This is a genomic window from Rhizobium sullae (genome assembly GCF_900169785.1).
In the GTDB taxonomy this organism is placed as follows: domain Bacteria; phylum Pseudomonadota; class Alphaproteobacteria; order Rhizobiales; family Rhizobiaceae; genus Rhizobium; species Rhizobium sullae.
Genome location: NZ_FWER01000004.1, coordinates 1 through 112,711, shown reverse-complemented (window position 1 = coordinate 112,711; position 112,711 = coordinate 1). Strand labels below are relative to the sequence as shown.

The 112,711-nt window shown below is 60.5% G+C and carries 110 protein-coding genes, 1 tRNA gene, 1 other RNA gene and 2 pseudogenes (1 of these 114 cut by a window edge); 55 read left to right on the top strand and 59 right to left on the bottom strand.

The annotated features are described in order from the left end of the window. From BN1800_RS05225 to BN1800_RS05195, 7 genes are all read right to left on the bottom strand, one after another. On the bottom strand, positions 1-503 hold the 5' portion of the coding sequence (locus BN1800_RS05225) for a GNAT family N-acetyltransferase (RefSeq protein WP_244564439.1). 82 nt of this gene lie to the left of the window's left edge; only the first 503 of its 585 coding nucleotides appear in the window; its start codon is at positions 501-503; its stop codon lies beyond the left edge, outside the window. 110 nt (positions 504-613) lie between these two features. After that, positions 614-2,068: a homospermidine synthase gene (locus tag BN1800_RS05220; RefSeq protein WP_086995158.1), complete on the bottom strand. Its 1,455-nt coding sequence runs from the start codon at positions 2,066-2,068 to the stop codon at positions 614-616. Between the two features lie 131 nt (positions 2,069-2,199). After that, positions 2,200-3,108: a heme-dependent oxidative N-demethylase family protein gene (locus BN1800_RS05215; protein WP_086995155.1), complete on the bottom strand. Its 909-nt coding sequence runs from the start codon at positions 3,106-3,108 to the stop codon at positions 2,200-2,202. Positions 3,109-3,195: 87 nt separating this feature from the next. Beyond that, positions 3,196-3,480 (bottom strand): YciI family protein, encoded by a 285-nt coding sequence (locus tag BN1800_RS05210; protein WP_027508043.1) that lies wholly within the window; start codon positions 3,478-3,480, stop codon positions 3,196-3,198. A gap of 47 nt (positions 3,481-3,527) precedes the next feature. Beyond that, positions 3,528-4,154 (bottom strand): aminotransferase class IV family protein, encoded by a 627-nt coding sequence (locus tag BN1800_RS05205; RefSeq protein WP_086995152.1) that lies wholly within the window; start codon positions 4,152-4,154, stop codon positions 3,528-3,530. Beyond that, positions 4,151-5,311 (bottom strand): aminodeoxychorismate synthase component I, encoded by a 1,161-nt coding sequence (locus tag BN1800_RS05200; RefSeq protein WP_086995149.1) that lies wholly within the window; start codon positions 5,309-5,311, stop codon positions 4,151-4,153. The genes BN1800_RS05205 and BN1800_RS05200 overlap by 4 nt, the downstream gene beginning before the upstream one ends. Positions 5,312-5,480: 169 nt before the next feature. Further along, the gene (locus BN1800_RS05195; RefSeq protein WP_086995147.1) at positions 5,481-7,334 is read right to left on the bottom strand and encodes a M3 family oligoendopeptidase; all 1,854 of its coding nucleotides are present in this window, start codon (positions 7,332-7,334) and stop codon (positions 5,481-5,483) included. A gap of 207 nt (positions 7,335-7,541) precedes the next feature. Here BN1800_RS05195 and BN1800_RS05190 point away from each other — a divergent pair. The 3 genes and pseudogenes from BN1800_RS05190 to BN1800_RS05185 all read left to right on the top strand — a co-directional run. Continuing rightward, a pseudogene (locus BN1800_RS05190) lies at positions 7,542-8,799 on the top strand (sigma-54-dependent transcriptional regulator); the annotation flags it as partial. A gap of 74 nt (positions 8,800-8,873) precedes the next feature. Further along, positions 8,874-9,089 (top strand): annotated as a pseudogene (locus BN1800_RS43820) (helix-turn-helix domain-containing protein); the annotation flags it as partial. Positions 9,090-9,269: 180 nt separating this feature from the next. Beyond that, positions 9,270-11,093: a peptidoglycan L,D-endopeptidase MepK gene (locus BN1800_RS05185; protein ID WP_027508048.1), complete on the top strand. Its 1,824-nt coding sequence runs from the start codon at positions 9,270-9,272 to the stop codon at positions 11,091-11,093. Between the two features lie 113 nt (positions 11,094-11,206). Here the strand turns inward: BN1800_RS05185 and BN1800_RS05180 are convergent, their stop codons facing one another. The 5 genes from BN1800_RS05180 to BN1800_RS05160 all read right to left on the bottom strand — a co-directional run bounded on the left by BN1800_RS05180 (position 11,207) and on the right by BN1800_RS05160 (position 15,310). After that, the gene (locus BN1800_RS05180; protein ID WP_086995141.1) at positions 11,207-12,028 is read right to left on the bottom strand and encodes an alpha/beta fold hydrolase; all 822 of its coding nucleotides are present in this window, start codon (positions 12,026-12,028) and stop codon (positions 11,207-11,209) included. Between the two features lie 389 nt (positions 12,029-12,417). Continuing rightward, positions 12,418-13,695: a flavin monoamine oxidase family protein gene (locus tag BN1800_RS05175; protein ID WP_244564438.1), complete on the bottom strand. Its 1,278-nt coding sequence runs from the start codon at positions 13,693-13,695 to the stop codon at positions 12,418-12,420. Positions 13,696-13,847: 152 nt separating this feature from the next. Further along, positions 13,848-14,111 carry a DUF2312 domain-containing protein gene (locus BN1800_RS05170; RefSeq protein WP_003585771.1) on the bottom strand — a complete coding sequence of 88 codons (264 nt, stop codon included), beginning with the start codon at positions 14,109-14,111 and terminating at the stop codon, positions 13,848-13,850. 90 nt (positions 14,112-14,201) lie between these two features. Next, the gene (locus tag BN1800_RS05165) at positions 14,202-14,507 is read right to left on the bottom strand and encodes a DUF1244 domain-containing protein (protein ID WP_027508051.1); all 306 of its coding nucleotides are present in this window, start codon (positions 14,505-14,507) and stop codon (positions 14,202-14,204) included. Positions 14,508-14,518: 11 nt separating this feature from the next. Then, complete coding sequence (locus BN1800_RS05160) at positions 14,519-15,310, bottom strand: N-formylglutamate amidohydrolase (RefSeq protein ID WP_027508052.1); 792 nt, start codon at positions 15,308-15,310, stop codon at positions 14,519-14,521. 217 nt (positions 15,311-15,527) lie between these two features. Between BN1800_RS05160 and BN1800_RS05155 the strand changes: the two genes are divergently transcribed. The 3 genes from BN1800_RS05155 to BN1800_RS05145 all read left to right on the top strand — a co-directional run bounded on the left by BN1800_RS05155 (position 15,528) and on the right by BN1800_RS05145 (position 18,191). After that, entirely contained in the window at positions 15,528-15,995 is a 468-nt protein-coding gene (locus BN1800_RS05155) for a DUF1036 domain-containing protein (protein WP_051336433.1), read from the top strand. After that, the gene (gene pyk, locus BN1800_RS05150; RefSeq protein ID WP_027508054.1) at positions 15,995-17,434 is read left to right on the top strand and encodes a pyruvate kinase; all 1,440 of its coding nucleotides are present in this window, start codon (positions 15,995-15,997) and stop codon (positions 17,432-17,434) included. The genes BN1800_RS05155 and pyk overlap by 1 nt, the downstream gene beginning before the upstream one ends. 121 nt (positions 17,435-17,555) lie before the next feature. Continuing rightward, the gene (locus BN1800_RS05145) at positions 17,556-18,191 is read left to right on the top strand and encodes a LysE family translocator (RefSeq protein WP_086995138.1); all 636 of its coding nucleotides are present in this window, start codon (positions 17,556-17,558) and stop codon (positions 18,189-18,191) included. Between the two features lies 1 nt (position 18,192). On the opposite strand, the gene BN1800_RS05140 is transcribed toward BN1800_RS05145, so the two are convergent. After that, positions 18,193-18,741, bottom strand: a complete 549-nt coding sequence (locus BN1800_RS05140) for a DUF4865 family protein (protein ID WP_086995135.1) — start codon at positions 18,739-18,741, stop codon at positions 18,193-18,195. Further along, entirely contained in the window at positions 18,738-19,166 is a 429-nt protein-coding gene (locus BN1800_RS05135; RefSeq protein ID WP_086995132.1) for a tautomerase family protein, read from the bottom strand. The genes BN1800_RS05140 and BN1800_RS05135 overlap by 4 nt, the downstream gene beginning before the upstream one ends. A gap of 107 nt (positions 19,167-19,273) precedes the next feature. On the opposite strand from BN1800_RS05135, the gene BN1800_RS05130 reads away from it, so the two are divergent. Further along, a complete protein-coding gene (locus tag BN1800_RS05130; protein ID WP_086995128.1) occupies positions 19,274-20,191 on the top strand; it encodes a LysR substrate-binding domain-containing protein in 918 nt (305 codons plus the stop codon). Between the two features lie 30 nt (positions 20,192-20,221). On the opposite strand, the gene BN1800_RS05125 is transcribed toward BN1800_RS05130, so the two are convergent. The 4 genes from BN1800_RS05125 to BN1800_RS05115 all read right to left on the bottom strand — a co-directional run bounded on the left by BN1800_RS05125 (position 20,222) and on the right by BN1800_RS05115 (position 23,600). Further along, positions 20,222-21,082, bottom strand: coding sequence for an alpha/beta hydrolase family protein (locus tag BN1800_RS05125; protein WP_086995125.1), 861 nt, complete (start codon positions 21,080-21,082; stop codon positions 20,222-20,224). Continuing rightward, entirely contained in the window at positions 21,066-21,254 is a 189-nt protein-coding gene (locus BN1800_RS40155) for a hypothetical protein (RefSeq protein WP_143533896.1), read from the bottom strand. Before BN1800_RS40155 ends, BN1800_RS05125 begins: the two co-directional genes overlap by 17 nt. A 236-nt stretch (positions 21,255-21,490) precedes the next feature. Beyond that, positions 21,491-22,465 (bottom strand): threonine ammonia-lyase, encoded by a 975-nt coding sequence (locus BN1800_RS05120; protein WP_086995122.1) that lies wholly within the window; start codon positions 22,463-22,465, stop codon positions 21,491-21,493. Between the two features lie 70 nt (positions 22,466-22,535). Next, complete coding sequence (locus BN1800_RS05115) at positions 22,536-23,600, bottom strand: helix-turn-helix domain-containing protein (protein ID WP_027508061.1); 1,065 nt, start codon at positions 23,598-23,600, stop codon at positions 22,536-22,538. Between the two features lie 156 nt (positions 23,601-23,756). Between BN1800_RS05115 and BN1800_RS05110 the strand changes: the two genes are divergently transcribed. Continuing rightward, positions 23,757-24,464, top strand: coding sequence for a hypothetical protein (locus tag BN1800_RS05110; RefSeq protein WP_086995120.1), 708 nt, complete (start codon positions 23,757-23,759; stop codon positions 24,462-24,464). A 13-nt stretch (positions 24,465-24,477) separates the two neighbouring features. Here BN1800_RS05110 and ggt read toward each other — a convergent pair whose 3' ends face one another. From ggt to BN1800_RS05075, 7 genes are all read right to left on the bottom strand, one after another. Continuing rightward, a complete protein-coding gene (gene ggt, locus BN1800_RS05105) occupies positions 24,478-26,223 on the bottom strand; it encodes a gamma-glutamyltransferase (protein WP_086995117.1) in 1,746 nt (581 codons plus the stop codon). A gap of 67 nt (positions 26,224-26,290) precedes the next feature. Next, positions 26,291-27,301, bottom strand: coding sequence for an alpha/beta hydrolase (locus BN1800_RS05100; RefSeq protein ID WP_086995114.1), 1,011 nt, complete (start codon positions 27,299-27,301; stop codon positions 26,291-26,293). A gap of 65 nt (positions 27,302-27,366) precedes the next feature. Further along, positions 27,367-27,981, bottom strand: a complete 615-nt coding sequence (locus tag BN1800_RS05095) for a tetratricopeptide repeat protein (RefSeq protein ID WP_086995111.1) — start codon at positions 27,979-27,981, stop codon at positions 27,367-27,369. 111 nt (positions 27,982-28,092) lie between these two features. Next, entirely contained in the window at positions 28,093-28,218 is a 126-nt protein-coding gene (gene ykgO / locus BN1800_RS05090) for a type B 50S ribosomal protein L36 (protein WP_003542835.1), read from the bottom strand. Between the two features lie 157 nt (positions 28,219-28,375). Continuing rightward, entirely contained in the window at positions 28,376-29,440 is a 1,065-nt protein-coding gene (locus BN1800_RS05085) for a 5-(carboxyamino)imidazole ribonucleotide synthase (protein WP_086995108.1), read from the bottom strand. Then, entirely contained in the window at positions 29,437-29,931 is a 495-nt protein-coding gene (gene purE / locus BN1800_RS05080) for a 5-(carboxyamino)imidazole ribonucleotide mutase (protein ID WP_027508066.1), read from the bottom strand. Before purE ends, BN1800_RS05085 begins: the two co-directional genes overlap by 4 nt. 19 nt (positions 29,932-29,950) lie before the next feature. Beyond that, positions 29,951-30,154: a YdcH family protein gene (locus tag BN1800_RS05075; protein ID WP_027508067.1), complete on the bottom strand. Its 204-nt coding sequence runs from the start codon at positions 30,152-30,154 to the stop codon at positions 29,951-29,953. Positions 30,155-30,382: 228 nt separating this feature from the next. Here BN1800_RS05075 and BN1800_RS05070 point away from each other — a divergent pair, with 228 nt between their 5' ends. Further along, positions 30,383-30,556 (top strand): YdcH family protein, encoded by a 174-nt coding sequence (locus tag BN1800_RS05070; protein WP_086995105.1) that lies wholly within the window; start codon positions 30,383-30,385, stop codon positions 30,554-30,556. A 158-nt stretch (positions 30,557-30,714) separates the two neighbouring features. Here BN1800_RS05070 and BN1800_RS05065 read toward each other — a convergent pair whose 3' ends face one another. Further along, positions 30,715-30,975 (bottom strand): ArsR/SmtB family transcription factor, encoded by a 261-nt coding sequence (locus BN1800_RS05065; RefSeq protein WP_027508068.1) that lies wholly within the window; start codon positions 30,973-30,975, stop codon positions 30,715-30,717. Positions 30,976-31,058: 83 nt separating this feature from the next. Beyond that, the gene (locus BN1800_RS05060; RefSeq protein ID WP_086995102.1) at positions 31,059-31,823 is read right to left on the bottom strand and encodes a sulfite exporter TauE/SafE family protein; all 765 of its coding nucleotides are present in this window, start codon (positions 31,821-31,823) and stop codon (positions 31,059-31,061) included. Positions 31,824-31,929: 106 nt separating this feature from the next. Here BN1800_RS05060 and BN1800_RS05055 point away from each other — a divergent pair, with 106 nt between their 5' ends. The 5 genes from BN1800_RS05055 to BN1800_RS05035 all read left to right on the top strand — a co-directional run bounded on the left by BN1800_RS05055 (position 31,930) and on the right by BN1800_RS05035 (position 36,913). Continuing rightward, complete coding sequence (locus BN1800_RS05055) at positions 31,930-32,583, top strand: thiamine phosphate synthase (protein ID WP_027508070.1); 654 nt, start codon at positions 31,930-31,932, stop codon at positions 32,581-32,583. Positions 32,584-32,593: 10 nt separating this feature from the next. Continuing rightward, positions 32,594-33,673: a tetratricopeptide repeat protein gene (locus BN1800_RS05050; protein WP_086995099.1), complete on the top strand. Its 1,080-nt coding sequence runs from the start codon at positions 32,594-32,596 to the stop codon at positions 33,671-33,673. Positions 33,674-33,868: 195 nt separating this feature from the next. After that, positions 33,869-34,669 carry an inositol monophosphatase family protein gene (locus tag BN1800_RS05045; protein WP_086995096.1) on the top strand — a complete coding sequence of 267 codons (801 nt, stop codon included), beginning with the start codon at positions 33,869-33,871 and terminating at the stop codon, positions 34,667-34,669. A gap of 114 nt (positions 34,670-34,783) precedes the next feature. Next, on the top strand, positions 34,784-35,878 hold the full coding sequence (locus BN1800_RS05040) for a flagellar motor protein MotA (protein WP_086995093.1): 1,095 nt from the start codon (positions 34,784-34,786) through the stop codon (positions 35,876-35,878). A 3-nt stretch (positions 35,879-35,881) separates the two neighbouring features. Next, positions 35,882-36,913, top strand: coding sequence for a peptidoglycan -binding protein (locus tag BN1800_RS05035; RefSeq protein WP_027508075.1), 1,032 nt, complete (start codon positions 35,882-35,884; stop codon positions 36,911-36,913). Positions 36,914-37,162: 249 nt separating this feature from the next. Here BN1800_RS05035 and BN1800_RS05025 read toward each other — a convergent pair whose 3' ends face one another. Continuing rightward, on the bottom strand, positions 37,163-37,351 hold the full coding sequence (locus BN1800_RS05025; RefSeq protein WP_027508076.1) for a YegP family protein: 189 nt from the start codon (positions 37,349-37,351) through the stop codon (positions 37,163-37,165). Positions 37,352-37,417: 66 nt separating this feature from the next. Further along, the gene (locus tag BN1800_RS05020) at positions 37,418-38,401 is read right to left on the bottom strand and encodes a Bug family tripartite tricarboxylate transporter substrate binding protein (RefSeq protein ID WP_027508077.1); all 984 of its coding nucleotides are present in this window, start codon (positions 38,399-38,401) and stop codon (positions 37,418-37,420) included. A 234-nt stretch (positions 38,402-38,635) separates the two neighbouring features. Between BN1800_RS05020 and BN1800_RS05015 the strand changes: the two genes are divergently transcribed. Further along, positions 38,636-39,853 (top strand): adenylate/guanylate cyclase domain-containing protein, encoded by a 1,218-nt coding sequence (locus BN1800_RS05015; protein ID WP_086995621.1) that lies wholly within the window; start codon positions 38,636-38,638, stop codon positions 39,851-39,853. A 3-nt stretch (positions 39,854-39,856) separates the two neighbouring features. Here the strand turns inward: BN1800_RS05015 and BN1800_RS05010 are convergent, their stop codons facing one another. Further along, positions 39,857-41,728: an ABC transporter transmembrane domain-containing protein gene (locus BN1800_RS05010; RefSeq protein ID WP_425298964.1), complete on the bottom strand. Its 1,872-nt coding sequence runs from the start codon at positions 41,726-41,728 to the stop codon at positions 39,857-39,859. 123 nt (positions 41,729-41,851) lie between these two features. Here BN1800_RS05010 and rpmE point away from each other — a divergent pair, with 123 nt between their 5' ends. Beyond that, positions 41,852-42,073 (top strand): 50S ribosomal protein L31, encoded by a 222-nt coding sequence (rpmE, locus tag BN1800_RS05005; RefSeq protein ID WP_027508080.1) that lies wholly within the window; start codon positions 41,852-41,854, stop codon positions 42,071-42,073. Between the two features lie 224 nt (positions 42,074-42,297). Here rpmE and rcdA read toward each other — a convergent pair whose 3' ends face one another. The 3 genes from rcdA to BN1800_RS04990 form a co-directional block, all read right to left on the bottom strand. Then, a complete protein-coding gene (rcdA, locus tag BN1800_RS05000; RefSeq protein WP_027508081.1) occupies positions 42,298-42,813 on the bottom strand; it encodes a protease adaptor protein RcdA in 516 nt (171 codons plus the stop codon). Between the two features lie 375 nt (positions 42,814-43,188). Beyond that, on the bottom strand, positions 43,189-43,380 hold the full coding sequence (locus BN1800_RS04995; RefSeq protein ID WP_027508082.1) for a DUF1192 domain-containing protein: 192 nt from the start codon (positions 43,378-43,380) through the stop codon (positions 43,189-43,191). 22 nt (positions 43,381-43,402) lie between these two features. Then, positions 43,403-44,683 (bottom strand): MFS transporter, encoded by a 1,281-nt coding sequence (locus BN1800_RS04990; protein ID WP_027508083.1) that lies wholly within the window; start codon positions 44,681-44,683, stop codon positions 43,403-43,405. 171 nt (positions 44,684-44,854) lie between these two features. Between BN1800_RS04990 and BN1800_RS41275 the strand changes: the two genes are divergently transcribed. Then, the gene (locus BN1800_RS41275; RefSeq protein ID WP_086995614.1) at positions 44,855-45,019 is read left to right on the top strand and encodes a hypothetical protein; all 165 of its coding nucleotides are present in this window, start codon (positions 44,855-44,857) and stop codon (positions 45,017-45,019) included. Here BN1800_RS41275 and BN1800_RS04980 read toward each other — a convergent pair. The 6 genes from BN1800_RS04980 to tkt form a co-directional block, all read right to left on the bottom strand. Next, positions 45,016-45,933 carry a PhzF family phenazine biosynthesis protein gene (locus tag BN1800_RS04980; protein WP_086995611.1) on the bottom strand — a complete coding sequence of 306 codons (918 nt, stop codon included), beginning with the start codon at positions 45,931-45,933 and terminating at the stop codon, positions 45,016-45,018. The genes BN1800_RS41275 and BN1800_RS04980 overlap by 4 nt on opposite strands. Before the next feature lie 129 nt (positions 45,934-46,062). Next, entirely contained in the window at positions 46,063-47,088 is a 1,026-nt protein-coding gene (locus BN1800_RS04975; protein WP_086995086.1) for a class I fructose-bisphosphate aldolase, read from the bottom strand. Positions 47,089-47,315: 227 nt separating this feature from the next. Beyond that, positions 47,316-48,515 (bottom strand): phosphoglycerate kinase, encoded by a 1,200-nt coding sequence (locus BN1800_RS04970; protein WP_027508086.1) that lies wholly within the window; start codon positions 48,513-48,515, stop codon positions 47,316-47,318. Positions 48,516-48,586: 71 nt separating this feature from the next. Then, positions 48,587-50,446, bottom strand: a complete 1,860-nt coding sequence (locus BN1800_RS04965) for a potassium/proton antiporter (protein WP_051336435.1) — start codon at positions 50,444-50,446, stop codon at positions 48,587-48,589. A 361-nt stretch (positions 50,447-50,807) separates the two neighbouring features. Next, positions 50,808-51,818 (bottom strand): type I glyceraldehyde-3-phosphate dehydrogenase, encoded by a 1,011-nt coding sequence (gene gap / locus BN1800_RS04960; protein WP_086995083.1) that lies wholly within the window; start codon positions 51,816-51,818, stop codon positions 50,808-50,810. Positions 51,819-51,879: 61 nt separating this feature from the next. Next, the gene (gene tkt, locus BN1800_RS04955) at positions 51,880-53,853 is read right to left on the bottom strand and encodes a transketolase (RefSeq protein ID WP_086995079.1); all 1,974 of its coding nucleotides are present in this window, start codon (positions 53,851-53,853) and stop codon (positions 51,880-51,882) included. Between the two features lie 340 nt (positions 53,854-54,193). Between tkt and BN1800_RS04950 the strand changes: the two genes are divergently transcribed. From BN1800_RS04950 to BN1800_RS04930, 5 genes are all read left to right on the top strand, one after another. Then, positions 54,194-54,469: a DUF4164 domain-containing protein gene (locus BN1800_RS04950; RefSeq protein ID WP_086995076.1), complete on the top strand. Its 276-nt coding sequence runs from the start codon at positions 54,194-54,196 to the stop codon at positions 54,467-54,469. A 15-nt stretch (positions 54,470-54,484) separates the two neighbouring features. Then, positions 54,485-54,862, top strand: coding sequence for a cell division protein ZapA (locus BN1800_RS04945; RefSeq protein WP_086995073.1), 378 nt, complete (start codon positions 54,485-54,487; stop codon positions 54,860-54,862). A 50-nt stretch (positions 54,863-54,912) separates the two neighbouring features. Continuing rightward, positions 54,913-55,071, top strand: a non-coding RNA gene (gene ssrS, locus BN1800_RS04940) — 6S RNA. 256 nt (positions 55,072-55,327) lie between these two features. Then, the gene (locus BN1800_RS04935) at positions 55,328-56,251 is read left to right on the top strand and encodes a LysR substrate-binding domain-containing protein (RefSeq protein WP_086995070.1); all 924 of its coding nucleotides are present in this window, start codon (positions 55,328-55,330) and stop codon (positions 56,249-56,251) included. A 138-nt stretch (positions 56,252-56,389) separates the two neighbouring features. Further along, positions 56,390-57,583, top strand: a complete 1,194-nt coding sequence (locus BN1800_RS04930) for an MFS transporter (RefSeq protein ID WP_086995068.1) — start codon at positions 56,390-56,392, stop codon at positions 57,581-57,583. Between the two features lie 50 nt (positions 57,584-57,633). Here the strand turns inward: BN1800_RS04930 and BN1800_RS04925 are convergent, their stop codons facing one another. Continuing rightward, positions 57,634-57,963, bottom strand: coding sequence for an ArsR/SmtB family transcription factor (locus BN1800_RS04925; protein WP_086995065.1), 330 nt, complete (start codon positions 57,961-57,963; stop codon positions 57,634-57,636). Between the two features lie 56 nt (positions 57,964-58,019). Here BN1800_RS04925 and BN1800_RS04920 point away from each other — a divergent pair, with 56 nt between their 5' ends. The 6 genes from BN1800_RS04920 (at position 58,020) to BN1800_RS04895 (ending at position 66,414) form a co-directional block, all read left to right on the top strand. Continuing rightward, complete coding sequence (locus BN1800_RS04920) at positions 58,020-58,514, top strand: SRPBCC domain-containing protein (RefSeq protein WP_086995062.1); 495 nt, start codon at positions 58,020-58,022, stop codon at positions 58,512-58,514. Further along, on the top strand, positions 58,511-58,885 hold the full coding sequence (locus tag BN1800_RS04915) for a hypothetical protein (RefSeq protein ID WP_086995059.1): 375 nt from the start codon (positions 58,511-58,513) through the stop codon (positions 58,883-58,885). The genes BN1800_RS04920 and BN1800_RS04915 overlap by 4 nt, the downstream gene beginning before the upstream one ends. 85 nt (positions 58,886-58,970) lie before the next feature. Beyond that, positions 58,971-59,990, top strand: coding sequence for a phosphogluconate dehydrogenase (NAD(+)-dependent, decarboxylating) (gnd, locus tag BN1800_RS04910; protein ID WP_086995056.1), 1,020 nt, complete (start codon positions 58,971-58,973; stop codon positions 59,988-59,990). 107 nt (positions 59,991-60,097) lie between these two features. Further along, positions 60,098-62,218 carry a mechanosensitive ion channel family protein gene (locus BN1800_RS04905; protein ID WP_086995053.1) on the top strand — a complete coding sequence of 707 codons (2,121 nt, stop codon included), beginning with the start codon at positions 60,098-60,100 and terminating at the stop codon, positions 62,216-62,218. Positions 62,219-62,434: 216 nt separating this feature from the next. Further along, a complete protein-coding gene (gene mprF / locus BN1800_RS04900; RefSeq protein WP_086995049.1) occupies positions 62,435-65,038 on the top strand; it encodes a bifunctional lysylphosphatidylglycerol flippase/synthetase MprF in 2,604 nt (867 codons plus the stop codon). Continuing rightward, complete coding sequence (locus BN1800_RS04895) at positions 65,035-66,414, top strand: virulence factor family protein (protein WP_027508098.1); 1,380 nt, start codon at positions 65,035-65,037, stop codon at positions 66,412-66,414. Before mprF ends, BN1800_RS04895 begins: the two co-directional genes overlap by 4 nt. Here BN1800_RS04895 and BN1800_RS04890 read toward each other — a convergent pair. From BN1800_RS04890 to ruvC, 7 genes are all read right to left on the bottom strand, one after another. Beyond that, entirely contained in the window at positions 66,411-66,974 is a 564-nt protein-coding gene (locus BN1800_RS04890) for a DinB family protein (RefSeq protein ID WP_086995044.1), read from the bottom strand. The two genes, BN1800_RS04895 and BN1800_RS04890, sit on opposite strands and share 4 nt — an antisense overlap. A gap of 143 nt (positions 66,975-67,117) precedes the next feature. Then, positions 67,118-68,158, bottom strand: coding sequence for a Holliday junction branch migration DNA helicase RuvB (gene ruvB / locus BN1800_RS04885; RefSeq protein WP_027508100.1), 1,041 nt, complete (start codon positions 68,156-68,158; stop codon positions 67,118-67,120). Further along, entirely contained in the window at positions 68,155-68,427 is a 273-nt protein-coding gene (locus tag BN1800_RS41270; RefSeq protein ID WP_027508101.1) for a hypothetical protein, read from the bottom strand. Before BN1800_RS41270 ends, ruvB begins: the two co-directional genes overlap by 4 nt. Further along, the gene (gene ruvA, locus BN1800_RS04875; RefSeq protein WP_027508102.1) at positions 68,424-69,038 is read right to left on the bottom strand and encodes a Holliday junction branch migration protein RuvA; all 615 of its coding nucleotides are present in this window, start codon (positions 69,036-69,038) and stop codon (positions 68,424-68,426) included. The genes BN1800_RS41270 and ruvA overlap by 4 nt, the downstream gene beginning before the upstream one ends. A gap of 11 nt (positions 69,039-69,049) precedes the next feature. Continuing rightward, complete coding sequence (locus BN1800_RS04870; protein ID WP_086995041.1) at positions 69,050-69,463, bottom strand: type II toxin-antitoxin system VapC family toxin; 414 nt, start codon at positions 69,461-69,463, stop codon at positions 69,050-69,052. Further along, positions 69,463-69,714: an AbrB/MazE/SpoVT family DNA-binding domain-containing protein gene (locus BN1800_RS04865; protein WP_027508104.1), complete on the bottom strand. Its 252-nt coding sequence runs from the start codon at positions 69,712-69,714 to the stop codon at positions 69,463-69,465. The genes BN1800_RS04870 and BN1800_RS04865 overlap by 1 nt, the downstream gene beginning before the upstream one ends. Before the next feature lie 62 nt (positions 69,715-69,776). Beyond that, positions 69,777-70,289: a crossover junction endodeoxyribonuclease RuvC gene (gene ruvC / locus BN1800_RS04860; RefSeq protein WP_086995038.1), complete on the bottom strand. Its 513-nt coding sequence runs from the start codon at positions 70,287-70,289 to the stop codon at positions 69,777-69,779. Positions 70,290-70,523: 234 nt separating this feature from the next. Here ruvC and BN1800_RS04855 point away from each other — a divergent pair, with 234 nt between their 5' ends. Together BN1800_RS04855 and BN1800_RS04850 are read left to right on the top strand one after the other, a co-directional pair. Further along, positions 70,524-72,845 (top strand): methyl-accepting chemotaxis protein, encoded by a 2,322-nt coding sequence (locus BN1800_RS04855; protein ID WP_086995606.1) that lies wholly within the window; start codon positions 70,524-70,526, stop codon positions 72,843-72,845. Between the two features lie 115 nt (positions 72,846-72,960). Then, a complete protein-coding gene (locus BN1800_RS04850; protein ID WP_027508107.1) occupies positions 72,961-73,962 on the top strand; it encodes an LLM class flavin-dependent oxidoreductase in 1,002 nt (333 codons plus the stop codon). 57 nt (positions 73,963-74,019) lie between these two features. On the opposite strand, the gene BN1800_RS04845 is transcribed toward BN1800_RS04850, so the two are convergent. Continuing rightward, positions 74,020-74,766, bottom strand: coding sequence for a YebC/PmpR family DNA-binding transcriptional regulator (locus BN1800_RS04845; RefSeq protein WP_086995036.1), 747 nt, complete (start codon positions 74,764-74,766; stop codon positions 74,020-74,022). 175 nt (positions 74,767-74,941) lie between these two features. Here BN1800_RS04845 and BN1800_RS04840 point away from each other — a divergent pair, with 175 nt between their 5' ends. After that, positions 74,942-75,445 (top strand): pyridoxamine 5'-phosphate oxidase family protein, encoded by a 504-nt coding sequence (locus tag BN1800_RS04840; RefSeq protein ID WP_027508109.1) that lies wholly within the window; start codon positions 74,942-74,944, stop codon positions 75,443-75,445. 40 nt (positions 75,446-75,485) lie between these two features. Here the strand turns inward: BN1800_RS04840 and BN1800_RS04835 are convergent, their stop codons facing one another. The 6 genes from BN1800_RS04835 to BN1800_RS04810 all read right to left on the bottom strand — a co-directional run bounded on the left by BN1800_RS04835 (position 75,486) and on the right by BN1800_RS04810 (position 80,932). Next, entirely contained in the window at positions 75,486-76,325 is an 840-nt protein-coding gene (locus tag BN1800_RS04835; RefSeq protein WP_027508110.1) for an MBL fold metallo-hydrolase, read from the bottom strand. A 135-nt stretch (positions 76,326-76,460) separates the two neighbouring features. Next, on the bottom strand, positions 76,461-77,285 hold the full coding sequence (locus BN1800_RS04830) for a TIGR00282 family metallophosphoesterase (RefSeq protein ID WP_027508111.1): 825 nt from the start codon (positions 77,283-77,285) through the stop codon (positions 76,461-76,463). A gap of 3 nt (positions 77,286-77,288) precedes the next feature. Continuing rightward, positions 77,289-77,885 (bottom strand): 5-formyltetrahydrofolate cyclo-ligase, encoded by a 597-nt coding sequence (locus BN1800_RS04825; RefSeq protein WP_086995603.1) that lies wholly within the window; start codon positions 77,883-77,885, stop codon positions 77,289-77,291. 70 nt (positions 77,886-77,955) lie between these two features. Beyond that, positions 77,956-78,864, bottom strand: a complete 909-nt coding sequence (locus tag BN1800_RS04820; RefSeq protein ID WP_086995033.1) for an NAD-dependent epimerase/dehydratase family protein — start codon at positions 78,862-78,864, stop codon at positions 77,956-77,958. Beyond that, the gene (locus tag BN1800_RS04815; RefSeq protein ID WP_086995030.1) at positions 78,861-79,709 is read right to left on the bottom strand and encodes a glycosyltransferase; all 849 of its coding nucleotides are present in this window, start codon (positions 79,707-79,709) and stop codon (positions 78,861-78,863) included. Before BN1800_RS04815 ends, BN1800_RS04820 begins: the two co-directional genes overlap by 4 nt. Positions 79,710-79,711: 2 nt before the next feature. Next, positions 79,712-80,932 carry an NAD-dependent epimerase/dehydratase family protein gene (locus BN1800_RS04810; protein ID WP_027508115.1) on the bottom strand — a complete coding sequence of 407 codons (1,221 nt, stop codon included), beginning with the start codon at positions 80,930-80,932 and terminating at the stop codon, positions 79,712-79,714. A 115-nt stretch (positions 80,933-81,047) separates the two neighbouring features. On the opposite strand from BN1800_RS04810, the gene ybgC reads away from it, so the two are divergent. From ybgC to serA, 19 genes are all read left to right on the top strand, one after another. Further along, a complete protein-coding gene (ybgC, locus tag BN1800_RS04805; RefSeq protein WP_086995027.1) occupies positions 81,048-81,503 on the top strand; it encodes a tol-pal system-associated acyl-CoA thioesterase in 456 nt (151 codons plus the stop codon). A gap of 393 nt (positions 81,504-81,896) precedes the next feature. Further along, a complete protein-coding gene (gene tolQ, locus BN1800_RS04800; protein WP_027508117.1) occupies positions 81,897-82,616 on the top strand; it encodes a protein TolQ in 720 nt (239 codons plus the stop codon). An 18-nt stretch (positions 82,617-82,634) separates the two neighbouring features. Beyond that, a complete protein-coding gene (tolR, locus tag BN1800_RS04795; protein WP_022715756.1) occupies positions 82,635-83,090 on the top strand; it encodes a protein TolR in 456 nt (151 codons plus the stop codon). An 8-nt stretch (positions 83,091-83,098) separates the two neighbouring features. After that, positions 83,099-84,226: an energy transducer TonB gene (locus tag BN1800_RS04790; protein WP_086995024.1), complete on the top strand. Its 1,128-nt coding sequence runs from the start codon at positions 83,099-83,101 to the stop codon at positions 84,224-84,226. Between the two features lie 21 nt (positions 84,227-84,247). Further along, a complete protein-coding gene (gene tolB / locus BN1800_RS04785; RefSeq protein WP_086995600.1) occupies positions 84,248-85,558 on the top strand; it encodes a Tol-Pal system beta propeller repeat protein TolB in 1,311 nt (436 codons plus the stop codon). Positions 85,559-85,714: 156 nt separating this feature from the next. Next, positions 85,715-86,245, top strand: a complete 531-nt coding sequence (pal, locus tag BN1800_RS04780) for a peptidoglycan-associated lipoprotein Pal (protein WP_027508121.1) — start codon at positions 85,715-85,717, stop codon at positions 86,243-86,245. Between the two features lie 160 nt (positions 86,246-86,405). Next, positions 86,406-87,422: a tol-pal system protein YbgF gene (ybgF, locus tag BN1800_RS04775; RefSeq protein ID WP_027508122.1), complete on the top strand. Its 1,017-nt coding sequence runs from the start codon at positions 86,406-86,408 to the stop codon at positions 87,420-87,422. 11 nt (positions 87,423-87,433) lie between these two features. Then, positions 87,434-88,900, top strand: coding sequence for a tRNA lysidine(34) synthetase TilS (gene tilS / locus BN1800_RS04770; RefSeq protein WP_086995021.1), 1,467 nt, complete (start codon positions 87,434-87,436; stop codon positions 88,898-88,900). Between the two features lie 98 nt (positions 88,901-88,998). Continuing rightward, positions 88,999-90,930, top strand: coding sequence for an ATP-dependent zinc metalloprotease FtsH (ftsH, locus tag BN1800_RS04765; RefSeq protein ID WP_027508124.1), 1,932 nt, complete (start codon positions 88,999-89,001; stop codon positions 90,928-90,930). A 244-nt stretch (positions 90,931-91,174) separates the two neighbouring features. Beyond that, positions 91,175-92,527 (top strand): phosphoglucosamine mutase, encoded by a 1,353-nt coding sequence (gene glmM / locus BN1800_RS04760; RefSeq protein ID WP_027508125.1) that lies wholly within the window; start codon positions 91,175-91,177, stop codon positions 92,525-92,527. Positions 92,528-92,761: 234 nt separating this feature from the next. Continuing rightward, complete coding sequence (locus BN1800_RS04755) at positions 92,762-93,148, top strand: c-type cytochrome (protein WP_027508126.1); 387 nt, start codon at positions 92,762-92,764, stop codon at positions 93,146-93,148. A 131-nt stretch (positions 93,149-93,279) separates the two neighbouring features. Then, positions 93,280-94,104 carry a cytochrome c oxidase subunit II gene (locus BN1800_RS04750; RefSeq protein WP_086995019.1) on the top strand — a complete coding sequence of 275 codons (825 nt, stop codon included), beginning with the start codon at positions 93,280-93,282 and terminating at the stop codon, positions 94,102-94,104. Between the two features lie 32 nt (positions 94,105-94,136). Continuing rightward, positions 94,137-95,912 (top strand): cytochrome c oxidase subunit I, encoded by a 1,776-nt coding sequence (ctaD, locus tag BN1800_RS04745; RefSeq protein ID WP_027508128.1) that lies wholly within the window; start codon positions 94,137-94,139, stop codon positions 95,910-95,912. Continuing rightward, complete coding sequence (locus BN1800_RS04740) at positions 95,909-96,616, top strand: cytochrome c oxidase subunit 3 (protein ID WP_086995016.1); 708 nt, start codon at positions 95,909-95,911, stop codon at positions 96,614-96,616. The genes ctaD and BN1800_RS04740 overlap by 4 nt, the downstream gene beginning before the upstream one ends. A 10-nt stretch (positions 96,617-96,626) precedes the next feature. Beyond that, positions 96,627-97,349 (top strand): heme-copper oxidase subunit III family protein, encoded by a 723-nt coding sequence (locus BN1800_RS04735; RefSeq protein ID WP_027508130.1) that lies wholly within the window; start codon positions 96,627-96,629, stop codon positions 97,347-97,349. Between the two features lie 8 nt (positions 97,350-97,357). Next, complete coding sequence (locus BN1800_RS04730) at positions 97,358-97,690, top strand: cytochrome C oxidase subunit IV family protein (protein WP_086995013.1); 333 nt, start codon at positions 97,358-97,360, stop codon at positions 97,688-97,690. A gap of 218 nt (positions 97,691-97,908) precedes the next feature. Further along, on the top strand, positions 97,909-98,745 hold the full coding sequence (locus tag BN1800_RS04725; protein WP_027508132.1) for an outer membrane protein: 837 nt from the start codon (positions 97,909-97,911) through the stop codon (positions 98,743-98,745). Between the two features lie 178 nt (positions 98,746-98,923). Next, positions 98,924-100,102 (top strand): phosphoserine transaminase, encoded by a 1,179-nt coding sequence (locus BN1800_RS04720; protein WP_086995010.1) that lies wholly within the window; start codon positions 98,924-98,926, stop codon positions 100,100-100,102. 84 nt (positions 100,103-100,186) lie between these two features. Next, a complete protein-coding gene (serA, locus tag BN1800_RS04715; protein ID WP_086995007.1) occupies positions 100,187-101,782 on the top strand; it encodes a phosphoglycerate dehydrogenase in 1,596 nt (531 codons plus the stop codon). Between the two features lie 85 nt (positions 101,783-101,867). Here the strand turns inward: serA and BN1800_RS04710 are convergent, their stop codons facing one another. After that, on the bottom strand, positions 101,868-102,368 hold the full coding sequence (locus BN1800_RS04710; protein ID WP_037140880.1) for a YidB family protein: 501 nt from the start codon (positions 102,366-102,368) through the stop codon (positions 101,868-101,870). Between the two features lie 124 nt (positions 102,369-102,492). After that, complete coding sequence (locus tag BN1800_RS04705; protein ID WP_086995597.1) at positions 102,493-104,682, bottom strand: heavy metal translocating P-type ATPase; 2,190 nt, start codon at positions 104,680-104,682, stop codon at positions 102,493-102,495. 70 nt (positions 104,683-104,752) lie between these two features. On the opposite strand from BN1800_RS04705, the gene BN1800_RS04700 reads away from it, so the two are divergent. Then, positions 104,753-105,175 (top strand): MerR family transcriptional regulator, encoded by a 423-nt coding sequence (locus BN1800_RS04700; RefSeq protein WP_086995004.1) that lies wholly within the window; start codon positions 104,753-104,755, stop codon positions 105,173-105,175. 45 nt (positions 105,176-105,220) lie between these two features. Here the strand turns inward: BN1800_RS04700 and BN1800_RS04695 are convergent, their stop codons facing one another. From BN1800_RS04695 to BN1800_RS04685, 3 genes are read right to left on the bottom strand one after another with little or no spacing between them, the layout of a single operon-like run. Continuing rightward, the gene (locus BN1800_RS04695) at positions 105,221-105,892 is read right to left on the bottom strand and encodes a phosphoribosyltransferase (protein WP_086995002.1); all 672 of its coding nucleotides are present in this window, start codon (positions 105,890-105,892) and stop codon (positions 105,221-105,223) included. A gap of 2 nt (positions 105,893-105,894) precedes the next feature. Further along, the gene (locus BN1800_RS04690) at positions 105,895-107,226 is read right to left on the bottom strand and encodes an erythromycin esterase family protein (protein ID WP_244564437.1); all 1,332 of its coding nucleotides are present in this window, start codon (positions 107,224-107,226) and stop codon (positions 105,895-105,897) included. 27 nt (positions 107,227-107,253) lie between these two features. Beyond that, positions 107,254-107,460 carry a hypothetical protein gene (locus tag BN1800_RS04685; RefSeq protein WP_027508139.1) on the bottom strand — a complete coding sequence of 69 codons (207 nt, stop codon included), beginning with the start codon at positions 107,458-107,460 and terminating at the stop codon, positions 107,254-107,256. A gap of 272 nt (positions 107,461-107,732) precedes the next feature. Here BN1800_RS04685 and BN1800_RS04680 point away from each other — a divergent pair, with 272 nt between their 5' ends. The 4 genes from BN1800_RS04680 (at position 107,733) to BN1800_RS04665 (ending at position 112,550) form a co-directional block, all read left to right on the top strand. Further along, on the top strand, positions 107,733-109,790 hold the full coding sequence (locus BN1800_RS04680; RefSeq protein WP_086994998.1) for a putative bifunctional diguanylate cyclase/phosphodiesterase: 2,058 nt from the start codon (positions 107,733-107,735) through the stop codon (positions 109,788-109,790). A gap of 86 nt (positions 109,791-109,876) precedes the next feature. Beyond that, entirely contained in the window at positions 109,877-110,977 is a 1,101-nt protein-coding gene (locus BN1800_RS04675) for a mechanosensitive ion channel family protein (protein ID WP_051336437.1), read from the top strand. Between the two features lie 165 nt (positions 110,978-111,142). Next, complete coding sequence (mnmA, locus tag BN1800_RS04670) at positions 111,143-112,342, top strand: tRNA 2-thiouridine(34) synthase MnmA (RefSeq protein WP_086994995.1); 1,200 nt, start codon at positions 111,143-111,145, stop codon at positions 112,340-112,342. A 131-nt stretch (positions 112,343-112,473) separates the two neighbouring features. Further along, a tRNA-Met gene (locus BN1800_RS04665) sits at positions 112,474-112,550 on the top strand. Positions 112,551-112,711 lie beyond the last annotated feature (161 nt).

The window sequence follows — 112,711 nt, the reverse complement described above, 5'->3', positions numbered from 1 at the left end:
TTGTTATCCTCGGCAACGCGCAGCCTTATCTGCTCGAAACCTGTCTGTGACAGGTTGGCTTCCAAGGTATTCAACGCCCGCTTGCCAAAGCCTTTTCCCTGATGCTCTGCAAAGATATAGAAATCTTTGATGAATACGAAGCGCTTCGCTGGGTCGGGCCGATACCAAAGATAACCCACGACGAACTCAATTTCCGACGCTTGGTCTATGACACAGAGCATGACTTCGCCGGGCGTGTTGACGCCAAGCGGCAGGTCATTTGCAATTTCCCGATTGGCCTGTGCCACGGCTTCATGGCGGGAAAGACCGTAATTGGCCGAGATCTCGGTGGCATAATCCGTGATGAAATAATCGAGGTAAGCCGGATATTCGCTTTCACGCATTGGTCTGGATGAGATCACGGAGGGTTCCTCTCTATGAGCCTGTTGCCCCAGCAGTGTGCCATGTAGAAATAGGATTTCCCAATCGAGAAAAGTCGGGACGTCGCGCTTGGCGACCTTCACGCTTGTCGTCCTACCGATAAGATCGTTCTCGGATGTGGAGTGGAGCGGATTATCTGCCGCCCCACTACACTCGCCCCGCGTAGGCATTGATGCGAGTTTGAATCTCCTGGTTACGAACGGACCAGGATGTTCTTGAACTGCCAGGGATCCTTCGTATCGATGTCTTCCGGGAAGAGGCCCGGGCGGCCATCGAGGGGGGTCCAGTCGGTGTAGTGACCTTCAACCGGGCCGAGATAAGGCAGTTGCACTTCGAGGCAGCGCTTATAATCGATCTCGTCTGCCTCGACGATGCCGGCCTTCGGATGTTCGAGGGCCCAGACCATGCCTGCGAGAACGGCGGAGGTCACCTGCAGGCCCGTTGCGTTCTGGTAAGGCGCGATGCGACGGGTCTCTTCAAGCGAGAGACGCGAGCCGTACCAGTACGCATTCTTCTCGTGGCCGTAGAGGAGCACGCCGAGTTCGTCGATGCCATCCTCCAGCTCGTCCTCGTCGAGGACGTGGTGGACCGGCTGCGACGTACCGCCGTTGCCGAACATTTCATGCAGCGACAGGATCGCATCATTGGCCGGATGGTAGGCATAGTGGCAGGTCGGGCGGAAGGTGACTTCGCCATCCTTGTCGCGGACCGTGAAATAATCGGCGATCGAGATCGATTCGTTATGGGTGACCAGGAAGCCGTATTGTGGACCTGGCGTCGGGCACCATGTGCGGACGCGGGTGTTGGCGCCTGGCTGCTCCAGATAGATCGCGGCCTTGCAGCCCTTCTTCTGCTTCCTGGCGTTCTTCGGCATCCAGTTTTCATGGGTGCCCCAGCCGAGTTCGGCGGGCTGCAAGCCTTCGGAGATGAAGCCTTCGACAGACCAAGTGTTCCAGAAGACGTTGAGCGGTTTCGGATGCTTGGTGCGCTGGGTGTCGCGTTCGGCGATGTGAACGCCCTTGACGCCGACCTTCTTCATCAGCTTCGCCCAGGCTTCGCGGTCGTGCTGATCCGGTTCTTCGAACTTCACGCCGATCTCGTTGGCGAGATTGACCAGCGCCTGCTTGACGAACCAGGACACCATGCCCGGGTTTGCGCCGCAGGTGGAGACAGCCGTCGCCCCGCCTGGGTTCCTTGCCTTTTCCTTGCGCACGGTTTCGCGCAGCGCATAGTTGGTGCGGTCCGCATTCTTCATGTTCTTGTCGAAATAGAAGCCGAGCCAGGGTTCGACGACGGTATCGATATAGAGAACGTCGAGCTTGCGGCAGAGCTTCATGATGTCGAGCGAGCCAGTGTCGACCGAGAGATTGACGCAGAAGCCCTGCCCTCCGCCTTTGGTCAGAAGCGGCTTCAGGAGATCCTTGTAGTTGTCCTTCGTCACATATTCCTTGATATGGAGGATGCCGTACTTCTTCAGGATTTCCATGTCGGCCGGCTCGTCGCGCGGGTCGATAACAACCATCCGGCTCTTGTCGAACTTGAAGTGGCGCTCGATGAGCGGCAGCGTGCCGCGGCCGATGGAGCCAAAGCCGATCATCACGATCGGACCGGTAATTTCGGCATATACCGGGTGGGTCTGTTCCGTCATTCTTTTCTCCTGTGGAAGGCGGCGAAGGCGATGAGCCTCTAAGGATTCTTCTGAAATGGCGCAAGAAATGCGAGGTGACCGGCTCTAATCATAAATCGGCGTCACAATAAAGAGCGTTTGCGGGAAATCGATTAGCAGACAGGCGATAGCCGGCGGGCGAGCGTGCGCAGCTTTGCGACGAGTGCGGCCTTCTGCAAGGCCAGACCTTTGTAAGCGGTCTGATGTTCGTCAAGTGTCTCGAGCTGGTTCGCGAGGCTTTGCACCAGTACTGCCGCCTTTGGATGGTGCTCGATCGCGGCTACGGGATCGACATAGACGCGGATGGTGAAGACGATATCGCCGGAGCCTGGCAGCTTGCGCAATGTCTGGCGCTCGACACGGGCGAAGCGTTCAGCGAGTGTAAAGGCCGCGGCCTGCGGCGGACGGCGATATTTGGACGCAGGCAGGAAAAGATCGCCTGTGGCGTTCACAGACCAGTTCATGCGCTCGACGGGCTGAGCGGTCTGCAGACTGTCGAAGATGCGGGTAATCAAGGTCGCGTTGCGCGTCCCTTCGCCGAAACCGGGCACGTCTGCATGGATCGCCTGCATCGGCCGGCCAAACTTTTCCTTGAGCGACCAGGAAGAAGGGAAGGCAACGTAACCGGCGACGAGGTGCCAGCCGTCGTCCTTGCGGCGCATGATGACGAGGTCGTCGGCAATAAGTGAGCCGGCCTTCAGAAGTGGCGGAAGGGATGGCTCCCAGACATCGACGGGTTTGCCGGCTACTTCAACAAAATTGCCAATGCGGCGGTAGAGAGCCGGATAGGCCTCGCAAAGGTGATTCACGAGAAGGTCGAGGCATTCCTGCTGTGCGGTTTCGGTATCCTCCTCGGCCACGAAAATCTCATCCCGATGGGCTTCAAGCAGATGTTGCTTTTCGCCGAGATAGCGCGGCAGATCGGCATCCGGCTCGATCCAGCGGCCCATATCGAGCGGCATGAGGCCGATGGTGAAGGGTTTGGAGGAACCGTCATAGGGAGTGTAGGTCGGGAGCGTCATAGCGAAAGCCTAGCGTAACGCCGCGCGGTGGAACAGCTGGCGATTGTCCTTCTTTCCAATTGACGATCCCCGCCGCGCATTTGCGCCTCAGCTTTTGAGAAGCTCCAGCCCCGCGGCCACCGTTGTCACCGCGACTTCCGTGATGTCGTATTCCGCAACGCCGTGGACTGCAAAGGGATCGGCGGCGACGTAGGCCTCGATCTCGGCACGATTTCCGATGGCGAGAACTACACCACCGGTGCGGGGGACTTTGCGGCCAGAGGCAAGGAACCAGCCCCGCGCATAGCCTTCCTTGACCCAGGCCATATGCGGCTCCATGAGCTTGTCGGCTTCTTCGTTCGGCTTCACATAAGTGAGCGCGAGGATAAACATGGCAGAATCCTTCCGGCTTATCGTTCGTCTTAGGATTTATGCGCGGCTCAGGTGGCAAGCCGTGCGGGTATGAGGCCGCGGAGAGAGTTTCCGACGAAAATCCGGCTGCTCTCCAGGTGGTTCATCCGAATGCGGCCCACCCGCGCCTTTCGCTGACAGATCAGTTCCGTGCGCAGCACGCCGGCGAGCAGGCCGCAGGAGATCGGCGGCGTGCGAAGGGTGCCGGAACCATTGTCCAGGAAGATCGAAGTGATCGTGCCCTCGCAGACCTCGCCGCGTTCATTCAGCATCAGCACCTCGTCGGCCTGGTGCGGCGTGTATTCGGCGCGGGCGGCCTCGTAGACGGCGCGGCGGGTGGTCTTGATCCGAAGCAGCTTGTCGGCGCTGTCGAGGCGCGTCGAAGCGATGCGGATGTTCCACACCGTGCAGGGTGCAAGTGGTGTGAAGGGCGCGGTGGTGACTTCTGTGCGGCCATGGGTATCGAAGGTCAGCCGGATGCGCAGAGCGCCCGTCGCGCCCTGGACGGATGCATTGAGCTCGTCGAGCGCATGCCACGGCTCGGGAAAGCCGATCCGCCGGGCGGATCGCGTCAGACGGGCAAGATGCAGGCGGAGGCGGACGAAGCCGGTTTCCGGCTCCCACCGCAATGTCTCCAGCAGCGAGAAATTGCTCATCGCGCGATCTCCTCATCGCCGATCGCGAAGCGGGCCTTGAGCAGGCATTCCTCATATTCGGCCTCAGCCGTGGAATCGAAGACGATGCCGCCGCCGACGTTGAAGATCGCCTTGCCGTCATCGAAGAGGCTGATGGTGCGGATCGCAACGGAAAAGCGCATGGAGCCCGTTGGCGAAATCATGCCGATTGCGCCGCAATAGGCATCGCGCGGCGTGTCTTCGAGTTCATGCAGGATCTGCATGGCGCTGAGCTTCGGCGCGCCGGTGATCGAACCGCAAGGGAACAGGGCGGCAAAGATATCGCGGATGGAAAGGCCGGGCAGCAGCTTCGCCTGCACATGGCTCACCATTTGGTGCAAGGTCGGGTAGGTCTCGATCTCAAAAAGCTTCGGAACATCGAGCGTGCCGACCTCGGTGATGCGCGAGATGTCGTTGCGTAGCAGGTCGACGATCATCCGGTTTTCGGCTTGCGTCTTCGTGTCCGCCTGCATCGCCGCGATGATGGCGGCATCTTCGGCCGCGTCGGCGCCGCGCTTGGCGGTACCCTTCATCGGATGAGTCTCGATCCAGCCTTCCTCGTCCGTCCGGAAGAAGAGTTCGGGAGAGCGCGACAGGATAACAGGACCGCCGAGATCGACGAGCGCTCCGTATTTCACGGGCTGACGTTCGATCAGCGACCAGAAAGCCGCGCGCGGATCGCCGTTCCAGCGTGCTTCGATGGGCATCGTCAGGTTTGCCTGGTAGCAATCACCCTGGCGCAGATGCCAATGCAATCGGTCGAATCGCTCTTTGTATACAGGAAATGCCCAAGCGGCTTTGGGCGCGGTCAGGAACTCCTCGTTTTCGAGGCGCTGTTTGGGCTGCGCAAGCGGATGATCGCCCTTTTGCGGGTCGTCGAAGATGCCGAAGCAAAGCAGCGGCGTCTGCCTGTTCTCTTCCGCGAAGTCTGCGAGCTTTTTCTCGAAGAGGTAGCCCGCCTCGTAAGATATATAACCCGCCAGCCACCTTCCCTGGGCTCTGGCCGCTTCCATCCGCACCAGGCCTGCAAAGAATTCATCACGCGTCCGGGCGGTGATAATCTCGGCGGGATCGGTGAAGAGCATCACTTGTCCGGTCGTGTCGTCACGGAAGAGGATGTGGGGTTGGAGGCCGCTCATGGCGATGTTGTTCCGTGGGAATGCCCCTCATCCGCCTGCGGGCACCTTCCTCCCGCTCGCGGGGAGAAGGGATATGCCGCAGCGGCTGCTTGAAATCTCGACGTTGCGCGTGGCAGGTCCCGTCGCCCCGTTTGCGCGGAGAGGGTTAGGGTGAGGGGCAACTTCTTGCTTAGCCCTTATCCAACGCCTCAAGCTCATCGATCAGACCTTCGATCATCGACAGGCCCTTGCTCCAAAACGACGGATCGGTGGCGTCGAGGCCGAAAGGTTTCAGGAGTTCGGAGTGATGCTTCGTGCCGCCGGCCTTCAGCAGCTCGAAATACTTGTCCTGAAAGCCCTTGTCGGCCTTCTGATAGACCGCATAGAGCGAGTTCACCAGGCAATCGCCGAAAGCGTAGGCATAGACGTAGAAAGGCGAGTGGATGAAGTGGGGGATATAGGCCCAGTAAGTCTCGTATCCTTCCGAAATCCTGATCGCAGGCCCAAGGCTTTCCGACTGAACCGAAAGCCAGAGCTCGCCGATGTCTTCGGCGGTCAGTTCGCCTGCCTTGCGGGCCGTGTGAAGCTCGCGTTCGAATTCGTAAAAGGCGATCTGGCGCACCACCGTGTTGATCATGTCCTCGACCTTCTGGGCGAGCATCGCCTTGCGCTCGCGCCTGTCCGCCGTCTTGTCGAGCAGCGCGCGGAAGGTCAGCATCTCGCCGAAGACGGATGCGGTTTCGGCGAGCGTCAGCGGGGTCTGGCACATCAGCGCGCCCTGTGCACCGGCCAGCACCTGATGGACGCCGTGGCCGAGTTCATGGGCAAGCGTCATGACATCTCGAGGCTTGCCCATGTAGTTGACCAGCACATAGGGGTGCGCCGAGGGAACCGTCGGGTGAGAGAAAGCGCCGGGCGCTTTGCCGGGACGCACGGGTGCGTCGATCCACTGTTCGTCGAAGAAGCGGCTGGCGATTGCCGCCATTTCCGGCGCGAAATTGCCGTAGGCCGAAAGAACGGTATCCTTCGCTTCGCTCCAGGAAATCACCGCATTGGAGGTTTCCGGAAGCGGCGCGTTGCGGTCCCAGAAATTCATCTGGTCCATTCCGAGCCACTTCGCCTTCATCTTGTAATAGCGGTGCGAAAGGCGCGGATAGGCCTGCTTGACGGCAGCCGCCAGCGCATCGACCACGTTGCGCTCAACGCGGTTCGCCAAATGGCGGCTGTCGGCGATATCCTCGAAGCCGCGCCAGCGGTCGGAAATATCCTTGTCCTTGGCAAGAGTATTGGTGATCAGCGTGAAAGTGCGGATATTCGCCGTGAAGGTTTCGGCAAGCGCCATCGCTGCCTTGCGGCGCGCTTCCGGATCCTTGTCCTGCAGTAGATTGAGCGCGACTTCGAGCGGCACTTTCTCGCCGTCGATATCGTAGCGGAGTTCTGCCATGGTCTCATCGAAGAGGCGGTTGAATGCAGCTGCACTCGTCATCGATTTTTCGAGGAAGAGCTGTTCCAGCTTGTCTTCCAGCTGGTAGGGCTTGTCCTTGCGCAGGTCGATCAGCCAAGGGCGGTAATGGCCGGCATCGGGGTCGTTCGCCATGCATGCATCCATCACCGCGTCGTCGATGCGGTTCAGTTCCAGCCCGAAGAAGAGAAGGTGGCCGAAGAATTCGGTGACCTTCGCCTGGACGTCGCCGTAGAGCTTGCCGTTCACCGGGTTGGTCGTATCGGAGAAATAAGTGAGACCCGCGAAAGAGCCGAGACGGCCGATGAGGTCATCCAACGCCTCGTATTCCTTCAGCGCCTGGCCGATGCCTTCAGCGCCTGCTTTGGTCGTTGCCTCCGCCAGCTTGCTCTTCCATCGTTCTTCGAAGGCGATCGCGTTCCGGCCCGCCTTTTCCATGTCGCTTGTGAAGGCAGTCGAGGTGGCGGAGGGGTAGAGATCCTGCAGCTTCCAGACCGGAAGGTCGCCGAGCGCCGGATCAGCCGCGGCAGAGGCAACTGTTGCCGAAAAATTAAGACCGGCGCCGGGGAGCACGAAATTCATGGCTGGGTTCCTCTTCCTCATTTCGAACAGGTCTGACTGTCTAAGCGCCGGAAGGCCCCGTATCAAGGGGCTTTCGGCATGCCGGAGGCCCCGCTTCGATACGGAATCGGTGTCGCCACAATCGTTAAAATGCAATTATTTCTCAAAACTGGATGTTCAAGCCTTTCTGGCAGAGTGACCTCAGGTTTCGCATGAAGTGAGGCGACAATGACCGGTTATAGTGAGCTCAAGGGTGCAGGGCAGATTCTCGTGGTCGAGGACGACCCGGTACAGCGCCGTTTGCTGAAGAATGCAATCGAGCGTCACGGACATGTCGTCCATCAGGCTGAAAACGGCCGGATCGGTCTGGAGATGGTGAAGCGCGACGGTGGTCTCTTCAACGTCATCCTTCTCGACCTGATGATGCCGGAAATGACCGGCCTCGAATTCCTCGAGGCGCTCCATGAACTCGGCACGCAGATCCCGGTGATCGTGCAGACCGGGCAGGGCGGCATCGAAATGGTAGTGCAGGCCATGCGTGCCGGGGCCTTCGATTTCGTGGTCAAACCGGTTTCACCGGAGCGCATCGCAACCTCAATCGCCAATGCGATGAAGCTGGACCAGCGCGAAGTGCGGGCCCGCTCGGGCCGCCGCTCGCGCTCCGGCCTCGTCGGCTTCGATGACATCGTTTCCGCAAGCCCGGCAATGATCCGCGTCATCGATCTGGCGCAGCGTGCCGCGCAATCCACTATTCCGGTCGTGCTCGAAGGCGAGTCCGGCGTCGGCAAGGAATTGGTGGCGCGTGCCGTCCAATCCGGCGGCGACCGCGCGGGTAAGCCCTTCGTGACGGTGAATTGCGGTGCAATTCCGCACAATCTCGTCGAAAGCATCCTCTTCGGCCATGAAAAGGGCGCGTTCACCGGCGCCACTGAGCGCCATACGGGCAAGTTCATGGAAGCCGACGGCGGCACGATCTTCCTCGATGAAATCGGCGACCTGCCGCTCGACGTGCAGGTCAAGCTGCTACGCGCGGTGCAGCAGGGCGAAGTCGAAACCGTCGGCGCGCGGACGGCCCACAAGGTCAATGTCCGTCTCATTTCCGCGACGAACAAGGATCTGATCGAGGAAGTGAAAAACGGCCGCTTCCGCGAGGACCTCTATTATCGCCTCAATGTCTTCCCGATCACCATTCCGGCGCTGCGCAAGCGCAAGGAGGACATTCCACATCTGGTGCGTGTCTTTACCGACCGCTTCTCATCCGAACAGAAGAACGGCCATCGCATGACGGTCAGCGCGGGTGCGCTGGCATTGCTGACGGCCTATGACTGGCCGGGCAACATCCGCCAGCTCGAAAACGCGATCTTCCGAGCCGTCGTACTCGCCGAAGGCCCGGAACTTACCGAGGCGGACTTTCCGCAGATCGCTGCCCAACTGCCGCAATATGACGTGGTCGACCACCTAGCGCTTGTTGCCGACAATACGCATCGCGAGCACGAAGTGGACCTTGCAGAATATCACGTTCCGCCAACCTTTGCGGGTGAGCCGTTCGGGCACCACAACGAGGTGCCGGAGAATGCGATCGCAAGCGTCAATCCGGCCGGCGAAGTACGCAAACTTGCCGACGTCGAGGAGGAATTGATTCGATTCGCTCTAAAATTCTACCGCGGCCAGATGAGTCAAGTGGCACGAAAACTCGGCATCGGACGTTCAACGCTTTACAGAAAACTGAAAGATTACGGTATCGATCCCGACAATCCCCAGAAAGACGCGGCATAAGCGGCGTTCCGTTAATATTCCCGCAAGCATGTTTTGTTACCCGTTATAAACCACTTGTTAGTCGATCGTTGACTATGTAAAGAAAAGGTTGATCGTCTGTGGCATTTTTGCCATCGTGTCACCGCATTTGACAGTCATTGGGACAGCTCGGGGACCTGGGCAGCCTGACGGGGATTGAGTTTGCCGGATCTGAATGAGAACACCAAGCCTTCGCGCTTGAGCTGGCGTACCCTGTGCGCCGACATTGGCGGAAAGGTGGTTAGGACGGCGACGGCTGCCCTTCTCGCACTCACGGTTTCCTCACCAGTATTCGTTGGCACACCGTCCGAGGCGGCGGGCGAAACGCGCAGTCTGAAACTCTACTTCATCCATACCGGCGAAAAGGCCGTGATCACCTACAAGCGCAACGGTAGGTTCGACCCGAAGGGTCTTGGGCAGCTAAACCGATTCCTTCGCGACTGGCGCAAGAACCAGCCGACAAAGATGGACCCCCATCTTTTCGATCTCATCTGGGAAGTCTACCGCCAGAGCGGTTCCAGGGACTACATCAACGTTGTCTGCGGCTTCCGTTCGCCCGCCACCAATTCGATGCTCAAGTCCCGTTCGCGCAATTCCGGCGTCGCCGAAAAGAGCCAGCATATGCTCGGCAAGGCGATGGACTTCTTCATTCCGGATGTGAAGCTCGCAAAGCTACGCGCGATCGGCATGAAAATGCAGGTCGGTGGCGTTGGCTTTTATCCGAAGTCCGGTTCGCCCTTCGTGCACATGGATGTCGGCGGCGTTCGCGCTTGGCCGCGCATGAGCCGCCAGGAGCTGGCGCAGCTCTTCCCGAACGGCAACACCATTCACATCCCTTCTGACGGCAAGCCCCTGCCGGGCTACCAGCAGGCGATGGCCGACTACAAGCGCCGGGTGAGCACCAATCAGCTCGTCATGGCAAGCGGCGGCGACACCGAAACGAGAAAGCCGAAGACATTGTTCGCGGCCCTTTTTGGCGGCGGTGCGGACGAGGAAGAGGATAGCGCGGAGGAAGCCGCTCCGGTCGCGGTTGCCAAGGCAACGCCGCCGAAGGCCGAAGCACCGGCTACTGCCGAAGCTGAAGCCCAACCGACCGAGGTTGCCGCTGTGAATGCGCCGGTGCCGCAGGTTCGTCCTGCCTTTGCCGGCCAGCTTGACGGTGGCGAAGTTGCAAATGCGCTCGTTTCGCCGAATTCCGGCAATGCTGCGCAACAGGCGCTTGCTGCTGCCACCGAACAACAGGGGCAGCAACAGTTCGCCGATCTCAGCACGTATCACGTTCCGGTTCCTTCGCTGCTTGGCCCGCGCAACGCGCCGGGTGATGCGGAAGTGGCATCCAACGATCCAACGGTTCCGACCCCGGCCGATCGCCCGGCACTCGCTGAAAATCTGCTTGCGGCAGCGGCCGCGGATCCGGAAGCGGGCGCGGACGAAGCCGAAGCGGATCAGCTTTCCCCGGCACTCGCTCAAGCGCTTGATCAGAACAATGTGGTCGACAAGCAAGTGGCTGCCCTTGCACCCGCCACGGTCGAGCAGGCCATCAGCGCGGCAATGCCTGCGGCCAAGCCGGTTGAGAAGAAGGCGCCGGTACAACTTGCCGCGCTTGCTCCCGTCAAATCTGCAAGCTTCGGCGACGCCTTCGACCTGCCGCAGACTTCCGAGGACGGCATTGCCAACGGGGTTGCGACCAAGGGTGGGCGGCCGACGAAGGAGGCTGCCGCCGCTGCCGACGCAAGCCGTGCAACGGTCCGCACCGAGCCGAAGCTGACCCAAAAGATAATTTCGCGGTGGGCGCTGACCAATTCGCGCATGGAAATGATCACGAAGCCGGTCAAGGCCCCTCGCTTCGTCAGTCAGACGCTGCGCGCCCAGCCGACGGCCGTCTATGCCGAAGGTTTCAACGTCAAGACCGCGTCGATCGATCCGGCCCGCTTCAGCGGCTCGGCGGTCAACTTCATGGAAGTGCGCAAGTTCAATACGAACTGAGCAGGTTGATCAGTAACAACGACCAGGCCGCCGGAGAAATCCGGCGGCCTTTGTTTACGCGCTGGCCACATCCTCCCGCACTGGAGGCGGGAGGAAACTGATGGGCCCGAAGTTCAGGCCTTCAGGAAGTCGAGCACGTCCTTGTTGAAACGGTCGGTATGGGTCTGGGCGAGGCCGTGGGGGGCTCCCTGATAGACCTTGAGAATCGAACCCTCGACGATCTTCGAGGATTCCAATGCGGAAGCGCCGATCGGCACGATCTGATCATCGTCGCCATGAATGATGAGCGTCGGTTTGTCGATCTTCTTGAGGTCGTCCGTGTAATCGACCTCGGAGAATTCGTGGATGCAATCGAGCTGTCCCTTAAACCCGCCCATCATTCCCTGCATCCAGAAACTGTCGCGGATGCCTTCGGAGAATTTCGCGCCATCGCGGTTATAGCTGTAGAACGGCGCCACGAGATCCTTGTAGAACTGCGAGCGGTTTTCGAGTGTGCCCTTGCGGATACCGTCAAAAACTTCAAGCGGCAAGCCGCCGGGATTCTTGTCCGTCTTGAGCATCAGTGGCGGCACGGCGCCGACCAGCACGACCTTGGCGACACGCTTCGTGCCGTGGCGTCCGAAATAATGGGTGACTTCGCCCCCACCGGTGGAATGGCCGATCATGATCAGGTCCTTGAGATCGAGCTTTTCGATCACCTCGGCCAGATCATCGGCATATTGGTCCATGTGGTTGCCGTCCCAGGTCTGGCTCGAACGCCCATGGCTGCGGCGGTCATGCGCGATGACGCGATAGCCATTGTTGCCGAAGAAGACCATTTGCGCATCCCAGGCGTCGGCCGAGAGCGGCCAGCCGTGAGAGAAAATAATAGGCTGGCCCTTGCCCCAATCCTTGTAGAAAATCTCCGTTCCGTCCTTCGTGGTAATCATCGACATGATTTGAGTTCCTCTTGAGCAGGGTTGATTTTCGGCTTGGCTTTGGTACCGGCGTCATGCGGGACACCGGATGGGAATGAGCGAAGCTCGCGGCTTCGCGCATGTCCGGATAAAGAATGCATATGCACTGTCGGAATGGCTGCGCGATGCGCGGCAGTGTCGAGAAAATGTCCGGCAGCTGTTGGCTGCCATTACGTCAAATAACTGAATATTAAGCGGAACCGGACGCGGCTCCAGTATGCGGCGGAAGGATATTATCGCGCCGAATGCAAAGCAACGGGAAACAGCGGGCTAACTCCAAAAGCATGATTCAAGAAACCGCTGGGGGGCCCGACTCCGAAAGCAGCAAACGATAATCCTCAGCCTTTGGGCAGGCGGCATCAGGGCATTTATCGAAGGTTCGGCGCCAGCGCGGCAATTGCTTGCTCCGCGGCGCGCACACCGCTTCCGTAGGCGCCGTGCGCGGTCGAGAAGTCCGTCGTATGCGTTGCTTCGCCTGCAAAGAACAGCCGATCGTCGAAGGGACGGGCGAGTGCCGAACGGGCGTCGACTTGTCCCGGCAGAGCGTGGCTATAGGCGCCGCCGATCGACGCGGTGCCCGACCAATCGGAAGCGACAAGGGGATGAAGGCAGCGGCGCACCGACGAGCCGAAAAGTTCGGCGAGCTGGTCGATCGCGCGGGCAAAACCAGCGTCGGATCCGTCGGCTGCGATGGCCCGCGCGCCAGCCCCACCCAGGAAGCATTCGATCACCTGCGAGCCGAACGGGCGGATGTAGTAGGCGCCGGTCGCCGGATCGTGAGCATCACCTATAACATAGCTTTCGGGCGCAAACGGGCTGTCGCCGACAATCTCCAGGAAGAGTTTCTCATTACTGCCGAGCGGCAAGCGAGCAGCAGCGTCACGCCATGGATCGAGTACCGATGGCCAGATGGTCGAGTCTCCGGCAAGAACATTTGTCGATACCGTGCAAATGGCAGCGCGCGGCCGAAGCGTGCCGCTCGATGTCCGAAGCGCAATACGGCGCCCTTCGAACGTCAGGGCTTCGATGGCTGTAGCCAGGTGAAGCTCGATACCGGCCGGAAGGCTCGACGAAATCACCGTGCCGTAGCCGGTCGGCACGCGCCAATTGCAACCGGTCGACGCCATGTTGTAGGCAGCATAGTCCATCGCGGAGATATGCTCGAGCTCGTCGCCGCTGATATATCCGCTCAGTGCCTGGAGATAGGCTATCCATGGGCTATCCGGATCCAACGCATCTGATGCGCGGTCGCTGACTGGGGGTGTCGTCGAAATCCGCTCGCTCCATCGCGCAAAGGCGCGTCCAGCTGCCTCCCGTTCCGCTTTCGGAAACCCCAGGTCGCGGAACTGCTCGCCCCATGCTGTGGGGCCTCGGTCGACCACGAAGCCCTTTTCCTCCGCGATGCGGGTCCACGGGTTGCGGTCGGCGGAATGAAGCCAGCCGCAGCCGAGATCGACGGCTGCTACCGGCGTCTCATACGTCCAGGCGCGCCCTCCAAGGCGCGGCAAGGCCTCCAAAATCGATACAGAAAAGCCGCCTCCAGCCAGACGTCGTGCGGCCCCGATACCTGCAGCTCCGGCGCCGATGATTGCTATGTCTGGGTCTGAATTCATTGCGGGGATGGACTCGATGTGGTCACGCATCATGCACCACCCCAAGAATATGGCGCAAGCGGCCAGGTTCGTCTGGTGCGAAAAGTCAGCCCACAGACGCCAGCCTTCTACCGTTTCGCGTTGGCAGGCGCAAAAGAGAAGCCGCCGGGTCGTCCGGCGGCTCTGAAACTGGTAGGGGGCAATCTTCAGCCTTCCGGCGGGGACTCGATCATGCCGAGTGCGTGCAGGTAGGTATCGAGGATAGCTTCCTCTTCCATGCGCTCCTGCTCGTCCTTCTTGCGAAGAGCGACGACTTTTTTCAGGATTTTGGTATCGAAGCCCATGCCCTTGGCTTCGCCGTAGACGTCCTTGATGTCGTCGGCGATGGTCTTCTTTTCTTCTTCCAGCCGTTCAATGCGCTCGATGAAAGCGCGTAGCTGATCGCGGGCGACGCCATGAGCATCGGACATCGTGTTCTCCTGATTTTCTCGTCTTGAATTCGGTGGGGAGTGACTGCCGCGAAGCTGCGCCGCGGTCAAGTCCAATCGGACGTGATGAACCTATTTGTGCGGCTTGTTCAGTTCAAATGCAGTTTTTTGCATCTCCGAGCCTTCGTTCTGATGCAGATTCTTCCAGTCTTCGTAGGGCATGCCGTAGATGATCTCGCGCGATTCGTCCTTCGACAGCGGCACGCCCTCAGCCTCCGCGGCTTCGCGATACCAGTTCGACAGGCAGTTGCGGCAGAAGCCCGCGAGATTCATCAGGTCGATATTCTGAACGTCGGCACGTTCGCGCAAATGAGCGACGAGGCGGCGGAAGGCGGCAGCTTCGAATTCGGTCTGCTGCTTCTTGCTGAGTGCGGTCATCTCGCTCTCCTTCATTCGTAAGGGCCGGTGCGCGACACATGGACATTGTATTCGTGCAGCGCCGGATCGGCATTCATGGCCGCGAAGATCGGAGCCAGGCGTTCGGCCCATTCGCAAACGCCGGCCTCGTTTTGGATCAGGTCCTGACGGACCTCGAGCAGGGCATGCGGTATGCCGGTGACCATGCAGTGCCGGTACATCGTATCGCCTTTGAGCGCGCCGTCATACGGTTCGTTGTCACCGATCATGAGATCGGGACTGCGCCTCAGCATGTCAAGCAGCGGGGCGACGGCGCGATGGTCGCTGTCCCAGAGGACGGCCGCATGCCATGGCCGCGGAACGCCTTTCCAGGCCGGCGTATAGGAATGAAGCGAGAGCACGAGCGGCGCCTTGCCGGTCGTATTGGCGACCTTGTCGATCGTTCCGGAGACGGCGTTGTGGTAGGGCCGGTGGAACTCCTTGATGCGGTAGTCCCACTCCTCATCCGTGATCGGATGATTGCCGGGAATGATCGCACCGTCGGAGATCTTCATGATCAGCGTTGGGTCGTCCTCACCGCGGTTGGGGTCGATCAGAAGACGCGAAAAGCCGCCGAGAACGGCTGGAACCCCCAGCCTCGCGGAAAGCTCTCTCGCCAAACCTTCTATGCCGATGTCATAGGCGATATGGCGGGAAAAGGCGGATTGGGGAAGCCCGAGCCTGCCATACCGCTCAGGAAGCCGATTCATTGCGTGATCGCCGAGAATCACCATGCCGCTGTCATGATTTCCAGGTAAAATTTCGAAAGGTTTGAAGGGGTTCATCAGGAAATGCCGATCGTCATTTGGCGCTCGCCGTCACTGATCGCATGCAGATGGGCCAAGTTCAAGCGCGATACGGGGCAGCCTATGGCAGGTCGCCGTTCACGAGGAGGTTACGAAAGGAATATAATCGATTAGCATCGCGTTGACATTCGTTTGATGGCAGCGCAAGAAGGCACGGACAACGAATAACCGTGGGAGCCATTCGGAAGCCGTGTTGATGCAAGCCGCACCAAGTTTCCTCACCCGGTCCGGGATTGCCCGTTTCGCCTTGTTTGCATTCGCTGCCCTCTCACCGTTTTTCGCTGCCGATGCTGCCCGCGCCGATTTCCGCGTCTGCAACGGCACGCAGAACCTCGTGGGTGTGGCGATCGGATACCGTGCCAAGGACGGGTGGATCACTGAAGGCTGGTGGCAGGTCCCTGCAACGACCTGCGCGACGCTGATCGAAGGAGAATTGCAGTCACGATACTATTATCTCTACGCAGAGGATGCCGCGCGGGGGGGACGTTGGACGGGTGACATCCAGATGTGCGTAGCGGAAAACGAGTTCAAGATCACGGGCGTGAAGGACTGCTATGCCCGCGGTTATCAGAGGATGGGATTCAAGGAATACGACACGGGCCGCCAGGGCAGCTGGATGGTCCAACTTTCCGACACTCCCGGCACGCAAGAAAGCCCGAATTGATGAAGCGTAACCGCAAAGTGAAAATCCTCGCGACGCTCGGCCCCGCCTCGAGCGACGAAGCGATGATCGAAAAGCTGCACCAGGCCGGTGCCGACGTTTTCCGCATCAACATGAGCCATGCAAGCCATGACGTGATGCGCACGCTGATCGAGCGCATCCGTGCGGTAGAGGCGCGCTCCGGCCGCCCGATCGGCATCCTCGCCGATTTGCAAGGGCCGAAGCTTCGCGTCGGAAAGTTTGCGGAAACCAAGGTTGAGCTGAAGCCCGGCCAGACCTTTACGCTCGACAACAATGACGCACCCGGTGATGCAAGCCGCGTCTTCCTGCCGCATCCGGAAATTCTGGAAGCCGTCAAGCCCGGCCACCGCCTGCTGATCGATGATGGCAAGCTCGCATTGCGCGCCGAAAAGTGCGACGGCAAGAGCATCGTCACGACGGTCATTTCCGGCACGAAGATTTCGGACCGTAAGGGCATCAGCCTCCCCGACACGTTGCTCGGCGTCGGTGTTCTGACGGACAAGGACCGCATTGATCTCGATGCCGTTCTGGCGACCGATGATGTCGACTGGGTCGCGCTTTCTTTCGTGCAGCGCCCGGAAGATCTCGCGGAGGTCCGCAAGATCGCGAGGGGCCGGGTCGGCCTGATGTCGAAGATCGAAAAGCCGCAGGCAATCGAGCGCATCGAAGAAATCATCGAACTCTCCGATGCCTTGATGGTTGCCCGCGGCGATCTCGGCGTCGAGATGCCGCTCGAATCCGTCCCGGGCATCCAGAAGCAGCTGATCCGCGCCTGCCGCCGCTCCGGCAAGCCGGTCGTCGTCGCGACCCAGATGCTGGAATCGATGATCTCAGCGCCGGTGCCGACGCGCGCCGAAGTGTCGGACGTTGCGACCGCCGTGTTCGAGGGTGCGGATGCCGTCATGCTTTCGGCTGAATCCGCCTCGGGCGACTATCCGGTCGAGGCCGTCGCGACGATGGCGTCGATCGCCACCGCCATTGAGCGTGAACCGCATTATCCGGGCATCATTTATGCTCAGCGCGCCCAGCCGGAAGCGACCGGCGCCGATGCGATTTCGCTCGCCGCCCGTCAGATTGCCGAGACGTTGAAGCTTTCCGCGATCGTCTGTTACACCTCGTCGGGCACGACGGGGCTGCGCGCATCGCGCGAGCGTCCGCAGGTGCCGGTTCTGGCGCTCTCGCCGATCATCAAGACGGCCCGGCGGCTGGCGATCGTCTGGGGTCTGCACTGTGTCGTCACGCACGACGCGACGGACCTCGACGACATGGTGAACCGGGCCTGCCGCATCGTCGCCGGCGAGGGTTTCGGCAAGCCGGGCGACCGTATCATCATTTCGGCTGGCGTGCCTCTCGGAACGCCCGGCGCCACCAACATGCTGCGCATCGCCTATATCGGCTCCGATGGCCAAAGCGGCATCTGATCCATTTGCATTCAATCGAACAAAAGCCCGTTGCTTTGGAAGGCAGCGGGCTTTTTCGTTTTCTGCTTGATCGCGGTCCAGGCAAATGCAAGCTTCCGGTATCCGAGCTCCGGAGGGACTTATGGATATCGTCACGCTTTTCGCTTTCGCTGGGGTTTCCTTCGTCGGTATCGCGACGCCGGGGCCGACCGTGCTCCTGGCGCTGACCAATGGGTCGCGTTACGGTACGCGCCGGGCGATCGCCGGCATGGTGGGTGCCGTGCTTTCCGATTTCGTGCTGATCGGGGCTGTGGCGATCGGTCTCGGCGCGCTTCTTGCGGCCTCCGAGTTCTGGTTCTCGGTGCTGAAATATGCAGGTGCTGCCTATCTTGCCTTTCTCGGCATCATGATGCTGCGCTCGAAGGGAACGATCGATACGACCGTGAACGCGGAGGCCGCCGGCGGCGCCGGTTCGACCTTTGCGATCGGACTGAAAAGCTTCACGGTGGCGGTCACCAACCCGAAAGGCTACCTGTTCTTCTCGGCCTTCCTGCCGCAGTTCATCGATCCTTCGCTGCCGCAGCCGGTCCAATATGCGGTGCTTGCCGTCATCTTCGCCTCGCTCGATTTCGCAATCATGTTCGCATACGCCATCTTCGGCTCGCAGGCTGTCCGCCTGCTCAAGAATTCCGGCGCCATGTGGCTCGACCGTATCAGCGGCGGAGCACTCATTGCGCTTGCCGGATCGCTGGCATTTTATCGGCGCGCGACGACCTGACTTACGGCAGGGAAACATGCCCGACACGATAGATCTGGTCGCCGTTGGAGATCAATGGCATGTCGCGATAAAGCGTGAAGCGTACAAGGCTCCAGCCGGACGGCTCGAAGGCGGATATCAAAGCCAGAACGCCGCCTCGTGCCGCTTCCGCATGTGACCGCGCGACCTCCTCCCGGCGGATTTCGGCAAGCGGTGCGTAGGGAGGGATCGGCAGAATATCGCGACTTGCAAAGTTTGCGGCTCTCAAGTCCGCCACCACGGCATTCCATACGATCCAGTGCCTTACCTGCGGCCAGCCGAAAGACTGCGTCAGCGCCTCGAAGCCCGGCCCTGTCAGGAAATCGCTCGCGCCTTCCGGCTTCTGCCAAAGATAGAATGGCGCATAGAGGTTCTCCCGGCTGCCGAATTCGCCTTTGCGCGCGCTGAGATAGGCCTTGAATCCGAGATTCGGGAAGCCGTCCAGCATCGGCCCCTTGTCGCGGATCCGGCGATCGATGATCGCCATGTCGTAGTCCGAAGGCAGGGTGAAGCTGTATTGCATAGCGATCATCGGGACGTCTCCATGGACTCGAAGGCGCGACGTTCCCAACCGGGTTCGGTCATCTGCGCCTTGCCGCCGCCGAACGACCATTCGTCCTCCGACGTAGTCGTCACGACGATCATCACATCCTCTGCCCTCAGGCCCGGCGACTCGCCAAGGAGTTCGACTGCTCGCTTGAAGAACGCCTTACGGGTTTCCGTTGAACGTGGCTTTCCTGCGGTGATTGCGATGAGCGTGAAATCATCCGAGCGAGGGCCGCTTAGATAATGCCGGTCGAAAATCAATTCGCCGGGCTCGTGCTGATGAATGACTTGAAAACGATCGTTCGGAGGGACGTTAAACGTCTCGACCAGGGCGCGGTGAATACTGTCTGAAAGCGCATGGAGATAGTCTCGCGACTTGCCTTTCAGGAGGGAGATTCGAACGAAGGGCATTTGTGCCTCCTTATCGTGAATTCTTGACAGGAGGAGCATCGCACGGCACGATAATGCATAAAATCAGAATTTTGTGGACAAATAGTTCTGAAAAATAGGATTAAGCGATGCGCAGGACGAACTTCGACCTCGATGTACTGCGAACCTTCGCGACCGGAATGGAACTCGGCAACTTCGCCAAGGCGGCGGATCGGCTGGGGCGCTCCACGTCGGCCGTCAGCGCGCAGTTGAAGAAACTGGAGGAGCAAGCCGGTACGCCGATTTTTCGCAAGGCGGGCCGTGGTCTGGCGCTGACGGAGGCGGGCGAGACGATGCTCGCCTACGCCCGGCGGCTGCTCGAACTCAACGATGAAGCGGCAGCGGCCGTCCACAGCGTCGAGCTGGAAGGCTGGGTGCGGCTTGGCCTACAGGAGGATTTCGGCGAAAACCTGCTGCCTGATGTTCTCGGCCGTTTTGCCCGCGCCCATCCGAAGGTGCGGATCGAGGCGCGAGTCGTTCGCAACGCGGAACTGCTCGAACGGGTCACGACAGGAAAACTCGATCTGGCGCTAGCCTGGAGCGATCGAACCCTGACCGCACATTGCGAAAAGATCGGCGAGGTGCCTATGCGCTGGATCGGTCCTGCCGTAGGCGAGCCCGGCTGGAACGCCGAAAGCGGCGAGCCGCTGCCGCTCGCCTCGCTGGAGGCGCCATGCGTGCTGCGGACAGCCGCGACCAATGCGCTCGACCGCGCAAACATTGCCTGGCGGCTGGCCTTCGTTAGCCCCAGTCTCGGCGGGTTGTGGGCTGCGACTGCGGCCGGGTTGGGCGTGACTATACGCACACCGATCGGGTTGCCGGCAAAGGTGAAGCCGCTGAAGCCCGCGGCACTGGGATTGCCCGAGCTACCGTCGCTAGGCCTCGTGCTTCATCGCGCGGAAGCCGACCCCGATCCGGCGACGGCACGGCTTGCTTCCATCGTGCTGCAGGCGGTGCGCGAGGCGATCTTAGATTTTGTGCCTCAGCGAATACCGGAGAGTGCGTAGGCGGTGACTTTCAATTGTGCATGAGCCCAGTCACCGTGGCAGCATCCGCCGGAATGCGGCAGCGGCCATCGCTGCCAACTGTTCGTGAATTTCTTTCCGGCTGCGATCCCCTGTTTCGTCGCAGAGTGGTTCTTCTCCCTCTTTCCGAAGGATGTCCGGCGCGTCGTTTTTGCATTCGCTGAAGGCGTCGTATTGCGTGGCGTCGGGCACGGTGTCGTAATTTGCAGTGGCGATTCTTCCCGCAAGGCCGGCGGCGTTGAGCCCGGGCCAGATGGTGTCGGCATTTCCGAGATTAACGATGTCGACTGGAACGGAGATATCGGCCAGACTTTCCGGAGTGAAGTTCGCGCTTAGTTCGGGATCGACAAGGAAGATCGCCCTGATGCGGCTGTCGAGATGGGAGCGGGCGAGGCGGCTAGCATCGACAGCGCGGAGATCGACACCTGTTCGCGCGAAATCGGCGCAATCCACTCCTGTTCCGCCAGGATCGCAGGAACGCATGAAATTCTCTGAGTCGAAACGTGCGCCGGCGAGCGCGAGAGCGGACGTGCCTCCGACCAGGAAGCCGAGCACGCCGACCCTCTTCGTATCGATCCGGCCCGACAGGGACATATCAGCTTCGATGGCGGTGAGTGTCGCTGAAAGGTCTGCCGGCCTTAGCCAGATCTCGTCCAGGAGTTCTTGCGGCGCCTGGGTGTGAGGGTCCGGTTGCCTGAGCATTGCTACGGAAAAGCCGCTTGCGGCCAGTCGCGACGCCATCCATGCGCCGATATTCGGACCTGACTTCAACCCGCCGTGAGAAAGGAGGATGAGAGGCCAGGGGCCCGCGGCGGCGGGAGCGTTAAGCCGCGCGGTGACGCCTTGGAAGAGCGCGTTATCGCCTATCAGCATCTCCGTTCCGCCCGTAGTCGGAGGATACCAGAGCCTTTTGCATCGTTTCGTGCCGTTCGGGAACAGGGACGGAAAGGTTGCTGACGCCGACTATGTCGGTAGCCTTGATCTGCGTCAGAGGCAGCATTACGACAGTACCCGTCGCAACGAGAAGAAAAAGGGTCTGTTTCATATGAAGGCCTCGGGCTTGGAGACCGCGACGCAGCGGCCTTAGCGATTTGCGTCACAGTCCACGCGGTCGCGACCTCGAACATAATCGAGGTCGTTCACAATCGTGATCTGGGGCGGGCACCCCGAGGAATTGCCGACCCGAAAAGGTCGCAGAATCATTGTCGCGCGACCGTTTTCTGAGGTCGAAGCCTGAAAATCAGGATGCGCTGGTCAAGCTATGTGGGCGAGTAGGGCGTCTCAGCCGAAACGTGCTAACGCTGCGGCAAAGACGTGCGTATCGACATTGCCGCCCGATGTCACTGCGATGATATTGTCGCTTTCAAGCGCGTCGCCATGGAAGAGCGCGGCAGCGAGCGCGACCGCCCCGCCGGGCTCAACGACAATCTTCAGCCGCTTGAAAGCGAGCGCCATAGCCCTCAGCGCCTCCTCGTCGGTGACGACGATGCCGGCGCCGGCGAGCCTCTGCAGGATCGGGAAGGTGATCTTGCCGGGTTCCGGTGTCATGATCGCATCGCAGATCGTGCCCGTCATCACTGCGTTGCGTTCGATCTTGCCGGAGGCCAGCGAACGCGTGGTGTCGTCGAAGTTCTCCGGCTCGCAGGGCCGCACGGTGAAGCCCGGCGCGCTTGCCTCAAGCGCCAGCGCGATGCCGGACGTCAGTCCGCCACCGCCGCAGGGAACGAGGACTTCCGCCGACTTCACGCCTTCCTCATCTGCCTGCTCGGCAATTTCAAGCCCGGTCGTGCCCTGTCCGGCAATCACCAACGGTTCGTCGAAAGGCTTGATCAGCGTCAGGCCGCGTTCCGCCGAGAACCGGGCGCCGATCGCGTCGCGATCCCCATTTTCGCGATCGTAAAGCACTACTTCGGCGCCAAAGGCGCGGGTATTGTCGATCTTCAGTGCGGGCGCGTCCGACGGCATGATGATGACGGAGGGAATGCCGTGAAGCTTTGCGGCAAGGGCGACGCCCTGGGCATGGTTGCCGGAGGAAAAGGCGATGACGCCTTTCGCACGCACTGCAGGATCGAGGCCGGAAACGGCTGACCAGCCGCCGCGGAACTTGAACGACCCCGAATGCTGCAGGCATTCCGCCTTTACGAACACATGCCTTCCGGCAATCTCGTTAAGGAACGGAGAGGAAAGAAGCGGCGTTCGCCGTGCATGGCCCCGGAGGCGGGCGCGGGCGGCGACGATCATTTCAATGCTGGCCATTATGAGCTCTTTCGGCTGATGGTTCGCCCATGCATATGATGCCCGCGATCCATTGTGAACGCCGATTTTGTCACGGTGACACAAAAGCCGGCGCTTTCGCATCAACGGTGTCAGCCATGCCGCTGCGCCGCCGGAATTCTGTGGGACTGGTGCCGGTCACGCGCAGGAACTCGCGATTGAAGTTCGATTTGCTGATGAAGCCGGAATCGAACATCACGCGCGTCACCGGTTCATCCGTCTTGATCAGTTGATCGCATGCCGAGCGGATGCGGAATTCATTGACATATTGCGAAACGCTGACGCCATGGATGCGGTTGACGGCAATCGATACGCGGCGGGCAGGCAGGCTCATCTTTCGGGCGATACGGTTGAGATTGAGCTCGGGATCGCGATAGATCTCGCGGGATTGCATCAATGCGTTGAGGGAGGCGGCAACCGCGCCGTCCTTTTCCGTCGGCATCGTTGGCGGGGCGGGGGGCGTTTCCGGGCTCTGCTCTTCAGCCGGTTGGCCGCCGCTGGCGATGGACGCGGCGCCTCCGAGAATGAGGAGCGTGATGACGTTTCCGAGTGCCACGATGGCACCGCCATGCGTGCCGCCAGTACGGTCAAAATCCAGACTGATGAAGATATCGGCGAACGCGGCGGCAATGAGCGCCGTTGCGGTGGTCAGAAGCGAACGATAGGAAAGCAGCGCGCCGTCCAGCCGCGAGGCGATAAGTCCGTCCGGGCCATGGCGCGCGAGCCAGAGCAGGGCGGCTCCGTAGCCAAGGAAGATGAGGATCAAGGCAAGGCCCATCGGCTCGTGCCAGAAGAGCAGTAGCGTGGCGACGAGAATCGCTGGAAGGGCGTGCGGCCACAGCCGGGCGAATGAGGGAGGCCCTTCCAGCGTAAGGCTCCGGAAACTGACCCAGGCAAGTGCGGCGATCACAGCGGCCAGAATGGCCTGCGCCGGCATGATCGCGAGGACGTTGTAGCCCCAGCGAATTCCGATCAGCACGGACTGCAGCGCATAGATGCCGATGAGAAGCAGGAATGGCCGCTTCTCCGGCGCATGCCAGTCCTCCTGCCGCAGCAGACGGATCAGCACAATGAAGAGCAGCAGGGCAACGACGAAGGGAAGTGGAATAAAGATCATGAGGCGGCGTCCGGATGGATGGGTCGATATCAGCACGAAAATGGCCTCGATCGCAATTGCGGGCGACCCGGATCACGATTGAGGTCTCAACAGGAAGGGCAGGAGGTCACTTTCTTCGGGCCAGTCGCTTCGACGGCGCCATCAAGGAAAAAGCCGATGTCGATAATCCTGTCCATTCCCCTGTTTTTCATGATGCTGGTTTCCAGTTTCGCCGATGTGAGGCCGGTCGGCGAGACCTTCGATATTTCCAGCATCCGCACGATCGTGATCACTGGCGACGCAAGCTCGATCAAGATCACCACAAAGTCGGATGAGCCCTATCGCACGAGGACCAGCGGACGTCGGAGCGGCTGGTTCTCATCCTGGTATTCGAACTGGTTCTTCAATATCTGCAAGGACGAAACCCGCGTGGAGCTCGAGGGAGCGACGCTGACGATCGACGTGATGATGTCGGCCTGGAGTGACATTGCCGATTGTTCGCCGGAAGTGTCGGCCAATATTCCGCCCGGCAGCGCAGTGCGCATAGAGCAGCAGGCGTTCATGGCGAAACTGAGCGGCGACTTCGCAAGCCTTGGCACATCGGGAAAGGCTGCGGACATCACGCTTGATGGCCACGCTTCCGCAGTCGATATCTCCGGCGCAGCGGTGCGCGCGAGCCTCACCTACGATGCCGTTAAACGCGACGAGAAGATCGAGATCGCTGCACAATCGCTCGATGCCTATCTTGGCTTCGGCAAGGACGTGCCGGTCGATTATACCGTGATCGCCAAGGCATCCTACATTGACAGCCTCGTTCCGAGTGTTCCGGGCGCACGCCCGCGGGTGAATATCAGAGGCGATTATGTACGCGCCCGGATCCGCTGATGCGGCAGGCGGCTCAATAGCCGTTTGCCGAACCCTCGATGGCGCGGCTGTCCATCGCACCGTAGTAGCGTGGGCCGCCACCCTTCTCGATATCGGAAAGGCTCTTGCCGCCGACAAGGATGCCGGCCGCTTGGCCCCATTGGGGCGGGCCGCTGCCATCGTCGAAGCTGTAGCCCATTGCGGCGAGCGTCTTTACCGTATCCGGAGACAGGGTATAGGGTTCGAGGTAGATCTTGTCCGGCTGCCATTGATGATGAATGCGCGGTGCGTTGACGGCCTGGCTGATGTCCATGCCGAAGTCGATGACGTTCAGGATCGCTTCCAGCGTGATAGTAATGATGCGTGAGCCGCCGGGGCTGCCGATCACCATGAAGGGCTTGCCGTCCCTGGAGATGATCGTCGGGCTCATGGAAGAGAGCGGCGTCTTCTTCGGCGCGATGGCATTGGCCTCGCCCTGGACAAGCCCGTAGAGGTTCGGCACGCCGGGCTTTGAGGTGAAGTCGTCCATCTCGTTGTTGAGCAGGATGCCGGTGCCGGGGGCGACCACTCCGGCGCCGAAGGAACCGTTCAGGGTATAGGTCACGGCGACCGCGTTGCCCTCGTCGTCGATGATCGAATAATGGGTCGTTTCAACGCTTTCCTTGGCGCCGAGCGGCTTCAGGTCGGCGGATTTGCCGGCCTTATAGGGATCGGTCTTCTCACGGATTTCCTTGGCATAGGCTTTGTCCAGAAGCTTCGAAACCGGATTGTCGACGAAGTCCGGATCGCCAAGCGCGGCGTTGCGATCGACATAGGCGTAGCGCATCGCCTCGACCATGGCACGGACTGTCTCGGCCGAGCCGTATCCCATGTAGGAAAGCGGGTAGCCCTCGAGCACGTTCAGGATCTCGCAGATGATGACGCCGCCGGAAGAGGGCGGCGGCGAGGAGACGATGTCATAGCCGCGGTAGTTGCACTCGACCGGCTTCAGTTCGCGCACGGCATATTGCTCGAAATCTTCCTTGGCGAGCACGCCACCTTTCGCCTGGCTTGCCTTGACGATCGCCTCGGCAGGTGCCGCCTTGTAGAAGGCGTCCGTGCCCTTCTCGGAAATGCCGGACAGCACGGCGGCGAGTTCGGGCTGCACAAGCTTTTCCCCGGCGGAGTAAGGCTTGCCGTCCGGCTTCAGGAATATCGTTGCGGCGGCCTCGTCTTTGGCGAGCCGCTTGGCGCTGGAGGCGAGGGTCGCGGCGTCGCCTTGTTCCAGCGTAAAGCCTTCCTTGGCAAAGCGGATCGCAGGCGCCAGCAACTCGGCACGGGATTTGGTGCCGTATCTTTCGCGGGCGGTCTCGAAACCCATGACCGAGCCCGGCACGCCGACGGCGAGATAGCCGTCCAGGCTGGCGCGCGGAACGATATTGCCCTTGGCGTCGAGATACATGGTCTTCGTGGCCGCAAGCGGAGCCCGCTCGCGGAAATCGAGGAAGGTCGTCTTGCCGTCCTTGAGCCGGATCGTCATGAAGCCGCCGCCGCCGATATTGCCCGCCGTCGGATAGACGACCGCCAGCGCGTAGCCGACCGCCACTGCCGCATCCACGGCATTGCCGCCGCCTTTCAGGATTTCGACGCCGACATCGGTCGCCAGATGCTGGGCGGTGACGACCATGCCGTGTTCGGCTTCCACCGGCGCAGGTGAAGCCGCAAAAGCAAGCGCGAGCGGCGAGGCAACGAAAGCAAAAACAGTGAACAGCGAAATGGCTTTAATGCGCAGGCGTTCCATTGTTCCCCTCCAAACTATCAAATTATGCGAAGGGATATGGTTTCGTTTTCACAGCGCGCAAGCCCGCTCAGGCAGCAATTGCGCTGCCGCCTGATAGCCGTTCTTCGGCCTTGCGCGCCGCGGCTTGCAGATCGCGCGGCATTCCAGCGATCTTTTCAAGCGCGGAAATGGCGACATCGGTCGCGAGATAGTCAGGCTTATGGCCGACTCCCCTGATCCTCACCAGTTCCGAGCCGGTAATGTCGCGGGCGAGGGCTTGAGAATGGAGATGCTCTAAGACGATGCCGTCGCTGTCGCCGGTAATGATGACGGTCGGCGCCGTGATGCGCGTATAGAAGGGCGATTGCGCCTTCAGATATTCGAGCAACCTGATGAAATCGGTGGCGTTGGCATGAAAGGTCTTCGGTCGCAACACCAGCGATGGCCCAGTCTTCGCGATGTAATCGGCCGGGCGCGGGTTGGGCCGGAAGACATTAAGCGTGACCTGTTCCAGCCGCCACAGGCCCAATGGCACGACGACGACGCGATTGAAGAGCCAGCCGATCACCGGCGCGGTTGCGATATGGTGGTACCAGTCGATACCTCCCGGCCAAGGATGCGTTGCCGGGGCAAGGAAGAGGAGGCCGGCTGTCTTTTCTGGGTGATGCACGCCAAAGGCCGCGGCGATCGCGCCGCCGAAGGAGTGGCCGACGATAATCGCCTTTTCAATCCCGCGCTTCTCCATGAGTTTCGCGATCGCATCCGCCTGGCCGGAGGGAAAGGCGTTTTCCGGCCCGCCGCGTTCCGAATAGCCATGTCCGGGACGATCGACGAAGAGCATTTCCGCGCGGCCCTCGAGCGGAAGCATGAAGGCCCCGGTCTGGTCGAGCAGATTGCCGCTCGCACCATGGATAAAGACCAGCGGAGGAAGATCGGCGGTGGCGGGGCGGGGGATGTGGACGGCATTCAACTTGTAGCCGCCGATATCTGTCAGTTCGCCGGCATTGGGAAATGCTTGTTCGAACTGGCGGGCTTTGTAAGACGAGTAGCCGACGGCGGCAGCGATGGGGGCGAGAAGGGTGGAAATTTCGGCAAGCATGGCTTTGAACCGGCAACAGTTACGGCACCGATTCTAAGATTGCGCATGCCGGTCCGGCGTCAAGGTCATGTCCGGCTTCCGGCGAGTTTTTCGGACAGGGTATTCGCCTGCTGCTGCGCCGCGCGATTTGCGGGATAGACCTCCAGGAAGCGTTCCCAGGCTTTCAGGGTCAGTTGGTCATTGCCGGACATATTGAGAATCGTCGCCAACCCCGAGAGCGCACCGAAGTGGCGCGGCTCGAGATCGAGCACCTGCTCGATGTCTGACATCGACTTTCGATAATTGCCCATGGCGTAATTCAGCGTCGCGCGGCGGTTCCAGCTTTCGGCATAGTCAGGTTTCAGCGCGATCGCCTGATCGAGGAAATCGAGGGCCGCAGGACTGCGCTTTTCTTCGATCGCCTTGTCGGCCCACTGCATCAGCAAGTTCACCGTGGCGCTGCCAGAATCATTCCATTCGAGGCGTATTTCCTCGGCAATGCTGCTCGCCTTGTCGGGATCGCGCTCGCGCTTCAGCTGGGCATAGAGATTGTCGAGACGCTGTTTCGGGGAGGCGTTGGCATCCGGCTGCTCGACGATAACCTCCTTCTCCGCGGCGGCGGCAGGGATGGCGGGAGCAAGGAAACCGAGAGCAAGCGGCAGTGCCGCGCAGGTCAAAGCAAAAAAGCGCATGGCGGACAATGTAGCCCGCCAGCGCCGAAGATCAAAGAAAATTTGATGTGATCACCGAAGCGACCCGCCGAAAAAGCCCACTGCGCGCAACGCGCAGGCGCAATCCGGCTCACGCTATGATCAGCCCTGACGAGCCTTGAAGCGCGGGTTCAGCTTGTTGATGATGTACATGCGGCCCTTGCGGCGAACCAGACGGTTGTCACGATGGCGAGCCTTGAGCGACTTGAGCGAATTCTTGATCTTCATTTTTCTGATCCGCGATCTCTGTGGGGGAATTTCACATTCGCCCGTATCTTTTAAACAATCAAAAAGCGCGTCTGTGCGCGCTCTTTAGGTTGGGCGTGCAGATAACCCGGCCTCATGTCTGTGTCAACCGCATGAAGGCTTTTTCTCGGGCAAAAACCTAGGCTTTTCCCGTGAGCACTGTCACATGCCCCATCTTTCGGCCGGGGCGGGATTCGGTCTTGCCATAGAGGTGGACGAGGGTATCTCGCCGTTTCAGCCAATCAGGCAGGCCTAAAATATCGTCACCGACGAGGTTCTGCATCACACAATTGGAGTGGCGGTCCGCATTGCCGAGCGGCAGGCCGCCGACGGCGCGGATGTGCTGCTCGAACTGCGAAACGACGCAGGCTGCCTCGGTCCAGTGGCCGGAATTGTGGACGCGCGGCGCCATCTCGTTAGCGATCAAGCCGCCGTCTGGGAGAACGAAGAACTCGATTCCGATGACGCCGACGTAACCGAGCGAGGAGAGAATCGCTTCCGCCGCCTGACGTGCCGCCGCCGCGGTCGCATCCGAGATCGAGGCGGGCACCGTCGAGGAGTGCAGAATGCCATTGCGATGCACGTTTTCCGCCGGATCGAAGGCGACGACGGTGCCGTCCGCCGCGCGGGCGGCGATGATCGAAATCTCGCGCTCGAAGGCGACGAAGCTCTCCAGAATCAGCGGCACGCCGCCAAGGGCGGCAAAGACGCCTTCGGCGCTGTCGGCTGCGGAGCGGAAAACCTTCTGTCCCTTGCCGTCATAGCCGAGACGCCGCGTCTTGAGCACACCCTGGCCGCCGAAGTCTCTCAGCGCTGCTTCAAGCTCGCCTTGGCTGTCGACGGCATGGGAGCGCGCGGTCGGAATGCCGCATCCATTGATGAAGCGCTTTTCGAGGAGGCGGTCCTGCGCCACTTCCAGCGCCCTTGGCGGCGGGTAGACGGGGACGTCTTTCGCAATTGCTTCAGCTGCCGATACGGGCACGTTCTCGAATTCATAGGTGACGACGTCGCAGGCCTTCACCAGTTCTGCCAGCGCTGCGGGATCGTCGTAGGCCGCAACGATCTGGTTGTTGGCGGCCTGCGCGGCGGGACAATCGGCCTGGGGTTCCAGGATGATCGTGCGGAAGTTCAGCCGTGCTGCGGCCATCGCAAGCATGCGGCCGAGTTGGCCGCCGCCGATGATGCCGATCGTCTTTGTCGTCATAGGTTGTCCATAGGATATTCGGCAATCGAGGCACTCTGGCGCTCGCGGTATTCATCGAGCCGCTCGGCGATATCCTCGTCCGAAAGCGCAAGAACGGCGGCCGCCAGCAGCGCCGCGTTGATCGCGCCAGCCTTGCCGATCGCCAGCGTGCCGACCGGAATGCCGCCCGGCATCTGGACGATGGAAAGAAGGCTGTCCTGGCCGGACATCGCCTTCGACTGGACGGGAACGCCGAAAACCGGAAGCGGCGTCAGTGCGGCCGTCATGCCGGGAAGATGGGCGGCACCACCGGCACCGGCAATGATCACCTTGAAGCCCTCGTCACGCGCGTTCTTGGCGAAGCTCACCATGCGGTCCGGCGTCCGATGCGCTGAAATAATGCGCGCTTCATACGGGATTTCCAGCGCCTCCAGCGTGTCGGCGGCGTTTTTCATGGTCTCCCAGTCGGACTGGCTGCCCATGATGATGGCGACGGGAGGTCTGTCTGTCAGCGTCAACGGCATTACCCTTTCAGGCGATGATATCCGGAATGATCTGGTCTTCCAACTTGGTCAGCTTGTCCTTGATGGCGAGCTTCTTCTTTTTCATGCGCTGGATGCGCAACGCGTCGCATCCCATGGCAATCATGGCGTTTATCGCGGCGTCGTAGTCCTCGTGCTCCTGACGCAAACGCGCTGCCATGAGCCTGATTTCCGCCTGTTCCTGATCGGCCATTCGTATTCCCCATAGTCGTCTTCGGACGTTGTCCGGCCTGCCGATGATTTCCGCAAGCTCCTATCACCAAATAGCGGTAACGGCTAGTTAGTGCTGATCATGAATTTGCCACCTACTGACCATGTTTTCGCCTTCGACAAGGATTCGAAAATATGTCACATTCCAAAAGTTGACGCCTAGAACCCCAGCGATGGATGGCTGGGGAAGGCAAGAGGAAGGAAGGGTCAAATGACTGTTCAAGCTCATCTTGAGTCACTCGAAAAAAAGCATGTAGCTCTTGAGGAGGAGTTACATTCGCTGATGGTATCCCCCTCCAGAAAAGACACCGAGATTGCGGATTGCAAGCGCAAAAAGTTGCGCATCAAAGACGAAATCCAACGTCTGAAATCATCCGTTCACTAAGCAATAATGCGGATTGCCGGCGCGCTGATCCTGCAACGCAAAGAGGATAAAATCCAACATTTCAATGGGTTAGTAATAGCCGGCGATTTTTGAAAAATCATGCGCCAGTCCCAAGCAGTGCGGAGTTGGGCTGGCGCATTTCTATTGGGCGATCGGCCTCACGTCCAGAATTGATCAAGCCACAGATTGAGCTTGTCGAATCCGCGGTTGTTGACCGCATAAATACGTTTCGTGCCTTCGGAGGTCACCGACACAAGGTTGCTGTCGAGCAGGGCTTTCAAGTGCTGCGAGACCGCCGGCCGGCTGATTGGGAGGCTCTCGGCGAGTTCGTTGACCGTTCTCGGCGCGCGCCTCAACTGCTCCAGCAGGAACCGCCGGTTCGGGTCTGATATCGCGGCGAAAGGGTCGGTGGTCGACATGGCAAAAAAGCTACGTCAAAGGCAGCTTCCGGGCAAGGAAATTGTGCGCCGCAACCGAGCGGCGTCCGCTGGCGCGCCGGGACTTAGAATCCGAGCCCCTGGTGTATGATCAGAAGTGCTGCGATCAGTGCCATCGCATACATGAACGGATAGAATATCTCCGGCTTCATGCGCTTGACGCACCAGGCGCCAGCAATGGTCGCGAGCGGCGCGAAAGGCAGCAGCGTCGCCGATGTCACGAGGTTCTTCGTGTCGAGTTGGCCGAGTGCGAAATAGGGAATGAGTTTCACCGCGTTCAGGATGGCAAAGAAACGCACGCTGGTGCCGGTGAATTCGCGCGGCGGCAGTTTCAGGGGCAGGGCATAGATCTGAAACGGCGCGCCGCCGGCATGGGCGACGAAACTGCCATAGCCGGAAAGCGTGCCCCAGGCGCTCGCAAGCAGGGGGCGCTGGCCGCGTGGCAGGACGACCTTTCCTGCGCCGGGGCCGAAGTTGTTCCAGAAATAGCGGGCGCAGAAGAGTACGGTGACTGCACCGATGACCACGCGCAGGACGTTGCCGGGCACCAGTGCGGATGTCGCCCAGCCCACCGCGATGCCGAAGAGGGCACCCGGCAGCATGATCTTCAGCGTCGTCCGGTCGCCATGCTTGCGCCAGACGACAAGCGAGATCATGTCCATGAAGATCAGGATCGGCAGCAGGATGGCGGCAGCTTCGACAGGCGAGACAACCAGCGCCAGAATGGGGACGCCGATCAAGGCTAGTGCATCGCCCATGCCGCCTTTGGCGAGGCCGACAAGCAATACGGCGGGCACGGCGGCACAAAAGAATGACAGTTCCGGCAGCATGCTTTTCAAGTCCTCCCCTTGCCAGCCCCCTCTAACGGAATTACTCACACAAAACGAGTGTGGATTTGCCGCCTGCGGCGAAATCCGCTGAAATTGGAAAGAGTTCATGACCGGACCGGAAAACCGCTGCCGCCTTGTCCTGATCGTCCCGGACATCGCGGATGCCGACGAGCAGGCAAACATTCTCGCCAACGCGCTGAAGGGCGGCGACGTTGCCTCGGTGATCGTGCCGCAATACGGGCTCGATGCCGGAGCGTTTCAGAAACATGCCGAGAGACTGGTTCCGCTCATCCAGAATGCAGGTGCAGCGGCCCTGATTGCGGGCGACAGCCGCATTGCCGGACGCGCGAAGGCCGACGGCTTGCATTTGACGGGTTCAGCCGCCGAAATCGCCGAGGCGATCGACAAATATGAGGGCAAGCTGATCATCGGCGGCGGTAAAGCAGCCGACCGCCACACGGCTTTGGAGATCGGCGAGGCGCGGCCGGACTATATCTTCTTCGGCAAACTCGACGGTGACATCAAGCCGGAGGCGCATCCGAAGAACGTTGCGCTCGGCGAATGGTGGGCCTCGATGATCGAAATTCCCTGCGTCGTCATGGGCGGCACCGATCCGGCTTCTGCCCTGGTCGTTGCGCAGTCGGGTGCCGAGTTCGTGGCGCTGCGCCTGGCGGTGTTCGGCGAGCCGGGGCAGGCCGCTTCGATTGTCGCTCAGGTCAACGCACTTCTTGACGAAAAAGCGCCACGGTTTGAGGATTGATATCGCGGCCATGCCGATCTCCTCCGCCAGTTTGCGCCGACCTCTCCTGCTTGCTGCCGTTTTCGCGGCTCTTTTGCCGTATGGCGCTTCGGCGCAGACGGTCGACAACGTCGTGACACGGCCGCTGGGCTCGGAAGCCGAACCGTTCAAGACCAACCGGCCGGCAGAAGGGGCGCAGCCCTCGACCGGCCTCGGTGTGCTGGATCGCATGGGCGCCAAACTGCCTGACCTGCCGCCTGAGAAGGATTACAAAGGGCCGATCGATACAGCTTACGGTGCCTATCAGCGCGGTTATTATCTGACGGCAATGCAGCTGGCGCTGCCGCGCGCGCAGCTCGGAGATCCGGCGGCGCAGACGCTGATTGCGGAAATGCAGTATGCCGGGCTCGGCGTTCGCCGCGATCTGAAGAGCGCAGCCTTCTGGTACGGCAAGGCCGCCGAAGGCGGCGATGCGGCAGCGATGTTCAAATATTCGTTGATCCTGATGGCGGGAGAACTCGTACCGCGAAACAAGGCGAAGGCGGATGATTATATGCACCGGGCGGCCGACGGCGGCAATCCTTCAGCACAATTCAACTGGGCGCAGTTGTTGACGACTGATCATCCCGGTCCCGAAGGATTGAAACTCGCGCTTCCCTACTACGAGAAATCCGCCCGGCAAGGCATCGCCGACGCTCAATATGCCGTAGCGCAAATCTATTCCGTGCTTCCCGATCTGCCGGAGCAGAAAAAGAAGCTGGCACGGGAATGGCTTTCCCGCTCGGCGCGGGCAGGTTTCGACACTGCACAGCTCGACCTCGGCATCTGGCTCATCAACGGCAACAACGGGCCACGCGACTTCGTGAATGGGTTTCTATGGATGAAACTCGCCGCCAATCGTGGCAACGTCGCGGCGCAGAACAAGCTCGCACATCTTTATATCAATGCGCTTGGCACCAAGCCGGACCCGGTCGAAGCGGCGAAATGGTATGTGCTTTCCCGCCGGGCAGGGTTGCCCGACCCGGAGCTTGAGGATTTCTATCTCGGTATCGAGGACGTTCAGCAAAAGCAGGCGATCGACCGGGCGAACAAGTTCCGCCGCCTGCCCTAAGGCTCAGAATAGGGCGTCGGCGGAGCCTTCGGTGCCGACGACCTCTTTCAGAGTCCGCAACGCTCTCCCCTTGAAATTTGCCTGATTTTGTGGTCTTGAGGCCGCCAATCTAATAAGAGCGCTGCCTTTTCCGGCGATCAGGGAGCTTTCCCGCCCTGACAGCGCATCCCGTATCAGTTCCAAGGAAATGCTCCAATGGCCCGTTCTGCTCTTCTCAACGTCATGGTTCAGGCTGCCGTCAAGGCAGGAAAATCGCTGGGGCGTGATTTCGGGGAGGTGCAGAACCTGCAGGTTTCGGTGAAGGGGCCTGGCGATTTCGTTTCCAATGCCGACCGGAAGGCTGAAAAGATCGTCAGGGACGAGCTTCTGAAGGCACGCCCGACCTATGGGTTCCTCGGCGAGGAGAGCGAAGAGATCAAGGGCACGGACGGGGCACACCGTTGGATCGTCGATCCGCTCGACGGCACGACCAACTTCCTGCACGGCATTCCGATGTTCGCGGTCTCTATCGCGCTTGAACGGAATGGCGAAATCGTCGCGGGCGTCGTCTTCAATCCGGCGATGGACGAGCTCTACACCGCCGAGCGCGGCGGTGGCGCCTTTCTCAACGACCGCCGCCTGCGTGTCGGCGCGCGCCGGGTGCTTTCGGATTCCGTCATCGGCTGCGGCGTGCCGCATCTCGGCCGCGGCAACCACGGCAAGTTCCTTGTCGAGCTCCGGCATGTCATGGGCGAGGTGGCTGGGATCCGGCGTCTCGGTTCGCCGGCGCTCGATCTCGCCTATATCGCCGCCGGCCGCTTCGACGGTTTTTGGGAGACGGGACTTGCGCCCTGGGACATGGCGGCCGGTATCCTACTGATCCGTGAGGCAGGCGGTTATGCGACCGACTGGAACGGTGGCACGGATATTCTCGATACCGGCGCTATCGTCGCCGGCAATGAATATATTCACAAGGCGCTGATCGAGACCGTCAAGCGTCCCATCCCCGCGAAGTGAGACGCACGGGAAACCGGCTGTTGTAAAGACACGGTTTTCTCTGCCCGCGCACTTCAATTCGGCACAATGTTGATCTAGTCTCCGGCTGCAAGCAATCTGGAGGGCTGCGCAACCATGGAAAATGTGAATGCGGCGGAATTCGGCTCGACCGAAAAACCGAGCAGCAACTATGTTTATAGACTCTCCAGTCCGATGCCGTTCCTCTGGACGATGCTCCTGTTTCTCGTGATCGTCGGCTTCATCGCTTCCATCCTTTTCCGGCAGGCGCAGACTGCGTTCATGCACAATCCGGGCCTCAACGGCCTCATCGTCGGCGTGCTTGCGGTCGGCATCATCCTGGTCTTCACCCATGTGTTGGCGCTTCGTCCGGAAGTGCGTTGGTTCAATTCCTTTCGCGCGGCCGGCAGTGCCGACAAGGTAAACCGCAATCCGAGACTGCTTGCGCCCATGCGGGCGCTGATCGGCAACCGTAAGTCAACGGCAACGCTTTCGACCACGGCTCTACGCTCAATTCTCGACTCGATCGCGACCCGGCTCGATGAATCGCGTGATACGTCGCGTTACCTCATCGGCCTTCTCGTCTTCCTCGGTCTCCTCGGTACCTTCTGGGGTCTCATCGGCACGATTGGCTCGATCAGCGGTGTCATTCAGTCGCTGGACGCAGGCTCGAACGGCGGCGGAGACGTGCTGACCACGCTCAAGGAAGGTCTGTCCCTGCCGCTTTCCGGTATGGGCCAAGCCTTCTCGTCCTCGCTGCTCGGCCTGTCCGGATCGCTCATTCTCGGTTTCCTCGATCTTCAGGCGGGGCGTGCGCAGAACCGCTTCTACACGGAACTCGAAAACTGGCTGTCCTCGGTGACCGATGTCGGGTCGGATATTGCCGTTCCGACGCTCGATTCGGGTACGTCCTCCGAGGATCTCCGCGCGATGTCGGACTATCTGAAGAAGGTTGCCGAAGAAGGTGGCGCTGGCAGCCAGCGCTCGGTTGCTGCGATGGCAAGCCTTGCCGAGGGTATCCAAGGACTCGTCAAGAACATGCGCAACGAACAGCAGATGCTGCGCGACTGGATCGAAGCGCAGCAGGACGAGGCAAAGGCCATGCGCCGCACCCTTGACCGGCTTGCTGAGCGCATCGGCGCGCAGGAAAAGCAGAGTGCCACCGAGAGAAGCCATCGCGCCAGCCAGACCGAAAAAAGCGAGGGCAAGTAAGCCATGGCGCTCGCCCGAAACCGCCGCCGCCACGGCGAAATGAACTACTGGCCGGGTTTCGTCGACGCATTGTCGACGCTGCTGATTGCCATCATGTTCCTGCTGACGGTTTTCGTCGTCGGCCAGTTCATTCTGAGCCGCGAGATTTCCGGCCGCGACGAAGTGCTGAACCGCCTCAACAGCCAGATCAACGAACTGACGCAGCTGCTCGCGCTTGAGAAGGGCAGCAAGCAAGATCTCGAGGATTCTGTCGCCAACCTGCAAGCCTCCCTCACAACCGCCGAAGGCGAGCGCTCGCGCCTGCAGGCATTGCTTGATGCCGGTTCCGGCGGCAAGGACGCCGCGCAGCAGCGCATCGGCGGCCTGACAAAGGAACTCGACGAACAGAAGCAGCTAAGCGACCGGGCGCTCAGCCAGGTCGAAATTCTCAACCAACAGATAGCAGCCCTGCGCAGCCAGATCGCAGCCGTCGAGGCCGCGCTTCAGGCTTCAGAGCAGAAGGACCAGAGCTCGCAGGCGAAGATCGCCGATCTGGGCAGGCGCCTGAACGTCGCGCTGGCGCAGCGGGTTCAGGAACTCAATCGCTACCGCTCCGATTTCTTCGGCCGCCTGCGCGAGATCCTGTCCGACCGCGAAAACATCCGCATCGTCGGCGACCGTTTCGTCTTCCAGTCAGAGGTTCTGTTCCCTTCCGGCAGTTCCGATCTCAATCCGGAAGGCACGGCGGAGATGACGAAACTTGCCACTGCGCTGCTTGATCTTTCCAGGGAAATACCGCCGGAAATCAACTGGGTGCTCAGGGTCGACGGCCATACCGACAATGTGGCGCTTTCCGGGGCCGGCCGCTTTCGTGACAACTGGGAGCTTTCCTCGGCCCGTGCCATCTCTGTCGTCAAATATCTGATTTCGCAGGGCGTTCCTTCCGACCGTCTCGTGGCGGCAGGTTTCGGCGAATTCCAGCCGATTGCGCCCGGTGAAACACCGGAAGCCCGCGCCACCAACCGCCGCATCGAGCTCAAGCTCACCGAGAAATAATCAGCGCCTATATGCTTGGCGGCCTTTTCTTCGTCGATAGCCGCCGAACAGCGTCGCCTAGGGGGGGCCATGACAGCCTCGATCTTGCCAGGCAGGGCTGGGTCGTTGGCGAAGTCGCCGGCTATGGCGGAGGCAGCATGCACGGCTACAATGCGCTTGAGGGGATTTTTCCTCGGCGGTTGTATCTTTTCGGCCGGGCCGAGGGAAGGGCCGTGTGAGGCGGCGCCGTTCGGCGCCGCCGAAGTCCGGTTAAGCCGTTGCCTTGGTCTGATCGTCGACCGTTGCGTCCGGCACATTCTTCTTGATAGATTCGATTGCGCTAAGCGCGGATGCCTTGGCTTTGTAGCCTTCCGAGCTGAACATGGATTCACCGTTCGACGCCTTGAAGCGGAAACGGAATTCGCCGGCCTTGTCCTTGTACACTTCAAACTTATACATCGATTATCTCCCAATTATCAGGAAGTTGCCCCGGTAACATGGGACAACCTAGTGCAAAAGTTGAGTCTATTCCATCTGGATATTCGCGCCCTTCACGATGGGTCCCCACTTGGCCAGTTCGGCCTTCACATGCGCGCCAAGTTCCTCCGGCGTCGAACCGACGATCGTGGCGCTGAATTCCTTCATGCGTCCGGCAACTGCCGGATCCTTCAAGGCCTTGTTGGCGGACTCGTTAAGCTTCGCCACAACATCCGCGGGTGTATTCGCTGGCGCAAAAAGCGCGTTCCAAGTGTAGGTCTCGTAGCCCGGAACGCCGGACTCAGCGATGGTCGGAATATCCGGGAAGGATGGAGCACGTTTCGCGGTGGTGACCGCCAGCGCCCGCAGCTTGCCGGATTTGATGTGGCTGGAAGACGACGGCAGATTGTCGAACATGATCGATACCTGGTTGCCCAGCAGATCGGTCAGCGCTGGGCCTGCGCCTTTGTACGGGATGTGCTGCATCTTGACGCCGGCCATCGAATTGAACAATTCGCCGGAAAGATGAAGCGGCGTGCCGTTGCCGGAGGAAGCATAGCTCCATTTGTCCGGTTCGGCCTTCAGCAGCGCGACCAGTTCCTGCACGTTCTTGGCGGGCAGTTCCGGATTGACGACGAGCACGTTGGGCACGATGACGAGCAGCGAAACCGGCGCGAAATCCTTTTCCGGGTCGTAAGGTGTGGATTTGAGGATCAGCGGGTTCAGCGCGTGGGTCGCGACCGTTCCCATCAGGATAGTATAGCCGTCCGGTTCAGCGCGAGCCACGTTGCCCGCGCCGAGATTGCCGCCGGCACCGGCGATGTTCTGGACGATCACCTGCTGGCCAAGGTCTTCCGACATCTTCTCGGCGATGATGCGCGCCACGACATCGGTCGATCCGCCTGCAGCAAAGGGAACGACCAGAGTAACCGCGCGCTCCGGAAACGCGTCGGCATGCGCGGTTCCGAGGCTCAAGGCCGCAAACAAGCCGAGGCCGAACGCCATGCGGCGGGTCATATTGAAAAGTGCCATTCGATTCTCCTCCCGGAATTCATCGGTTACGCCGCCCGACTGCATCAAATCGGGCAGAAGGAGGTTAGGGCGGACGCGGATAAAAGCAACCGGAAGCGGCCGCGTGGGAATGCACTTTAGTCGCTGAGGTAAACTATCCGACTATTGATATTACAATCCGTCCTCCGATAACCATCTATGCGGAAGACCCTATTGAATTTGTGCGCTTGGCGGGACGAGATCGTGGAGTTTGACATGCAGCCCGTATCCAATCCATTTCCGGCAGTCGAGAACGAGGAGGAAGGTCTTTGGCCGGTGCGCCGGCACAAGATCCTCGACTGGCTGATCAATGAAACGCGCAACCAGCGGTTCATCGACAATATCCTGGTGGAGATGTGCGAGCGGTTGCGGACTGCCGGCGTTCCCGTCGCGCGCGCGACAATGCATTTCCGGACGCTGCATCCTCAATGGCTCGGCGCGCGCATCCTCTGGCGTCCCGGAATGCAGGAGGCGAAGATCACGACCTTCGGCTACGGCGTCGAGACAACGTCGCAATTCCTGAACAGCCCGATGAACGAGATATTCAGCGGTGCCGCAGAAGTCCGGCAGAAGCTGGACGGCGAACCCACGTCCTACCCGCTTTACGATGAGTTGCGACAGGATGGCCTGACGGACTACGTCGCCTGGCCAATGGAGCACACACTCGGAAAACGGCATGTCATTACCTTCTCGAGTGACAAACCAGGCGGTTTTAACGAAGAGCATCTAATCTTCCTCAAGGACCTTCTACCAGCGCTCACACTTGTCACGGAGGTCCGGATCAAGAACATTCTCGCACGCACGCTGCTTCAGACCTATGTCGGGCCCCATGCCAGCGAGCAGATTCTTGCCGGTGCCACGACACGTGGCAGCGGTGCAACGGTCGGCGCGGCGATCCTCATCTGCGACTTGCGCGACTTCACTACGATTTCCGATTTATGGCCGCGCGACGATGTGATCGAGCTGCTGAATGATTATTTTGATGCGATGTCGGAGCCGATCGAAAAGCACGGCGGTGAGATCCTGAAATTCATGGGTGATGGTTTGCTCGCCATCTTTCCGCTGACCAATCCCAATGCCTGCAGCAATCTTCTCCACGCAATCAAGGAAGCGCAGGCAGCAATGACCGAGCTCAATGTCTTCAACGCCGAAAGGGGGCATGTGGAGTTGCGCTATGGCGTCGGCGTGCATGTGGGGGATGTCATGTACGGCAACATCGGCTCGCGCAAGCGCCTCGATTTCACCGTGATTGGCCCCGCCGTCAACGTCGCATCGCGGCTGGAGACCCTGACCAAGGAAATCAAACGGCCCGTGCTGCTGTCCAAGGCGTTCGTCGAAATGGCGGGGTGCGAAAGCGATCTGGAAAGCCTCGGATTCTATCCGCTGCGCGGCTTGGACCAGCCTGTGGATGTCTACGCGTTTCCTCAGGCGTAGCGCCTATTTGGCGGCAGCCAGAAACTCTTCCGCACCTGCATCGAACTGCAGCTTCGCCAGCTTGGCATAGATGCCGCCATGGCGGATCAGGCTCTGATGCGTGCCTTCCTCGATGACGCGCCCCTGGTCCATGACGAGGATGCGGTCGGCTTTCAGGACGGTCGCGAGGCGATGGGCGATGACCAGCGTCGTGCGGCCGTGCATCAGGCCGTCGAGCGCCTTTTGCACCAGGGTTTCGCTCTCCGCGTCCAGAGCCGACGTTGCCTCGTCGAGCAGGAGGATAGGAGCATTCTTCAGGATCGCGCGGGCAATCGCGATACGCTGGCGTTGGCCGCCGGAAAGGGTAATGCCGCGTTCGCCGACCTCGGTGTCATAGCCCTTGTCCAGCCTTGCGATGAACTCGTCGGCCTGGGCGGCAATCGCTGCGGCGCGCACGTCCTCGCGCGTCGCGCCGGGACGGCCGAAGGCGATATTGTCGTGGATTGAAGCGGCAAAGATGGTGACGTCCTGCGGGACGATTGCCATGCGCTCACGCAGATCATCGGGCGTCACCCCGCGTGCATCGATGCCGTCAATCGCGACGCAGCCCTGCTGCGGATCGTAGAAGCGGAGCAGCAGCGAAAAGACGGTGCTCTTGCCAGCGCCGGACGGGCCGACGATGGCGACGGTTTCACCGGGCGCGATGCTGAAGCTAAGGCCATACAGCGCCGATTTTCCGGGGCGCGACGGATAGGCGAAGTGCACGTTCGAGAATTCGACGCGTCCCCGGGCTGGCGCGGGCAGCGTCTCGGGCTTTTCGGGCGCTGCGATCGGCGAGACTTCGTCCAGCAATTCGGTCAGCCGGTCGGCGGCGCCGGCTGCCTGCGAGAGTTCTCCCCAGACTTCCGACAGAGCGCCGAGAGAGCCGGCGGCGATGACTGAATAGAGCAGGAACTGCCCAAGTGTGCCAGCAGAAAGCGTTCCTGTCAGAACATTCTGTGCGCCGACCCAAAGAACTGCAACGACGCTGCCGAAGATCAGGGTGATCGCAATGCCGGTCAGAAGTGCGCGCGAGCGGATGGCGGAGCGTGCGGCCTCATAGGCGGATTCGACGGCGGCGCCATAACGGTTTGCGGCTGCGTCCTCGCCGCTGAAGGCCTGGACGGTGCGCGTGGCAGCGATCGTTTCGCTGGCGAAGGCGGAAGCTTCGGCGAGCGTATCCTGTGCGGCGCGAGAGCGCTTGCGAACGGATCGCCCGAAGCCGACGAGCGGAAAGACGATCAGCGGGATTGCACCGAGCACAAGGCTTGAGAGCTTCGGCGAGGTCACGATCATCATGCCCATCGCGCCGAGACAGAGAATTGCGTTACGCAGTGCCACAGAGGCGGTCGCGCCGACAGCCGATTTGATCTGCGTCGTGTCGGCCGTCAGGCGCGACACGATCTCGCCGGACTGATTGACATCGAAGAAGGAGGGAGAAAGCCGTGTGACATGCGCAAAGACATCCCGGCGCATATCCGAGACGATGCGTTCGCCGAGCGTGATGACGAAATAGTAGCGAAGGGCGCTTGCGGCCGCGAGCACGACGGCGATGACCATCAGCATCGCAAAGTAGCTATTGATGAAGGCACCGTCAGCCTGCGTGAAGCCGTGGTCGATCATGCGGCGCACGGCAAGCGGAAGCGTGAGCGACGTCACGGCGGCAACGGCAAGCGAAGCCAGTGCGCCTGCGACCATGCCGCGATAGCGCATCACATAGGGTGCCAGCCGTGCGAGCGGCTTCAAGGAACGCGACTTCTTTTCCGCGGTCTGCACTGCGTCTGCCAAATCATCTCCAATCGCCCCAATACCGCTGATCGGCGGCTTGCAGGCCCTTGTTATCCGGGCGGCCTTCATGTATAGGCACCGCATCCGAATGGGAAGCCGTAGCCTTCGTGACTGCGGCTTCATTTATTCAATCGGTTCTCTTGCCGCAATGACTTGCGTCAAATTGGACCCCGGCATCGCAGGAAGATTGTTATGAAGGCTGATATCCATCCCGACTACCACGTCATCAAGGTGGTGATGACCGATGGCACCGAATACGAAACCCGCTCGACGTGGGGTTCGGAAGGCGCTGTCATGAACCTCGAAATCGATTCCAAGTCCCACCCGGCCTGGACCGGCGGCAACCAGCAGCTCATGGACCGCGGCGGCCGTGTGTCCAAGTTCAACAAGCGCTTCGGCGGCCTCGGCCTCTAATCGCTTCTGCGCGGTACAGAATTTGAAAAAGCCCGGGTTTCCGGGCTTTTTTATTGCTTGAATGAGTCTGAGTGAGTGCCGATGCGTGCAAGCTGCAGTTCACGGCATCTCGATGCGACAGCAGCAGCCAATCGGCCTCAATGTGAAGGTCGCGACAGCACGCAACAAAAAACCGGCCGCGCACGACGCAGCCGGTTCACCTTTAGTCTAGCTTATGCAAGCTCTCAGTTGTTGCCGAAAGCCGTTTGCAGCAGGCTCAGCTGTGCTTGGACGCTGTTCTGATTATCCGGAACGATCGGCGCTTCATTCGGGCGATAGATTTCACGGTCGAGAAGGGCAACGCGGTTTTGGAGGCGTAGCGAGCGTTCAACGAGATCGCGGAAGGCTTCCGGCAGGTCGCCCCAGCCCGGAGCGTTGCGGTCCACGTTGAAGCCGTCAAGGCGGACCTTGTTCTTTTCAGCGAGGACCTGATCGCGCGACATTTCGCCGTTGTTGACGGCACGCTGCAGGAGAAGCCAAGATGCCATCTGCATCAGGCGTGTCGTGAGGCGCATCGATTCGGCCGCGTAAAGAACGGAAGCCATGCGGGGCAGGACCTTGGAGGCGGCGCGGCCGTTGCCGTCCAGATAGGCAGCAGTTTCCTCGACCAGCGACATGCCTTCTGCGTACAACGTCTTGAACTGCGAGGATGCGGCAGCGCGGCCCGCAAAACTGATGGTATTCAAACCGAGTTCCGACATTCAAATGGTTCCTGTTGCACGCATCTACATATGTTCAGGTAACGCCAGCCCAAACTAAGGTTTCAGCGGCCGGTCTTTATGTCTTTAAGATGGTATCTTTAGCCCAATTGCGCAAGGCGTTTCTTAAGAAAGGGTTAACTTCCACAGATTCGTGGTGAATCGCCACCGGTGCAAAAAGAAGAGCCGCAAAAGCGGCTCTCAAGGTAAAACAGGGAGAAAAATCAGACCAATTCACCGCATGGGAAACTGTCTGAGATCCAGAGAAAATCTGGATGAGAACAGTAATATCTTATAAGGCTTAATATTCTATTAAGACTGTTTCGCATTAAGACTTGTGGCAGCGGTTTTTCGCGCGCTTGCAGCCTTTATCCTTTTCTAAGAGCGAAAAAGGCTTTCTGCCGCCGCGCGGCCCGAAGCCTTCCTTGTCACTTCGGCCTCGATGCGGGCGATCTCCGCCTTCAGCACTTCGACTCGTTCCTTCAACTCGTCCTCGGAAAGCATCGAAAGATCGCTTCCGATTTCGTAAGCCACCTTCTTCTGCGGCCGGTCATCGTCAATGAAGCTCATGAGCAGTCCTCCGTTCGGTTCCTCAGCCGTATTTTACCGCAGGATCGCTGCTTTCGGGAGGCTTGTTTGACACTCGTTCGGCAAGCGACATGCTTTCGGGCGTGAGCATCTGGGAGGTGCCGGTCGGAATGGTCGTATACATCTCACGCTCGCTTGCTGGCACTGCGGCGCGAATGCGGCTGCGGATGATTGCGTAAACGGTGATCAAGACATGCGACAGCCCCGTGACGAGGAAGAGCGCATACGGACTGACGATTGACATCACAGGACCGCCGATCGTCGGTCCGATCACCGTCCCGATGCCGTAGAGCAGCAGCAGTCCGCCCGAAACTTTCACGAAATCCTCGGAGGAGGCGAAGTCGTTCGCATGCGCGACGGCGATCGGATAGAGCGTGTTGGCGACCGCGCCGTAAAGAATGACAAGGCCGATCAGGACAACCGGCGAGGAGGGGTGCAGCAAGACGATCAGCACGCCGGCGACCGCGGCAATCGCCGACATGGCTGCCAGAACATAGCGGCGGTCGATGCGATCGGAAAGGCGCCCGGCGGGAAGCTGCATCAGTGCGCCGGCGAAAATGGTGGCGCTCATCATGATTGCGATACTGGCGTCGGAAAGCCCCGCGCCGGCGCCGAAAACCGCGCCGAGCGTACCGTAGGCACCGTTGGCGATGCCGACCATCAGGATGCCGAGGCAGGAGACGGGCGAATTGCGGTAGAGCGCAGGCAGGTCGAGCTTCACGGCCTTCAGCGGTTGCGGCGAGGCTGCAGTCGAAAGCGTCGTGGGCAGCATCGCGATGCAGTAGAAGATGCCGCAGACCATGAAGAGCAACGGCGTTCGCACGTCTTCCAGCGGGATCATCATCTGCCCGCCAACGACACCGAGAAGCGTGATGCCGATATAGAGCGAAAAGATTGCGCCGCGGCTTTCGTTCGTGGCGCGTTCGTTCAGCCAGCTTTCGATGATCATCGAGGTGCCGGCGGTCGAGAAGCCTGTGACGGCACGCAGCGCGATCCACCACACGGGATCGATGACGATGCCGCTGAACAGGGCGCTGATGGCGATGATCGAGATGAAACCGGAGAAGGCGCGCACATGGCCCACGCGCCGCACCAGTTTAGGGGCGACGAGGCAGCCGACGACAAAGCCTGCGGCCCAAGACGTACCGAGCAGGCCGAGCGTGGTCGTGGCATAACCTTCGAGATTGCCGCGGACGGGAAGCAGGATGCCCTGCAGACCATTGCCCATGAAGAGGAAAAGCGTTCCGAAAAGCAGCGCGGCGACGGACAGCAGATTTCTTCTCATTTCCCCACTCTCGGCGAGTTCGATTTAAAGAGTCATAAGACGAGACGCTGTCCGTCCTGTCCCAATAATGTTGATTGTGCCCCGGAATGCCGTTACGGCATGAAGAAACGCTGTGTTCGCGCGGAATAATGTCGGTCCTGTGACATTCTGAAAATATTGGAAAATAATGCCGTGACAAAGCTGCTGGCGCTGGTGCTCATCCTTGCCATGGTCATACAGATCATCAAGCCGCTGGGGCTGCCCGGTTTGCGGCGCCGGATGGACTTTTGGAAGATTGCGCTGGTCGCGTTCGCGGTTTGGGCGGTTGCCCTCCTTGGCCGCGACCTGATCGCCTAGACGGTGATCTCACCGCGCATGACCGGCACGCAGGCGCCGGAGATCGAGACGTCCGTCACCACGCCATCCTTCTTGACGACATCGACTTCGATGATGCTGCGCCGGCCCATTTCGACACCCTGTTCGATCGTCAAGCGCCGGGTCGTCGTCTGCTCCGGCGCAAGGGAAACGAGATAGGCGGAAAGGGCCGCTGAAGCGCTGCCGGTCGCGGGGTCTTCCGGGACGTTGTCCAGCGGCGCGAACATGCGGGCGCGGATAGTCCAAGGCTCCTCGGGCGAGCGGGCATAGACGAACAGTGAGAAATCGTGATTGCCTTCGGCGTTAGGGCCGGCGGCGTCCTGGAAATGCGTCAGATTCGGGCGTGCGGCGCCAAGCGATGCCGGGCCGTCGAGTTCGGCAACCGCGAAGGAGAGGCCGACGGAGACGAAAACCGGTTGATGGGTTGAGTTGAGGATTGCGTGGCTGTCGATGCCGATGCAGCGCGCAACGGTTTCTTCCGAGACGGCAGCCCCGATATCCAGAGGCCGAGGCGCGCGGATCGTTGCAGCGGTTACCCGGCCCTCGACGCGGCGAAGCGCCACTTCGACCAGTCCGGCCCTTTCTTCGAAACGAAGCGTGTCTCTGACTGGCTTGCCGAAGATTTCCTTCTGCTGGCCGAGAACATAGGCCGTTCCGACATTCGGATGGCCTGCGAAGGGGATCTCCATCGTCGGCGTGAAGATCCGGACGTTCGCCGTGTTGGCGGGGTCCCTGGGCGACAGGACGAAGGTGATTTCGGAATATCTGAATTCCGCTGCGATCTTCTGCATCGTCTCGGTGCCGAGTTCTTCCGCGCCCATGACGACCGCAAGAGGATTGCCTTCGAAACGGTTGGAGGTAAAAACGTCGACAGTCGTATAGGAAAGGATAGTCATCGCGGCTCCGATATTTTGGATGCCGCGATAATCGGTCACGTCTTTCGGTCGCGAAAGCGCAATCTTGTCGTGGTGACAAAAGAAAAGCCCGGCGCGCCGGCCGGGCTTGATGGAGTCTTAAGGCAGGTTTCAAGCCGCCTTTTCGAGTTCCTGTCTCCAGCTGCCCTTGGCGGCAAGGCTGTTCATTTCGGCGCGATGGCTGAAGGCGCGCTGACCGGCGGCAACGTTCTCCGGCTTGCCGCCCCAGGCCTTCAGTGCTGTATCCTGCAGGGCGCGGCCATACGAGAAAGTGACTTTCCAAGGCAGGTCGAACCCGGAATTGATCGCCGAAAGATGAGCTGTCGCCTCTTCGGTAGACTGACCGCCGGAAAGGAAGGCAATACCGGGAACGGCGGACGGAACCGTGCGCTTCAACACCTCGACGGTGCGTTCGGCGACTTCCGCGACGGATGCCTTGCGGGCGTTCTTGCCGTCGATAACCATGTTCGGCTTCAGGATCATGCCTTCGAGGCTGACACGCGCATCAGCGAGTTCTTCAAAGACGGTGCGCAGCGTCCATTCGGTGACCTGGGCGCAGCGATCGATAGTGTGGTCGCCCGGCTTGCCGTCCATCAGGCATTCCGGCTCGACGATCGGCACGATACCAGCTTCCTGGCAGAGCGCGGCGTAGCGGGCGAGCGCGTGGGCGTTCGCCTTCATCGAACCCCAAGTTGGGAGCGACGAAGAGATAGCGATCACACCGCGCCATTTGGCGAAGCGGGCGCCGGCTTCATAATATTTGGCAAGGCGGCCGGCGAGACCGTCGAGGCCTTCGGTGATCGTTTCGCCCGGATACTTCGCCATCGGCTTGGCGCCGATATCGACCTTGATGCCGGGAATACTGTCTGCAGCCTTGATGATGTCGACGAAGGGCGTGCCGTCGGCCGCCTTCTGATAGAGCGTCTCTTCGTAGAGGATGACGCCCGAGATGTATTTCTTCATGGCCTCTTCGGAGCGGAAGAGCATTTCGCGATAATCGCGGCGGCTGGTTTCAGTCGATTCCAAGCTGATCGTATCGAACCGCTTTCCAATCGTACCGGTCGATTCATCGGCGGCAAGCAGCCCCCGGCCACCCGCTACCATCTTTGCTGCAATGTCTTCCAGGCGTTCGCTCATTTTTCACTCTCTCCAGGACAAGAAAATCGGCAACCAGAATGAATATAGGTCGGCGATAACAGAAGTTTATAGCCAGGAGAATGGAGCGCTAAGTCATTGAAACGATTGAAATCGTTTCAATCGTTTGAAACTTTGAGATTTTTTTCGCCGCGTGAGCAAAAGACCGCGAAAGCCTGAAAGCCTCCGCGTTCTATCCACATGTAAAGATTGCCAAATCAGCCGGGCGGCTACTTGCCGGAAAGGACGGCAATACCCGGCAGGACCTTGCCTTCCATCCATTCGAGGAAGGCGCCGCCTGCCGTCGAAACATAGCTGAAGTCATCAGCGGCGCCGGCATGGTTCAGTGCCGAAACAGTATCGCCGCCGCCTGCGACGGACGTGAGCTTGCCAGCCTTGGTACGCTCGGCGGCATACTTCGCGGCTGCGACTGTCGCCTTGTCGAAAGGCTCGATTTCGAAGGCGCCGAGCGGTCCGTTCCAGACCAGCGTCTGGGCGCGCTCGATCCAGGCCTTGACCACGTCGACCGACTTCGGACCGACGTCGAGTACCATGGCGTCTTCCGGAATGGCGTTGATGTCGACGGTCTCGTTGGCTGCACCCGCTTTGAATTCGCGCGCGACGACGCCGTCTTCCGGCAGGATGATCGCGCAGCCGGCTGTTGCGGCTTCGATCATGATCTGCTTTGCGGTTTCGCCAAGGTCATGCTCGCAGAGCGACTTGCCGACATTGGTGCCGCGGGCGGCGAGGAAGGTATTGGCCATGCCGCCGCCGATCACCAGAGCGTCGACCTTCTTTACGAGGTTCATGAGCAAGTCGATCTTGGTGGAAACCTTGGCGCCGCCGACGATGGCAACGACCGGGCGGACTGGATTGCCGAGGCCCTTTTCGAGCGCTTCGAGTTCCTGCTGCATCGTGCGGCCGGCATAAGCGGGAAGCAGGTGGGCAAGGCCTTCGGTGGAAGCATGGGCGCGATGCGCGGCAGAGAAAGCGTCGTTGACATAGATGTCACCGTTGGCAGCGAGCGCCTTGGTGAATTCTGCGTCGTTCTTTTCCTCACCCTTGTGGAAGCGGGTGTTCTCGAGAAGCAGGATATCGCCGTCCGTCATTCCGGCGACGGCCGAAGCAGCGGCTTCGCCGATCGAGTCCGATGCGGTCGCGACCGGCCTGCCGAGCACCTTGGAAACGTCCGGCGCGATCAGCGAGAGCGAGAGGTCCGGCGAGGGGCCTTCCTTCGGTCGGCCAAAATGCGCAAGCAGAATAACCTTGGCACCCTTCTTCGACAGTTCGAGGATCGTCGGAGCAACGCGTTCGATGCGCGTCGTGTCGGTAACCTTGCCGTCCTTTACGGGCACGTTGAGGTCGACGCGGACGAGAACACGCTTTCCGGCGATGCCGTTGAGGTCGTCGAGAGTCTTGAAAGCTGCCATGGGACTATCCGTTCATTAATTGCCTTGGAAAGTGGCCGACCATAGCAAGGATGCCTCAAGACGCAAGGCGTTCAACCGCGGTTTTCAGGCGCGTTTTCGTCAGGATCCGGCGCGCTGACGGCTATGGCCTCCGGAGTTTTACGGCCCTTGAGGCGGTCGCGGATACGCTGGACGATGTCGTGCAGATTGATGAAGATCGGCAGCGTGATGGCGGGTTCGACAGCCTCGAGCGACATGCCGACCGAGGTGATATGGTCCTGATCATCGAGGTCGCGAACGATCAGAATGATCGAGCCAAGACGGACGCGATCGGCATAGTCCGCCTTGCCGCCGAGGCGCTGCTTCATCAGTTCGGCGATGGTCAACCCCCTCTCGGATTCATTCAAAAGGCCCGGGCCGTAGGCAGCATCCAGATCGGCGGCCGGCCGGGCGGGGGAGAGCGCGAAAGCACCGAAAAACTCGGCATCGTCGGCATCCACTGGCGCACGGCTGGCGAAAAGCCGGTCAAGCAGGCGCGAGTAGCTCGGCACGATGAAAAGGTAGACAAGATCGTTCTCGCGTAGCCGCCCGGCATATTGATAGCGCATCGACTTGCCGTCGCGGATGACGAGCGAAGGGGTAGCCCAGCGGGGGATGCGTTCGCCGCGAAGGATCGGGCTGTCCTTAATGACGCGATAGGAGAGCAGTTCGTGGTTTGCCGCACCCGGCAGATCGACCTCCACCTTGTCGACCGCGCCCATGCGCGGGGGGATGATGAGGCCGAGTTTCTTGGCCACCGGCTTGATGGTCCAACCCTGGATCAACAGCGAGACCAGCACGATGATGAAGGCGGTGTTGAAGAATATTTGCCCGTTCTGCAATCCCCCGAGAATCGGCATGATGGCAAGCAGGATCGAGACCGCGCCGCGAAGGCCGACCCAGGCGACGAAGCCGATCTCCTGCTGCGTATAGTCAAAAGGCAGGAGCGAAAGCCAGATGGCGAGCGGACGGGCGACGACGATCAAAAACAACGCCAGCGCAACCGCTGGAAGGATGATTGCCGGAAACTGCGAAGGCGTTGCGAGCAGGCCGAGGACGAGGAACATGATGATCTGCGCGAGCCAGGTCATGCCGTCCTGAAAGCGCTTGATTGATCCTAGCGCCGGAAGCTTGCGGTTTCCCGCATAGATGCCGGCGACGTAAACGGCCAGGAAGCCACTGCCGCCGACGGCGCCTGCGAAAGAAAACACGAGCATCGCAAGGCCGAGCACGAAGATCGGCGTGAGGCCGCGATCGGTGTCCAGACGGCCGACGACCTGTGCGATCATCATGCCGCCGAGCAGCCCGAGAATGACGCCAAGGCCCATTTCCTGAATGAACATCGCGAGCATGCCGATATTGATGCCGGCATAGCCTTCGCCGCTCGCGAGCAGCTCAACGAGGGCGATGGTGAGGAAGATCGCCATCGGATCGTTGGTGCCGGATTCCACTTCGAGCGTGGAGCGCACCTTGTCGCGAATGTTGATGCCGCCGATACGCAGCAGGAAGAAGACGGCGGCGGCGTCCGTCGAAGCGACGATCGAGCCGAGCAGCAGTCCCTCGAGCCAGCTGAAATTGAGGAGCCACATGGCGGCCACGGCAAAGAGGCCGGCGGTGATCAGCACGCCAATGGAGGCAAGCGTCAGCGAAGGTATGGCCGCGAGCTTGAAGGCGTGGATCGTCGTACCGAAGCCGGAATCAAAGAGAATGACGGCAAGCGCGATCGAGCCGAGGATATAGGCAAGGTAATTGTTGCTGAATTCGATGCCGAGCCCATCCACGCCCGCAAGCAGGCCGATTGCCAGGAAGAGCAGAAGCAGCGGAGCGCCAAAGCGAAAGGCGAGCAGGCTCGAGAAGGCCGCAAGAAGCACAAGCGCCGTCGACACCAGCACGACGATATAGAATGCTTCCACGTCTGTCCCCTTTCATTCCCCGCGCCTCAAGACAGTCCGGGCATTGCAGCTATTCCGCCCTCCATGCTTCATTCCGCCTGCATCAGTAAACGGCAAAACGGGCCGGAAGGGTAGGCCTTGCGGCTTAACCTCGCTTGCCTGCGGCTTCATGCTGCTGAACGGCGCCGGACGGCTGGTCGGTGGGAATGCTACGGGAGAGATTCTCTTTGAAGAATGTAGAGGCAAATCAGGCAAGAGCAGGGCAGGGAAGAAGAGGCCGGCACTTTTGTTTTTTGAATTATCCGTGGATGCTGCTCAATTGCTCAAACAAAAGCGGCCCGGTTTTCCCGAGCCGCCTTCCTAAATCTGCTTTTCGCTAAGCTCAGATAAGCTTTGCAAAGGCAACGGCTGTATCGGCCATGCGGTTGGAGAAGCCCCACTCGTTGTCGTACCAGGTGAGGATACGGACGAAGGTGCCTTCCATGACCTTGGTCTGGTCAACCGCTAAGATCGAGGACTGGCTGTCGTGGTTGAAGTCGCGGGAAACCAGCGGCTCCTCGGTGTAGCCGAGAACGCCCTTCAGCTTGCCGTTGGCGGCAGTCTTGATGGCTTCGTTGATTTCCTGAACGCTGGTTGCCTTCTTGGCAACGAACTTGAAATCGACGACGGAGACGTTCGGGGTCGGGACGCGGATCGACGTGCCGTCGAGCTTACCCTTCAGTTCTGGCAGGACGAGGCCGACGGCCTTGGCTGCACCTGTCGAAGTCGGGATCATCGAGAGTGCTGCAGCGCGGGCGCGGTACAGATCCTTGTGCATCTGGTCGAGCGACGGCTGGTCGTTAGTGTAGGAGTGGATGGTCGTCATGAAGCCGTGGTCGATGCCGACGGCGTCATTCAGCACCTTAACGACCGGAACCAAGCAGTTCGTCGTGCAGGATGCGTTGGAGATGACCATGTGCTCCTTGGTGAGCTGGTCGTGGTTGACGCCGTAGACGACGGTAAGGTCAGCGCCGTCGGCAGGCGCCGAGACGAGGACGCGCTTTGCGCCGGCGGTGAGGTGAGCCGCGGCCTTGTCGCGCGCGGTGAAGATGCCCGTGCACTCCATGGCGATGTCGACGCCGAGTTCCCGGTGCGGCAGGGTCGCCGGATCCTTGATCGCCGTCACCTTGATCGGCTTGCCGTTGCCGACGATGATCGTATCGCCTTCAACCTTCACGGTTGCCGGGAAGCGGCCGTGGATCGAGTCGTAACGCAGCAGGTGGGCATTGGTTTCGACAGGGCCGAGGTCGTTGATGGCGACCACTTCGATGTCGGTGCGGCCGGATTCAACGATAGCACGGAGAACATTGCGGCCGATGCGGCCAAAGCCGTTGATGGCAACCTTTACAGTCATTTGCATTCACTCCCTAGATATGGGGCTTGCGGATGAGTGGAGAGCGCTGGAACGCTCCCCTTTAGAGCTTGGCTTCTGCTGCGGCGACGACGGCTTCCGCCGTGATGCCGAAATGCTTGTAGAGTTCCTTGTACGGGCCGGACGCACCGAAGGTCTTCATGCCGATGAAGGTGCCTTCCGGGCCGATAAAGGCGTCCCAACCTTCGCGGACGGCGGCTTCGACTGCGATCTTGACCGGCGACTTGCCGAGGACCGCATTGCGGTAGGCTTCCGGCTGCTCGAAGAAGAGTTCGGTGCAAGGAACGGAGACGACGCGGGTGGAAATGCCCTTGCCTTCCAGCGTGGCGCGAGCGGCGACGGCGATCTCGACTTCGGAGCCCGATGCAAAGATCGTGACCTTGGCATCGTCGGAGCCGGCGAGCGTGTAGGCGCCTTGGGCCGACAGGTTCTTTTCGCTGTATTCAGCGCGCACAGCCGAGAGGTTCTGGCGGGTGAGCGCCAGGCCTGACGGACGGTTCGGCGTCTTGATGGCGATCTGCCAGCATTCGGCAGTTTCCGTGGCATCGGCCGGGCGGAAGATCATCAGGTTCGGGACGGCGCGCAGTGCGGCGAGCTGTTCGACCGGCTGGTGGGTCGGACCATCTTCGCCGAGGCCGATCGAGTCATGTGTCAGCACGTGTATGACGCGGATGCCCATCAGCGAGGCGAGACGGATTGGCGGGCGGCAATAATCCGAGAAGATCAGGAAGCCGCCGCCGTAGGGGATCAGGCCGCCGTGCAGCGAGATGCCGTTCATGGCGGCCGCCATGCCGTGTTCGCGGATACCATAATGCATGTAGCGGCCGGAGAAGTCTGTCGGGGTGATCGACTTCATCTGGCTGGTCTTGGTGTTGTTTGAAGGCGTCAGGTCGGCAGAGCCGCCTAGCGTTTCCGGCAGGAAACCGTTGATGACTTCGAGCGCATCTTCCGAAGCCTTGCGGGTCGCGACCGTCGGCTTGGTTTCGGCAAGCTTCTTCTTGTATTCGCTGATCGCGGCATCGAAGCCGGGCGGCAGTTCGCCGGCAAAGCGGCGGGTGAACTCGCCCTTCTTGCCGGAAGCGTCGAGGCGACCTTCCCAGGCCCTGATAGTTTCTGCAGAACGGGTGCCCGCTTTGCGCCAGGCGTCCAGAACGTCGGTCGGGACAGTGAAGGCTTCGGCGTCCCAGTTCAGCGCTTCGCGGGTCGCGGCGATTTCGTCGGCGCCGAGCGGGTTGCCGTGCACCTTGTGGGTGCCCTGCTTGTTCGGCGCGCCAAAGCCGATGATCGTCTTGCAGGCAATCATCGTCGGGCGGTCAGATTTCTGCGCGGCTTCGATAGCGGCGGCAATGGCAGACTGGTCATGACCATCGACCTCGATCGTGTTCCAGTGCACGGACTTGAAGCGCGCAACCTGGTCGGTCGAATCCGACAGCGACACTGCGCCATCGATTGTGATCGAATTGTTGTCCCAGAAGACGATGAGCTTGTTGAGCTTCAGGTGGCCGGCAAGCGCGATGGCCTCCTGGCTGACGCCTTCCATGAGGCAGCCGTCGCCTGCGATCACATAGGTATAGTGTTCAAGCAGGTCGGAACCGAATTCCTCGCGCAGTTTGCGTTCGGCGATCGCCATGCCGACCGAATTCGCGATACCTTGGCCGAGCGGGCCGGTCGTCGTTTCGATGCCGGTAGCGTGACCGTATTCCGGATGGCCGGCGGTCTTCGAGCCGAGCTGGCGGAACTGCTTGATGTCCTCGATCGACATGTCCGGATAGCCGGTCAGATAAAGCAGCGAATAGAGCAGCATGGAGCCGTGACCGGCTGACAGCACGAAGCGGTCGCGGTTCGGCCAGTGGGGCTGCTGGGGATCGAAGTTCAGGTACTTCGTAAAGAGAACGGTTGCAACATCCGCCATGCCCATCGGCAGGCCCGGATGGCCCGAATTTGCCTTTTCGACGGCATCCATGGAGAGAAAACGGATCGCATTCGCCATGCGGTCATGTTGTTCGGGAGAGGTCATGGCTTTTCCACGGGGTTCCGGTGTCGGGAGATGGCCTCAAGCCTTGTGTAGGCCATCGATGAAAGCGGGTGAGACATAGCAGTTGGAACGGCCAAGTCAATAAATTGCAGGCCATATCCGGGCGGGGTGCGACGATTTTTGACATTTGATCGGGCGCTTGTACAAAAGACGAATCTTCTATCATGGGTAGGATGTATTTCAGTCATCCACAGAATAGGCCCCATGCCCGGGTACGGCTTTTATTGACGTGCCGTCGGCTAGCTGCATATCCTCTTGAAAACACTGGACCGGCACGGGCTGCCGATTCGAGAGGTCTTGCGCGGGGGAACGGGACAGCGACATGACGCCCACAGGCAAAACCATGGAAGCGGCGCTCAATGAGCTGAAACAGGCGATTTCCGGCCTGGAAAACGCCGTGGATATGCGCATCGAACGCCAGCGTGAGCAGGGCGACATCGAGGGCGAGGTTCGCCGTGTGCATGCCGACCGCTCCAAGCTGGCGCAGGAACTCGACCAGGCAGAATTCCGTGCCAACCGGCTGGAAGAGGTCAACCGCGAGGTTTCGCGGCGGCTGGTAACAGCAATGGAAACGATCCGGGCGGTTCTGGACCGCTAATGGGAAGACAGTGACATGGCACAGGTGACGGTAACGATCGACGGCAAGGCCTATCGAATGGCCTGCGAGGAGGGACAGGAGGACCACCTGACCGATCTTGCCAACCGCTTCGACCGTTATGTCGGCCATCTCAAGGGCCAATTCGGCGAAATCGGCGATCTGAGGATCACCGTCATGGCCGGGATCATGGTGATGGACGAAATTTCCGAGCTGAGCCGCCGCGTGACCGAGCTGGAAGCCGAACTCGAAACGCTGCGCAGCAATCGCGATACCGTTGCCGCGGCAACCGCGCGGACGGAAGAAGGCCTTGCCGAAGTGCTCGGAGAGGTGACGAGCCGCATTCGCGGCATCACCGACAAGCTCAACGGCCGGGCGCCTGCCGAGCTCAATTAAATTTGCGCAGCACGCTGGCGCAGCTTAATCAACGGCCTTATATATCGTGCTGCGATCTGCGCCTCTCGACAGGAACCACAATCCCTGGGGCCATACTCGATCCAAAGGGAGCTGTCCCTGACCAGGCTCGTGGGCCTGGACACACGGCACCCACCTACGTTTGTAGGCGCCCAGGATCGTAAACCTCCATCGGTTGCCGCGGATCGCACCTCATTTTTCGATGGCTGGGTTCCGCCCCTCGTCTATTCCGATATCTTTCTGCATATGCGCGTTCAGTGCTGTTGCCGGCTGCGGCTGGGCTGCGGATCTTTGCTGCTGGGCCGGCCCGGCGAGGCTGCTAAACGGAAGCAATGCATTCAGAATTTTTATCGAAAGCCTCATGGTCTATCTCCCATGCGGTCAATTTATGCTTGCTTTGCTTCACCGCATAATGAAACTCGATTGCTCTTATCATGAGAGATTTTCATGGCAGATCGTCCGTTGCCGCCGCTTTCGACCTTGCAGGCCTTCTGCGCTATCGCGGAGACAGGAGGCTTTGGACGGGCCGCGGAACGGTTGGGGCTGACACAGACGGCCGTCAGCCATCAGATCGCACAGCTGGAAGGCTGGATGGGCGGCCGGCTCTTCGATCGCGGGCGGCACGGCGCCCGGCTTTCACCTCTTGGTCTTAGGCTTCATCCCGAGATCGCGAGCGCACTTTCTTCGCTCGAGAGCGCTCTGCATCAGGCACGGGAAGCAAGCGCCAGTCCATCGCTGACGATCGCGACGACGCCCGAATTTTCAAGCCAGTGGCTTGCCCCACGTCTCGAGGCCTTCTGCCGACGCTATCCGAATATTGAAGTCCGCACCGCTGTTGGCTATCAGCGGCCGGATTTTTCAAGTGTCGATTTGGCGATCTGGCTCGGACATGGCGGTCCCGACCTTGTGACGGAGCCGCTGCTGCTCGACGAGGAATTCGTCGTCTCTGCGCCCGCTCTCTCAAGCAGGCTTCCAAGCCGGGGTGCCATTCGCGCCGCGCCGTTGCTGGTCTATCGCGGCATGCGGCACACTGTGCTCGACTGGCAGCGATGGTACGAGCAGGTGACTGTCCGAGATGATCCGAACGTCGAGCCGGTTGCCGGCTTCGACATTGCAAGAGCGGTCGATGAAGCACCGGTCTTCGATTCCTTCGAGGAGATGCTGCAGGCTTGCAGCAGGGGCAAAGGCTTTGCGCTGGTGCGCAGTTCGCTGGTCGCCGAGGATATTGCCGCCGGAAGGCTTGTGCGCTGTTTCGTCGAACGCCAGCCTGCAGCCCTCAACTATGCGATGCTTTATCCCGCCGGAGCTCTGGAAAAGTCGTCAGTGGCGCTCTTCCGCAAATGGCTCATCAGCGAGACAGAGCATCCTTAAGCGGGTACATAACATGAATTCAATTCACAAGTGCTGGGCCGCGCCATCGGATTATCGCCGCGGTGCCGCGCATCCATATTCGGACCCGAACAACAACTTGCCCCAAACTCTTGGGCACATCGTCAATCGGGTCATCTTATGCCACTTGCTCTTTTTGCCTTAACGATCGCGGCCTATGCGATCGGGACTACGGAATTCGTCATCGTCGGCCTGCTGCCGACAGTCGCCAATGATCTCCACATTACTTTGCCGCTGGCGGGCCTCATCGTCAGCATCTATGCGCTTGGTGTGACTTTTGGCGCGCCGATCTTGACGGCGCTCACCGGCCGTATCGCGCGCAAACCGCTGCTGCTCGGCCTCATGGCGCTCTTCATCATTGGCAATGCCATGGCGGCGTTCAGCCCCGGATATGCGCCGCTCCTCGTCGCGCGCGTGCTGTCGGCTTTCGCGCATGGCGTATTCTTCTCCGTCGGCTCGACGATTGCCGCCGATCTCGTGCCGGAAAATCGCCGCGCCTCGGCCATAGCCATGATGTTCATGGGATTGACCGTCGCGATCGTGACGGGCGTGCCGTTCGGCACCTTCATCGGCCAGACATTCGGCTGGCGGGTGACCTTTGCCGCCGTTGCTGGCCTCGGCGTCGTGGCCTTTGCCGGCATTGCGCTCCTGCTTCCCTCCAACCTCTCGAAAGGGCCGCCCGCGAGCATCAAGGATCAGGTCCGCGTGCTCGGCAGCGGCCGGTTGCTGATCGTCTTTGCCATGACCGCGCTCGGTTATGGCGGCACGTTCGTCGCCTTCACCTTCCTTGCGTCGATCCTGCAGGAGATCACGGGCTTTTCAGCGTCTGCCGTCAGCCTGATCCTCGTGCTCTACGGCGTCGCGATCGCCGTCGGCAACATCATCGGTGGGCGGATTGCCAATCGTGACCCGGTGAAGGCGCTGACTTGGCTCTTCATCGCGCAGGCGATTGTGCTCGTCCTCTTCAGCTTCACAGCGGTTTCGCCATGGCTGGCGATCCCGACATTAGCGGCTCTCGGCTTCCTCTCCTTTGCAAACGTGCCTGGCCTGCAGCTCTATGTCGTGCAACTGGCGCGGCAGGTCCGTCCGGCCGCCGTCGATGTTGCTTCGGCACTGAATATTGCTGCCTTCAATCTCGGGATTGCGGCAGGCGCCTGGATCGGCGGTTTGGTCGTCGAATCCTCCCTCGGGCTCGGCGCCACACCTTGGGTCGGCGCGATCCTCGTTGCCGCTGGTCTCGTCCTCACCCTCAGGAGCGGCGCGCTCGACCGCCGTTCCGCAACTGCTGTTGATGTCGTGGGCTGCGCCGCATGATTAATCCGGGGATAGGCGCCCCGGCGCCCGTCTCGTCCTGCGGTTTTCCATCAAAGGCGATCTTCGAGATCCCCCTTCAGTTGGTCCAGTATCGACAATGCGTGCCCTGCATAGGCGCTGATCCACCGGTCGTAGATGTGCTTGATCGGCAGGCTGTTGAGGTGGTTCCAGCGTTCGCGGCCTTCCTTCTTCGGGATAATGAGGCCGGCTTCCTCCAGAACTTTCAGATGCTGCATCACTGTGCAGCGGTCCATTTCTGCGAAGACTTCGCAGAGCATGCCGGTCGTGCGAGGGCCGTCCTTCAAAATGTCGAGAATTTCACGGCGCCGATAGTGGGCCAGTGCCTTGAAAACAGGGTCGTTATCCGATTCGCTTGACATGTTATGTTTTTATAACATAATGATGCCTATCACAATCGAAAAGAGGAGGAAGTGGAATGTCCCTCAGTATTCGCGTCGGCGGACGGATCGGACGTCCGGTCGCAGAAGTTTTCGATGCGGTGGTCAATCCGAAGAAGCTCTCGAGCTATTTCACGACCGTCGGCGGAGCGAGCGCGCCGCTCGTCAAAGGCGCGACCGTGACATGGTGGAAGGATTCTCCGGTCGAAGTGGTCGATCTCGTTCCGGAGCGCCTGATCGTGCTGCGCTGGGATGGGTGCACGGACGAGAACAATGCCCGCTACAAAACGACGGTCGAGATGAAATTCGATCCGCTGGAGGACGGCGGAACGATGGTGACAATTTCCGAGAACGGCTGGCATGAGGACGAGGCCGGCCGGCGCGGCACATATCTCAACTGCGAGGGCTGGGCCAACATGCTCTGCTGCATGAAGGCCTTTGCCGAACACGGCATCAACCTCCGGGAGGGCATGTTCCTCGCCGAAATGCGCGGTGAACCCGCCGAGGCTCCGGACTATGAGGCGCTCAAATGACGGAGCTGCTTTACGGAGGCGTCGATGTCGCCATGAAGGTGCCACCGCATCAGTATCAGCCGGTGCTCAGCTTTTATCGCGACGTCGTAAGGCTGAAGGAAATCGGCAAGGAAGGTGCGCGCGGTTTCGAGCTCGGGCCGATCCGGCTCTGGATCGACGAGGCACCGGCAATGAGCCAGGCGGAGCTTTGGCTGGAGCTCTTCACGCCGGATTTCGGTAAGGCGGCCGAGCATTTGGCAAAGGCCGGTGTGCCGCGGTGCGATCCGATCGAGGCGCTTCCCGAAGATTTCCGTGGCGGCTGGATCCTCAATCCGGCAAACATCGTCCATCTCGTCCGCGAGGCAGATGCATGGGAGGCGCCTTCGCCTTAATGTGATAGAGACGTCGCTTGCCTGCTGCACTGTGGGTGCTAGTTTCCGGAATCATTGTATCGATTAGATTCCAGGAGATTTCGAGATGCAGCTTGGCATGGTGGGTTTGGGCCGTATGGGCAATTATATGGTCCAGCGCTTGATGCGCGACGGCCATGAATGCGTCGTCTACGACGCAAAGCCGGAGAGCGTCGCCGATCTCGTTGGAAAAGGTGCGGTCGGCAGCGGCTCGCTTGAGGAGTTCGTCTCGAAGCTTTCCCGACCGCGTGCCATCTGGCTCATGCTACCGGCAGCGATCACCGACAAGGTGATCGCCCAGCTCGTGCCGCTGCTGTATGACGACGACATCATCATCGACGGTGGCAATTCCTACTATCACGACGACATCCGTCGCGGCGCCGAACTGATCACCAAAGGCATCCACTATGTCGACGTCGGCACCAGCGGCGGCGTCTTCGGTCTGGAGCGCGGCTATTGCCTGATGATCGGCGGCGAGAAAGGCATCGTGCAAAACCTCTCACCGATCTTCGCGTCGCTGGCGCCCGGCGCCGGCAGCACGCAGCCTTCGACCAATCGCAAGCCGGACCCCAACAGCACGGCAGAGCTGGGCTATCTGCATTGCGGCCCGCATGGCGCGGGCCATTTCGTCAAGATGGTTCACAATGGCATCGAATACGGCCTCATGGCCGCCTATGCCGAGGGGCTGAACATCCTGAAGCGGGCGAACATCGGGGCGGCTAGCAATGAGGCAGATGCCGAAACCGCGCCGCTCTCCCACCCCGAACATTATCGCTACGATTTCAACCTGCAGGATGTCGCCGAGGTATGGCGGCGCGGCAGCGTCATCACCTCGTGGCTGCTCGACCTGACCTCGGACGCGCTGCACGCCGATCCGGCGCTGACGAAATATGCGGGCCGCGTTTCGGACTCTGGCGAAGGCCGCTGGACGATCATGGCGGCGATCGACGAAAGCGTGCCCACGCCGGTGCTGAGCGCTGCGCTCTATGGCCGGTTCTCTTCGCGCGACAATGACGAGTTTGCTAACAAGGTGCTTTCCGCCATGCGCGCCGGCTTCGGCGGCCATGTGGAAAAGCCTAAGGATTAAAGGATTCTGCAGGATCGATGCGAAGCCCGCGCAGCGCCCGCTGCGCGGGCTTCTCTTTCGTACAGCACGATATATGGTTGAGGCAGCAACAACAGAGGGGCAAGGCGATGGGTCTGAGAATTTGCGCGCACGGGGTCCTGCGGTTGCTAATGCCACTGCTTGCCTTCATCGTTATCGCGGGGAGTGCGGGTGCGCAGACGACAGCTCCGGCCGCTCCGGTGCCTGCAGCCCAACCACCTGCAGAGATCCAGCAGATATTGCAACTGATGCAGACGCCCCAGGTAAAGGAATGGATGGCGGCTCAGACGAACGCCGCACCGCCTGCCGTTTCAGATGACGCCGGACAGATGTCGGTGCTCTCCGACCTCGTCGACCATGCACGCCGCCATGTGGACACGGTGTCTGACGCTGCCATGGATCTGCCTGAGGAGGTGGGCGATGCCTCGGAGATCGTCGAGCGGGAGATCGCGCCGAGCGGCTGGTGGTTGGTGACGACGAAAGTGCTCGTGCTTTTCGTGGCGGGAGCGGCTGCGGAATTACTGCTGCGTCTCATTGTCCCGCGATTGCGAATCCGCCGCGCCGACGGCGAGGTGGTGACCGTTGCTCATCACGCCGCGGCGAACCTCCTCTATCGTATCGTGCCGGCGATCGTCTTTGCCGTGGCGACGCTCGTACCTTTGTTGATGTTCAGCTGGCCACCGGTCACCCGGTCGATGGCGATTGCCATCGCCATCGCCCTCATCGTCGCCCGTTTCACCATCGCATTTGGACGTTTGTTGGTGGCGCTTGTCACACTGCCACGGGCCGACGGCGAACGCGACGTCTCGCGGGCGCAGGCTTTGTTCTGGTTTCGCCGGTGCGCCATCTTCGTGATCTATTTCGCTTTCGGATGGGCTGCGATCCAACTCATGGTGCCGCTCGGCTTTTCGGCCGGAGCCCGCTATTTCATTGCCTATGTCCTCGGCATCGGTCTGTTCCTGATCGCGTCCGAAGCGGTCTGGTCGCGGCCGTCGGAGGAAGGGCAGCGTAGCGCTGGCCTTTCCTGGGGGCTGACGCTCTATTTCGCTTTGCTCTGGGTCCTCTGGGTCACCGGTTTCAACCTCTTGCTCTGGATCGGTATTTACTCGGTATTGCTGCCGCGGGCGCTCGCTGTTGCCACGCTTGCCGTCCGTTCGCTGCACCAGGCGGAGGCAGGGTTCCTGGCGAAACGCCGGATCGCCGCGGCGCTGCTTGATCGAGGCGTCCGCGCGATCATCATCACGGCAGCCGCCGTCTGGTTCGGGCGCATGCTCGGCTTTGCTGCGGACCGGATGGCGATGGGCGAGACGATGCTGGACCGCCTTACTCGGGGAGCAATTGGCGGCATCGTCATTCTGCTTGCGGCCGATCTGCTTTGGCATCTGGCACGCGCCTACATCAACGGCAAGCTGGACGATTCACGTATCGATGGAGCAGTCACCGACGAGGAGAAGGCCAGGCGCGCGCGGCTGCAAACACTACTGCCTATCTTTCGCAACATCCTTGCCGTTGTCATCGCCGTCATCGCCGTCTTGATGGTGCTTGCCGGTCTCGGTATTCAGATCGCGCCACTGATCGCCGGTGCCGGCGTTGTCGGTGTTGCCGTGGGTTTCGGAGCGCAGGCGATCGTCAAGGATGTCATCAGCGGCATGTTCTATCTGTGGGACGACGCCTTCCGCGTCGGCGAGTATATCGAGAGCGGCAGCCACAAGGGCGTCGTCGAGTCCTTCAGCCTGCGCTCGGTGAAACTCCGCCATCATCGCGGACCGCTGACGACGGTGCCTTTCGGGGAACTCGGGGCGATCAAGAACCTCAACCGAGACTGGACGATCGACAAGATCAGCCTCAACGTGACCTACGACACCGACCTTGTGAAAGCGAAGAAGGTGATCAAGCAGATCGGTCAGCAATTGCTCGAGAATCCCGAATTCGGGCCGCATATCATCGAGACGCTGAAGATGAAGGGCGTGGAGCAGTTCGGCGAATTCGCGATCGAGATCCGGCTGTCTATGATGACCAAGCCGGGCGAGCAATTCGTCATCCGCCGCAACGCCCTGGCGATGATCCGCAATGCCTTCAAGGAGAACGGCATTGAATTCGCGGTGCCTACGGTGCAGGTCTCGGGCGAGGGGCGCGAAACCGAGGCGCGTGCGGCGGCGGCGCGCCAAATAATGCAAAGGCCGGATGCCGCAAGCGAGCCTGCGAGCTGAAAATTCCGAGGCTCGTGCCGGGCAGGCGTCTTCTCTTGCCTTTCGATTGCCGAACCTTACGAAAATGCAATGTTCCGTTGCGTTTGGCGGCGCTAATTCTGCCCCAATTCAAGCCGAGTGACACGCAAACGGCGGCGGTGGGTATCGTCCGGCATCAGCTTGAATGCCGCGTATCCTCCCGGAATGATCCGCCAGGCGGCAAATCGGCAGGTAGAGATGGCGAGTGACGGCAGCTTGGAAGAGGTCGAAGTCGCGGAGAACGGGGGTGCGCGCGGGCTCTTGCGGCGCTATCGGCCTCACCTGGTGGCGATCGCCACTCTTTTTGTTTTCTGCATCGTCGGATATGCGATCGTCCAGCTCACGGATGAGGTGCGCTATGATGACGTCGTCGCTGTGCTCGCCAACACGCGCCCCAGCGCTATTCTGCTTGCGCTTCTCTTTACCGTATTGAGCTTCCTGGCTCTCATCTTTTACGACCTCAATGCCATCGACTATATCGGCAGGAGGTTGCCCGTTCCGCATGTCGCATTGACCGCGTTCAGCGCTTATGCGGTTGGTAACACAGCCGGCTTCGGCGCGCTGAGCGGCGGGGCGATCCGCTATCGCGCCTATTCGCGCCTTGGCCTAACACCGGAAGATATCGGCCGTGTCATTGCCTTCGTTACCCTGTCCTTCGGGCTTGGACTCGCAGGGGTCGCATCGATCGCGCTGATGATCATCGCCGATGAAATCGCACCCCTGGTGGGCACAAGCGCATTGCTGCTGCGGCTGGTCGCGGGCGCGATCATCGCCGCTCTCGGCGCGCTCCTCTTGCTCGGACGCGATGGTCGGGCGATCCATATCGGCCCGATCGCAATCCGCCTGCCGGATTCGCGCACGTGGTCGCGCCAGTTCCTCGTGACCGCCTTCGATATCGCGGCTTCGGCCACGGTTCTTTATGTTCTGCTGCCGCAGACGGCGATCGGCTGGCCGGTGTTTCTTGCGGTCTATGCGATTGCCGTCGGGCTCGGGGTGCTGAGCCATGTTCCGGCTGGGCTTGGCGTTTTTGAGACCGTGATCATCGCTGCGCTCGGGAGCGCCGTAAATGTCGATGCGGTTCTCGGTTCACTGGTCCTCTACCGGCTGATTTATCATGTGCTGCCGCTTCTGATCGCCGTGCTTGCGGTATCGGCAACCGAATTTCGGCGCTTTGTCGATCATCCGGCGGCTTCCAGCATCCGGCGCATCGGCGGACGGCTGACGCCGCAGCTGCTTTCGGCCCTGACGCTCCTTCTGGGCGCCATGCTGATCTTTTCGAGCGTCACGCCGACGCCGGATCAGAATCTCGAATTCCTTGCCAATTATCTGCCGCTGCCGATCGTCGAGGGCGCGCACTTCCTCTCCAGTTTGATGGGTCTGGCGTTGGTCGTTGCCGCGCGCGGTCTCGGTCAGCGGTTGGATGGCGCCTGGCTGGTGGCGGTCATCGCCGCGGTCGCCGCGCTGGCGCTTTCGCTACTCAAGGCCGTAGCACTTGTGGAGGCGGTGTTCCTCGCCTTTCTTATTTTCAGCCTGATTGTCGGCCGCCGACTATTCACCCGTCATGCCTCGCTGCTGAACCAGGCGCTAACGGCATCATGGATGACGGCGATTGCCGTGATCTGCGTCGGCGCTGTCGTCATCCTGCTCTTCGTCTACCGCGACGTGGAATACAGCAACGAGCTGTGGTGGCAGTTCGAATTCACTGGCGAGGCGCCGCGCGGGCTGCGCGCCATTCTCGGCCTCACGATCATCTCCTCGGCAATTGCGATCTTCAGCCTGCTGCGCCCCGCCGCCTTCAAGCCGGAGCCCGCGACGGAGGAGGCGCTCCGGCGCGCGGTCGAGATCGTCAGGACGCAGAATGATGCGGACGCCAATCTCGTGCGCATGGGCGACAAGAGCATCATGTTTTCCGAGGAGGGGGATGCTTTCATCATGTATGGCCGACAGGGCCGCTCCTGGATCGCGCTCTTCGATCCCATCGGGGCAAAGCACGCGACGCCGGAACTCGTCTGGCGCTTCGTCGAGGCAGCGCGGGCGGCCGGCTGCCGGGCGGTGTTCTATCAGATTTCTCCAGCACTTCTCTCCCACTGCGCCGATGCGGGGCTGCGTGCCTTCAAGCTCGGCGAGCTGGCCGTCGCCGATCTGACGAACTTTGAAATGAAGGGCGGCAAATGGGCAAACCTGCGGCAGACCGCAGCGCGCGCGCAGCGCGACGGGCTGGAGTTCGAAGTCATCCCGCCCGAGGCGGTGCCCGGTATCATCAATGAGCTTGCGGCGGTTTCGAATGCCTGGCTCGAACATCACAACGCCAAGGAGAAAGGCTTCTCGCTCGGCGCCTTCGAACCGGGCTACGCAAGCGCCCAGCCGGTCGGTGTGTTGAAGAAGGATGGCAAGATCGTCGCTTTCGCCAATATTCTGGTCACCGAGACGAAGTCGGAAGGCACGATCGACCTGATGCGCTTTTCGCCGGAGGCGCCCAAGGGTTCGATGGACTTTCTCTTCGTGCGGATCATGGAATATCTGCGTGGCGAGGGCTACACGCACTTCAACCTCGGCATGGCGCCGCTTTCGGGCATGTCCAAGCGCGAGACGGCACCGGTCTGGGATCGCATCGGCAGCACGGTCTTCGAACACGGCGAGCGCTTCTACAATTTCAAAGGCCTTCGCGCATTCAAATCAAAATTTCATCCGCACTGGCAGCCGCGCTATCTTGCGGTCTCCGGAGGGGGCAATCCGATGATTGCGTTGATGGACGCGACCCTTCTCATCGGCGGCGGATTGAAAGGAGTCGTCAGGAAATGATCAGAGGATATCTTCTCGCAGCCGCATGCGTGATTGCGCTGACAGCGCCGGCTGCCGCTGCCGAGGAAACCACGCAGAGTTTCGAAACCGGGCTCATTCCCTCGCCGCACATCTTCCTGCCGGATGGCGACGTCAAGGGCGCGGTGATGCTGATCTCGGATGGCGCCGGCTGGGGCGACAAGGAAAAGGCGGAGGCCGACAGTCTGGTGCAGGAGGGCACTGTCGTCATCGGCGTCGACTTCCCCTCCTATATGGATGCACTGCGCAAGTATGATCTCAGCGAGAATGATGGCTGCATCTATCTGGTTTCCGACATTGAGTCGCTTAGCCAGCAGGTGCAGCGCGCCGCGGGCAACACCGCCTATCATCTGCCGATAATCGCCGGTATCGGCGAGGGCGGCGCATTGGCGCTGGCGATTGCGGCGCAGACGCCGGATGCGACGATCGGCCGAACGCTGGCTGTGGATCCGGTCGCCGGCATTCCTCTGACCCAACAGCTCTGCACGCCGGCCTCGAAGAAGACCGTCGACGGCAGGATGGTCTACGGCCTTGCTAGAGGTGGCCTTCCGAACCCGATCATTGCCGCCTTCACCTCCGCCGCGCCGGAAGACGGGCGCATGCATGCCGAGGCACTGAAGAAGGATCATCCGGAAATCGAGATTCGCGATGCCGGGGATGATGCCCAGTCGACGCTTTCAGACATCTTGGAAGACCTGATCGCGGCCTCCGGAAGTACAGACAATCCGCTCGGACTGCCGCTTGCCGTGCTTGATGCCAAGCCGTCCTTGGACACCATGGCCATCATCTATTCCGGCGATGGTGGCTGGCGCGATATCGACAAGGAAGTGGGTGCGGCGCTGCAGAAAGAGGGCATTCCCGTCGTCGGCGTCGACTCGCTTCATTATTTCTGGTCGGAGCGCCAGCCCCAGGAGACGGCTGACGATCTGGCGAAGATCATCGAATTTTATCGCAAGCAGTGGAAGGTGAAGCACGTTCTTCTGATCGGTTACTCTTTCGGAGCCGATGTCGTGCCTGCCACCTACAACAGGCTGAAGGCTGCCGACAAAGCGGCGATCGCCCAGGTGTCGCTGCTCTCGCTGTCGCATGAGGTGGACTACGTGATTTCCGTCATGGGCTGGCTCGGCCAAAAGACCGAGGGTGCTGCCGGCGACCCGGTCGATGATCTGAAGGCCATCGGCCCAAAGCTTGTGCAATGTATCTACGGTAAGGACGACGATGACGAGGTCGCCTGCCCCGCACTGAAGGATAGCGGCGCCGATGTCGTCGAGCTGCCGGGCGATCATCACTTCGACGAGAATTACGATCTGCTGACGAAGACGATCGTCGACCGTCTGAAATCGCAGCTTACCGATTAACGCATCAGCGTCTCTTCGCTCCAACCCAGAGCGGCAATCTCGGCACTGCGAAGCTTCGCGTCGTCGTTGACGATGAATTCGTCAAGCTGCGGCGGCTTCACACTAGTTCCGGCGAGCATCGCATGCGCTTGGCCGCGATGATGCGTCTGGTGCTGGAAAAGGTGGCTCAGCACGTCGTCGGCCCGCTCTTTCTGAACGCGGCCGGCGCGCTGGAGATCGATAACGGCCGCAAGCCTTTCCGGTGTCAGGGCTTCGCAGAATGCCACGAGGCGCTGATCGACCTTGCGCTGCTCGCCAGCAAGCGAGGCGGCCGTATCGAAAGGCTCTTCGACTTCCCAGGCTTTCGGACCAAGAGTGCCGCCCTCGAGCGCATCGACATAGAACCAGTCGACGGTGATGACATGGTTCAGCGTCGACTTGATCGAGGGAAAGAAGCTTACGCCCTCCGCCTCGAACTCCCCGGGACGCAGGGACGCGCAGGCGGCAAGTAAGCGATGGTTCGCAAGCGCATTATTATAGGCAAGCTTGCGAAACACCCGGCACGGATCGAAACTTGGCATCGCGCATCCTCCTCTTCAGGTTCATTCGAATACAACTTGGGACAGTTCCTCGGATCGCGATTGCCGCCGCCAAATGAGATGAGGTGGCGCGGCGCCCACGACACTGCCGCCCAGAATCGTCAGAAACCCCGTCGCGTGATCACTCAATCGCCTTCCTGAAACAGCCGGAACTGTGCGGCTTCGAGGTCCTTCGGGGGCTGCATACCGAGATGTTTCCAGGCCGTTGCGGTCAGCACGCGGCCGCGCGGCGTGCGCTGGATGAAGCCCTGCTGGATCATGTAAGGTTCGATGATGTCCTCGATCGCGTCGCGCGGTTCGGAGAGGCCAGCGGCGATCGTTTCGATGCCGACCGGGCCGCCGCCGAAATTGACGGCGATCATGTTGAGATAGCGCTTGTCGAGCTGGTCGAGGCCGACGCTGTCGACGAGCAGGCGGGTGAGCGCCTCGTCGGCGATCTCGCGGGTGACGGCTTCGGCTTTGGCGACTTCGGCGAAATCGCGCACGCGGCGAAGCAGCCGGCCGGCGATGCGCGGCGTGCCGCGGGCGCGGCGCGCAATTTCGCGGGCGCCGTCGTCGGTCATCGGCAGGTTCATGAGGCGGGCGCCGCGGCGCACGATCAGTTCCAGTTCTTCTACGGTGTAGAAGCTCAGACGCACCGGAATGCCGAAGCGGTCGCGAAGGGGCGTCGTCAGGAGACCGAGGCGCGTGGTCGCGGCAACGAGGGTGAATTTCGAGAGATCGATCTTCACCGAGCGGGCGGCCGGGCCTTCGCCGATGATGAGGTCGAGCTGGAAATCCTCCATCGCTGGATAGAGGATTTCCTCGACGGCCGGGCTCAGGCGGTGGATCTCGTCGATGAAGAGTACGTCGCGCTCTTCGAGATTCGTCAGCAGCGCCGCAAGGTCGCCGGCTTTCGCGATGACCGGGCCGGACGTGGAGCGGAAGTTGACTCCGAGCTCCTTCGCCATGATCTGCGCCAGCGTCGTCTTGCCGAGGCCCGGCGGCCCCACGAAGAGGACATGGTCCAGCGCCTCGCCGCGGTTCTTGGCGGCTTCGATGAAGACCTTCAGATTCGCTCGCGCCTCCGCCTGGCCGGTGAACTCGTCCAGCGACTGCGGACGCAGCGTCACATCCAGATCTTCGCCCCGCTTTTCCGGCGATATCAGGCGGGCAGGTTCGGTCATGCGAGAAGTTCCATTCCGGGAATCGCCCTAGCAGCCTTGCGATCAAATGTGATGACTTTCCGGCAACCGTCCCTGAGACCTGCCCACACGACGAGATAATCGGCGAGATTCGTTTCCGGGGGGCTCTGCGCCGCGACCAATATATTCAGTTCATCGGCATGCTCAACGACAACTTCAGCGGAAGCCAGAAGCAAGCGAAGCATCTCAATGATCTGCGGTTGCGGGTAACTCAAACCATCATGGTAAGAAACCGGGTTTTCGCCAATCACCGCGCCAATTCCTTCAATCCCAACCTGATCAGTTTGGCGCTGTCAGCACCTTCGCCTGCCGTTTTCATCGCAGCAGCAACAGCATTGGCGGCCTGGTCACGCGAATAGCCGAGATTCGTCAACGCAGAGACGGCATCGGAGACGGGTGCCGAAGCGACACCTTCGCCAAGTTCCTGCTTGAGACCGATATTGATCGCCTCGCCGGCAAAGGCGGGGGCCTTGTTCTTCAACTCGGTGACGATACGGACCGCGACTTTCGGGCCGACACCCTGCGCGCGGGAGACGGCCGTTCTGTCCTGCAGGGCGATGGCATTGGCAAGTTCGCTCGGCGTCAGGATGGAGAGGATGGCGAGCGCCACCTTCGCGCCGACACCCTGGACGCTTTGCAGCAGGTTGAACCATTCGCGCTCTAACGCTGTCATGAAGCCGAAGAGCTTCAGCTGGTCTTCACGCACGTAAGTCTCGATGAAAAGCGCGCAAGCTTCTCCCTGCGAACCGAGCCTCGACAGCGTGCGGCCGGAGCAATAGGCGACGTAGCAAACGCCGTGGACGTCGACAAGTACATGGTCGTCGCCGATTTCGTCGATGGTGCCTTTGAGCTTGCCGATCATGAAGAGGTCCGTCAGGGATGGGTTTCGGGTGTGATGAGGTCGAGCGATGGGAAATAGGAATGGTACCCTTTGGGATCACGGGTCAGAACCGTGTAGCCGCGGATCGCCGCATGCGCGCCAATTAGAAAATCGGGAAGAATGCTCTCACGCTCGCCGCCTGATTTCCGATAGACGCGGAAGGCGGCGGCGGCCGCAAACGCAGCGGCCCAAGGCAGATTCTCGCGGCGGAATTCATCCTGCGGCAGCAGGCGATCCACTTCGTCCATATTGCGATAGCGCACGGAAAACTCCGAGTAGATGATCGGGTTTATCAGGACCGGACCGCGCTTGAAGACGTCCAAAGCACGCTGGCGTGACCAGCCATGCCAATCGGATGTCGGCATTGCAAGGTCGACGAGAACGTTGGTGTCGATCAACGTTGCCATCAGCGGTCCCGCGTCATCGACATAAGTTCTTCGGCATCGATTGCCTGGTCGCCGGTTCCTTCAAGCCGATCGAGGGATTGCATGAAGCGATCGAGACGACCGCGATCTTCCAATTCCTGCTTTCCATTCTTTGGTGCAAGAATCAACTTTCCACCCTCAACCGAAAAGATCACCTCGCTGTTTAGCTCTATACCTGCAAGCTCACGCAGGTCGCGAGGGATGGTGACTTGGCCCTTTGAGGTAACGCGCATCTGATTGCTCCACTGATGCGGTAAGAATTATCATTACTGATAGAACAAGGCAAGAACGCAGGTCAACCGGCCACTGCCGCCAGGCGCATCCTGCTGCTGCCGCGGTTATGGGCATGGCAGATGGCGATGGCGAGCGCATCGGCGGCGTCGTTGCCTTTGAACTCCACTTTCGGCATCAGGATTTTCAGCATCATGTGGATTTGTTGCTTCTCACCGTGGCCAACACCGATGACGGCCTTCTTGACGGCATTGGGTGCATATTCCGATACCTGCAGCCCGGCGCGCGCCGGCACGAGCATCGCAATGCCGCGGGCTTGGCCGAGCTTCAGGGTCGCAACCGCATCCTTGTTGACGAAAGTCTGCTCAACGGCAGCCTCATCCGGCTTGTAACCATGCACGATTTCGGCGAGTCCGTCGTGCAGCTGGCGGAGGCGGGAGGCGAGGTCCATGTCGCCGTCGGAGGTCACTGTTCCGGAGGCCACGAAGCGCAGCGAATTGCCGAGCGTGTCGATAATTCCCCAGCCGGTGCGGCGCAGACCGGGATCGATGCCGATGATGCGAATCGTATTTTGCATAGTTCACCTTATTGCGGTTGCAAAATAACTGCCACCAATATGTGAACAAAGCAAAAACATTCCCTCTTTTGTAAGAGGCCGTTTACCACGAATTAAATCCGATGCCTGAAATCTAGTCCCTTCAAATGTGAGAGGAGCTGCCTTTTGCAAAAGGTTAAGGCTCCCCGTGTTCTGTTTTCGGTCAAGCTGGCAGGGATTGCGCTGCCGGCAAGCCGCTCCGGAAGGGTTGTTGTCATGGCTCAGAGATTTCAGTCCCTGTCCTTTAAGGTTATCGCGACATTCATCCTGCTCACGGCACTGGCTGTGAGCGCGATCAGCGTTCTCGGCTATTTCACCAGCAGCCGCATCTCGGATGCGCAGGCTCTGAAGGCCAAGGAAAGTGTTCTCATCTTCCGCGGCGACATGCTGCAGGATCAACTGGGGCAGCTTGAGAACCAGGCGAGTTCCATTGCGCGCATAGAGGCGCTGCAGATGTCGATCACCAGCCTGAAGAGCGGCTGGAAGACGATCGAAAAATCGTCGGGCGACGCGCGAGGTGACCTCAAAAAGGTGTTCATCACCAACAATCCGAATCCGGCGGATCAGCGTGAGAGGCTGATGAAGCCGGAAGGGCCGAGCGGCTTCTACTACTCGAACCACGAGAAGACCCAGGGCGAAGTCGCCCGCGACCTAGAGAACACCGCCTTCAGCGACTTGTTGATTGCCGATCTCGACGGCTCGGTTCTCTATTCCTACAAGAAGGACGATAATTTCGCCGAGAATCTGAAGGCCGATCCATGGAAGGCGACAGGTGCGGGTATTGCATTTGCAAAAGCGGTCGAGAACACAGCCAAGGCGACGGACAATTCCGCGCCGACTGCATTCTCGGGTCTGCGAGTCGATCCCTCCAACGGCAAGTCGGCGATCTTCTATGCAGTGCCGATCATCAAGCTCGGTCAGGCGAAGGGCATCATCCTTTTCAAGGTGCGCAATGATATCATCACCAGCATCCTGGCAAAGGGTATCGTTTCCGGCAGCACGGCTCAGGCTGCCATTATTTCCAGTGACGGTTCTGCGGTCGGGCTCAATGCGGAAGGCCGGCTTGCGACGCTTGACACAGCGCCGTTCACTTTCGTGAAGGACGCGCTTGCAAGCAGCAACGGCATGACAGTCGACGACTTTGCGCGCCCCGACGGCACCGCCCGGGCCTATGTCCGCTCCATCGCCTATCAGGGCGAGCGGTTTCTCGTCGTCGAAAGCGTGCTCGTCAGCGAGCTCAATGCTGGTTCGATCGAGATCGCGACGCTGCTGACCATGATTGGCCTCGCAGCGCTTGTCGTCATGGCGATTGCCACGGGCCTCATCACCAAGTTGCTCTTCTCGCCGCTTGCGCGCCTTGCCTGCAATACCCGCGAGGTGGCAGGCGGCAAGCTGGATGTCGAGATCGGCAGCCAGAACCGTCAGGACGAAATAGGCACGATGGCCAAGGCGCTTGCCCGATTCAGGCAATCACTGATCGAAAGCCGCGAGCTCGAAGCGGCAAGTGCTGCAACCCGTGCCCGCGCCGAGCGCGACCGTCAGGAAAACCTTGCTCTTCGCGAAGCGGAAGCGAAAACCTTGCAAGATGTCGTCCAGGCGCTGGATGAGGGTCTGCATCATCTGGCGAACGGCGACCTTGCCTACCAGATCGACACGAGTTTCCCGAACGAGCTTGAAGGCCTGCGCGTCAACTTTAACGATGCGCTCGCCACGCTCAGCGAGACGATGACGGCGATCGGCGGCAACTCCATGGCAGTGCGCTCCGGCTCGGAAGAGATGCGGACCGGCGCCGACGACCTTGCCGGACGCACCGAGCGCCAGGCTGCGTCGATCACCGAAACGGCCAATGCGATCGATGCGATCACCCAGTCCGTTCGCGTCCAGATCCAACGCGCTGAACAGGCGGAGCGCATTGCCCGCGACGCGAAAAAGGAGACCACCGGCTCCGGCGAGATCATGCGTGAGACCATTGCGGCGATGGAGGCGATCCAGTCCTCATCGCGGCAGATCAACACGATCATCTCCGTTATCGACGACATCGCATTCCAGACGAACCTGCTGGCACTCAATGCCGGCGTCGAAGCGGCCCGCGCCGGTGAATCCGGCAAGGGCTTTGCGGTCGTTGCGATGGAAGTGCGTGAACTGGCGCAGCGTTCATCGAGCGCTGCCAAGGAGATCGCGAGCCTGCTGCAGAAATCGACCCATGAGGTTGAGACGGGCGTGTCGCTTGTCGAGCGGGCAGGTGTGGCGCTGACGGGCATCGGCAGCCATGTCGAGCACATCAATGGCCAGATTCACGAGATCATGGAATCGACCCGTGAAGAGGCGGATACGCTGCGCCAGATCAACAAGGCCGTTTCCGAACTCGACTCGATGACGCAGCAGAATGCCGCGATGGTGGAGGAAACGACAGCCGCGATCCACCGCCTTGCGGCAGAGGCCGTGGAGATGGACCGCCAGCTCGGCAATTTCACGCTGCCGCACGATCATCATCATCACGGCGCCGAAATTCACATTCTCCGGCGGCACACGGCTTGAAATAGCGAGATCGAGGGTCGGGGAACCGGCCCTTTTTCTTTGTCCGCGGGATTTGGAATGAGCGATTCCAGAACCTACATAGACCTGTCCTTCCAATCACCGGCAGGTTTTCTTTATGGTTCCCTTTTCCATTCTCGATCTTTCGCCCGTTGCCGAAGGCACGACGATCCAGCAATCCTTCAAAGGTTCGGCGCGCATGGCGCAGAAAGCGGAGGAGTGCGGCTACAAGCGCTTCTGGCTGGCGGAGCATCACGGCATGCCGGGTGTCGCGAGTGCCGCGACTGCGGTCGTCATCAGCCATGTCGGCGCCGCGACAAACCACATTCGCATCGGCTCGGGCGGAATCATGCTGCCCAACCATTCACCGCTGGTGATCGCCGAGCAGTTCGGCACATTGGCGGCGCTTTTTCCGGGCCGCGTCGATCTCGGGCTCGGTCGCGCTCCCGGCACAGATATGCGGACGGCGCAGGCGCTCCGCCGCAATCTGGAGGCGGGCGCCCACAATTTCCCGAACGATATCGTCGAGCTGCAGCAGCTACTGGGTGAGCCGGTTGAGAACCAGGCGATCCTTGCCGTTCCAGGCTACAGTTCGCATGTGCCGATCTGGCTGCTTGGCTCCAGTCTTTATAGCGCCCAGCTGGCGGCGATGCTCGGCCTGCCCTATGCCTTCGCCTCGCATTTCGCACCGGATTTGCTGCTCGATGCGATCGACATCTACCGCAGCAAGTTCCAGCCCTCGGCCTCGCTCGACCAGCCTTATGTGATGGCCGGCGTCATGGGCTCCGTCGCGCCGACGGATGAGGAAGCGCAGTATCATTTCACTTCCGCGCAGCAGCAATTCGTCAACCTGCGCCGCAACGTCCGTGGTCCGTTCCCGCGACCGGTCGAGGACATGCAGGGCTTCTGGTCGCCGATGGAGAAACTGAATGTCGAGCACACACTACGCTACGCGGTCGTCGGTTCACCGAAGACGGCAGAGGCGAAGCTCACCGAATTCCTGAAGGAGACCGGGGCGGACGAGGTCATCATCTCCATGCCGATACACGACATCGAGGCGCGGTTGAGATCGGTCGAGCTGTTTGCGGGACTGAGGAATTTCATGAGAGTTGCGGCTTAAGACAAAAGACCCGCCAGCGTTTCCGCAGCCGGGTCTTCAATTCGTTCGTTGGAATGCTCAAGCCGAAAGCTTGGCGAGCACTTCTTCGGAAACCTCGAAGTTCGAATAGACGTTCTGCACGTCGTCGTCGTCGTCCAGGCTGTCGATGAGCTTCATCAGCGACTGGGCCTTTTCCTCGTCCACTGGCACGCTGTTCTGGGCGCGCCAGACGGCCTTGACGGTTTCGGCTTCGCCAAGCGTGCCTTCCAGCGCCTTGGCGACTTCGCCGAGGGATTCGAAGGCGCAGGTGATGGTGTGGCCTTCCTCGTCGGTCTCGACGTCATCGGCGCCGGCTTCGATCGCGGCTTCCATGACCGTGTCGGCATCGCCGGCCGATAGCTTGTAGGTGATCTCGCCGACGTGATCGAAGGAGAAGGAAACCGAGCCTGTTTCGCCGAGCGCGCCGCCCGCCTTGGTGAAGATTGAGCGGACGTTGGAGGCGGTGCGGTTGCGGTTGTCTGTCAGCGCCTCGACGATGATCGCCGTGCCGCCTGGGCCATAGCCTTCGTAGCGGACTTCGTCGTAGTTCTCGCTATCGGCGCCTGCCGCCTTCTTGATGGCGCGGTCGATATTGTCCTTCGGCATGGACTGTGCCTTGGCGTTCTGGATTGCTAGGCGCAGGCGGGCGTTCATCGTCGGGTCGGGCAGGCCGGCCTTGGCAGCAACGGTGATTTCGCGCGCGAGCTTGGAGAACATTTTCGACCGCACGGCATCCTGACGGCCCTTGCGATGCATGATGTTTTTAAACTGTGAATGGCCAGCCATGGCACCCCTGTTCACGTCTCATTGTTCGGAATGGACGGCCTTATAAGAGCGAAGCGGACCGCATTCAAGGGAAAAGCAGCTTGTTCCTGAGTCCCTGGGTAGGCGAAAAGCCGCGGAACAAAGCGGCAGACGTGACGTTTGAAGGCTTGAAAAGCCCGAAGGGAAGGGGAAGGCCATGGCAAGCTTTAGCGAAGCGCGCGAACATCCGGCACGGCAGCTTTGGGATCAGGTGAACGATGTTTCGGCAGGAATGCTCGGCATCGATGGCGTCGACATGCACATGCAGCCGATGGCTCCGCATGCCGATCCGAAGACAAATACCATATGGTTCTATACAAAATCCGATGCCGACATTGCCCGCGCCGTCAAACCGGGAACGCGTGCGCATTTCTGCGTCATAGGCAAGGATCACGACTACCACGCCAGCCTGGCAGGCAAGATCGAGATCCGGCCGGACCCTTCGAGGATCGAGCAGTATTGGAATTCGGTGGTTGCGGCCTGGTACGAGAACGGCAAGAAGGATCCGAAGCTGACAATGCTTGTCATGCATGTGGACGATGCCGAGATCTGGGTTTCGATCGGCAGCAAGCTGAAGTTCGGCTGGGAGATCGCGAAGGCCAATCTCAGTGACGACAAGATGCCCGACGTGGGCATCAAACGGCATCTGCAATTTGCCTAATGCCGGCAGAGCCTGGAGGTCTCAGGCTTTCTGGTCTCCTCTATAGAGCGCCCTTCATGACATAAATGAGCGGCTTCCTGGGGAGGGATCGCATGGAAACGGTAATCGTGTCGTCAGGCGCATAGCTGATGTCGAAATCCTTACCGAACATCGACACAAAGCGCTCGACCGGCGGGCCGCGGCGGTGCATCGGCAGGATCAGCGACGAGCGCAGGCGCTTGATGACGCGGCTCATGCTGTCGGCGCCCATAGTCAGGCCGCCGTCGACCGGGACCATGACGATATCCAGGCGGCCGATCTCGGTATAGTGGGCATCGGTCAGTTCATAGTGTAGGTGACCGAGATGGCCGATGCAGAGGCCGGCGATCTCGAAGATGAAGATTGAGTTTCCATCTTTCTGAGGCGCGCTGTAGCCGCCGCGGATATCCGTCGTGACGTTGCGGATATAGGCATCGCCGATCATCAGGTCGATGTCTGCCTTTTCGCCGGGCACATCGCTCCAGCCATGCAACACGTGCTTGATCGCCGGATCTGGCGTCAGCGTGTAATGCGTTGTGTGTGCCCGGTTCATCGTCACCACGTCGGGCGTCACGACCGGCCGGTACCAGCCGTTGAAATCCGTTGCGATGACGATGCCGCCCGGCGTTTCGATTTCGAAGGTGGAATGTCCAAGGAAGGTCAGCTTGACATCCTCGCCTTCCGAAACCGCAGGCATGATAGGCGCGTCGCCGGAAAAGCTCACGAATGTGGCCTTGGGGGTTGCCTGGGCGATCGCTTGGCACTGACTGACGGGTTTGGGTTCGGTTTGTGCGGCCGCCGCGCGGGGCAGGGCAAAGGGCACGAGGCATGCGATAGCGAGGACAAGCAATTGCGGCTTCATGCCACCCCTCCGGCGCTTTCACGGTGCGCCGAGGATGCGGCAAGGCACCGCAGCGGTCCAGATGGAGAGCGCTCACAATTGCGTGTTGGGTGGATGGGTGGCGTGCCGTGCCGCTTAATGAGGCGTGCCGTTCGCCTACCGCCAGAATTCCGGAATCGTCTCCGCCAGCCGCGGACCAATCCGCAGCGGCGCGATCTGTTCCGCAAGCCCGGTGGCATCGGAAATCTCGACGCCGACGCCGCAGATCGTCGCAGGGCCGGTGGCGGCTTCCATGCGTCCCTTCGGCATCTTGGAGATGAAGCGGTTCAGCGGCTCTTCCTTGTCCATGCCGAGCGAAGAGTCGTAGTCGCCACACATGCCGGCATCCGACATATAGGCCGTGCCGCCGTTCAGTATCTGATGGTCGGCAGTCGGTACATGCGTATGCGTGCCGACGACGAAGGTGGCCCGGCCGTCGACGAAATGGCCGAAGCACTGCTTTTCGCTCGTTGCCTCCGCATGGAAGTCGAAGATGATCGCATCGGCCTGTTCCTTGAGCGGGCAAGCGTCGAGGATCGTCTCGGCGGATTTGAAGGGATCGTCGAGCTCCGGATGCATGAAGACGCGGCCCATGATGTTTGCCACGAGCACGCGTGCTCCGTTTCGCGCATAAAAGAGTCCCGAGCCGCGGCCGGGCGTTCCCTGCGGGTAATTGGCCGGGCGCAGGAACTGATCGTGGCGGCCCGCAAAGGCGACGGCTTCCTTCTGGTCCCAGACGTGGTTGCCGGTGGTGACGACGTCGGCTCCCGCATTGATCGTCTCGAGGAAGATGTCTTCCGTGATGCCGAAACCGCCCGCGGCATTTTCGCCGTTGACGATCACGAAGTCGAGTTTTAGGTCGGAAACCAGTCCGGGCAGGCGATCCCATACCGCCGTCCGCCCCGTCTTGCCGACCATGTCACCCAGAAAAAGCAGACGCATTCCTTATCCGATCCAAGAAGCAAAAAAGCGAAGGCCGCTTTCTGTCAGGATGGCATCCAGGCTTATGTCATGCGGCTCGTCGGGCACATGTGCCACTTCCTGGCAGTCGAATGCAATGCCGATCAGCTTCGGACGCACGCCTTTTTGCCGCAGACGGTGGATTGCGCGGTCGTAGTGACCAGCGCCGTAGCCGATGCGGTGGCCGCGATCGTCGAAGGCCGACAGTGGCACGAGCATGATTTCCGGATCGAGAACCGCGGCCTCCGGTCCCGGTCCGGCAGTGCCGAAGCCTGTGGCAACCAGCGGCTCGCCACGCAGGAGCTCACGGAAGACGATCATCTGACGGTCGAGGATGGCCGGAACGCAGAGGCGGGCTCCGCGCGCCTGAAAGCGCGCCATCAGAGGCCGGATATCGGCCTCCGAGCGGATCGGCATGAAGCCCGAAATGATCGTGCCGGGATCGAAAGCCACGGCCTCGCCCGCGTGCTCCGCCATTGCCAAGCTCTTCTCGATACGCGCCTCAAGCGGGATTACGTCGCGCAACGCGAGCCGTTCGGCACGCATCTGGGTTTTGAGTTCCTTGGATATCGTCTGCTGCATGGACCGGACCATAAACGGCTGGCGGGCCATTGCAATCCCGTGACAGCGGCACTGGCTTTGGTGGAGCCGATTAGATCTGGTGAAATTTGCGTTGCTGCAATGCGCCTGTCAGTTGCCGGATCGTTTGCTCGAACAGCGCCTTGCCGCCCAGCAGCCAGCCAAGCGCCTCCAGTTTTTCGGTGCTCATCTGACTGACGGCAGCCTTGTCTGCTGAGGCAGGCAGAGGATTGGGGCAGCCGGTTTCCCGCTGCACGACCGACAAGATATCGCGGGTATCGGCGACGACGTCAGAAACATTGAAGACCTCGCCGGAGATGCGGGCGCTTTCCGTCTCCAGCATCAGCCGCACGGCGCGGCCGAGGTCGCGGCCGTGAACTTCCGTTCCGGCCCGGACGGGCGCCGGCCTGCCGCTGAGGTAATCGTCGATGAGGCCGGACCATTTGTTCGGAAGCAGGTCGCCGTAGACGCCGGTGGCGCGCAGGCTGGCCGCCGCGAAGCCGGGTCCGGCCAGATGGGCGAGCGCTCGCTCGCCGGCGAGCTTCACCTCCCCATAAAGCGTGTCCGGCTCCGGCAGCATGTCCTCTGTCAGGACGGTGCCGGGCGTTGCGTTCTGATAGACGGCACGACTGGAGATGAAGATACAGCGGCGGGTGCCGGCGCGCCTGGCGGTGTCGAAGAGCTTCACCGTGCCGTCAAGGTTCAGGCGGCTGAAGCCTCCCGGATCATCGCCTTCGCCGCCACGATATTGTCCGAGCAGGTGGCTGAAAGCGGCATGCACGAAGAAATAGGCGTCGTCGAAGGCCTCGATGTGTTCCTTGTCGGGATCGAGCGAAAGCGGTGCGAATTCGACCGGCCGCGAGAACAGCCGGGGCAACGGCGCGCGGCGTCCGCCGATGATGACCGAATATCCGGCGGCAAGCAGCTCCTCGACGATATAGCGTCCCACCAAGCCCGTCCCGCCAGATACCAATACCTTCATGCCGTCTCCGGATTCGTCATGGCCGCAATATCCGGCAGGTCATTGCCGGCATGGACGGAGTGCCAGAACTCGATCAGCGGCTTGAGCATCGCCGCCTTCGGATGATCCTTCTCCCATGGCTTTTCATATTGGTAATGCAGGACTGAAATGCTCTTCCAGTCCCAAAGCGCGGGCATGGTGAACCATACATATTGCAGCATGTTGAAATAGACGGGCAGGCCGTGCCAATCCGGGAAGAAGGCCTGCAGGAAGGTCTGATCGGTCCGCGGCCAGAAGGCGTCGGGCTGGTCGAGCATGGTGAGCATCCGGCCAAAGGTTTCCTCGGAAGGCCTTGCGATGAAGACGCCGGAATTCATGCGGCGGAAGTCGGCCAGTGTTTCATAGACATTGGGGGCGGCGGAAAATTCGGGGTAGCCGAAGAGCTTGTCGATATTCTTCAACACGATGGCATCAGCGTCGATGAAGACGACGCGCTCATATTCGGTCAACTGCCAGAGGCGCAGCTTGCAGAAATTGTCGAGCGGCGAATGAAAATCCGGCTTGCGACCCTTGGTGAAGGGGGCGGCGGAATGGAGCTGGCCGCGGGCATGACGCTCGTTGAAGGCATCGGAAAGTGGAAGGTGCGCGACTTCGATGAGGCGGCAGCCGAGATCAGCAAGTGGGGCGAGGGTGCTTCCCTTCACGCCGCCGGTATGCAGCACGACGATATCGGCCGCGGTCTTTGTGAGCCGGAGGGAGCGCGCTAGCGCGGTCGCGCCCATGACATAGTCTGCATTCGTGACGAGGGTGGTGTAGGCGTGGCGGGATGAGGGCGTTTTTTGTGGGTTGACGGAGATCACTTCCATATTCACGACACGGATTTCAGCCGCTTGCCTTCCGGGTCGCGGTTGATCGTGGCGGCGATGTCCTTCGTCCACGCAGAGACGGCGGGAACGCGGGAGCGATCGACGCGGTAGGCAAATTTCCTGGCGACGTCGACGATCTCGCCGAGCAGGCCGGCTTCGAGCGTGATCGGATCGAGCCCCAGATCGCGGAATTTCTCGTTCCTGACGATCAGATCGTTTTCCGGCGCTTCCTTGCGCGGGTTGGGAAGCCAGGCGATCTTTGCACCGCTCATCCTGGCGATCATCTCGGCAAGGTCGCGCACACGGTGTGTCTCGGTCATCTGATTGAAGATCTCGACACGGGAGCCGCGGGCCGGCGGGTTCTTCAGCGCAAGCTCGATGCAGCGGACAGAATCCTGGATATGGATGAAGGCGCGCGTCTGTCCGCCTGTGCCGTGGATGGTGAGCGGATAACCGATTGCCGCTTGGATGAGAAAGCGGTTCAGCACGGTGCCATAGTCACCGTCATAATCGAAACGGTTGATCAGTTGCGGATGGCGGCGTGTCTGCTCGGTGTGCGTGCCCCACACGATGCCCTGGTGCAGGTCGGTGATGCGCAGCGCGTCGTTCTTCGCATAGAACTGGAGGAGCAGCTGATCCAGGCACTTGGTCATATGGTAAATCGAGCCGGGATTGGACGGATAGAGGATTTCCTGGCTCGCCATCTCGCCATCTGCCGTTTCGACGCCGACGGTCAGGTAGCCCTCGGGGATCGCGGCGCCGACCGTCGAATAGCCGTAGACGCCCATCGTGCCGAGGTGGATCAAATGGGCGTCAAACTGCAATTCGACGAGTGCATTCAAAAGGTTATGCGTGGCGCTGACGTTGTTGTTGACGGTGTAGTTTTTGTGCCGGTCGCTCTTCATCGAATAGGGCGCGGCGCGCTGTTCGGCGAAATGGACGATGGCATCCGGCCGGTTTTCGGCAAGCCACTTCTTGAGAAGCTCGTAGTCCTTGGCGAGGTCGATCAGATTGAAATGGATGCGCCGCCCGGTTTCGGCATGCCAAATGCGGGTGCGCTCCTGAATGGAATCCATCGGCGTCAGTGATTGCACGCCGAGTTCGGTATCGATCCAGCGCCGCGAGAGATTGTCGAGAATGTGGACGTCGTGCCCCGCGTCCGAGAGATGCAGCGATGTCGGCCAGCCAATGAACCCATCTCCGCCCATCACCGCAATCTTCATCGCATTGCCTCCTGTATGTTCATCCACTATCGGGAATACTTAAGAACTGTGACGAATGTTCAAAGCTAGGGCGTTGCTGCGCCTCGCCAACAGGCATGCGAGTTTGGAGAAAATTATGGCGGATAACGGCTTTTCCATTTCAGGCGAGCTGACGGAGACGGGGCACCAGCTGATCCAGCGCGTCTACTATGAAGACACCGATTTCTCCGGCTTGGTCTATCATGCGCGCTACCTGCATTTCCTCGAGCGCGGCCGTACCGACTATCTGCGCTGCCTGGGCGTCGAGCAGCGTGAGCTGATCACCGCCGACGCGGAAGGGCTTGTCTTCGTCGTTCACCGTATGGAAATCGACTTCAGAAACCCGGCGCGCATGGACGATATTCTCACCATCGTCACGTGCACCGAGAAGGCCGGCGGCGCGAAGATGGTGCTCAGACAAGAAATTCGCCGCGGCGAAACGCCGCTTATCGCGGCCAAAGTGATCATCGCCGTCATCAACGCCAAGGGAAGGCCGCGCCGGTTGCCAGAGGCGTTGGCGAAGCGGATGCAGATCGAGACGCAAGACGGCTAAACGCGCATTCCAGACATGCAGAATTGAGCAAACGCGGGCCTTGCAAAAACATGACTTTCGTGTGAAGGAATTCAGCGCTGCAAGGATTGCGCGGCATTCCGTCGCCGGACTTCGGTCTCTTCGTTCCAAGCTGGGAAGAAAAATTCAGCTGGTTAAGCTTTGCCGTCATACTCTGGAACTAACGATCTATTAACCATAATAGTGTCTTACTTGGAAAGTCAGAGATTGTGCGGTGCACGCCTTCCTTTGACCAAATTTGACGGCAAGGAAGGCGGAAGAAGAGCTTTAAGCTTGACCAGGGCTTTGGGCGGCGGTCGCCAGACAATTCTTGCGAGATCACTTTCTGTGCCGCCCGGTCAAGCACCGGGCGTTTGGATTCGGGGATTTTGATAAATGGAACAAGTAGGATTGGCAGCAGCAACGGCCGACGTCAGCCTCTGGTCGTTGTTCATGCAGGCAGGCATCGTCGTCAAGCTGGTCATGCTCGGGCTGATCGCAGCCTCCGTCTGGACTTGGGCGATCGTCATCGACAAATATCTGGCCTATGGCCGCGCCCGGCGCCAGTTCGACAAGTTCGAGCAGGTCTTCTGGTCGGGGCAGTCGCTGGAAGAGCTCTACCGCACGCTTTCCGAACGCAACAATACCGGCCTTGCTTCGATCTTCGTTGCCGCCATGCGCGAGTGGAAGAAGTCCTTCGAACGCGGTGCGCGCTCGCCGATCGGTCTGCAGATGCGTATCGACCGGGCGATGGACGTGACGCTCGCCCGTGAAACGGAATTTCTTTCCGCCCGCCTCGGCTCGCTCGCGACGATCGGTTCGGCAGGTCCGTTCATTGGTCTCTTCGGTACGGTCGTCGGTATCATGACTTCGTTCCAGGCAATCGCCGGTTCGAAGTCGACCAACCTCGCGGTCGTTGCCCCCGGTATCGCCGAAGCGCTTCTCGCCACCGCGATCGGCCTCGTGGCCGCTATCCCGGCGGTTATCGCCTACAACAAGTTCTCCGCGGATGCCGGCAAGCTCTCTGGCCGCATGGAAGGCTTTGCGGACGAGTTCTCCGCCATCCTTTCGCGCCAGATCGATGAGAAGCTGCAGCCGCGTCAGGCCGCACAATAACCGACGGAGTACACGATTATGGGTATGGCTGTTGGAGGCAATAACGGCGGAGGCGGCGGTCGCCGCCGCCGTGGTGGCCGGAACAAGGGTGTTATTTCCGAGATCAACGTGACGCCGCTCGTCGACGTCATGCTCGTGCTGCTCATCATCTTCATGGTAGCGGCGCCGATGATGACCGTCGGCGTACCGATCGACCTGCCGGAAACGCAGGCCAAGGCGCTCAATTCCGAAACGCAGCCGATCACCATTTCCGTCAAGAACGACGGCGCGGTGTTCCTGCAGGAAACGCCGATCCCGGCCGAAGAGATCGCCGCCAAGCTCGAGGCGATCGCGACCACGGGCTACAACGAACGCATCTTCGTGCGTGGTGATGCGACGGCGCCTTACGGCGTGATCGCCGATGTCATGGCGCGCATCCAGGGTGCGGGCTTCAAGAATATCGGTCTCGTCACCCAGCAGAAGAAGGACCAGTAGAAAGCAAGATGAAGACCAGTGTCGTCACATCTGCTGTTCTGCACGGACTGGTGCTCGCCGCGGCTCTGGTGACCATTGGTTCGCCGGAGTCGTTCAAGGTCGATGACTTCGAAGCGATGCCGGTCGATCTGGTGCCCGTCGAATCGATCACCCAGATGCAGCAGGGTGACAAGACGGCAAAGCCGAACGACAAGCCGGCGCCGAAGCCGACTTCCAAACCTGCTGATGTTGCGGACGCCGAGAACCTCGGCGACAACAAGATCGACCTGAAGACGCCGCCGATCCCGAACGCGAAGCCGAACAACAACGAGAGCACCGCGGCACCGAAAGCCGTCGAGAAGCCGCTTCCCCAGAATGATCCCGTTCCCAACGAGGTGAAGGAGATCATGAAGGAGGATACGGTCGTCGACGAGCCGAAGGAAGTCGCGTCGATCCCGGAAACCAAGCCGGAGGTTGCACCGACCCCGCCGAAGCCGGAAGAAATGCCTGCCGAACCAGCCGAGCCGCCGAAGCCGGAAGCCGAGGCGCTGCCGGACAACGTTCCGACGCCGGTCGCCAAGCCGCAGGTGAAGCCGCCGGAGCAGAAGCCCGCGGAAAAACCGCCGGAAAAGGCGCAGGACCAGCAGAAGACGGCCGACAAGCAGCCTGACAAGAAGAAAGCCGACAAAGCGCAGGAGAAGGCGAAGGCCTCGTCCTCGAAGCAGAGCGATTTCAATGCCGACGACATTGCAGCGCTATTGAACAAGCAGGATCCGTCGAACGGCGGCGCGAAGCGCTCGACGGAAGTCGCCTCGCTGGGTGCCAAGAAGTCGAACAATACCGGCTCCAAACTCAGCATGAGCGAGATGGATGCGCTGCGCAACGCGATTGCCGGCAACTGGCAGATCATTCCCGGCCTTGCGGACATGGACCAGGTCCGCATCACCGTCCACATGAAGCTGGACGAGAATGGCGAGATCATCGGAGACCCCGAGGTCGAAGCGACCGGCGGCAACGAATCCACGCGCCGGGCACTTGCTGGCGGTGCCTATCGTGCCGTCAAACGGTCTGCTCCGTTCACCAACCTTCCGAAAGACAAATATGACGCGTGGAGCGAAGTCATTGTGAACTTCGACCCCAGTCAGATGGCCCTTTAAATGCTGAAAGGCTTGTTCCTCATGACCAAGTGTTCCCTCTTCCGCGCCTTCGTGGTGGCTCTCGGCATGGCTGCGACGGCGGCTATCGCGACGCCCGCACACGCGCTTGTCGAGATCAACATCAACAAGGGCAACGTCGAGCCGCTGCCGATCGCCATCACCGATTTCCTGCAGGGCGACATCGGCGCAAAGGTCTCTCAGGTGATTGCAGCCGACCTGCAGCGCTCCGGCCTCTTCGCGCCAGTTAACAAGAATGCCTTCATCGAGAAGATCTCCAATCCGGATGCAGCTCCGCGCTTCGAGGACTGGAAGGTCATCAACGCGCAGGCGCTCGTGACCGGCCGGGTTACGCAGGAAGGCGATGGCCGCCTTCGCGCCGAGTTCCGTCTCTGGGACACTTTTGCCGGCCAGCAGATGACCGGCCAGCAATTCTACACACAGCCGGAAAACTGGCGCCGTGTCGCCCATATCATCGCGGATGCGATCTATAAGCAGATCACCGGCGAAGAGGGCTATTTCGATACCCGCGTGGTCTTTGTCTCCGAATCCGGCACGAAGCAGCAGCGCAAGCGCCAGCTTGCGATCATGGATCAGGACGGCTTCAATGTGCGCACGCTGACGGATGGCAGCGACCTCGTTCTGACGCCGCGCTTCTCGCCGAACCGGCAGGAAGTGACCTACATGTCTTTCGCCAACCAGCAACCGCGCGTCTACCTGCTGCAGCTCGAAACCGGGCAGCGCGAAGTCGTCGGCAACTTCCCGGGCATGACCTTCTCGCCGCGCTTCTCGCCGGATGGCCAGAAGGTGGTGATGAGCCTTCAGCAGGAAGGCAACGCCAACATCTACACGATGGATCTGCGTTCGCGCACGACGACGCGCCTGACCTCGACGGCAGCGATCGATACCTCGCCGTCCTATTCGCCGGACGGCGGGCGCATCGTTTTCGAAAGCGACCGCGGCGGCAAGCAGCAGATTTACGTGATGAACGCCGACGGCTCCGGCCAGACGCGTATCTCGTTCGGCGACGGCAACTATTCGACGCCTGTCTGGTCGCCGCGCGGCGATCTGATCGCTTTTACCAAGCAATCCGGCGGCAAATTCTCGATCGGCGTAATGAAACCGGACGGTTCGGGCGAGCGCATTCTGACGACGGGCTTCCACAACGAAGGCCCGACCTGGGCGCCGAACGGCCGTGTCCTGATGTTCTTCCGCCAGCCGGCTGGTGCCGGCGGTCCGCAGCTCTATTCCATCGATCTGACAGGCTACAACGAGCAGGCCATCAAGACGCCGACCTACGCGTCCGACCCAGCCTGGTCGCCGCTGCTTGAGTAGTGGATGAGCCGGATTTCGCCTTCTTGTCGCCGCAAAGTGCTGGAATTGGCCGATGCAGGGACAAATCAACAAATCATTAACCATACTTCTTGAACGCCGATTAACCGAGTACGGTTACAGTCCGGCAACCCTGATAAATCGCAAGGAGACCCGGCCATGAGCCGAATTCACACCCCGGCAATGAGCCGTATGCAGAATTTCGCCCGCAATCCCGTCATGATCGCACTCGTTGCCGGTCTGGCGCTTGCTGGCTGCGCCAACAAGAAAAACATGGCCAACAGCGCTGGCGACCTCGGCCTCGGTGCAGGCGCCGCAACGCCGGGTTCGGCTCAGGATTTCACCGTCAACGTCGGCGACCGCATCTTCTTCGACACGGACTCGACCTCGATCCGCGCGGATGCTGCGCAGACGCTCGACCGCCAGGCACAGTGGCTCGGCCGCTACCCGAACTATGCGATTACCGTCGAAGGCCATGCCGACGAGCGCGGCACGCGCGAATACAACCTCGCTCTCGGCGCCCGCCGTGCTGCCGCCACCAAGGATTACCTAGCTTCGCGCGGCGTTCCGGCTCAGCGCATGAAGACGATCTCCTACGGCAAGGAACGCCCGGTCGCCGTCTGCGACGATATTTCCTGCTGGTCGCAAAACCGCCGTGCAGTCACCGTTCTCGGCGGCGCTGGCATGTAACTGCCTGGAATATATTGTGCTTGCAAAGGCGGCTCCTTCGCGGGCCGCCTTTTCTTTTCGACCACACTTTGGCCAGACTCCGTTGCTTTTTGAAGGCAATTGGAAAAACTCCTGTTCGTGCCATCGAGGCGCGAAGAATCACTGGGACAGGACGAAACCTATGAAGAAACTTGTCGTGGCAGGCTTGCTCTGCCTTGCGGCCGTTACCGGAACCGAGCGAGCGGCTTATCCCGCTTCGTTTCTCGGCTTGAACCTTGGCGGCCAGCCTGCGCAGGGCCAGACGCAGACGCCGCCGGCCGTCAACGTGCAGAGCAGCAGCGCGGAAATGCGCGTACAGCAGCTTGAAGAGCAGTTGCGCCAGCTGAACGGCCGCATCGAAGAAATGAGCTTCCAGATCCTGCAGATGCAGGAATCGCTGCGCAAGACGCAGGAAGACAACGAATTCCGTTTCCAGGATCTGGAAAAGAGCGGCGGTGCTGCTGGAGCGAAGGGCGGCACGAAGAAGAGCGAGGCCGATATGCAGCCCCCGGCTTCCGGCCAGGCCAATGCACGTTCCCAGCGCCAGGACGACGTCGCGACGATCATCGAAACACCGCAGGGAGCCGAAACGGCTCCCTCCAACGACGTCCCCGCGAACAGCGGTTTCGGCCAGCCTCCGCAGCAACTGGGTTCGATCCAGTTCGATCAGAACGGCAATCCGGTCGGCGGCAGCGTGAACGAGAACGCGGAAGTCGGCTCAGCGCCGCTTCCGGACCTGAACGCTGGTACGTCGCCGCAGCAGACCGCATCTCTCGGCAGCGAGACCGATCAGTACAAGGCCGCTTACGGTCACGTCCTTTCCGGCGACTACGCGATTGCTGAAGAGCAGTTCACACAGTATATCGCGCAGCATCCGGGAAGCGCCCGGGCTGCCGATGCCAATTTCTGGCTGGGCGAGGCGCTCTATTCCCAGGGCAAGTTCAACGAGGCCGCCAAGACCTTCCTGAATGCCCACAAGAAATACGGTTCCTCCGAGAAAGCGCCCGAAATGCTGCTGAAGCTCGGCATGTCGCTGGCGGCTCTCGATAACAACGACACCGCCTGCGCGACGCTCAAGGAAGTCACCAAGCGTTACCCGAAGGCCTCGCGCGCCGTCATAAGCAAGGTCGCGAGCGAGCAGAAGCGCCTCTCCTGCTGAGGATTTCCGGTTTGTCTCCGGAAACCGTACTTTCGCCCAAGACAGCGGCCCGCCGCTTTCTCTGTTCGCTTGCCAGCCCCACGCGCATTCTCGTCGCGATCTCCGGTGGCAGCGATTCGACCGGCCTGCTTCTTGCCCTTTCCGAAGCGCTGGAGGCCGAACCCAATTCGAAAATCTCCCTCTGCGCCGCGACGATCGACCACGATCTGCGTGCAGAATCGGCAGATGAGGCGCGTTACGTCGCAGCCTTATGCAAATCGCTTGATGTGCCGCACGCAACGCGTGTCTGGCGTGGCCCCAAACCAAAAACCGGCATCATGGCTGCCGCCCGCGAAGCGCGCTACGAACTGCTCGCGGATGCCACGGCAGAACTTGAAGCCAATCTCATCGTGACCGCACATACGCTGGACGATCAGCGGGAGACGCGGGCGATGCGCGGCGCGCGCAGCGATAGTCTTTCCATCGGGATCGCCGATGCCGTCCTCTTTGATCGCCGTATCTGGATTGCCCGGCCGTTTCTGTCGTGCCTGCGCGCTGATATCCGGGCATTTCTCTCCGCCCGAGCCGTTCCCTGGTTCGATGATCCAAGCAATGAAGATCTGAAATACGAACGCGTGCGGACGCGCGCGACATTGGCGGGTGAGGGCGCCCCGGAGCCGGAGGCTGGCGAAGCCAATGTCCGGCTGGAGCTTTCACGGCAAGCCGCCCTGTGGCTCGACCGTCATTTTACCCTTCCGTGCGAAGGGCTGGGTTGCGTGACGGAAAAGGGACTTGAGGCTCCCGTCGACGTGCTCCGCTATGCGCTCGGCCGTCTCGCGGCCGTTTTCGGCGGACAGCGCTTTGCGCCGGGCCGCAAACAGATGGACCGCATTCTTGGTTTCGTCAGCACAGGCACGCCCGGACGCATGACCGCAAGCAGAGTGATCTTGGACCTGCGGCGCGATGGCCTTTACCTTGCGCGCGAAAGCCGCGGCATCTTGCCACTGGTCGTAGCGCCCGGGGAGTGCCGTGTGTGGGATGGGCGCTTTGAAGTCAGGAATGAATGTGGAGTGGCCGTTCAGATTGAAGCGGGTGCCACATACGATCCCTCATTCCTGTACTTGTCACAAGAATCCGGTGCGCCCAAGTCCTTGGGCGCGAGAGACTCCTCTTCAAGCTCTGGTGCGTCGTTCACCGCGCGGACGCGCGGTGGTTGGATCCCTGTGACAAGCACAGGGATGAGGGAGGAGCAGATAAAACGCCTCCCCAAGGCCGCATTGAAACGCGCGATTGCCGCGTCACCGATAGTGCTGCCGACCAGCGGCGTGCCTCTTTCGGCGGAATCGGCGCCATCGATCAGCGTCACCCCGTATTTCGCGCCTTTCGACCGCTTTTTGACACGATTTGATCTCATCTTTGCTGAAAGCCTCGCGGCGGCCTTTGGAACGGACCCCTATCCAAGCCCGCCTTTAGGTCTTATTGACGGAAAAACCATCTGACAGAGCGGATCGCCTTGGCAACGGCACAGCGCAACCCTATGTTAGAAGCCAAATAAGACGGCTGCCATGAGGCGGTTGTTGCAGTGCTGGGAAGTTCAATGAACCCTAACTTACGAAATTTCGCCTTGTGGGCAATCATAGCGCTTCTGCTGATTGCCCTTTTCAGCATGTTCCAGACGACGCCGGCGCAAACCGGCTCGCGAGACATTCCTTATTCGCAGTTCCTGCGTGAGGTCGATGCGGGCCGCGTCAAGGAAGTCGTCGTCACAGGCAATCGTGTCTCGGGAAGCTATGTTGAAAACGGCACCAGTTTCCAGACCTATTCTCCAGTCATCGACGACAACTTGCTCGAACGCCTGCAGTCGAAGAACGTCCTGGTTTCAGCGCGGCCGGAAACCGACGGTTCGTCGGGCTTCCTGAGCTATCTCGGCACGTTGCTGCCGATGCTGCTCATTCTCGGCGTCTGGCTGTTCTTCATGCGGCAGATGCAAGGCGGTTCGCGCGGCGCGATGGGCTTCGGCAAATCGAAGGCCAAGCTGCTCACGGAGGCCCATGGCCGCGTGACGTTCGATGACGTCGCAGGCGTCGACGAAGCCAAGCAGGACTTGGAAGAAATCGTCGAATTCCTCCGCGACCCGCAGAAGTTCCAGCGCCTCGGCGGCAAGATTCCGCGCGGCGTGCTGCTAGTCGGCCCTCCGGGTACCGGTAAGACGCTGCTCGCCCGCTCCGTTGCCGGCGAAGCCAATGTTCCGTTCTTTACCATCTCGGGTTCCGACTTCGTCGAAATGTTCGTCGGTGTCGGCGCAAGCCGCGTCCGCGACATGTTCGAGCAAGCGAAGAAGAATGCGCCCTGCATCATCTTCATCGACGAAATCGACGCCGTCGGCCGCCATCGTGGCGCCGGTCTCGGTGGTGGTAACGATGAGCGCGAGCAGACGCTCAACCAGTTGCTGGTCGAGATGGACGGCTTCGAGGCCAATGAAGGCATCATCCTGATCGCGGCGACTAACCGTCCCGACGTTCTCGACCCGGCGCTCTTGCGTCCCGGCCGCTTCGACCGCCAGGTCGTCGTTCCGAACCCGGATATCGTCGGCCGCGAACGTATCCTGAAGGTTCATGCCCGCAACGTGCCGCTGGCGCCGAATGTCGATCTCAAGGTTCTTGCCCGCGGTACGCCCGGTTTCTCCGGTGCTGACCTCATGAACCTCGTCAACGAAGCGGCGCTGATGGCTGCACGCCGCAACAAGCGCGTCGTCACCATGCAGGAGTTCGAGGACGCCAAGGACAAGATCATGATGGGCGCCGAACGCCGCTCCTCGGCCATGACCGAGGCGGAAAAGAAGCTCACGGCCTATCACGAAGCCGGCCACGCGATCACGGCGCTCAACGTTGCCGTTGCCGACCCGTTGCACAAGGCGACGATCATTCCGCGCGGGCGTTCACTCGGCATGGTTATGCAGCTTCCCGAGGGTGACCGTTACTCGATGAGCTACAAGTGGATGGTCTCGCGCCTGTGCATCATGATGGGCGGCCGTGTGGCGGAAGAGCTGACCTTCGGCAAGGAGAACATCACCTCCGGTGCTTCTTCGGATATCGAACAGGCGACGAAGCTTGCCCGCGCCATGGTCACGCAGTGGGGCTTCTCCGACCAGCTCGGGCAGGTCTCCTACGGCGAGAACCAGCAGGAAGTGTTCCTCGGCCACTCCGTTTCGCAAACGCAGAACGTGTCGGAAGCGACAGCGCAGAAGATCGATAACGAAGTGCGCCGCCTGATCGATGAAGCCTATCAGCAGGCGCGCGATATCCTCACCGAGAAGCACGACGATTTCGTCGCGCTTGCCGAAGGCCTGCTTGAATACGAGACGCTGACCGGAGAGGAAATCAAGGCGCTGCTCCGTGGCGAAAAGCCTGCTCGCGACCTCGGTGACGATACGCCGCCGAGCCGCGGTTCGGCCGTGCCGAAAACCGGCATACGCCCGGCTTCCAAGGGCGACGAGCCGGAAGCAGGGCTCGAGCCTCAGCCGCATTGACGGAAAGCAACTTGAAGAAACAAAGGCCGGATTTTCCAGCAGGAGATCCGGCCTTTTTCCGTCGGTAACGGGATATAATCAATTTTCTTGGTAATTTACGTGATGGCGCCTGCGATTTGTGGCATGCCGCTGTCATAAGCAGGCCGCAATGGGGCTTTGTATTCGGGCGATTCGTCCCTTTGGCTGAATTTACTTAGTGCATTGCGCAGCCTACGTTGGGCGCGTTGAGAATGTAGAGGTCGATATGAAAAGACGTTACTTCGGCACGGACGGGATTCGCGGGCAGTCGAACATCTTCCCGATGACGCCGGATCTGGCGATGCGGGTAGGCATTGCAGTCGGAACGATCTTCCGCCGCGGCAATCACCGCCATCGCGTTGTCATTGGCAAGGATACGCGTCTCTCAGGCTATATGCTGGAAAACGCCATGGTCGCAGGGTTCACAGCGGCCGGTGTCGATGCCTTCGTTCTCGGTCCGATCCCGACGCCTGCCGTCGCCATGCTGACGCGTTCGCTGCGTTGCGATATCGGCGTCATGATTTCCGCCTCGCACAATCCATACGAGGATAACGGCATCAAGCTCTTCGGTCCCGACGGCTACAAGCTTTCCGACGATATCGAAATGCAGATCGAAGACCTGATGGAGAAGGATCTCCACACGCAGCTCGCCAAGTCCGACGACATCGGCCGCGCCAAGCGCATCGACGGCGTGCATGACCGCTACATCGAGCATGCGAAGCGCACGCTGCCGCGCGACGTCACGCTACAAGGCCTGAGGGTTGCGATCGACTGCGCCAACGGTGCGGCCTATAAAGTGGCACCGGCTGTGCTTTGGGAACTCGGCGCCGATGTCGTTACGATCGGCAATGAGCCGAACGGCATCAACATCAATCTCAACTGCGGTTCCACCAGCCCCGTCGCTCTGCAGAAAAAGGTCGACGAGGTGCGGGCCGATATCGGAATCGCGCTCGACGGCGATGCCGATCGGGTCATCATCGTGGATGAAAACGGCGCGATCGTCGACGGCGACCAGCTGATGGCGGTGATCGCAGAAAGCTGGGCGGAGAACCAGCAGCTTCGCGGCAACGGCATCGTTGCGACTGTGATGTCGAACCTCGGCCTGGAACGCTTTCTCGAAGGCAAGGGGATGGGTCTTGCCCGCACCAAGGTCGGCGACCGCTATGTCGTCGAGCACATGCGCCAGCACAATTTCAACGTCGGCGGCGAGCAGTCCGGGCACATCGTACTCTCGGACTACGGCACGACCGGCGATGGTCTTGTTGCCGCGCTGCAGATCCTTGCTGCCGTTAAGCGTACCGGCAAGACCGTCAGTGAAGTCTGCCGCCGCTTCGAGCCGGTGCCGCAGCTTCTGCGCAATGTCCGCATTTCTGGCGGCAAGCCGCTGGAAAACCTGCAGGTGCAGCAGGCGATCGCCGATGCGGAAGCCGAACTTTCCAAGAACGGCCGCCTCGTCATCCGCCCCTCCGGCACGGAACCGCTGATCCGGGTCATGGCAGAAGGCGACGACCGGGCGCAGATCGAGCGCATCGTCAACGACCTGATCGGCACGATCTCGGGCGTCCGTACCGCCGCTTAATTCTGCCTTTGATGATCGATCAAAGGCGGTGCATTTGCGTCGGCTTTTTTTGTCCACGTCACCTGCTTCCGCACAATCTGATTGGATGAATTGACTTATCGGCATGGAGGCATAGCTTTTTCTTGATCGCAGAAGTGTCACCCGCCTGCAGCGGCGACAATACGGCAAAGCCATATTGCGATATGGAGATTGCGCCGACCGTCGTTTCAGGCAACCTGGGAGGATTGGGTTGTCATGCGGTATCGCGTTCTTTTAGCCGGCTTATGTGTTGCTATGCTTCCTGCTTTCGGCGTGAATGCCCAAGAGGGTGACGCCACGGCGGGCGAGACGGTCTTCAAGAAATGTGCCATCTGTCATAGCGCCGACACGGACAAGAATAAGGTCGGCCCGTCGCTGAACCGGATCCTTGGCAGGAAGGCGGGGACGCACCCCAGTTTCAGCTATTCTCCGGCAATGAAGAAAGCAGGCGAGGGTGGTCTGGTTTGGGACGAAGCGACACTGCGCGATTACCTGCACGATCCCAAGGGGAAAATAAAGGGAACGAAGATGGTGTTTGTTGGCCTGAAAGACGACAGCGAGATCACCAATCTCATCGCTTATCTAAAGCAGTTTTCCCAATAGCACAGAAACGCCCGCACAGGACCGCTTTCGCCGTTGTCATTGTCCACACGACTTGTTCGTGAGATAATGCTAAAAATACATCGACGGATTGCGGATTTCACCCAGGTGGGTCGCGGTTCAAGGAGCAGGCAATGGCTATCGTGCTGGTTCTGGTTCTGTTGGTCGTGGGATCCGTCGTGTTCCATCTGCTGAGCCCGTGGTGGTGGACGCCGATCGCGTCCAACTGGAGCTACATCGACGACACCATTATGATCACATTTGCGATCACTGGTCTGGTGTTCGTGGCGGTGGGTTCCTTCATGGCCTATTGCGTGTTCCAGTTCCGGCACAAACCCGGAAACCGGGCCGCCTATGAGCCGGAAAACAGGCGGCTGGAGATATGGCTTGCGGTGGTAACCTCCGTCGGGGTTGCCGCGATGCTCGCGCCCGGGCTCGTCGTGTGGAACCAGTTCATCACCGTGCCCGCCGATGCGCACCAGATCGAGGTCGTCGCTCAGCAGTGGCAGTGGAGTTTCCGGATGCCGGGCGCAGACGGACGGATGGGGAAGGCCGATACCCGCGAGGTCAATCCGGAGAATCCCCTTGGCCTGAACAAGAACGACACTGCCGGCCTGGATGACGTGATCGTTGAGGGAGGCGAATTGCACGTGCCGATCGGCAAGCCGGTCAAGGTCCTGCTTCGCTCGATCGACGTCGTTCACGATTTCTATGTGCCCGAGTTCCGGGCAAAGATGGACATGATCCCCGGCATGGTGACCTATTTCTGGTTTACGCCGACACGGACAGGAACGTTCGATATCCTTTGCGCCGAGCTGTGCGGCGTCGGGCATTCGCAGATGCGCGGAACGGTCATGGTCGATGAGGAGGTCGCCTACCAGTCCTGGCTGGAGGAGCAGACGACATTCACGCAGATGCTGGCATCGGGGCAAGCGCAGCCGGCAGAACAGGCGCAGTAGCCTATCGGAGGAACAGGGAGGACGGACATATTATGGTCGATATTCGATCGGGCGCCGGGGAGGTCATCCCGCCTGCGGAAGTCGAGGATGTGGAACTTTACCATCCGAGGAGCTGGTGGACGAAATATGTCTTCAGCCAGGATGCCAAGATCATTGCCGTCCAATATTCGGTGACGGCGATGTCGATCGGTTTCGTGGCGCTCGTCCTGTCCTGGCTGATGCGCCTGCAGCTTGCCTTTCCCGGTTACTTCGCTTTCATCGACGCGGAGCACTATTATCAGTTCATCACCATGCATGGCATGATCATGGTGATCTATCTTCTCACCGCGTTGTTTCTCGGCGGCTTCGGAAACTACCTCATTCCCCTGATGCTCGGCGCCAGGGACATGGTGTTTCCCTATGCCAACATGCTGAGCTACTGGATTTATCTGCTCGCCGTGCTGGTGCTGGTCGCCGGATTTTTCGCGCCCGGCGGACCAACCGGCGCCGGCTGGACGCTTTATCCGCCGCAAGCCATCCTGTCAGGCACCCCAGGTGGGCAGGACTGGGGCATCATTCTCATGCTGTCGTCACTGATCCTGTTCATCATCGGCTTCACGATGGGCGGCCTGAACTATGTGGTGACCGTGCTGCAGGGAAGGGCGCGCGGCATGACGCTGATGCGCATGCCGCTGACGGTGTGGGGAATCTTCACCGCGACGGTCATGGCGCTGCTCGCCTTTCCAGCACTTTTCGTCGCTGCCGTCATGATGCTGTTCGACCGGCTGCTCGGGACGAGCTTCTTCATGCCCGCCATCGTGGAGATGGGCACGCAGCTGCAGCAGGGTGGCGGAAGCCCTATACTTTTCCAGCACCTCTTCTGGTTCTTCGGTCATCCCGAGGTCTATATCGTGGCGCTTCCCGCCTTCGGGATCGTCTCGGATCTCATCAGCACGCATGCGCGGAAGAACATCTTCGGCTACCGCATGATGGTTTGGGCGATCCTGATCATCGGGGCGCTCAGCTTCATCGTCTGGGCGCATCACATGTATGTCAGCGGCATGAACCCGAATTTCGGCTTCTTCTTCGCCGTCACGACGCTGATCATAGCGGTGCCGACGGCGATCAAGGTCTACAACTGGGTGCTGACGCTCTGGCGCGGCGATATCCACCTGACGCTGCCGATGCTCTTTGCGCTCGCCTTCATCATAACCTTCGTCAACGGCGGCCTGACGGGGCTGTTCCTCGGCAATGTGGTCGTCGACGTACCACTGTCCGATACGATGTTCGTCGTCGCGCATTTCCATATGGTGATGGGCGTGGCGCCGATCCTGGTCATCTTCGGTGCGATCTATCACTGGTATCCGAAAGTGACCGGGCGCATGCTGGATGAGGTGCTAGGGCAAATTCATTTCTGGATCACTTTCGTCGGCACCTATGCGATCTTCTTTCCCATGCATTACCTCGGCCTCGTGGGCGTGCCGCGCCGCTATTACGAGCTCGGCGAAACGGCTTTTGTTCCGGCGTCCGCCGCCCCGCTGAACGTCTTCATCACGGTTGCCGCGCTGATCGTCGGCGCAGCGCAGATCGTCTTCCTTTTCAATCTGATCTGGAGCCTTTTCAGGGGCCGGGAAGCCGGCGGCAATCCGTGGCATGCAACGACGCTGGAATGGCAGACGCCGCAGACCCCGCCTGTGCACGGCAACTGGGGCAAGGAACTGCCGGTGGTCTACCGCTGGGCGTATGATTACAGCGTGCCGGGCAATGACCAGGACTTCCTTCCGCAGAATGATCCAGGCACCGGCAGGACGGCGGGAGCAGCCTCATGAGCGTCATGCTGATCTTCCTGGCTGTGATCGCGGTCATCGTTTTCTGGTGGATGGCTCAACACCGGCTGACCTCCAAGCCGTGGCTGGAAGTGGGGCTGGTGACGGATTCGTCCCGCGAAAAGCGGCTGGCGATCGAGCCCGCCCGTGTCGGCCTCGGCATTTTCCTCGCTGTGATCGGCGCTCTCTTTACGCTTCTCATCAGCGCCTATTTCATGCGGATGGCGGCAACCGACTGGTGGGCGACGCCCATTCCGCGGCTGCTCTGGGTCAACACCGCCATGCTCGCGCTTAGCAGCGCGGCGCTCGAATGGGCCAAGCTCGAGGCACGCCGCGGCCGTAGCGACACCATGCGGGCCGCGCTTCTGTTGGGGCTGGCGACGGCGGTCCTCTTTCTCACCGGACAGGTCATGGCATGGCGGGAACTTGCCGCAGCAGGTTATGTATTGGCCGACAATCCTGCCAACAGCTTCTTCTACATGCTGACCGGCCTGCACGGCCTGCACATCCTGGGCGGTCTCGCGGTGCTCGGCCGGACGACGGGCAGGGCCTTCGACGGTCATTTCCCTGCCCGCAGGCTTCACCTCAGCCTCGATCTCTGCGCCGTCTACTGGCATTTCATGCTTTTCGTCTGGGTGGTTCTCTTCGCACTCTTTGCCGGCTGGGCGAATGATTTCGTCGATCTCTGCCGCCAGCTGATTTCGTGAGGGATGAAGGATGGCTGAATATACGCAAGCAGAAACCGGCGGAACGCTCCAGCGGCCCGAAGGCATTCGCGGGATCGCGGCGGATCTTTCGTCCGACCAGCGGGCGTTCAAGAACGTCTCGTGGGGGAAAGCCATGATGTGGATATTCCTCCTCAGCGACACCTTCGTCTTCGGCTGCTTCCTTCTTGCCTATATGACCGCGCGCATGTCGACGCCCGTCAACTGGCCCAATCCCAGCGAAGTCTTCGCACTCGAAATCGGCGGACAGGAATTGCCGCTGATCCTGATTGCCATCATGACGTTCATCCTCATCAGCAGCAGCGGTACGATGGCGATGGCCGTCAATTTCGGATACCGCCGCGAGCGCGGCCGCACGGCGGCCCTGATGCTGCTGACAGCGGTTCTCGGCGCGACATTCGTCGGCATGCAGGCGTTTGAATGGACGAAGCTGATCTCGGAGGGCGTAAGGCCCTGGGGGAACCCGTGGGGTGCTGCGCAATTCGGCTCATCGTTCTTCATGATAACCGGATTTCACGGCACCCATGTCACCTTCGGCGTGATCTTCCTTCTCATCATCGCGCGAAAGGTCTGGCGGGGTGATTTCGATACGGAGCGGCGGGGCTTTTTCACCAGCCGCAAGGGCAATTACGAGATCGTCGAGATCATGGGCCTTTACTGGCACTTCGTCGATCTCGTCTGGGTGTTCATTTTCGCATTCTTCTACTTGTGGTGAGGACAGCCATGGCACAGGCGCAAGCGCATTCCGCACAGCAGCACCCGGTCAAGCTCTATCTCCTAGCTTGGGGGCTGCTCTTCGTCCTCAGCACCTTCTCCTACCTCGTCGATTATTTCGGAATCCAGGGCTATGCGCGATGGGTCCTGATCTTGCTCTTCATGATGCTGAAGGCGGGCCTGATCGTCGCCGTTTTCATGCACATGGCCTGGGAGCGGCTGGCGCTTGTTTACGCGATCCTCCTGCCGCCGGTCCTGGTACTTGTTTTCGTCGCGATGATGGTTTCTGAGTCGAACTACACGATCTTCACCAGGTTGACCTTCTCCAGCGTCGGTCTCTAACATAGCTGCCTGTTGAATTTTAGATAATCAAAGAATTGTTCGGCTCCAGCTTGGTCCCCTTAAATTCAATGGGCTCCACAGCCATGTTCTTTGGTAAAATATGTAGTTAATGTTTAGGGTTAAGCAGCTTTTAACGTTTCCGATTCATTATCCATGCAAAGCGTATCAGGTTGGCAGGGAGTCCGCTCTGCCAATGCAACTGGATTCTGGAGTGGATCATGAAAAGAAGCTTGTTCGGCATCTTTGCCGCATTGCTTGTCACATCAAATGCACTTGCGGCCGATCTAGCTCCTATCGAGCCCGTGCCGGAAATGCCGCCGGAAGTCGCGGTGACTGAATCGACCGGCTGGTATCTGCGCGGCGATGTCGGTTACGGCTTCACTGACCTGCGCGGCGCCCGCTACTTCCAGGGCAGCAACGCCAACGAGATCGATTTCGAAAGCGCCGAGCTGCGTGACTCCTGGACGGTTGGCGGCGGTGTCGGCTACCAAGTGAACAACTATTTCCGAACGGATCTGACACTGGATTATCTGACCAAGGCTGATTTCCGCGGCTCGACAGTCGGCCAGTGCGGTTTTCCGCTCGAAGCCTGCACCTCAAGGGACGTCTCTTCTCTGACGGCTTGGACGCTGATGGCCAATGCTTATGTCGACCTCGGCACCTACGGTGTCTTTACACCTTATGTCGGTGGCGGTATCGGCGGCTCCTACGTCAAATGGAAGAACCTGAGCAATGTTTCCTGCCAGGATGACGGCGGCGGTTGCGATGGCGAAGTAACCCATGGCGGCCGCGGCAGCTGGCGCTTCAGCTATGCGCTCATGGCCGGCGCTTCGATTGACGTGACCTGCAACGTCAAGGCGGATATCGGCTACCGCTTCCTGCATGTGGATGGCGGCAGCATGTTCGGCTACGCGAGCAACGGCGGTCCGGGCCGCGACAAGGGCTTCAACGTTCACGAAGCCCGCGTCGGCGCCCGTTACCTCTTCGGTGGATGCCAGCAGGCGAGCTACGAGCCGCCGCCGGAAATTCCGCTGCAGCAGCCGGTCTACAAGTAAGATACCGCAATCCGAAAGCCGTCCTTTGGGGCGGCTTTTTCATTTTGCCCCATCGCGCCTGCGTCAAAAAATCCTCAGCCTGCGACACTTCCCCGTTGACTATAACGAACGTCATCTATATCCACGGCGGCGGGACACTCCTCCCCAACGAGGAGCTATCTATCTGGAAGGATAGCACATGGCGAAGACCGCGAAGCCGGACGTACGTCCGCAAAATACTCATTTCTCTTCTGGCCCCTGCTCGAAGCGCCCCGGTTGGACGCTCGATGCTCTTTCCGACGCGGCTCTCGGCCGTTCGCACCGCGCGAAAGTCGGCAAGACAAAGCTGAAGCAGGCCATCGATCTTACCCGCGAAATCCTGGAAGTGCCGGCGGACTATCGCATCGGCATCGTCCCGGCTTCCGACACCGGCGCCGTCGAAATGGCGCTCTGGTCGCTGCTCGGTGAGCGCGGCGTCGATATGCTCGCCTGGGAAAGCTTCGGCGCAGGTTGGGTCACCGATGTCGTCAAGCAATTGAAACTCAAGGATGTTCGAAGGCTCGAAGCCGGTTACGGCGAGCTTCCAGATCTCTCCACCGTCGATTTCGACCGCGACGTGGTCTTCACCTGGAACGGTACGACTTCTGGCGTCCGAGTTCCCAACGGTGATTTCATCCCGGCCGACCGCAAGGGCTTGACGATCTGCGATGCGACGTCTGCCGCTTTCGCGCAGAACCTCGATTTCGCCAAGCTCGATGTCGTCACTTTCTCCTGGCAGAAAGTTCTGGGCGGCGAGGGCGCACATGGCGTCATCATCCTTTCCCCGCGTGCTGTCGAACGCCTAGTGACCTATACGCCGGCCTGGCCGCTGCCGAAAATCTTCCGCATGACCTCGGGCGGCAAACTCTCCGAAGGCATTTTCCAAGGCGAAACCATCAACACGCCGTCCATGCTCTGCGTCGAGGACTATCTCGACGCGCTGCTCTGGGCAAAGCAGATCGGCGGCCTCAGGGCGCTGATGGCGAGAGCCGACGCGAATGCCAAGGTCATCGCCGATTTCGTTGCGGCCAACGATTGGATCGCCAACCTGGCTGCGAAGCCGGAGACGGCGTCGAACACGTCGGTCTGCCTGAAGATCGTCGACAAGGAAGTTGCGGCACTCGATGCCGACGGCCAGGCGAATTTCGCCAAGGGCATCGTTTCGCTGCTCGAGAAGGAAGGTGTCGCTTATGACATCGGCCATTATCGCGACGCGCCGTCCGGTCTGCGTATCTGGGCGGGCGCCACGATCGAGACCGCTGACATGCAGAAGCTGATGCCTTGGCTTTCCTGGGCCTTCGAGACGCAGAAGGTGACGCTTTCACAGGTTGCTGCCTGACGTGATTGCATCCGGCTCCGCTTACTGAGCGGAGCCTCGCATTCCCATTTTACCATCGCTGAACACTTTTGAAGGAAGCCCCCAATGGCACCTCGCGTTCTCGTATCCGACGAATTGTCGGAAACCGCCGTCCAGATTTTCCGCGACCGCGGCGTCGAAGTCGATTTCCAGCCGCAGCTCGGCAAGGATAAGGACAAGCTCGCCGAAATCATCGGCAACTATGATGGCCTTGCCATCCGCTCGGCCACCAAGGCGACGGAAAAGCTGATCGCTGCCGCGACCAACCTCAAGGTCATAGGTCGTGCCGGCATCGGGGTCGACAACGTCGACATCCCAGCTGCCTCGCGTCGCGGCATCATTGTCATGAATACCCCCTTCGGCAACTCGATCACGACCGCCGAGCACGCGATTGCCCTGATGTTTGCCGTTGCCCGCCAGCTGCCACAGGCCGATGCCTCGACGCAGGCCGGCAAGTGGGAGAAGTCGAAATTCATGGGTGTCGAAATCACCGGCAAGACGCTAGGCGTCGTCGGCGCCGGCAATATCGGCTCGATTGTCTGTGCCCGCGCCATCGGTCTGAAGATGCACGTCCTCGCCTATGACCCGTTTCTCTCCAAGGAGCGCGCCGAGGAGATGGGCGTTGTCAAGGTCGAGCTGGACGAACTGCTCGCCAAGGCGGATTTCATCACGCTGCACGTGCCGATGACCGACAAGACGCGCGGTATCCTTGGTGCTGAAAACCTCGCCAAGACCAAACCCGGCGTGCGCATCATCAACTGCGCCCGCGGCGGCCTCGTCGACGAGGCAGCACTTGCCGAAGCGATCAAGGCCGGCCATGTCGCGGGTGCGGCCTTCGACGTCTTCGAAGTCGAGCCTGCCAAGGAAAGCCCGCTCTTCGGCCTGCCGAACGTCGTCTGCACGCCGCATCTCGGCGCATCGACCACCGAAGCGCAGGAAAACGTCGCCCTGCAGGTTGCCGAGCAGATGGCGGACTATCTGATCAAGGGAGCGGTTTCCAACGCTATCAACATGCCGTCGATTACGGCTGAAGAGGCACCGATCCTGAAGCCGTTCATCAAGCTCGCCGACGTTCTCGGCGCTTTCGTCGGCCAGGTTACCGATGAACCGATCAAGGAAATCGAGATCCTCTACGACGGCGCCACGGCGAACATGAATACCCGGGCGTTGACGAGCGCGCTGCTGGCCGGTCTGATCCGCACGCAGGTTGCCGACGTCAACATGGTTTCGGCACCGATCATGATCAAGGAAAAGGGCATCGTGCTCTCCGAGGTCAAGCGCGACAAGACCGGTGTCTTCGACGGCTACATCAAGCTCACGGTGACTACAGAGAGCATGACGCGCGCGATCGCCGGCACCGTGTTCTCGGACGGCAAGCCGCGCTTCATCCAGATCAAGGGCATCAATCTCGACGCCGATGTCGGCAGTCATATGGTCTACATTGCAAACACCGACGTTCCCGGGATGATCGGCTTCATCGGCACGACGCTCGGGGAAGCAGGCGTCAACATCGCCAACTTCCAGCTCGGCCGCGACAAGCAGGGTGGTGATGCGATCGCGCTCCTTTACGTCGACGGCCCGATCGGCGACGACGTTCTCGCGAAACTGACAGCTCACCCGGCAATCCGCCAGGCGAAGCATCTGGTCTTTCCGGTCGACTGAAATTTCCTCCCAAGAAAGAATACCGAAGCCCGGCGCAGGGGACTGCGCCGGGCAAAGTTTTTAAATGGCTGGAATCGGACAGCAATCAGATCGAAAAGTTGGCGCTGTTCGGAATCTGACCTTGTGGTGTCAGGTCGTCGACGGCCTTTGGTAGGTCTTTCGAAAGGCGTCTCAGAATCTCGTCCTCGCTCAAGCCCGTCTTCGAGGTGAGTTCCCCGATCACGTCCGGGCCGAGCGCCTGCGAGAGCTGGCGGTCGTCGATCGGCCTGTTCGCGCCGGGCGATACCCATGAATCCGCCGTATCGCCATAGCCATTCTTGGTGAACTGATCGAGCAAGCCGCCAAGGCCGCCGCTCAGGACACCGCCGGCGGAGCCGCCCTTGACGAGGTCACCAAGGCCGCCGAGGAGTCCGCCCAAGCCTTCGCCAGAAGACTGCGAAGATGTTCCGGCAGTTTCCGTGCCAACTGGCTGCGGTTGTGCGCCGTCCTGTGTCATCTCCCGGAGCGTTGCGGCAATCTTGTCGCGGTTCTGGTAGCCGACGACGGCAAGGATGCCGAGCAATGCCGTAAGATTTCTGCGGTCCATGATGTCCTCCCGTTGAGATTTGCCCAGACCTGCATTCGACAAATGCAGCCGGACTCGGGAATGCGCGGACCGCGATATGGTTCCCGTGTCATCGAAAATTCATCACAAGCTGTGGTTGGCTGCGCTATCGTACGGGCCGCAGCAAACGCAGCGCATTCATAGTCACCAGCACAGTGGCGCCCGTGTCGGCGAGGATCGCGGGCCAGAGGCCTGTGAGGCCGATGACGGTCGTGACGAGGAAGACCGCCTTCAGGCCGAGCGCGATGGCAATGTTTTCGAAGATGTTGCGCATTGTCCGCTTGGAAAGCTCGATCATCGCCGCCACGTCGCCGACGCGTCCATGCAGGACCGCCGCATCGGCGGCCTCCAGCGCCACGTCCGTTCCGCCGCCCATAGCGATGCCGACGTCTGCGGCCGCCAGGGCAGGGGCGTCATTGATGCCGTCGCCGACCTTGGCGACGACGAAGCCTTCGCGCTTCAGCTCGCCGACGATACGCTGCTTGTCTCCGGGCATGAGCTCGGCTCGGACATCGATATCAAGCTGTTCGCCGATCGCCTTTGCCGTGCGCTCGTTGTCGCCGGTCAGCATGACGATCCGGACGCCGGCATCGGTCAGCATCTTGAGACCAACCTTTGCGTCTCGGCGCGGCTCGTCGCGCATGGCGATGAGACCAGCTGCTTTTCCGTCGACGAGGAGAACTGACACGCTTTTGCCCTGTTCGTTCAATGCAGCGATGCATTCCTCGTGTTCCGCCGTCAGCGCGCCCGTCGCGCGGGCGGCAGACGGAGAGAGAAGGTCAAGCCTTTCGCCGCCGACGCGTCCGGTCATGCCCTTGCCGGGAATGGCCTCCACCTCGAATGCAGGCGGTACGGGTACCTTGTCGCTCTTTGCCCGATCGAGGATTGCCAATGCGAGAGGATGGCTGGAGTTTCTTTCCAGGACGGCGGTGCGCGAAAGCACCTGGGCCGCCGTCAATTCGAAGGGCACGATGTCGGTCACCTTCGGCTTGCCTTCGGTCAGCGTACCGGTCTTGTCGAGCGCGACGGCGGTAATCTTGCCGAGTGTTTCCAGAACCGCGCCACCCTTCATCAGCAATCCATGCCGGGCGCCTGCCGATAGCGAAGCGGCGATTGCAGCGGGCGTCGAGATCACCAGAGCACAGGGGCAGCCGATCAGCAGGATCGCCAGTCCCTTATAGATCCATTCGTCCCAGGTGCCATCGGCAAGGAGCGGCGGGATGATCGCGACCAATGCCGCAGCCGCGACGACGCCCGGCGTGTAGTAGCGCGAGAAGCGGTCGATGAAACGTTCGGTCGGCGCTTTCGATTCCTGCGCTTCTTCGACGAGTTTGATGACGCGGGCGATCGTGTTGTCGGCGCTTGCGGCGGTTACCTTGACACGGAGCGCCGCATCGCGGTTCACCGTTCCGGCAAAGACCGTGTCATCGGTACCTTTACGCACCGGAACGCTTTCGCCTGTCACCGGCGCCTCGTCGATTGCGCTTTCGCCCGAGATGATGACGCCGTCGGCGGAAATCCGGTCACCCGGGCGCACGAGGATCACGGAACCAACGGCGAGGGTCTCCGCCAGTACTTCGCGCGTCTCGCCGTTTTGCTCCAGCAAGGCATTTTTTGGCACGAGCGTCGTCAGCGATTGAATGCTCGCCCGCGCCTTTCCGGCGGCCACGCCTTCCAGCAGTTCGCCGACCAGAAACAGGAAAACGACGGCCGCGGCCTCCTCTCCGGCGTCGATGACGATGGCGCCGATTGCGGCGATCGTCATCAGCATCTCGATCGAAAACGGCGTTCCGGACAGTGCAGCCGTAATCGCGCGGCGGGCGATCGGCACAAGACCGATCAGCACGGCTGCAATAAAGGCGTAGGAGGCGATCGCCGGAAGCAGATGCCCCACAGCATAAGCCGCGGCAAGAGCCGCACCGGATGCGATCGTCAGCCGTCCTTTCCTGCTTTGCCACCAGAAGCCGCCCATTGGTCCATGGTCACGGCTATGAGGTTCTGTGGCTTCCTTTTCAGGATGCACATGTGTAGGGCTGGTATGGTCTTGCGCTGCGTGGTCGTGATCCGGCGCTTTCCCTGTCATCGGCACCACTGAGTAGCCGAGGCCGGTTACCTTTTTTTCGATCGCCGTCAGATCACTGGTCCCGTCGTGGCTGATGGTCATCGTGCCGGAGGTCACGGAGACGGAGACGTCCTCGACACCGGCAACACGGCGGACTGCCGTGTTGATCTTTGCCGCGCAGGATGCGCAGTCCATTCCGCCAACTTTGTATTTTGCCCGAGCCGCTTCAGCCATTTCGGATTCCTTGTTCTTCAGCAGCATTCTTCCTACATGCTCTAGCGACTAGAGGTGCAAGAGGAAAATCATGAAAAAGATCACGATCGGCGATGCGGCTCGCCAGAGCGGGGTGAAGGTTCCGACGATCCGCTATTACGAAAGCATCGGGCTGCTGGCGGTACCCAGCCGCAGCGAGGGCAACCAGCGCTCCTATGAGCCTGCCGATATCCGTCGGCTTGCCTTCATCCGCCATGCCCGCGAACTCGGCTTCGAGGTCGGTTCCATCCGAACCTTGCTGGCGCTCCAGGACGACCCCGATCAATCCTGCGCTTCGGCCGATGCGATCGCCAAAGCCAGGCTCATCGAGGTCGAGCAGCGCATACGCAGCCTGATGGCGTTGAAAGCCGAGCTGGAGATCATGGTTGAAGGCTGCGGCCACGGCCGGGTGGATCAGTGCCGGGTCATAGAAGTCCTTGCCGATCACGGCCAGTGCATGCACCCGCACCATTGAACTGGAATGCGAAGGAAACAAGCAAAGCGAAAGCGGTGAACCGTCTCAGCTTTTCGGGACGTCACCGTATTCGGCCGCCGCCGCAAGCAGCGCGGTGACTTCACTATCGCTGGTCTGGTCGAAATGGTCGTAGTGAAGGCTGACTGCCTGCAGGTCCTCAGGTGCGGACAGGCAGAAGACTTCATCGACTTCCGCTTTCAGGTCCTCGATTACCATCCACGGTGCGACCGGAACTGCAAGCGTGACATGGCCTGCCTCCGCTTGTCGCAGTGCCTTTAATGCGACCTTCACCGATGCGCCCGTGGCGATACCATCGTCGACGAGAATGACGCTCCGGTTCGCAAGGTCAGTCGGAGGGCGATCGCCGAGATAGATTTTCCGGCGCCTCTCTATCTCTTCGAGCTGGCGAGTTGCCTCCTTTTCGAAATAATCGAGCGACGCACCGCAAAAGGCGAAGACATCTTCGTTCATCACGCGTTGCGGATTTTGTCCGTCGACGACGGCGCCGATGGCGTATTCCGGATAGCCGGGCGCCCCGATCTTGCGGACAAGCAGAATATCGAGGGGTGCGTGCAGGCAACGCGCGAGTTCGAACGCGACGGGAACGCCGCCGCGCGGTAGACCGAGCACAACCGGGTCATCGCTTCGTGAGCCGATGGCTTCGGCGAGCTTTCTGCCCGCGTCGGCGCGATTGCGAAAGCGTGGGGTGTTCTGCATGATCACAGTCCGAACGGATAGGTTTCGGGTACGCCTTGCGGACGCACGGCGGCAAGCGGATTTACGGCCTTTGTTTCTTCAAACCAAAGGTAGCAGTCGAACTGCTCCGGAAGCACTGCTTCGAAATAGTGGCTGTAGAATTCGCTGTCCGGCCTGTAAACGACGCCAATGGCGCGCTCCAGCCGCCGTTCCGACAAGATTTCGCGCACTGCCCGATCCCGGGTTCCCCGCAGATCGGTCAGCGATCTCGGTATCGCGGTCTGCCGGAAAACACGCTCGTAAGAGTCCGGACGCGACGGGATGACGATCTTGATCTTCGCCGGTTGATCCCAATCATCGGCGGCGGCTACCGTACCGCGGTCCGTCCCGAAGCCGACGAGAAGGGCCTCGTCGCCATAAGCAATCCGGGCAAGCTCCCCGATGTTGAACTGGCCATCCCAGCCCATGGCGGTCGCAGCGGCGTTGCCGATGTGCGAGTTGTGGGCCCACACGACGACCCTTGCGTCTGGCCGGTGTTCCATCAATCTCTGGAGCGTTTCGAACATGTGCTTGTCGCGCAGATTCCAGGAATCGTTGCTGCTGCGGTACATCGCCCGGTAGTAGTGTTCGGCCGTCGCGACGATACGCGCATTTTGAGCCGCATCGAGAAAGTCCTCGCCGTCAGCGGCGGCATAGTCGAGCTCGCGGGTGAGCAGTTCCTGCAATTGGGCGACGACGGCCGGTTCGCATTCTTCCTGAACGCCGGAAAGGATGGCACGGGCATAAGCCGCGGGCCGCTCCTGCCAGGGCGTCAGGCAGGCGTAACGGCGGCGGGCTTCCATCGCCTCGTCGGGGTCGATGCGCTGGAGATAATCGAGCACCGCCTTGATCGAGCTGTTCAGCGAATAAATATCCACGCCACGGAATTCGACGCGCCGGTTCGGCTCAAGGCTCTCATTATAGCTGCGCAGCCACGAGACGAACTGCTCGAATTCGGCATTGCGCCACATCCAATCCGGAAAACGTATAAAGGACTCGGCATCGTAGATCCGCGCGTTCCGATGGCGCACATGGCGGTCGATACGCTCTGCATCGGGCCAATCGGCTTCGACGGCGATGATGTTGAAGCCGTGATTTTCGATGAGGTTACGGGTTATTGCCGCGCGCGCCCGGTAGAACTCCGCCGTGCCATGCGTTGCCTCGCCGAGGAGAACGACTTTCGAGCCGTCGACGTAAGGATCGAAGAAAGCGCCGAATTCGATCATATTGGTGGGATCAGGCAGGAGCTGGCATGCATGCCGGATGGCATGCGCGACGCCGTCCGCTTGATTCGGTTTAAGCTCCAGGAGAGTCACGTGAGCCTCCTTTCGAAATATGATCTTCTATTTGTTCGTACGGCCGCGATGGCGGGGATCAATACCGCCCTGCGGTGTTGTATCGTTCGCAACGTCTCCTTCGACGGTATTCTCTCCCCGCAACGTCTCATCGTCCGGCGGCGTGGAAATGCCGCGCGAGCGACCGATGCCAGGATCGTCGGTCAGATCGCGGTCGCTCGGTTTGGTCGTCTTGGGATGCTTGGCCGAGGTCATGATCAGTTCCCTTCATCTTCGCGGCGATTTGCGAAGCGGCTGGTTTTGCCGCGTTGCAGTCTCAGGGTTCTCCCTAGAAAACAAACTGCTCGGCGGATTGTTCCTGAGGCTATGAAATGGCTCCCGATTGCCTAATCAGCACGCGTCCGCCTAAAGTTTAGGCGATCTATGATTCTGATTTTATTTAGTTTTTTCCCCTATAAACAGCTCGATATTTTCTTTGAACGCATTCATTGCCCACGGCCGTAACCTTGAAAAAGTCCGCTGAGATCATGGTCCCGAATGACGATTTCCGTTCCCTGTTCAAGACGCATCCGTCACCGATGTGGGTCTATGATCCGGAAACGTTGCACTTCCTGAACGTCAACGATGCTGTGCTGGACCTTTACGGTTTCGCGCCGGATGATTTTGCTGCCATGACAGTGCTCGATATCCGGCCAGCTGCCGAGCGGGCGCGCATGCTGAAGGCTGTCGAAACGCGCACCGACATCGAAAAGGCTGAGCGCTGGACGCATCTCAAGGCCAATGGCGAGACCTTCGAAGTGCTGACCTACGGACGCGAGGTTCGCTTCGACGGAAAGAGCGCCATCCTGGCGATCGTGCAGGACCGCACGGAGGTCAACACCGCCAAACGCCAGCTGACGGACACGCGCTCGCTACTCGACAGCATTGTCGACAATCTTCCGGTCGGTGTTTTCGTCAAGGACATGGCGCAGGACGGCCGCTATATCCTCTTCAACGAGGCCTGCAGCGTCATTGTCGGCCGCGCGACGGACGAGGTGCTCGGCAGCACCGACCGCATGATCTTTCCGGCGGCGCAAACGGCGATCCTCCGCGAGCAGGACAGCCGTGCCTTCGACGCCGGCGGAACGATCAGCTTCGAAGAAACAATCCATGGGCTTGATGGGGTCAAGCGTATCCTGCGGACGGCGAAAAAGGCGTTGCCGGCTCCCGAAGGCAGTCCGCCGCGCTATCTGCTCGGTATCTCACAGGACGTGACGGAAGAGCGGGCCTTCGAAGCGAAGCTTGCCCACATGGCAATGAACGATTCGCTGACTGGCCTGCCGAACCGGGCGGCCTTCGCCCAGCATATTGAATTGCATGCTGCCGCAGCGACGGAGGCTTCTCCGATCGCGCTTCTTTATCTCGATGTCGACCATTTCAAGCACATCAACGATAGCAAGGGACACGCCGCTGGCGATACCCTTCTGTGCCAGGTTGCGAAGCGCCTTTCCGCGTTGGCGCAGGAGGACGATCTCGTCGCCCGCCTCGGCGGTGACGAATTCGCCCTTGTCCTGAAGCTTGCGGAGGTTGGCCGCGCCGAGCGATTTGCCGAACAGCTTCTCGCGCTGCTTTCCGCGCCTTTCGATCTCGATGGCGTCAACGAGCATGTCACCTGCAGCATCGGGATTGCGCTGGCACCGGAGCATGCCGAGGACGCCGATGTACTGATGCGCCATGCCGATCTTGCGCTCTATGCCGCGAAGGCGAGCGGCCGGTCGACCTATCGCTTCTATGAAGCCGAGATGCGGCTCGAAGCAGAGCGGTGGCACCAGTTGAGCATCGAGCTTCGCGATGCGCTGGAGAAAAATCAATTCGAATTGCACTATCAGCCGATCGTGAGACTGGAAGACGACGGTCTTGCAGGCTTCGAAGCGCTCATCCGCTGGCACCATCCGCTGCGCGGCCTGGTGGCGCCCACGGAGTTCATTCCGATCGCCGAGGAAACGGGGCTGATCGTTCCGATCGGCGAATGGGTGCTGCGCGAAGCTTGCCGTACTGCTGCTTCGTGGCCCGGTCATCTGAGGATCGCGGTCAACCTCTCAGTCAGCCAGTTCCGCCACAATAGCCTTCTGTCGACTGTTGTCGCCGCTCTTGACAGCAGCGGCCTGCCGCCCGAGCGGCTGGAAGTAGAGATCACGGAATCCGTCTTCCTCGCCGATGTCGAGCTGAGCCTGCCATTGCTGCGCGCATTGAAAGAGCTCGGCATTCGTATCGCGATCGATGATTTCGGCACCGGCTATTCCTCCTTCAGCTATCTTCGCGCCTTTGCCTTCGACAAGATCAAGCTTGATCGCAGCTTCGTGGCCGGCATCGAGAACGATGCCGGCAGTCTCGCCATCATCCGCGCAGTCGTCGGCATCGGCTCTGGCTTCAATGCGACAACGCTTGCCGAAGGCGTCGAAACAAAAGAGCAGCTCAAGAGGCTGAAGCAGGAGGGCTTCGGAGAAGCCCAGGGTTATCTGCTCGGTAAGGCCATGCCACCAGCGCGCGCCGAAGAATTGATCTACGGTACGGCCTCAAAGCGGCGCATCGCCGTCAACGGTTGAAATTGTGCATCCTTCGCAGCCTTGCGTTGCTCCCTGTATGAATTTTTGCCCTTTTCCATATTGCACAGCACCCTAAGTGCCGCTTCATGTCCGACCTTGTGAATGATATTCGCGCCCAAGGCATCTGGCTGCCCGATTGGGTGGCCAGCATTCTCATCTTTGCTGTCGTAGTGGCGCTCGCGCTTTTTTTCCATCGCGTGGCTTTCCGGCTCCTGAAACGCCTCGTCGCCTCACGCGATCTCTTCTGGCGGTCGCTGGTTTCCCGGCTTGAGGGCATGGCCCGGCCGGCAATTCTGGCTGCGGCGCTCGGCTTTGCCGCCACGGTTTCGCCGCTCACGGAATATCAGGCCTCGACGCTGCGTCACGTGCTGCTGATCGTCTTCATCATCCTGGTTGCGTGGATGGTGAAGACCGCCAAGCATATCTGGATGACGGTCTATCTTCGGCGCTTCAAGCTGGACGCCGAGGACAATCTACTCGCGCGCAAGCATGTCACACAATCGCGGATCATCGAACGGATCGCGGATACGATCATCGTCGTCGTGACGATCGCGGCCTGTATGATGACCTTCGACGCGGTCAAGCAATATGGCGTCAGCCTGCTCGCATCCGCCGGTGCTGCCGGCATCGTCGTCGGCCTGGCATTGCAGCCGGTCCTGAAAAATCTCTTCGCCGGCATCCAGCTTGCGATCACACAACCAATCCGCATCGACGACGCGCTTCTGGTCGAGGGCGAATGGGGCAATGTCGAGGAGATCACCTCGACTTACGTCGTCGTGAAAATATGGGACTGGCGCCGTCTCGTCCTGCCGCTCAGCTATTTCATCGAGAACCCTTTCCAGAACTGGACGCGCGAAAGCGCATCGCTGATCGGCACGGTCATGATCTATCTCGACTACAGCGTGCCGGTCTCCGCGATCCGCGCCAAGGTGGAGGAGACACTGGCCGGCTCCAAGCTCTGGGACCGGAGAGTGATCAACGTCGCCGTCACCGATTTCAGGGAGAGCGTCATGGAAATCCGCATCCTCGCCTCCGCCTCGAATTCCGGGCGAACCTTCGATCTGCGCTGCGAGATCCGCGAAAAGCTGATCGATTTCATCCAGCGCGAATATCCGCAAGCCTTGCCGCAGGTCAGAGCGGTGCTGGAGGGCCGGGAGGAGAGAGGGCGCAAGGCGGCAGCGGAATAGTCCGGCGCGGTCCTGCAAATCCCCGCCTCTTGCGCAAAACCCCGATCCTTTCTATATCCACGGCCACGAAAGCCCGGCGGACGAGCCCGCCGGAAGAGCAGGAAATCCGCCGCATTTGCAGGGCAAACGGCGGAGCAAAACAAGCACTGAATTGGCAGCACCCCCGTGAACACACTGGATTTTGACAAGAAGCCGGAAGATACGCGCGTTGTCGTCGCCATGTCGGGCGGCGTCGACAGTTCCGTCGTCGCCGGTATCCTGAAGCGACAGGGCTACGATGTGCTCGGCATTACGCTGCAGCTTTACGACCACGGCGCGGCCGTTCACCGTGCCGGCTCCTGCTGCGCCGGACAGGACATCGACGATGCGCGCCGGGTCTGCGAAACGCTTGGCATTCCGCATTACGTGCTCGACTACGAGAAGCGCTTCCGCGACACGGTCATCAATCCTTTCATGGAAAGCTATGTCGCCGGTGAAACGCCGATTCCCTGCGTGTCCTGCAATCAGACCGTCAAGTTCGCCGATCTTCTGGCGACCGCCAAGGAACTGGGTGCCGACGCGCTGGCGACAGGCCATTACATCCGTTCGCGGCCGAATCCGGCATCCGGCAATCCTGGCCGCCGCGCGCTTTACCGCCCGGCCGATGCCGATCGCGACCAGAGCTATTTCCTGTTCGCGACCACCCAGGAGCAGATCGACTATCTGCGCTTCCCGCTCGGCGGGCTGCCGAAGGCCGAGACGCGCAGGCTTGCCGAAGAGATGGGTCTAGCCGTTGCCAAGAAGGCGGACAGTCAGGACATCTGCTTCGTGCCGCAGGGCAAGTATTCCGATATCATCACCAAGCTGAAGCCGAACTCGGCACTTGCCGGCGAGATCGTGCATCTCGACGGCCGCGTGCTCGGAAGCCATGACGGCATCCTGCACTACACGATCGGGCAGCGCCGCGGCATCGGCGTTGCGACGGGCGAACCGCTCTACGTCGTCTTTCTCGATGCGCGCTCGCGCCGCGTCATAGTCGGACCGAAGGAGGCGCTCGAGACGCATCGCGTCTATCTTCGTGACGTCAACTGGCTTGGCGACGAGCCGCTTTTGGACGCCGCTGCTGGCGAGGGGTTTGCCTGCTACGCCAAGGTTCGCTCCACCAGGGCACCTGCGCCCGCCGTTCTGCGTGCTGATGCAGATGGCATCTATGTCGACCTGACCGTCGGCGAGGCCGGCGTGGCACCCGGCCAGGCCTGCGCGCTCTACTCGGCGCCGGGCGACGACGCCCGCGTCTATGGCGGGGGCTTCGTCGAGCGTTCCGAGCGCGAGCCGGCGGCCGAGGCCTCGTTGAAGGCCCTGCTTTCCCGCCCTGTCGCCGCCTGAACCCGACGCAAAACGGCATATTGTAAAGCCGCCGTTTTCTTGATGTCACCTGCTTGACACCAAGCCGGACCGCACCTTATAAGCCGCTCATCCCACGAGCCGTCGCTTTGCGAACGGCATCGTTGACCAGTGGCGGAGTAGCTCAGTAGGTCAGAGCAGAGGAATCATAATCCTTGTGTCGGGGGTTCAAATCCCTCCTCCGCTACCACACGTCCATTGTCCGACCCGGAGACATCGGTAACAGATCGTACCTAAGACATGGGTGACAACCTCGTGCCGAACGGGTTGTCGACGGTTTGCAAGGTCCTCTGCTCCAGGTCGATATATCCCAGATCATAATGCATGAAGCTGACGAGCCAAATACCGTCG

Bases quoted from the DNA above. Each gene is read 5' to 3' on its own strand.
- BN1800_RS05220 (WP_086995158.1), bottom strand. From the start codon at position 2,068: ATGACGGAACAGACCCACCCGGTATATGCCGAAATTACCGGTCCGATC.
- BN1800_RS05215 (WP_086995155.1), bottom strand. From the start codon at position 3,108: ATGACGCTCCCGACCTACACTCCCTATGACGGTTCCTCCAAACCCTTC.
- BN1800_RS05210 (WP_027508043.1), bottom strand. From the start codon at position 3,480: ATGTTTATCCTCGCGCTCACTTATGTGAAGCCGAACGAAGAAGCCGAC.
- BN1800_RS05205 (WP_086995152.1), bottom strand. From the start codon at position 4,154: ATGAGCAATTTCTCGCTGCTGGAGACATTGCGGTGGGAGCCGGAAACC.
- BN1800_RS05200 (WP_086995149.1), bottom strand. From the start codon at position 5,311: ATGAGCGGCCTCCAACCCCACATCCTCTTCCGTGACGACACGACCGGA.
- BN1800_RS05195 (WP_086995147.1), bottom strand. From the start codon at position 7,334: ATGAATTTCGTGCTCCCCGGCGCCGGTCTTAATTTTTCGGCAACAGTT.
- BN1800_RS05180 (WP_086995141.1), bottom strand. From the start codon at position 12,028: ATGTCGATGATTACCACGAAGGACGGAACGGAGATTTTCTACAAGGAT.
- BN1800_RS05175 (WP_244564438.1), bottom strand. From the start codon at position 13,695: ATGATGCGTGACCACATCGAGTCCATCCCCGCAATGAATTCAGACCCA.
- BN1800_RS05170 (WP_003585771.1), bottom strand. From the start codon at position 14,111: ATGTCCGATGCTCATGGCGTCGCCCGCGATCAGCTACGCGCTTTCATC.
- BN1800_RS05165 (WP_027508051.1), bottom strand. From the start codon at position 14,507: ATGACCGCACTCAGCAAGAAGCAGCAGACCGAATTCGAAGCTGCCGCC.
- BN1800_RS05160 (WP_027508052.1), bottom strand. From the start codon at position 15,310: ATGAACCCCTTCAAACCTTTCGAAATTTTACCTGGAAATCATGACAGC.
- BN1800_RS05155 (WP_051336433.1), top strand. From the start codon at position 15,528: ATGCAAGCCGCACCAAGTTTCCTCACCCGGTCCGGGATTGCCCGTTTC.
- pyk (WP_027508054.1), top strand. From the start codon at position 15,995: ATGAAGCGTAACCGCAAAGTGAAAATCCTCGCGACGCTCGGCCCCGCC.
- BN1800_RS05145 (WP_086995138.1), top strand. From the start codon at position 17,556: ATGGATATCGTCACGCTTTTCGCTTTCGCTGGGGTTTCCTTCGTCGGT.
- BN1800_RS05140 (WP_086995135.1), bottom strand. From the start codon at position 18,741: ATGATCGCTATGCAATACAGCTTCACCCTGCCTTCGGACTACGACATG.
- BN1800_RS05135 (WP_086995132.1), bottom strand. From the start codon at position 19,166: ATGCCCTTCGTTCGAATCTCCCTCCTGAAAGGCAAGTCGCGAGACTAT.
- BN1800_RS05130 (WP_086995128.1), top strand. From the start codon at position 19,274: ATGCGCAGGACGAACTTCGACCTCGATGTACTGCGAACCTTCGCGACC.
- BN1800_RS05125 (WP_086995125.1), bottom strand. From the start codon at position 21,082: ATGCTGATAGGCGATAACGCGCTCTTCCAAGGCGTCACCGCGCGGCTT.
- BN1800_RS40155 (WP_143533896.1), bottom strand. From the start codon at position 21,254: ATGAAACAGACCCTTTTTCTTCTCGTTGCGACGGGTACTGTCGTAATG.
- BN1800_RS05120 (WP_086995122.1), bottom strand. From the start codon at position 22,465: ATGGCCAGCATTGAAATGATCGTCGCCGCCCGCGCCCGCCTCCGGGGC.
- BN1800_RS05115 (WP_027508061.1), bottom strand. From the start codon at position 23,600: ATGATCTTTATTCCACTTCCCTTCGTCGTTGCCCTGCTGCTCTTCATT.
- BN1800_RS05110 (WP_086995120.1), top strand. From the start codon at position 23,757: ATGTCGATAATCCTGTCCATTCCCCTGTTTTTCATGATGCTGGTTTCC.
- ggt (WP_086995117.1), bottom strand. From the start codon at position 26,223: ATGGAACGCCTGCGCATTAAAGCCATTTCGCTGTTCACTGTTTTTGCT.
- BN1800_RS05100 (WP_086995114.1), bottom strand. From the start codon at position 27,301: ATGCTTGCCGAAATTTCCACCCTTCTCGCCCCCATCGCTGCCGCCGTC.
- ykgO (WP_003542835.1), bottom strand. From the start codon at position 28,218: ATGAAGATCAAGAATTCGCTCAAGTCGCTCAAGGCTCGCCATCGTGAC.
- BN1800_RS05085 (WP_086995108.1), bottom strand. From the start codon at position 29,440: ATGACGACAAAGACGATCGGCATCATCGGCGGCGGCCAACTCGGCCGC.
- BN1800_RS05075 (WP_027508067.1), bottom strand. From the start codon at position 30,154: ATGGCCGATCAGGAACAGGCGGAAATCAGGCTCATGGCAGCGCGTTTG.
- BN1800_RS05070 (WP_086995105.1), top strand. From the start codon at position 30,383: ATGACTGTTCAAGCTCATCTTGAGTCACTCGAAAAAAAGCATGTAGCT.
- BN1800_RS05065 (WP_027508068.1), bottom strand. From the start codon at position 30,975: ATGTCGACCACCGACCCTTTCGCCGCGATATCAGACCCGAACCGGCGG.
- BN1800_RS05060 (WP_086995102.1), bottom strand. From the start codon at position 31,823: ATGCTGCCGGAACTGTCATTCTTTTGTGCCGCCGTGCCCGCCGTATTG.
- BN1800_RS05055 (WP_027508070.1), top strand. From the start codon at position 31,930: ATGACCGGACCGGAAAACCGCTGCCGCCTTGTCCTGATCGTCCCGGAC.
- BN1800_RS05050 (WP_086995099.1), top strand. From the start codon at position 32,594: ATGCCGATCTCCTCCGCCAGTTTGCGCCGACCTCTCCTGCTTGCTGCC.
- BN1800_RS05045 (WP_086995096.1), top strand. From the start codon at position 33,869: ATGGCCCGTTCTGCTCTTCTCAACGTCATGGTTCAGGCTGCCGTCAAG.
- BN1800_RS05040 (WP_086995093.1), top strand. From the start codon at position 34,784: ATGGAAAATGTGAATGCGGCGGAATTCGGCTCGACCGAAAAACCGAGC.
- BN1800_RS05035 (WP_027508075.1), top strand. From the start codon at position 35,882: ATGGCGCTCGCCCGAAACCGCCGCCGCCACGGCGAAATGAACTACTGG.
- BN1800_RS05025 (WP_027508076.1), bottom strand. From the start codon at position 37,351: ATGTATAAGTTTGAAGTGTACAAGGACAAGGCCGGCGAATTCCGTTTC.
- BN1800_RS05020 (WP_027508077.1), bottom strand. From the start codon at position 38,401: ATGGCACTTTTCAATATGACCCGCCGCATGGCGTTCGGCCTCGGCTTG.
- BN1800_RS05015 (WP_086995621.1), top strand. From the start codon at position 38,636: ATGCAGCCCGTATCCAATCCATTTCCGGCAGTCGAGAACGAGGAGGAA.
- BN1800_RS05010 (WP_425298964.1), bottom strand. From the start codon at position 41,728: ATGAAGGCCGCCCGGATAACAAGGGCCTGCAAGCCGCCGATCAGCGGT.
- rpmE (WP_027508080.1), top strand. From the start codon at position 41,852: ATGAAGGCTGATATCCATCCCGACTACCACGTCATCAAGGTGGTGATG.
- rcdA (WP_027508081.1), bottom strand. From the start codon at position 42,813: ATGTCGGAACTCGGTTTGAATACCATCAGTTTTGCGGGCCGCGCTGCC.
- BN1800_RS04995 (WP_027508082.1), bottom strand. From the start codon at position 43,380: ATGAGCTTCATTGACGATGACCGGCCGCAGAAGAAGGTGGCTTACGAA.
- BN1800_RS04990 (WP_027508083.1), bottom strand. From the start codon at position 44,683: ATGAGAAGAAATCTGCTGTCCGTCGCCGCGCTGCTTTTCGGAACGCTT.
- BN1800_RS04980 (WP_086995611.1), bottom strand. From the start codon at position 45,933: ATGACTATCCTTTCCTATACGACTGTCGACGTTTTTACCTCCAACCGT.
- BN1800_RS04975 (WP_086995086.1), bottom strand. From the start codon at position 47,088: ATGAGCGAACGCCTGGAAGACATTGCAGCAAAGATGGTAGCGGGTGGC.
- BN1800_RS04970 (WP_027508086.1), bottom strand. From the start codon at position 48,515: ATGGCAGCTTTCAAGACTCTCGACGACCTCAACGGCATCGCCGGAAAG.
- gap (WP_086995083.1), bottom strand. From the start codon at position 51,818: ATGACTGTAAAGGTTGCCATCAACGGCTTTGGCCGCATCGGCCGCAAT.
- tkt (WP_086995079.1), bottom strand. From the start codon at position 53,853: ATGACCTCTCCCGAACAACATGACCGCATGGCGAATGCGATCCGTTTT.
- BN1800_RS04950 (WP_086995076.1), top strand. From the start codon at position 54,194: ATGACGCCCACAGGCAAAACCATGGAAGCGGCGCTCAATGAGCTGAAA.
- BN1800_RS04945 (WP_086995073.1), top strand. From the start codon at position 54,485: ATGGCACAGGTGACGGTAACGATCGACGGCAAGGCCTATCGAATGGCC.
- BN1800_RS04935 (WP_086995070.1), top strand. From the start codon at position 55,328: ATGGCAGATCGTCCGTTGCCGCCGCTTTCGACCTTGCAGGCCTTCTGC.
- BN1800_RS04930 (WP_086995068.1), top strand. From the start codon at position 56,390: ATGCCACTTGCTCTTTTTGCCTTAACGATCGCGGCCTATGCGATCGGG.
- BN1800_RS04925 (WP_086995065.1), bottom strand. From the start codon at position 57,963: ATGTCAAGCGAATCGGATAACGACCCTGTTTTCAAGGCACTGGCCCAC.
- BN1800_RS04920 (WP_086995062.1), top strand. From the start codon at position 58,020: ATGTCCCTCAGTATTCGCGTCGGCGGACGGATCGGACGTCCGGTCGCA.
- BN1800_RS04915 (WP_086995059.1), top strand. From the start codon at position 58,511: ATGACGGAGCTGCTTTACGGAGGCGTCGATGTCGCCATGAAGGTGCCA.
- gnd (WP_086995056.1), top strand. From the start codon at position 58,971: ATGCAGCTTGGCATGGTGGGTTTGGGCCGTATGGGCAATTATATGGTC.
- BN1800_RS04905 (WP_086995053.1), top strand. From the start codon at position 60,098: ATGGGTCTGAGAATTTGCGCGCACGGGGTCCTGCGGTTGCTAATGCCA.
- mprF (WP_086995049.1), top strand. From the start codon at position 62,435: ATGGCGAGTGACGGCAGCTTGGAAGAGGTCGAAGTCGCGGAGAACGGG.
- BN1800_RS04895 (WP_027508098.1), top strand. From the start codon at position 65,035: ATGATCAGAGGATATCTTCTCGCAGCCGCATGCGTGATTGCGCTGACA.
- BN1800_RS04890 (WP_086995044.1), bottom strand. From the start codon at position 66,974: ATGCCAAGTTTCGATCCGTGCCGGGTGTTTCGCAAGCTTGCCTATAAT.
- ruvB (WP_027508100.1), bottom strand. From the start codon at position 68,158: ATGACCGAACCTGCCCGCCTGATATCGCCGGAAAAGCGGGGCGAAGAT.
- ruvA (WP_027508102.1), bottom strand. From the start codon at position 69,038: ATGATCGGCAAGCTCAAAGGCACCATCGACGAAATCGGCGACGACCAT.
- BN1800_RS04870 (WP_086995041.1), bottom strand. From the start codon at position 69,463: ATGGCAACGTTGATCGACACCAACGTTCTCGTCGACCTTGCAATGCCG.
- BN1800_RS04865 (WP_027508104.1), bottom strand. From the start codon at position 69,714: ATGCGCGTTACCTCAAAGGGCCAAGTCACCATCCCTCGCGACCTGCGT.
- ruvC (WP_086995038.1), bottom strand. From the start codon at position 70,289: ATGCAAAATACGATTCGCATCATCGGCATCGATCCCGGTCTGCGCCGC.
- BN1800_RS04855 (WP_086995606.1), top strand. From the start codon at position 70,524: ATGGCTCAGAGATTTCAGTCCCTGTCCTTTAAGGTTATCGCGACATTC.
- BN1800_RS04850 (WP_027508107.1), top strand. From the start codon at position 72,961: ATGGTTCCCTTTTCCATTCTCGATCTTTCGCCCGTTGCCGAAGGCACG.
- BN1800_RS04845 (WP_086995036.1), bottom strand. From the start codon at position 74,766: ATGGCTGGCCATTCACAGTTTAAAAACATCATGCATCGCAAGGGCCGT.
- BN1800_RS04840 (WP_027508109.1), top strand. From the start codon at position 74,942: ATGGCAAGCTTTAGCGAAGCGCGCGAACATCCGGCACGGCAGCTTTGG.
- BN1800_RS04835 (WP_027508110.1), bottom strand. From the start codon at position 76,325: ATGAAGCCGCAATTGCTTGTCCTCGCTATCGCATGCCTCGTGCCCTTT.
- BN1800_RS04830 (WP_027508111.1), bottom strand. From the start codon at position 77,285: ATGCGTCTGCTTTTTCTGGGTGACATGGTCGGCAAGACGGGGCGGACG.
- BN1800_RS04825 (WP_086995603.1), bottom strand. From the start codon at position 77,885: ATGCAGCAGACGATATCCAAGGAACTCAAAACCCAGATGCGTGCCGAA.
- BN1800_RS04820 (WP_086995033.1), bottom strand. From the start codon at position 78,864: ATGAAGGTATTGGTATCTGGCGGGACGGGCTTGGTGGGACGCTATATC.
- BN1800_RS04815 (WP_086995030.1), bottom strand. From the start codon at position 79,709: ATGGAAGTGATCTCCGTCAACCCACAAAAAACGCCCTCATCCCGCCAC.
- BN1800_RS04810 (WP_027508115.1), bottom strand. From the start codon at position 80,932: ATGAAGATTGCGGTGATGGGCGGAGATGGGTTCATTGGCTGGCCGACA.
- ybgC (WP_086995027.1), top strand. From the start codon at position 81,048: ATGGCGGATAACGGCTTTTCCATTTCAGGCGAGCTGACGGAGACGGGG.
- tolQ (WP_027508117.1), top strand. From the start codon at position 81,897: ATGGAACAAGTAGGATTGGCAGCAGCAACGGCCGACGTCAGCCTCTGG.
- tolR (WP_022715756.1), top strand. From the start codon at position 82,635: ATGGGTATGGCTGTTGGAGGCAATAACGGCGGAGGCGGCGGTCGCCGC.
- BN1800_RS04790 (WP_086995024.1), top strand. From the start codon at position 83,099: ATGAAGACCAGTGTCGTCACATCTGCTGTTCTGCACGGACTGGTGCTC.
- tolB (WP_086995600.1), top strand. From the start codon at position 84,248: ATGACCAAGTGTTCCCTCTTCCGCGCCTTCGTGGTGGCTCTCGGCATG.
- pal (WP_027508121.1), top strand. From the start codon at position 85,715: ATGAGCCGAATTCACACCCCGGCAATGAGCCGTATGCAGAATTTCGCC.
- ybgF (WP_027508122.1), top strand. From the start codon at position 86,406: ATGAAGAAACTTGTCGTGGCAGGCTTGCTCTGCCTTGCGGCCGTTACC.
- ftsH (WP_027508124.1), top strand. From the start codon at position 88,999: ATGAACCCTAACTTACGAAATTTCGCCTTGTGGGCAATCATAGCGCTT.
- glmM (WP_027508125.1), top strand. From the start codon at position 91,175: ATGAAAAGACGTTACTTCGGCACGGACGGGATTCGCGGGCAGTCGAAC.
- BN1800_RS04755 (WP_027508126.1), top strand. From the start codon at position 92,762: ATGCGGTATCGCGTTCTTTTAGCCGGCTTATGTGTTGCTATGCTTCCT.
- BN1800_RS04750 (WP_086995019.1), top strand. From the start codon at position 93,280: ATGGCTATCGTGCTGGTTCTGGTTCTGTTGGTCGTGGGATCCGTCGTG.
- ctaD (WP_027508128.1), top strand. From the start codon at position 94,137: ATGGTCGATATTCGATCGGGCGCCGGGGAGGTCATCCCGCCTGCGGAA.
- BN1800_RS04740 (WP_086995016.1), top strand. From the start codon at position 95,909: ATGAGCGTCATGCTGATCTTCCTGGCTGTGATCGCGGTCATCGTTTTC.
- BN1800_RS04735 (WP_027508130.1), top strand. From the start codon at position 96,627: ATGGCTGAATATACGCAAGCAGAAACCGGCGGAACGCTCCAGCGGCCC.
- BN1800_RS04730 (WP_086995013.1), top strand. From the start codon at position 97,358: ATGGCACAGGCGCAAGCGCATTCCGCACAGCAGCACCCGGTCAAGCTC.
- BN1800_RS04725 (WP_027508132.1), top strand. From the start codon at position 97,909: ATGAAAAGAAGCTTGTTCGGCATCTTTGCCGCATTGCTTGTCACATCA.
- BN1800_RS04720 (WP_086995010.1), top strand. From the start codon at position 98,924: ATGGCGAAGACCGCGAAGCCGGACGTACGTCCGCAAAATACTCATTTC.
- serA (WP_086995007.1), top strand. From the start codon at position 100,187: ATGGCACCTCGCGTTCTCGTATCCGACGAATTGTCGGAAACCGCCGTC.
- BN1800_RS04710 (WP_037140880.1), bottom strand. From the start codon at position 102,368: ATGGACCGCAGAAATCTTACGGCATTGCTCGGCATCCTTGCCGTCGTC.
- BN1800_RS04705 (WP_086995597.1), bottom strand. From the start codon at position 104,682: ATGGCTGAAGCGGCTCGGGCAAAATACAAAGTTGGCGGAATGGACTGC.
- BN1800_RS04700 (WP_086995004.1), top strand. From the start codon at position 104,753: ATGAAAAAGATCACGATCGGCGATGCGGCTCGCCAGAGCGGGGTGAAG.
- BN1800_RS04695 (WP_086995002.1), bottom strand. From the start codon at position 105,892: ATGCAGAACACCCCACGCTTTCGCAATCGCGCCGACGCGGGCAGAAAG.
- BN1800_RS04685 (WP_027508139.1), bottom strand. From the start codon at position 107,460: ATGACCTCGGCCAAGCATCCCAAGACGACCAAACCGAGCGACCGCGAT.
- BN1800_RS04680 (WP_086994998.1), top strand. From the start codon at position 107,733: ATGGTCCCGAATGACGATTTCCGTTCCCTGTTCAAGACGCATCCGTCA.
- BN1800_RS04675 (WP_051336437.1), top strand. From the start codon at position 109,877: ATGTCCGACCTTGTGAATGATATTCGCGCCCAAGGCATCTGGCTGCCC.